This is a genomic window from Hyphomicrobium sp. (assembly GCF_019753045.1).
GTDB lineage: Bacteria > Pseudomonadota > Alphaproteobacteria > Rhizobiales > Hyphomicrobiaceae > Hyphomicrobium_B.
Genome location: NZ_JAIELN010000002.1, coordinates 1 through 115343, shown reverse-complemented (window position 1 = coordinate 115343; position 115343 = coordinate 1). Strand labels below are relative to the sequence as shown.

At 61.1% G+C, this 115343-nt stretch carries 104 protein-coding genes (1 of these 104 running past the window's edge); 47 read left to right on the top strand and 57 right to left on the bottom strand.

Going from position 1 to position 115343, the window contains the following annotated elements:
* The 5 genes from hpnC to K2Q04_RS01040 all read right to left on the bottom strand — a co-directional run.
* Nucleotides 1-312 carry the 5' end (the start) of a squalene synthase HpnC gene (gene hpnC, locus K2Q04_RS01060; protein ID WP_291158048.1) on the bottom strand. 579 nt of this gene lie to the left of the window's left edge, so the window shows 312 of its 891 coding nt (coding positions 1-312); the start codon lies at nucleotides 310-312; its stop codon lies beyond the left edge, outside the window.
* On the bottom strand, nucleotides 309-1469 hold the full coding sequence (locus tag K2Q04_RS01055; RefSeq protein WP_291158047.1) for a glycosyltransferase: 1161 nt from the start codon (nucleotides 1467-1469) through the stop codon (nucleotides 309-311). Before K2Q04_RS01055 ends, hpnC begins: the two co-directional genes overlap by 4 nt.
* On the bottom strand, nucleotides 1466-2467 hold the full coding sequence (gene hpnA, locus K2Q04_RS01050; protein WP_291158046.1) for a hopanoid-associated sugar epimerase: 1002 nt from the start codon (nucleotides 2465-2467) through the stop codon (nucleotides 1466-1468). Before hpnA ends, K2Q04_RS01055 begins: the two co-directional genes overlap by 4 nt.
* A 33-nt stretch (nucleotides 2468-2500) precedes the next feature.
* A complete protein-coding gene (locus K2Q04_RS01045; protein WP_291158044.1) occupies nucleotides 2501-3826 on the bottom strand; it encodes a PQQ-dependent sugar dehydrogenase in 1326 nt (441 codons plus the stop codon).
* A 133-nt stretch (nucleotides 3827-3959) separates the two neighbouring features.
* Entirely contained in the window at nucleotides 3960-4559 is a 600-nt protein-coding gene (locus K2Q04_RS01040; RefSeq protein WP_291158043.1) for a TetR/AcrR family transcriptional regulator, read from the bottom strand.
* 494 nt (nucleotides 4560-5053) lie between these two features.
* Here K2Q04_RS01040 and K2Q04_RS01035 point away from each other — a divergent pair, with 494 nt between their 5' ends.
* The 5 genes from K2Q04_RS01035 to K2Q04_RS01015 all read left to right on the top strand — a co-directional run bounded on the left by K2Q04_RS01035 (nucleotide 5054) and on the right by K2Q04_RS01015 (nucleotide 12061).
* Nucleotides 5054-6262, top strand: a complete 1209-nt coding sequence (locus K2Q04_RS01035; RefSeq protein ID WP_291158041.1) for an efflux RND transporter periplasmic adaptor subunit — start codon at nucleotides 5054-5056, stop codon at nucleotides 6260-6262.
* A gap of 35 nt (nucleotides 6263-6297) precedes the next feature.
* Complete coding sequence (locus tag K2Q04_RS01030; protein WP_291158040.1) at nucleotides 6298-9513, top strand: efflux RND transporter permease subunit; 3216 nt, start codon at nucleotides 6298-6300, stop codon at nucleotides 9511-9513.
* Between the two features lie 51 nt (nucleotides 9514-9564).
* Complete coding sequence (locus tag K2Q04_RS01025) at nucleotides 9565-10314, top strand: glucose 1-dehydrogenase (protein ID WP_291158038.1); 750 nt, start codon at nucleotides 9565-9567, stop codon at nucleotides 10312-10314.
* 62 nt (nucleotides 10315-10376) lie between these two features.
* Complete coding sequence (locus K2Q04_RS01020) at nucleotides 10377-11303, top strand: ABC transporter ATP-binding protein (RefSeq protein ID WP_291158036.1); 927 nt, start codon at nucleotides 10377-10379, stop codon at nucleotides 11301-11303.
* Nucleotides 11300-12061 carry an ABC transporter permease gene (locus K2Q04_RS01015; protein WP_291158035.1) on the top strand — a complete coding sequence of 254 codons (762 nt, stop codon included), beginning with the start codon at nucleotides 11300-11302 and terminating at the stop codon, nucleotides 12059-12061. Before K2Q04_RS01020 ends, K2Q04_RS01015 begins: the two co-directional genes overlap by 4 nt.
* A 9-nt stretch (nucleotides 12062-12070) precedes the next feature.
* Here the strand turns inward: K2Q04_RS01015 and K2Q04_RS01010 are convergent, their stop codons facing one another.
* Both K2Q04_RS01010 and K2Q04_RS01005 read right to left on the bottom strand, forming a co-directional pair.
* Nucleotides 12071-13549, bottom strand: a complete 1479-nt coding sequence (locus tag K2Q04_RS01010; RefSeq protein ID WP_291158033.1) for an aldehyde dehydrogenase family protein — start codon at nucleotides 13547-13549, stop codon at nucleotides 12071-12073.
* Between the two features lie 24 nt (nucleotides 13550-13573).
* The gene (locus K2Q04_RS01005) at nucleotides 13574-14911 is read right to left on the bottom strand and encodes an aminotransferase class III-fold pyridoxal phosphate-dependent enzyme (protein WP_291158032.1); all 1338 of its coding nucleotides are present in this window, start codon (nucleotides 14909-14911) and stop codon (nucleotides 13574-13576) included.
* A gap of 239 nt (nucleotides 14912-15150) precedes the next feature.
* On the opposite strand from K2Q04_RS01005, the gene K2Q04_RS01000 reads away from it, so the two are divergent.
* The 8 genes from K2Q04_RS01000 (at nucleotide 15151) to fabG (ending at nucleotide 23672) form a co-directional block, all read left to right on the top strand.
* Nucleotides 15151-17433: a propanediol/glycerol family dehydratase large subunit gene (locus K2Q04_RS01000; protein ID WP_291158030.1), complete on the top strand. Its 2283-nt coding sequence runs from the start codon at nucleotides 15151-15153 to the stop codon at nucleotides 17431-17433.
* A complete protein-coding gene (locus K2Q04_RS00995; protein WP_291158028.1) occupies nucleotides 17430-17858 on the top strand; it encodes a diol dehydratase small subunit in 429 nt (142 codons plus the stop codon). Before K2Q04_RS01000 ends, K2Q04_RS00995 begins: the two co-directional genes overlap by 4 nt.
* Nucleotides 17859-17868: 10 nt before the next feature.
* Nucleotides 17869-18564 carry a cysteine hydrolase family protein gene (locus K2Q04_RS00990; protein ID WP_291158027.1) on the top strand — a complete coding sequence of 232 codons (696 nt, stop codon included), beginning with the start codon at nucleotides 17869-17871 and terminating at the stop codon, nucleotides 18562-18564.
* Between the two features lie 237 nt (nucleotides 18565-18801).
* Nucleotides 18802-19956, top strand: a complete 1155-nt coding sequence (locus K2Q04_RS00985; RefSeq protein ID WP_291158026.1) for a PotD/PotF family extracellular solute-binding protein — start codon at nucleotides 18802-18804, stop codon at nucleotides 19954-19956.
* Between the two features lie 127 nt (nucleotides 19957-20083).
* Entirely contained in the window at nucleotides 20084-21157 is a 1074-nt protein-coding gene (locus K2Q04_RS00980; protein ID WP_291158024.1) for an ABC transporter ATP-binding protein, read from the top strand.
* The gene (locus tag K2Q04_RS00975) at nucleotides 21154-22014 is read left to right on the top strand and encodes an ABC transporter permease (protein ID WP_291158022.1); all 861 of its coding nucleotides are present in this window, start codon (nucleotides 21154-21156) and stop codon (nucleotides 22012-22014) included. The genes K2Q04_RS00980 and K2Q04_RS00975 overlap by 4 nt, the downstream gene beginning before the upstream one ends.
* Nucleotides 22015-22018: 4 nt before the next feature.
* A complete protein-coding gene (locus K2Q04_RS00970) occupies nucleotides 22019-22828 on the top strand; it encodes an ABC transporter permease (protein ID WP_291158020.1) in 810 nt (269 codons plus the stop codon).
* A gap of 64 nt (nucleotides 22829-22892) precedes the next feature.
* Complete coding sequence (fabG, locus tag K2Q04_RS00965) at nucleotides 22893-23672, top strand: 3-oxoacyl-ACP reductase FabG (protein WP_291158018.1); 780 nt, start codon at nucleotides 22893-22895, stop codon at nucleotides 23670-23672.
* 26 nt (nucleotides 23673-23698) lie between these two features.
* On the opposite strand, the gene K2Q04_RS00960 is transcribed toward fabG, so the two are convergent.
* The 7 genes from K2Q04_RS00960 to K2Q04_RS00930 all read right to left on the bottom strand — a co-directional run bounded on the left by K2Q04_RS00960 (nucleotide 23699) and on the right by K2Q04_RS00930 (nucleotide 31506).
* A complete protein-coding gene (locus tag K2Q04_RS00960) occupies nucleotides 23699-24679 on the bottom strand; it encodes an AraC family transcriptional regulator (protein WP_291158016.1) in 981 nt (326 codons plus the stop codon).
* 229 nt (nucleotides 24680-24908) lie between these two features.
* Complete coding sequence (locus tag K2Q04_RS00955) at nucleotides 24909-26003, bottom strand: phosphotransferase (protein ID WP_291158015.1); 1095 nt, start codon at nucleotides 26001-26003, stop codon at nucleotides 24909-24911.
* Between the two features lie 132 nt (nucleotides 26004-26135).
* The gene (locus K2Q04_RS00950) at nucleotides 26136-27563 is read right to left on the bottom strand and encodes a gamma-aminobutyraldehyde dehydrogenase (RefSeq protein ID WP_291158013.1); all 1428 of its coding nucleotides are present in this window, start codon (nucleotides 27561-27563) and stop codon (nucleotides 26136-26138) included.
* Between the two features lie 24 nt (nucleotides 27564-27587).
* On the bottom strand, nucleotides 27588-28406 hold the full coding sequence (locus tag K2Q04_RS00945; protein WP_291158011.1) for an ABC transporter permease: 819 nt from the start codon (nucleotides 28404-28406) through the stop codon (nucleotides 27588-27590).
* A complete protein-coding gene (locus K2Q04_RS00940; protein WP_291158009.1) occupies nucleotides 28396-29334 on the bottom strand; it encodes an ABC transporter permease in 939 nt (312 codons plus the stop codon). The genes K2Q04_RS00945 and K2Q04_RS00940 overlap by 11 nt, the downstream gene beginning before the upstream one ends.
* Nucleotides 29331-30341, bottom strand: coding sequence for an ABC transporter ATP-binding protein (locus K2Q04_RS00935; protein ID WP_291158007.1), 1011 nt, complete (start codon nucleotides 30339-30341; stop codon nucleotides 29331-29333). Before K2Q04_RS00935 ends, K2Q04_RS00940 begins: the two co-directional genes overlap by 4 nt.
* 58 nt (nucleotides 30342-30399) lie before the next feature.
* Complete coding sequence (locus K2Q04_RS00930; protein ID WP_291159090.1) at nucleotides 30400-31506, bottom strand: ABC transporter substrate-binding protein; 1107 nt, start codon at nucleotides 31504-31506, stop codon at nucleotides 30400-30402.
* A gap of 424 nt (nucleotides 31507-31930) precedes the next feature.
* Here K2Q04_RS00930 and K2Q04_RS00925 point away from each other — a divergent pair, with 424 nt between their 5' ends.
* Complete coding sequence (locus K2Q04_RS00925) at nucleotides 31931-32323, top strand: winged helix-turn-helix domain-containing protein (protein WP_291158005.1); 393 nt, start codon at nucleotides 31931-31933, stop codon at nucleotides 32321-32323.
* Between the two features lie 18 nt (nucleotides 32324-32341).
* Here the strand turns inward: K2Q04_RS00925 and modC are convergent, their stop codons facing one another.
* From modC to K2Q04_RS00905, 4 genes are all read right to left on the bottom strand, one after another.
* Entirely contained in the window at nucleotides 32342-33028 is a 687-nt protein-coding gene (modC, locus tag K2Q04_RS00920; protein WP_291158003.1) for a molybdenum ABC transporter ATP-binding protein, read from the bottom strand.
* The gene (gene modB, locus K2Q04_RS00915; protein WP_291158002.1) at nucleotides 33025-33723 is read right to left on the bottom strand and encodes a molybdate ABC transporter permease subunit; all 699 of its coding nucleotides are present in this window, start codon (nucleotides 33721-33723) and stop codon (nucleotides 33025-33027) included. The genes modC and modB overlap by 4 nt, the downstream gene beginning before the upstream one ends.
* 43 nt (nucleotides 33724-33766) lie before the next feature.
* The gene (gene modA, locus K2Q04_RS00910; protein WP_291159088.1) at nucleotides 33767-34519 is read right to left on the bottom strand and encodes a molybdate ABC transporter substrate-binding protein; all 753 of its coding nucleotides are present in this window, start codon (nucleotides 34517-34519) and stop codon (nucleotides 33767-33769) included.
* Nucleotides 34520-34782: 263 nt separating this feature from the next.
* Nucleotides 34783-36171 (bottom strand): PLP-dependent aminotransferase family protein, encoded by a 1389-nt coding sequence (locus tag K2Q04_RS00905; RefSeq protein WP_291158000.1) that lies wholly within the window; start codon nucleotides 36169-36171, stop codon nucleotides 34783-34785.
* A gap of 232 nt (nucleotides 36172-36403) precedes the next feature.
* Between K2Q04_RS00905 and K2Q04_RS00900 the strand changes: the two genes are divergently transcribed.
* From K2Q04_RS00900 to recQ, 4 genes are all read left to right on the top strand, one after another.
* Complete coding sequence (locus K2Q04_RS00900) at nucleotides 36404-36820, top strand: DUF983 domain-containing protein (RefSeq protein WP_291157998.1); 417 nt, start codon at nucleotides 36404-36406, stop codon at nucleotides 36818-36820.
* A 70-nt stretch (nucleotides 36821-36890) separates the two neighbouring features.
* Nucleotides 36891-37523, top strand: a complete 633-nt coding sequence (locus K2Q04_RS00895; RefSeq protein ID WP_291157996.1) for a pyroglutamyl-peptidase I — start codon at nucleotides 36891-36893, stop codon at nucleotides 37521-37523.
* A gap of 66 nt (nucleotides 37524-37589) precedes the next feature.
* A complete protein-coding gene (locus K2Q04_RS00890) occupies nucleotides 37590-38957 on the top strand; it encodes a TIGR03808 family TAT-translocated repetitive protein (protein WP_291157995.1) in 1368 nt (455 codons plus the stop codon).
* A gap of 408 nt (nucleotides 38958-39365) precedes the next feature.
* On the top strand, nucleotides 39366-41495 hold the full coding sequence (gene recQ, locus K2Q04_RS00885) for a DNA helicase RecQ (protein WP_291157993.1): 2130 nt from the start codon (nucleotides 39366-39368) through the stop codon (nucleotides 41493-41495).
* Here recQ and hisG read toward each other — a convergent pair whose 3' ends face one another.
* From hisG to K2Q04_RS00825, 12 genes are all read right to left on the bottom strand, one after another.
* Entirely contained in the window at nucleotides 41496-42221 is a 726-nt protein-coding gene (hisG, locus tag K2Q04_RS00880) for an ATP phosphoribosyltransferase (protein WP_291157991.1), read from the bottom strand.
* Nucleotides 42218-43396 carry an ATP phosphoribosyltransferase regulatory subunit gene (locus K2Q04_RS00875; protein ID WP_291157989.1) on the bottom strand — a complete coding sequence of 393 codons (1179 nt, stop codon included), beginning with the start codon at nucleotides 43394-43396 and terminating at the stop codon, nucleotides 42218-42220. Before K2Q04_RS00875 ends, hisG begins: the two co-directional genes overlap by 4 nt.
* A gap of 3 nt (nucleotides 43397-43399) precedes the next feature.
* On the bottom strand, nucleotides 43400-44854 hold the full coding sequence (gene hisS / locus K2Q04_RS00870; RefSeq protein ID WP_291157987.1) for a histidine--tRNA ligase: 1455 nt from the start codon (nucleotides 44852-44854) through the stop codon (nucleotides 43400-43402).
* Nucleotides 44855-44977: 123 nt separating this feature from the next.
* Nucleotides 44978-46171, bottom strand: a complete 1194-nt coding sequence (locus K2Q04_RS00865; protein ID WP_291157986.1) for a GNAT family N-acetyltransferase — start codon at nucleotides 46169-46171, stop codon at nucleotides 44978-44980.
* Between the two features lie 41 nt (nucleotides 46172-46212).
* The gene (gene cobS / locus K2Q04_RS00860) at nucleotides 46213-46980 is read right to left on the bottom strand and encodes an adenosylcobinamide-GDP ribazoletransferase (RefSeq protein ID WP_291157984.1); all 768 of its coding nucleotides are present in this window, start codon (nucleotides 46978-46980) and stop codon (nucleotides 46213-46215) included.
* Nucleotides 46977-48023, bottom strand: coding sequence for a nicotinate-nucleotide--dimethylbenzimidazole phosphoribosyltransferase (cobT, locus tag K2Q04_RS00855; protein WP_291157982.1), 1047 nt, complete (start codon nucleotides 48021-48023; stop codon nucleotides 46977-46979). Before cobT ends, cobS begins: the two co-directional genes overlap by 4 nt.
* Complete coding sequence (gene glcF / locus K2Q04_RS00850) at nucleotides 48020-49384, bottom strand: glycolate oxidase subunit GlcF (protein ID WP_291157980.1); 1365 nt, start codon at nucleotides 49382-49384, stop codon at nucleotides 48020-48022. Before glcF ends, cobT begins: the two co-directional genes overlap by 4 nt.
* A gap of 25 nt (nucleotides 49385-49409) precedes the next feature.
* Complete coding sequence (locus K2Q04_RS00845) at nucleotides 49410-50633, bottom strand: FAD-binding protein (RefSeq protein WP_291157978.1); 1224 nt, start codon at nucleotides 50631-50633, stop codon at nucleotides 49410-49412.
* 14 nt (nucleotides 50634-50647) lie between these two features.
* On the bottom strand, nucleotides 50648-52120 hold the full coding sequence (locus tag K2Q04_RS00840; RefSeq protein ID WP_291157976.1) for an FAD-linked oxidase C-terminal domain-containing protein: 1473 nt from the start codon (nucleotides 52118-52120) through the stop codon (nucleotides 50648-50650).
* 202 nt (nucleotides 52121-52322) lie between these two features.
* Nucleotides 52323-52718, bottom strand: a complete 396-nt coding sequence (locus K2Q04_RS00835; RefSeq protein ID WP_291157974.1) for a hypothetical protein — start codon at nucleotides 52716-52718, stop codon at nucleotides 52323-52325.
* 136 nt (nucleotides 52719-52854) lie between these two features.
* A complete protein-coding gene (locus K2Q04_RS00830) occupies nucleotides 52855-54237 on the bottom strand; it encodes a glutamate--cysteine ligase (protein WP_291157973.1) in 1383 nt (460 codons plus the stop codon).
* Nucleotides 54238-54338: 101 nt separating this feature from the next.
* Nucleotides 54339-55085 (bottom strand): 16S rRNA (uracil(1498)-N(3))-methyltransferase, encoded by a 747-nt coding sequence (locus K2Q04_RS00825; protein WP_291157971.1) that lies wholly within the window; start codon nucleotides 55083-55085, stop codon nucleotides 54339-54341.
* Between the two features lie 132 nt (nucleotides 55086-55217).
* Between K2Q04_RS00825 and ubiA the strand changes: the two genes are divergently transcribed.
* From ubiA to K2Q04_RS00810, 3 genes are all read left to right on the top strand, one after another.
* On the top strand, nucleotides 55218-56186 hold the full coding sequence (gene ubiA, locus K2Q04_RS00820; protein ID WP_291157969.1) for a 4-hydroxybenzoate octaprenyltransferase: 969 nt from the start codon (nucleotides 55218-55220) through the stop codon (nucleotides 56184-56186).
* A gap of 274 nt (nucleotides 56187-56460) precedes the next feature.
* Nucleotides 56461-56739 (top strand): DUF4170 domain-containing protein, encoded by a 279-nt coding sequence (locus K2Q04_RS00815; RefSeq protein WP_291157967.1) that lies wholly within the window; start codon nucleotides 56461-56463, stop codon nucleotides 56737-56739.
* Nucleotides 56736-58547 (top strand): ABC transporter transmembrane domain-containing protein, encoded by a 1812-nt coding sequence (locus K2Q04_RS00810; protein WP_291157965.1) that lies wholly within the window; start codon nucleotides 56736-56738, stop codon nucleotides 58545-58547. The genes K2Q04_RS00815 and K2Q04_RS00810 overlap by 4 nt, the downstream gene beginning before the upstream one ends.
* A 48-nt stretch (nucleotides 58548-58595) precedes the next feature.
* On the opposite strand, the gene K2Q04_RS00805 is transcribed toward K2Q04_RS00810, so the two are convergent.
* On the bottom strand, nucleotides 58596-59333 hold the full coding sequence (locus K2Q04_RS00805; RefSeq protein ID WP_291157963.1) for a sulfur transferase domain-containing protein: 738 nt from the start codon (nucleotides 59331-59333) through the stop codon (nucleotides 58596-58598).
* A 205-nt stretch (nucleotides 59334-59538) separates the two neighbouring features.
* Here K2Q04_RS00805 and K2Q04_RS00800 point away from each other — a divergent pair, with 205 nt between their 5' ends.
* Both K2Q04_RS00800 and lpxK read left to right on the top strand, forming a co-directional pair.
* Nucleotides 59539-61542, top strand: coding sequence for a glycosyltransferase N-terminal domain-containing protein (locus K2Q04_RS00800; protein WP_291157961.1), 2004 nt, complete (start codon nucleotides 59539-59541; stop codon nucleotides 61540-61542).
* Between the two features lie 3 nt (nucleotides 61543-61545).
* On the top strand, nucleotides 61546-62574 hold the full coding sequence (gene lpxK, locus K2Q04_RS00795) for a tetraacyldisaccharide 4'-kinase (RefSeq protein WP_291157959.1): 1029 nt from the start codon (nucleotides 61546-61548) through the stop codon (nucleotides 62572-62574).
* Nucleotides 62575-62589: 15 nt separating this feature from the next.
* Here the strand turns inward: lpxK and K2Q04_RS00790 are convergent, their stop codons facing one another.
* Nucleotides 62590-62835 (bottom strand): DUF2093 domain-containing protein, encoded by a 246-nt coding sequence (locus K2Q04_RS00790; protein ID WP_291157957.1) that lies wholly within the window; start codon nucleotides 62833-62835, stop codon nucleotides 62590-62592.
* 108 nt (nucleotides 62836-62943) lie between these two features.
* A complete protein-coding gene (xseA, locus tag K2Q04_RS00785; RefSeq protein ID WP_291157955.1) occupies nucleotides 62944-64410 on the bottom strand; it encodes an exodeoxyribonuclease VII large subunit in 1467 nt (488 codons plus the stop codon).
* Nucleotides 64411-64503: 93 nt separating this feature from the next.
* Between xseA and purD the strand changes: the two genes are divergently transcribed.
* Nucleotides 64504-65781 (top strand): phosphoribosylamine--glycine ligase, encoded by a 1278-nt coding sequence (purD, locus tag K2Q04_RS00780; protein WP_291157953.1) that lies wholly within the window; start codon nucleotides 64504-64506, stop codon nucleotides 65779-65781.
* A gap of 41 nt (nucleotides 65782-65822) precedes the next feature.
* Nucleotides 65823-66815: a patatin-like phospholipase family protein gene (locus K2Q04_RS00775; RefSeq protein WP_291157951.1), complete on the top strand. Its 993-nt coding sequence runs from the start codon at nucleotides 65823-65825 to the stop codon at nucleotides 66813-66815.
* Nucleotides 66816-66887: 72 nt separating this feature from the next.
* Here K2Q04_RS00775 and K2Q04_RS00770 read toward each other — a convergent pair whose 3' ends face one another.
* Nucleotides 66888-67349, bottom strand: coding sequence for a nucleoside deaminase (locus K2Q04_RS00770; RefSeq protein WP_291157949.1), 462 nt, complete (start codon nucleotides 67347-67349; stop codon nucleotides 66888-66890).
* 35 nt (nucleotides 67350-67384) lie between these two features.
* Between K2Q04_RS00770 and K2Q04_RS00765 the strand changes: the two genes are divergently transcribed.
* Entirely contained in the window at nucleotides 67385-68248 is an 864-nt protein-coding gene (locus K2Q04_RS00765; RefSeq protein ID WP_366935725.1) for a pseudouridine synthase, read from the top strand.
* Nucleotides 68248-68814: a 16S rRNA (guanine(966)-N(2))-methyltransferase RsmD gene (gene rsmD / locus K2Q04_RS00760; RefSeq protein WP_291157947.1), complete on the top strand. Its 567-nt coding sequence runs from the start codon at nucleotides 68248-68250 to the stop codon at nucleotides 68812-68814. Before K2Q04_RS00765 ends, rsmD begins: the two co-directional genes overlap by 1 nt.
* A gap of 9 nt (nucleotides 68815-68823) precedes the next feature.
* Here rsmD and K2Q04_RS00755 read toward each other — a convergent pair whose 3' ends face one another.
* Both K2Q04_RS00755 and K2Q04_RS00750 read right to left on the bottom strand, forming a co-directional pair.
* Nucleotides 68824-69420: a DUF2239 family protein gene (locus tag K2Q04_RS00755; protein WP_291157945.1), complete on the bottom strand. Its 597-nt coding sequence runs from the start codon at nucleotides 69418-69420 to the stop codon at nucleotides 68824-68826.
* Between the two features lie 71 nt (nucleotides 69421-69491).
* Entirely contained in the window at nucleotides 69492-70760 is a 1269-nt protein-coding gene (locus K2Q04_RS00750) for a sugar MFS transporter (protein ID WP_291157943.1), read from the bottom strand.
* Nucleotides 70761-71060: 300 nt separating this feature from the next.
* Between K2Q04_RS00750 and K2Q04_RS00745 the strand changes: the two genes are divergently transcribed.
* Both K2Q04_RS00745 and bfr read left to right on the top strand, forming a co-directional pair.
* Entirely contained in the window at nucleotides 71061-71396 is a 336-nt protein-coding gene (locus K2Q04_RS00745; protein WP_291157941.1) for a hypothetical protein, read from the top strand.
* Nucleotides 71397-71539: 143 nt separating this feature from the next.
* Nucleotides 71540-72025 carry a bacterioferritin gene (bfr, locus tag K2Q04_RS00740; protein ID WP_291157940.1) on the top strand — a complete coding sequence of 162 codons (486 nt, stop codon included), beginning with the start codon at nucleotides 71540-71542 and terminating at the stop codon, nucleotides 72023-72025.
* Between the two features lie 100 nt (nucleotides 72026-72125).
* On the opposite strand, the gene mutL is transcribed toward bfr, so the two are convergent.
* The 9 genes from mutL to K2Q04_RS00695 form a co-directional block, all read right to left on the bottom strand.
* Nucleotides 72126-73955: a DNA mismatch repair endonuclease MutL gene (mutL, locus tag K2Q04_RS00735; RefSeq protein WP_291157938.1), complete on the bottom strand. Its 1830-nt coding sequence runs from the start codon at nucleotides 73953-73955 to the stop codon at nucleotides 72126-72128.
* Between the two features lie 29 nt (nucleotides 73956-73984).
* Nucleotides 73985-75340, bottom strand: coding sequence for a glucose-6-phosphate isomerase (locus K2Q04_RS00730; protein WP_291157936.1), 1356 nt, complete (start codon nucleotides 75338-75340; stop codon nucleotides 73985-73987).
* A 110-nt stretch (nucleotides 75341-75450) separates the two neighbouring features.
* Nucleotides 75451-76869 carry a pitrilysin family protein gene (locus K2Q04_RS00725; RefSeq protein ID WP_291157934.1) on the bottom strand — a complete coding sequence of 473 codons (1419 nt, stop codon included), beginning with the start codon at nucleotides 76867-76869 and terminating at the stop codon, nucleotides 75451-75453.
* 5 nt (nucleotides 76870-76874) lie between these two features.
* Nucleotides 76875-78236: a pitrilysin family protein gene (locus K2Q04_RS00720; RefSeq protein ID WP_291157932.1), complete on the bottom strand. Its 1362-nt coding sequence runs from the start codon at nucleotides 78234-78236 to the stop codon at nucleotides 76875-76877.
* 306 nt (nucleotides 78237-78542) lie between these two features.
* Nucleotides 78543-79019: a hypothetical protein gene (locus K2Q04_RS00715; RefSeq protein WP_291157930.1), complete on the bottom strand. Its 477-nt coding sequence runs from the start codon at nucleotides 79017-79019 to the stop codon at nucleotides 78543-78545.
* A gap of 62 nt (nucleotides 79020-79081) precedes the next feature.
* Nucleotides 79082-79591: a signal peptidase II gene (gene lspA / locus K2Q04_RS00710; RefSeq protein WP_291157929.1), complete on the bottom strand. Its 510-nt coding sequence runs from the start codon at nucleotides 79589-79591 to the stop codon at nucleotides 79082-79084.
* Nucleotides 79588-82725, bottom strand: a complete 3138-nt coding sequence (gene ileS / locus K2Q04_RS00705; protein WP_291157927.1) for an isoleucine--tRNA ligase — start codon at nucleotides 82723-82725, stop codon at nucleotides 79588-79590. Before ileS ends, lspA begins: the two co-directional genes overlap by 4 nt.
* A gap of 169 nt (nucleotides 82726-82894) precedes the next feature.
* Nucleotides 82895-83821, bottom strand: coding sequence for a bifunctional riboflavin kinase/FAD synthetase (locus K2Q04_RS00700; protein WP_291157925.1), 927 nt, complete (start codon nucleotides 83819-83821; stop codon nucleotides 82895-82897).
* Nucleotides 83822-83869: 48 nt separating this feature from the next.
* Nucleotides 83870-84307, bottom strand: coding sequence for a MaoC family dehydratase (locus K2Q04_RS00695; RefSeq protein ID WP_291157923.1), 438 nt, complete (start codon nucleotides 84305-84307; stop codon nucleotides 83870-83872).
* A gap of 237 nt (nucleotides 84308-84544) precedes the next feature.
* On the opposite strand from K2Q04_RS00695, the gene K2Q04_RS00690 reads away from it, so the two are divergent.
* A complete protein-coding gene (locus K2Q04_RS00690) occupies nucleotides 84545-85279 on the top strand; it encodes a cell cycle transcriptional regulator TrcR (protein WP_291157921.1) in 735 nt (244 codons plus the stop codon).
* Here K2Q04_RS00690 and K2Q04_RS00685 read toward each other — a convergent pair.
* Entirely contained in the window at nucleotides 85264-87006 is a 1743-nt protein-coding gene (locus K2Q04_RS00685; RefSeq protein WP_291157919.1) for a SulP family inorganic anion transporter, read from the bottom strand. The genes K2Q04_RS00690 and K2Q04_RS00685 overlap by 16 nt on opposite strands.
* Before the next feature lie 73 nt (nucleotides 87007-87079).
* Entirely contained in the window at nucleotides 87080-87397 is a 318-nt protein-coding gene (locus tag K2Q04_RS00680; protein WP_291157917.1) for a helix-turn-helix domain-containing protein, read from the bottom strand.
* Between the two features lie 310 nt (nucleotides 87398-87707).
* On the opposite strand from K2Q04_RS00680, the gene K2Q04_RS00675 reads away from it, so the two are divergent.
* Nucleotides 87708-89333, top strand: a complete 1626-nt coding sequence (locus K2Q04_RS00675; protein WP_291157914.1) for an acyl-CoA synthetase — start codon at nucleotides 87708-87710, stop codon at nucleotides 89331-89333.
* 13 nt (nucleotides 89334-89346) lie between these two features.
* Here K2Q04_RS00675 and K2Q04_RS00670 read toward each other — a convergent pair whose 3' ends face one another.
* Both K2Q04_RS00670 and K2Q04_RS00665 read right to left on the bottom strand, forming a co-directional pair.
* The gene (locus K2Q04_RS00670; protein WP_291157912.1) at nucleotides 89347-91287 is read right to left on the bottom strand and encodes an acyltransferase family protein; all 1941 of its coding nucleotides are present in this window, start codon (nucleotides 91285-91287) and stop codon (nucleotides 89347-89349) included.
* Between the two features lie 199 nt (nucleotides 91288-91486).
* Nucleotides 91487-92146 (bottom strand): glutathione S-transferase family protein, encoded by a 660-nt coding sequence (locus K2Q04_RS00665; protein ID WP_092868233.1) that lies wholly within the window; start codon nucleotides 92144-92146, stop codon nucleotides 91487-91489.
* A 125-nt stretch (nucleotides 92147-92271) separates the two neighbouring features.
* Between K2Q04_RS00665 and phaZ the strand changes: the two genes are divergently transcribed.
* Nucleotides 92272-93486 carry a polyhydroxyalkanoate depolymerase gene (phaZ, locus tag K2Q04_RS00660; RefSeq protein ID WP_291157908.1) on the top strand — a complete coding sequence of 405 codons (1215 nt, stop codon included), beginning with the start codon at nucleotides 92272-92274 and terminating at the stop codon, nucleotides 93484-93486.
* 50 nt (nucleotides 93487-93536) lie between these two features.
* Here the strand turns inward: phaZ and K2Q04_RS00655 are convergent, their stop codons facing one another.
* Nucleotides 93537-93836 (bottom strand): hypothetical protein, encoded by a 300-nt coding sequence (locus K2Q04_RS00655; RefSeq protein WP_291157906.1) that lies wholly within the window; start codon nucleotides 93834-93836, stop codon nucleotides 93537-93539.
* 307 nt (nucleotides 93837-94143) lie between these two features.
* Here K2Q04_RS00655 and K2Q04_RS00650 point away from each other — a divergent pair, with 307 nt between their 5' ends.
* Nucleotides 94144-94917, top strand: coding sequence for a DUF1236 domain-containing protein (locus K2Q04_RS00650; RefSeq protein ID WP_291157904.1), 774 nt, complete (start codon nucleotides 94144-94146; stop codon nucleotides 94915-94917).
* A 317-nt stretch (nucleotides 94918-95234) separates the two neighbouring features.
* Nucleotides 95235-96221: a catalase family peroxidase gene (locus K2Q04_RS00645; RefSeq protein ID WP_291157902.1), complete on the top strand. Its 987-nt coding sequence runs from the start codon at nucleotides 95235-95237 to the stop codon at nucleotides 96219-96221.
* Between the two features lie 55 nt (nucleotides 96222-96276).
* On the opposite strand, the gene K2Q04_RS00640 is transcribed toward K2Q04_RS00645, so the two are convergent.
* The 3 genes from K2Q04_RS00640 to K2Q04_RS00630 all read right to left on the bottom strand — a co-directional run bounded on the left by K2Q04_RS00640 (nucleotide 96277) and on the right by K2Q04_RS00630 (nucleotide 98032).
* Nucleotides 96277-97290, bottom strand: a complete 1014-nt coding sequence (locus K2Q04_RS00640; RefSeq protein ID WP_291157900.1) for an SRPBCC family protein — start codon at nucleotides 97288-97290, stop codon at nucleotides 96277-96279.
* A complete protein-coding gene (locus tag K2Q04_RS00635) occupies nucleotides 97268-97624 on the bottom strand; it encodes a metalloregulator ArsR/SmtB family transcription factor (protein ID WP_291157898.1) in 357 nt (118 codons plus the stop codon). Before K2Q04_RS00635 ends, K2Q04_RS00640 begins: the two co-directional genes overlap by 23 nt.
* Before the next feature lie 231 nt (nucleotides 97625-97855).
* Nucleotides 97856-98032, bottom strand: coding sequence for a DUF465 domain-containing protein (locus tag K2Q04_RS00630; RefSeq protein ID WP_291157896.1), 177 nt, complete (start codon nucleotides 98030-98032; stop codon nucleotides 97856-97858).
* 249 nt (nucleotides 98033-98281) lie between these two features.
* Here K2Q04_RS00630 and K2Q04_RS00625 point away from each other — a divergent pair, with 249 nt between their 5' ends.
* From K2Q04_RS00625 to K2Q04_RS00615, 3 genes are read left to right on the top strand one after another with little or no spacing between them, the layout of a single operon-like run.
* On the top strand, nucleotides 98282-98488 hold the full coding sequence (locus K2Q04_RS00625; protein ID WP_092868080.1) for a DUF465 domain-containing protein: 207 nt from the start codon (nucleotides 98282-98284) through the stop codon (nucleotides 98486-98488).
* A gap of 49 nt (nucleotides 98489-98537) precedes the next feature.
* Nucleotides 98538-99557, top strand: coding sequence for a ligase-associated DNA damage response exonuclease (locus tag K2Q04_RS00620; protein ID WP_291157892.1), 1020 nt, complete (start codon nucleotides 98538-98540; stop codon nucleotides 99555-99557).
* A 2-nt stretch (nucleotides 99558-99559) separates the two neighbouring features.
* Nucleotides 99560-101464, top strand: coding sequence for a cisplatin damage response ATP-dependent DNA ligase (locus K2Q04_RS00615; protein WP_291157890.1), 1905 nt, complete (start codon nucleotides 99560-99562; stop codon nucleotides 101462-101464).
* A 29-nt stretch (nucleotides 101465-101493) separates the two neighbouring features.
* Here the strand turns inward: K2Q04_RS00615 and K2Q04_RS00610 are convergent, their stop codons facing one another.
* Complete coding sequence (locus tag K2Q04_RS00610) at nucleotides 101494-102696, bottom strand: aminotransferase class V-fold PLP-dependent enzyme (RefSeq protein WP_291157888.1); 1203 nt, start codon at nucleotides 102694-102696, stop codon at nucleotides 101494-101496.
* A 234-nt stretch (nucleotides 102697-102930) separates the two neighbouring features.
* On the opposite strand from K2Q04_RS00610, the gene K2Q04_RS00605 reads away from it, so the two are divergent.
* Complete coding sequence (locus K2Q04_RS00605; RefSeq protein ID WP_291157886.1) at nucleotides 102931-104274, top strand: amidase; 1344 nt, start codon at nucleotides 102931-102933, stop codon at nucleotides 104272-104274.
* A gap of 12 nt (nucleotides 104275-104286) precedes the next feature.
* Here K2Q04_RS00605 and K2Q04_RS00600 read toward each other — a convergent pair whose 3' ends face one another.
* From K2Q04_RS00600 to K2Q04_RS00590, 3 genes are all read right to left on the bottom strand, one after another.
* Complete coding sequence (locus K2Q04_RS00600; protein WP_291157884.1) at nucleotides 104287-105195, bottom strand: NAD(P)/FAD-dependent oxidoreductase; 909 nt, start codon at nucleotides 105193-105195, stop codon at nucleotides 104287-104289.
* Entirely contained in the window at nucleotides 105185-105649 is a 465-nt protein-coding gene (locus K2Q04_RS00595) for an Rrf2 family transcriptional regulator (RefSeq protein WP_291157882.1), read from the bottom strand. Before K2Q04_RS00595 ends, K2Q04_RS00600 begins: the two co-directional genes overlap by 11 nt.
* Before the next feature lie 157 nt (nucleotides 105650-105806).
* Entirely contained in the window at nucleotides 105807-106775 is a 969-nt protein-coding gene (locus tag K2Q04_RS00590) for a D-glycerate dehydrogenase (protein WP_290995051.1), read from the bottom strand.
* Between the two features lie 209 nt (nucleotides 106776-106984).
* Between K2Q04_RS00590 and K2Q04_RS00585 the strand changes: the two genes are divergently transcribed.
* The 9 genes from K2Q04_RS00585 to K2Q04_RS00545 form a co-directional block, all read left to right on the top strand.
* Nucleotides 106985-107362 carry a hypothetical protein gene (locus K2Q04_RS00585; protein WP_291157880.1) on the top strand — a complete coding sequence of 126 codons (378 nt, stop codon included), beginning with the start codon at nucleotides 106985-106987 and terminating at the stop codon, nucleotides 107360-107362.
* A gap of 152 nt (nucleotides 107363-107514) precedes the next feature.
* The gene (locus tag K2Q04_RS00580) at nucleotides 107515-109140 is read left to right on the top strand and encodes a tyrosine-protein kinase domain-containing protein (RefSeq protein ID WP_291157878.1); all 1626 of its coding nucleotides are present in this window, start codon (nucleotides 107515-107517) and stop codon (nucleotides 109138-109140) included.
* A 357-nt stretch (nucleotides 109141-109497) separates the two neighbouring features.
* Nucleotides 109498-109956 carry a hypothetical protein gene (locus tag K2Q04_RS00575; protein ID WP_291157876.1) on the top strand — a complete coding sequence of 153 codons (459 nt, stop codon included), beginning with the start codon at nucleotides 109498-109500 and terminating at the stop codon, nucleotides 109954-109956.
* Nucleotides 109957-109971: 15 nt separating this feature from the next.
* Nucleotides 109972-110637: a MotA/TolQ/ExbB proton channel family protein gene (locus K2Q04_RS00570; RefSeq protein WP_291157874.1), complete on the top strand. Its 666-nt coding sequence runs from the start codon at nucleotides 109972-109974 to the stop codon at nucleotides 110635-110637.
* Complete coding sequence (locus K2Q04_RS00565) at nucleotides 110637-111086, top strand: biopolymer transporter ExbD (protein WP_291157871.1); 450 nt, start codon at nucleotides 110637-110639, stop codon at nucleotides 111084-111086. The genes K2Q04_RS00570 and K2Q04_RS00565 overlap by 1 nt, the downstream gene beginning before the upstream one ends.
* A gap of 17 nt (nucleotides 111087-111103) precedes the next feature.
* Nucleotides 111104-111829, top strand: a complete 726-nt coding sequence (locus tag K2Q04_RS00560; protein ID WP_291157868.1) for an energy transducer TonB — start codon at nucleotides 111104-111106, stop codon at nucleotides 111827-111829.
* Nucleotides 111830-112053: 224 nt separating this feature from the next.
* On the top strand, nucleotides 112054-112926 hold the full coding sequence (locus K2Q04_RS00555) for a HAMP domain-containing sensor histidine kinase (RefSeq protein ID WP_291157866.1): 873 nt from the start codon (nucleotides 112054-112056) through the stop codon (nucleotides 112924-112926).
* Between the two features lie 22 nt (nucleotides 112927-112948).
* The gene (locus K2Q04_RS00550; RefSeq protein ID WP_291157864.1) at nucleotides 112949-114946 is read left to right on the top strand and encodes a DUF87 domain-containing protein; all 1998 of its coding nucleotides are present in this window, start codon (nucleotides 112949-112951) and stop codon (nucleotides 114944-114946) included.
* A 178-nt stretch (nucleotides 114947-115124) separates the two neighbouring features.
* Nucleotides 115125-115343: sugar phosphate nucleotidyltransferase (locus K2Q04_RS00545; protein ID WP_291157861.1), on the top strand; the 219-nt coding region annotated here is incomplete at its 3' end.

Sequence of the window (115343 nt, the reverse complement as noted above, 5' to 3'; positions counted from 1 at the left end):
CTGGCGAAAGGCTTTGAGAAGATCGAGAGCGTGTTGCGCGCTGAGGTTTCGCAGGCGCATCTGCTCGCGAAGCGCGAGGGCGTCAACCACGGCATCTGACCGGCCAAGCAGCGTCGCTTCGAGCGCATCGAGGATCGAAAGTTTCGATTGAGCGTCGAGGGTCGGATGATCGGCTGCATCATCTGCCGCCCGGGCAAAACGATAGAATGCGAGGATCGGCGCGCGGTGACGCGAGGCAATGACACGGGACGCGACAGGAAAGTTCTCGTCACGCTCGGACTTGCCGGATTTGTACTTTCCGTCGACCGTCATTGCCTTCCTACTTCGGCCTGAACCCGGCCCTTCCAAAGACCTCCACGACCGCGCATATGCTGATACGCCGAATCTAGCGTGAAACCCACATAGGCCGTCGCGATAACTGGTAGCGCAAGGCCCCAAAGTGGAGAACGGTTGTAAAAGCGCAACGTCGGTTGAAAGGCGATAACCATCAACGCGTATGTTGCGGCTCCGATCACGTTCGCCGGATAGTTCGAAAACACGGCAAATGCGAGCGGCGCCAAGTAAATAAGGCCCATCCCAACGACTGTTCCGAGCAGTAGCACGGGCGAATAGTGCAGTTGGGCATACGCCGATCGCGCAACCATCCGGCGAATATCGTCAAACGCAGGATAAACGCGAAGACTGGTCACTCCGTTTGAAAGTCCGAGCCAAATCGGGCCCTGCTTTTTCAACAGTTTTCCGAGAGCACAATCGTCGATGAGCGCGCCGCGGATGGCGGCGATGCCGCCAGCGCGTTCCAGCGCCGCCCGTTCGACCAACATGCAGCCGCCCGCCGCCGCCGCGGTCGACGCCGTTTTGCTGTTCACCCAACGAAACGGATAGAGCATCTGAAAGAAGAAAATGAAGGCCGGGACCAGTGCTCGCTCGGCCCAGCTTTCGCATTTGAGCTTGGCCATCACCGATGTCGTTGCGCGGCCGTTCGCGTGCGAACTCGTCACCAGCGATGTCAGCATTTCCGGCGCGTAGCCGATGTCGGCGTCCGTCAGGAGGAGATAATCGGGAGCCTTCGATGACGTTGCCGCGGCTATCCCCTGATGCATTGCCCACACCTTGCCCGTCCACGCAGCGGGAAGCGGTGCGCCGTCGATAATGGTTACTTCCCTCGTCGAGCTCGCAGCGATCTTGCGCGCAATTTCGGCGGTGCCGTCGGTGCTTTGGTCATCGACAAGCACGATCGAGAATTCGCCGGGATAGTCCTGAGCGACCAGCGATGTGAGCGACAAGGGAAGCATATCGGCTTCGTTGCGCGCTGGAATTACGGCCGTCACGCGCGGCCAAGTGCCGGGGGCCGGAAATTTTCCGCGCTCGAACTCCTCCCGCTCGCTGGTGAGCCAAAACCCGCCGTTGAGAACCAGCAGGTAAATCCACGCAACAAGGCCGATCGCGGCGATGAGATCGACCGCGGTCACTTCAGATACCCCGCGTCGCGAAACCAGCGATACGCTTCCGCCAGGGCGTCACTGGCGGGACGCGCCCTGTAACCAAGCTCGCGCTCGGCTTTGGCCGACGAAAAAAACATTTTGTATTTGGCCATGCGCAGGCCGTCGACGGTCGCGAAGGGCTCGCGTCCCGTGATGCGGGCCATGGCTTCCGCGCCATAGGCAATGGGGTAGATCAGTTGGCGCGGGAGTTTGATCGACGGCGGCCTTCGGCCTGCCAGACGCGCGATCTCGGCAAGCATTTCTCCGAGCGTCATGTCCTGTCCCCCCAGAATATAACGCTCACCAATTCGCCCGCGCTTCAAGGCAGCAACGTGGCCGTTCGCGACGTCATCGACATGTACGAGATTTAGGCCCGTCTCGACGTAGGCGGGCATTCGGCCCGACGCCGCCTCGACGACGATGCGTCCGGTCGGCGTTGGCCGGACGTCGCGCGGACCGATCGGTGTCGAAGGGTTAACGATGACGGCCGGCAATGCCTGTTCCGCGATCATCCGTTCGACCAGCCGCTCGGCGAGAACCTTGCTCTTCTTGTAGGCGCCGATCGCATGCGCTTCATCGAGCGGCATGGTCTCATCCGAAGGCGAGCCGTCGCCGGTTAGTCTCAACGTCGCGACGCTGGACGTGTAAACGACGCGTTCAGCGCCTGCCTTTAGCGCGGCCGCCATGACGGCACGCGTGCCGTTCGTATTGGTTGCGATGATCTCTTGCGGGTCCGGGGCCCAGAGGCGGTAGTCCGCCGCGACGTGAAAAACGTAACGCGCGCCGTTTACCGCCTTGTCCAGGAGGCTGGCGTCCCGAATGTCGCCTTCAACGATTTCGAGGTCGAGCCCTGAGAGGTTCGCGCGATTGCTGGTCCGGCGAACGAGCGCGCGGACCGACAATCCTTCCTCGATGAGGCGACGCGCGACCGCCGTGCCCACGAAGCCCGAGGCGCCGGTTAGAAATGCGATGTCTTTTGCCGCCAATATGCTCGCGCCCCCGCTACGTCGAACGTCACGTCAGCCTTTGAAGATAATCCGCCAGATACGGCCGGCAGCATCGTCGGCAACGTAAAGCGCGCCGTCGGGTCCGACTGCAAGTCCTGTCGGCCGATGCTCGACCCCTTTCGGGTCTCCGTCACGAAATCCATCAGCAAAGATTGTGTAAGGGCCCGATGCTTTGCCGGCCTCAAGGGGCTGAAACACGATATTGTAGCCTTCCTGCGGGCCCTCGGAGCGGTTCCAGGAACCGTGAAACGCGATGAAAGCGCCGCCGCGATAGGTTTCCGGAAACGCCGCCGCTTTGTAGATCTTGAGATCGTTCGGCGCCCAATGACCGGGAAATGCCGCGACGGGGGGAAGCTTTTCGGCGCAGCGGCCTACGGCCTTGCCACCGTCGCCGCCGTACTCGGGCGCAAGAACGTTTTTCTGCTGAATACCGTCGTAATAGCAGTAGGGCCAGCCGTAGTCGCCGCCTTCTTGAAGCTCGACCAGGACTTCAGCTGGCTGATCCGCACCTTGTTTCGCGGAATACAGCTTCGGCCAGTTCTCGTAGAGCTGATCGCGGCCGTGTTGGGTCGCGAAGATCCGGCCGGAATCGTCGAAGTCGATGCCTTCGGCGTTGCGAAGTCCGGTCGCGTACCGCGCTGCAGGTGAGAAGACCTGTCCCGTTTTGTTTGCGTCGAAGCGCCAGATTCCGGCGTGCGTTTTCAGTTCTTCGCAGGGATCGATGCCCGGCGATGCTTCCGCACGATTGTCCTGCTGGCAGGAATTCGTTGCCGAGCCGAGATCGACGAAGAGGTTGCCTTTCGGATCGATCGAGAATGGCCGGGATTTATGGTCCCCGTTGGCCGGGATATCGGACACGACCGTTTCGGGATTGCCCTTGGGTGCAATGTCGCCTGGCGCAAGCTCATAGCGAACGATTTTGTCGCCCAGGTCTACGAAGAGGCCGTTTTTATAGATGGCGATGCCGGTTCCGCCGCCGTCCGCCGGTCCGAACCGTTCGATGATGTCGGCGTTGCCGTCGCCGTTGCTGTCTTTCAAGGCGAGTAGTGGGCCGCCAGGCGACGGTTTGCGGTTGCGATTGTTGACATAAACGGTGCCGTCGGACGCGACGGCCATGTGACGCGGCGCGCCGACGTGGTCCGCAAAAATCGTGGCGCAGAAGCCCTTCGGCAAAGTGAGGCCCGCATTGCCGTCGCAGGACTTCGCATCGGCTGCGTGCGCGCGACTTCCGATCGGCAGATGCATGAGGGCGAAGACAGCGAACGGGAGGACGAGGGCTTTCGCAGTCAAGCCGCTGCCTAGTTTCCTGACGACGCCAGTGCTTTGCAAGTTAGCCACCGAGGAACTCTGCACAATGTAATCTCCACCAGATGATCGCGAGACACGGGAACGACTTGAGCATGCTCGGGTTCCGAGCGTTTGCGACGCCTGCTACAGGACCGCACGCATGCGGACAACCCCGTGCCGCGGATTAGCTCTCCGCGGCCGCCAGACCTCTAAGCGCCATGTCGGCGACAGCGTGGAGATCGGCGCGCGATGCTCCGCCGGCCGCTTGCACGGACATGCCCTGCATTACGGTCATGACGTAGCGCGCGAGACTTTCCGGCTCGGACTTACGCCCGAGATCACCCTCAGCCTTAGCGCGTTCGAAACGCAAGCGAAGCTCCTGTTCTACCCGCGCCCGGCGCTGGCAGAGTTCCTGCTTGATCGATTCAGCAGCGTCGCCGCACGAGAGCGCGCCCTGCACTGCAAGGCAACCCGGTGGGTTTGCCGGGTCAGTCAAACAGTCTGCCGAGGATTTCAACAGGCGCTCGACCACGGCTTTCGCGGTCGGCTCGGCGAGCGCCTCGCGATAAACGGCGCCCGGACCCTTTTCGGCGTAGCGGTCGAGAGCCTGACGAAAGAGCTCCTCCTTGTTACCGAACGCCGCATAGAGGCTGGGACGGTTAATGCCCATCGCCTCCGTCAAATCGGAAAGCGACGTTCCCTCGTAACCCCGCTCCCAAAACACATGGAGGGCCTTGTCGAGCACTTGCTCCTTACAGAATTCACGTGGGCGGCCTTTTTGCACCGCTTCTCTCCTAATGTTCGTTTTTTCTGTCTTACACCTATACATTTTCATACTCATCGATACAGATAGCAGTTGACAGCCCCGATGGCCACCCTATATCGGTACCGTTCAGTACATATATAGGGAAGCTGCGCATGATGAAAAGCTCCTTCAGTAGCGCGACTGCGGTCCTCAAGGGATTTGCGGGATGGGTTTCGAGCCGAACCTCCGATGATACGGCCGACGAGCGTCATGTTCCGTTTGTTGTATCTGCTTGTGGGTACCAATCGCGGCGCGAAGGAGACACTGCGGAAAATCCCGGTCAGTTCGACACATTGCGCGACCGGTGGCCGCCAGGGCTCAGTCTCGACAACTTCTCCTAACGACGAGTAGCGCGGCCGGTGCCGCCCAAAGGCTCGCCGCTCTCCCACTTTCGCGACACGACCGACACTCCCCGCCGGCGACATCGCTGGCGAAACGACGCGCGTCAGGCGCGAACATCCGAGGGGTTGACCATGAGTTTTCACGCACCATCCCAGTCTTCAAGAGGTTTGCTGGCTTCGGCAGCAATCGCGGCACTACTTGTGACGGCGCACGCTGGCGTGGCCCTTGCCCAGGAGCATCCGGCGGTACCCGTCTCAGTCGCGACCGTCGAGCCGCAAGAGGTCGATACCTGGGACGAGTTCTCCGGCCGGCTCGAAGCGATCGAGCGTGTCGACCTTCGTCCTCGTGTTGCGGGCCAGATCGTCGGCATCCATTTCCGCGAAGGCGCGCTGGTGAAAGCGGGCGACTCGCTGGTGACGATCGACCCGGCGCCCTACGCTGCCGAAGTCGAACGTTTGGAAGGCCTCGTCGGTGCGGCGCAGGCTCAGGTCGTATTCACGAAGGCGGACGTCGCTCGCGCGCGCCAGATCATCGGCAACGCGCTTTCGGAACGAGAGCTCGATACCCGCGCAAACGCTTATGACGCGGCGGTCTCCAACCTGAAGAGCGCGCAGGCCGCACTTCAAACCGCCAAGCTCAATCTCGGGTGGACTGAAGTTCGTGCGCCGGTCTCGGGGCGTGTGGGCCGGCACGAGATCACCGTCGGCAATCTCGTCGAAGGCGGCTCCAGCGCACCGGTGCTGACGACGATTGTATCGGTCAATCCCATTTACGCGAGCTTCAATGCGGACGAAAACGTCGTTTCCCGCGCATTGGCCACGCTTTCGCCTGAAGCCAACGCAACGGCTCGGCTCGAGCAAATCCCCGTGTCGATGTCGACCGCTGCGAATGAGGGCCCGTGGCGGCGCGGCACGCTCCAGCTGATCGACAACAAGGTCGACGAGGCGAGCGGCACAGTGCGGCTTCGCGCGACCTTCGAAAACACCGACGGGCTTCTCATCGCGGGGCAATTCGTCCGCGTGCGGATGGCAAAGCCGCGTACGGCTCCGATCATTGCGATCTCCGAACGCGCCATCGGCACCGATCAGGACAAAAAGTACGTGGTCGTCGTCGGCAAGGACAACAAGTCCGCCTATCGCGAGGTCAAACTCGGCGCGATGGCCGACGATCTGCGCATCATCACGAGCGGCCTTGCGGCTGGCGACCGCATCATCGTCGCCGGTCTGCAGCATGTGAGGCCAGGCGACCAAGTCACGCCGGAACCGGTCGCGATGAATGGGCGTCCGCTGCCGGAGGAACATGCCGCCGCCGACAAGCCGTCGCCCGCCACGCCGCAATAGACATTCACGCGAGAAGCCAACAGGGCGAGCCGCACATGAACATCTCGAAATTCTTCATCGATCGTCCGATTTTCGCGGGCGTGCTCTCCACCCTGATTTTCCTGGGCGGCCTGTTGGCGTTGCCCGCGATGCCGATTTCGGAATACCCGGAAGTCGTGCCGCCGCAAGTCGTCGTGCGCGCGAACTACCCGGGTGCCAACCCGAAAGTCATCGCCGAAACGGTTGCAACGCCGATCGAGGAGCAGATCAACGGCGTCGAAGGCATGCTCTACATGAGCAGCCAGGCGACGACCGATGGTTTGATGACGCTCACCGTCACGTTCCGGCTCGGCACCGATCCGGACAAGGCCCAGCAGCTCGTTCAAAATCGCGTCTCTCAGGCCGAGCCGCGTTTGCCCGAAGATGTGCGCGCGCTCGGCATCACGACGGTCAAAAGTTCGCCCGACCTGACGATGGTCGTGCACTTGCTATCGCCGAACGACCGCTATGACATGACGTACCTGCGCAATTACGCGGTGATCAACGTCAAGGACCGGCTTGCGCGCATCAACGGTGTCGGCGACGTGCAGATCTTCGGATCAGGCGACTATTCGATGCGAGTCTGGGTCGATCCGGCAAAGGCGGCGGAACTCGGACTTTCGGCAAACGACATCGTCAACGCAGTTCGCGCTGAAAACGTGCAGGCCGCCGTCGGCGTTGTCGGATCATCTCCCTCACTTCCGAATCTCGATTTCCAGCTGTCGGTCAACGCGCAAGGCCGCCTCGCGAGCGAAGAAGAATTCGGCGACATCGTCGTCAAGGCCGGCGCGAACAATCAGGTCACGCGCTTGCGCGATGTCGCGCGCATCGAACTCGGCGCGGCCGACTATTCGCTGCGTTCGCTGCTCAACAACAAGCAGGCCGTCGCGATCCCGATCTTCCAGGCTCCCGGGTCGAACGCGATTGAGATCTCAGACAACGTCCGCGCGACGATGGCAGAACTCAAGCAGTACATGCCCGAAGGCGTCGATTACAGCATCGTCTACGACCCGACGCAGTTCGTGCGTGCTTCGATCGAGGCGGTCATTCACACGCTTCTCGAAGCCGTGGCGCTGGTCGTGCTCGTCGTTATTGTCTTCCTGCAAACGTGGCGCGCGTCGATCATTCCGCTGATTGCGGTTCCCGTTTCGATCATCGGCACGTTCGCGGTGATGCATGTCTTCGGATTCTCAATCAACGCGCTGACGCTGTTCGGACTCGTGCTCGCGATCGGCATCGTGGTCGACGACGCGATCGTCGTCGTCGAAAACGTCGAGCGCAACATCGAGAACGGCTTGCATCCGCGCGAGGCAACGATTCAAGCCATGCGCGAAGTTTCCGGTCCGATCATCGCCATCGCGCTCGTTCTGGTCGCGGTCTTCGTTCCCCTCGCGCTCATCACCGGACTGACGGGCCAGTTCTACAAGCAGTTCGCGCTGACGATCGCGATTTCGACCGTGATATCGGCGATCAACTCGCTGACGCTGTCACCCGCGCTCGCCGCAGTTCTGTTGAAAGGTCATGACGCGCCGAAGGATTGGCTGACGCGGGGTATGGACTTTGCGTTCGGCTGGTTCTTCCGCGGCTTCAACCGCGCGTTCACCAGGGGTTCGAACGCCTACAGCGGCGGCGTCAAACGCATCCTATCGCACAAGGCAGCGGCGTTTCTCATTTATCTGGTTCTGATCGGAGCGGCCGGCGCGATGTTCAAGGCTGTTCCCGGCGGCTTCGTGCCCGGCCAAGACAAGCAATATCTTGTCGGTTTTGCGCAGCTTCCGGACGGCGCCACGCTCGACCGCACCGAAGAGGTCATTCGGCAAATGGGCGACATCATGCTCAAGACGCCTGGTGTCGAGAACGCCGTGCAGTTTCCGGGCTTGTCGATCAACGGTTTCACCAACAGCTCCAATTCCGGAATCGTCTTCGCCGGTTTGAAGTCGTTTGAAGACCGTCGCTCGCCGGATCTCAGCGGTCCAGCGATCGCGATGAACCTCAATCGGCAATTCGCGGGCATCAAGGACGCATTCATCGTGATGTTTCCACCGCCGCCCGTCCAGGGTCTCGGCACGATCGGCGGCTTCAAACTGCAGGTCGAGGATCGGGCCGGTCTTGGCTATGACGCCTTGAGCGATGCAATGAACTCATTCACGGGCGCACTCAGCAAGGCGCCCGAGCTTGCCGGTGTTTTCACCTCATATCAGGTGAACGTGCCGCAGCTTTTCGCTGCGATCGACCGGACGAAGGCACGTCAGCTCGGTGTCGCGGTGACCGACGTTTTCGCGACGATGCAAATCTATCTCGGTTCGCTCTACGTCAACGACTTCAATAAATTCGGCCGGACGTACTCTGTCCGCGTTCAGGCCGATGCGAAGTATCGTGCGCGTCCCGAGGATATCGGACAGTTGAAGGTTCGGTCCAACACCGGCGCCATGATCCAGCTTTCGGCGCTGCTCAACGTGAAGCAGGTCTCGGGGCCCGAGCGCGCCATGCGCTACAACGGCTTCCTGACCGCCGACGTCAACGGCGGCGCAGCGCCCGGATACTCGTCCGGACAAGCAAAGGCAGCGGTTGAACGCATAGCAGCGCAAGTCTTGCCGAAGGGCATAGGCTTCGAATGGACCGAGTTAACGTACCAGGAGATCCTTGCGGGCAATTCCGGCGTTTGGGTATTCCCGCTGTCGATCTTCCTCGTGTTCCTCGTGCTCGCAGCGCAGTACGAAAGTCTCGTTCTCCCGCTCTCGATCATCATGATCGTGCCGATGGGCCTGCTCGCCGCCATTACGGGCGTGTATCTCTCGCATGGCGACAACAACGTCTTCACACAGATCGGTTTGATCGTTCTTGTCGGGTTGTCTGCAAAGAATGCCATTCTGATCGTCGAGTTTGCGCGCGAGCTTGAACTCGCGGGCCGTAATCCGGTGCAGGCGGCAATCGAAGCGAGCCGGTTGCGTCTCCGGCCGATCCTGATGACGTCGATGGCGTTCATCATGGGTGTCGTTCCCCTCGTCACGTCGATCGGCGCCGGCGCCGAGATGCGGCAAGCCATGGGCATCGCCGTTTTCTCGGGAATGATCGGCGTCACGCTATTCGGCATTTTCCTGACGCCGGTCTTCTACGTGATCTTGCGAAAACTCAGCGGCAACAAACCTCTCAAGCATACTGGCGAAATCATCGCGCCAGTCGCAACGACGGCCGGATCACATAGCCACTTGGCACCAACAGCCGCGGAATAACACGACCGAAACTTGGCGCTTCCCCCCGAAGTCCAAATATGGAGAGAAAGAATGTCTGATCTCAAAGGAAAAGTTGCAATCGTGACCGGCGCCTCAAAAGGCATTGGAGCCGAAATCTCACGAGCCCTCGCGGCAGCAGGCGCAGCCGTCGCGGTGAACTATGCGTCGAGCAAGGAAGGGGCTGAAAAAGTCGTCGCGGATATCAAGAGCAAAGGTGGCAAGGCGATTGCCGTCAAGGGCGACGTCGCAAAAGCACAGGACGTCGAAGCCATTTTTGCCGAAACCAAAAAGGCCTTCGGCTCGATCGACATTCTCGTCAACAACGCCGGCGTCTATGCGTTTCAGCCGCTCGAAGCCGTGACCGACAGCGAGTTCCATCGCCAGTTCAACATAAACGTTCTCGGCACGATCCTGGCCGCACGGGAAGCCGCAAAGCATTTCGGACCTGAAGGGGGCAGCATCATCAATGTCAGTTCTGTCGTCAGCCTCGCTGCGTTTCCGAACACCGTGCTCTACTCGGCGACCAAGGGTGCCGTCGATGCCGTGACTCGGGTGCTCGCGGCAGAGCTTGGGCCGAAGAAAATTCGCGTGAATACAATTGCTCCGGGTCTCGTCGAAACCGAGGGCGTTCATACAATGGGAGTTCTCGGAACCGACTTCGAGACGCACGCGGTTCAGCAAACGCCACTGGGACGCGTCGGCCAACCGGATGACATCGCGAAGGTCGTCGTATTTCTCGCATCCGACGCGTCCGGCTGGATTACCGGCGATAGACTGACGGCTTCCGGCGGAGCCCGTTGACAACGATAGCAGACGCTGCGATGCGTGCCGGGTCGAGGCACGCCATCGCACAGAGACAATTGATGCCAGCAGTCATCCGTGTCGAACATCTTTCCAAGACGTACGCTTCGGGATTCACGGCCCTCAAAGACATCAATCTCGAAGTCAACCGAGGAGAGATTTTTGCTCTTCTCGGGCCTAACGGCGCAGGCAAGACAACGCTGATCGGCTGCATCTGCGGGATCGTCAATCCCACGGCGGGGGAAATCACCGTCGACGGCATGAGTATCGTGGCCGATTATCGCGCCGTGCGCGCGATGATCGGTCTCGTGCCGCAAGAACTCGCGACAGATATGTTCGAAACTCCGTGGGCGACGGTCAACTTCAGCCGCGGACTGTTCGGCAAGCCGCGCGACCATGCCTACGTCGAGAAGGTGCTACGTTCACTTTCGCTTTGGGACAAGAAAGACAGCCGGATCATGACGCTTTCGGGCGGCATGAAGCGCCGGCTGCTGATCGCGAAAGCGTTGGCGCACGAACCACGCATTTTGTTTCTCGATGAGCCGACCGCGGGCGTCGATGTCGAGCTTCGGCGCGAGATGTGGCAGATCGTGAGAGATCTTCGCGCCGAAGGCGTGACAATCATCCTGACGACGCATTACATCGAAGAAGCCGAGGAGATGGCCGACCGCGTCGGCGTCATCGCCAAGGGCGAGATCATTCTCGTCGAAGAAAAGAACGAGCTGATGCGTAAGCTCGGCAAGAAGCAGCTCGTCCTGCAGCTGTCCGCACCGCTGACGGAAATACCGGCAGGGCTCGGCGCCTACGATTTGCACCTCGGCGCCGACTGTAACGAACTGACCTACACCTACGACACGCGAGCCGAGCGGACGGGCATCACCGCGCTCCTAAACGATATGCGAGCGACAGGCGTGACATTCAAAGATCTGTCGACGATGCAGAGTTCGCTCGAAGACATTTTCGTCGATCTCGTGAGGGAAAAGCGATGAATATCGAGGCTGTCCGCGCAATATACGGTTTCGAGATGTCCCGCTGGGGACGCACGCTCATGCAGAGCATCGTCTCGCCTGTGCTCTCGACGTGTCTTTATTTTATCGTCTTCGGCTCGGCGATCGGCTCGCGCATTTCGCAGGTGGATGGAATCGACTACGGAGCGTTCATCGTTCCCGGTCTCGTGATGATGCTGCTTCTGACGCAGAGCACTCTCAACGCCTCGTTCGGCATCTACTTCCCGCGCTTCACCGGGACCATATACGAGCATCTTTCCGCACCGGTTTCGGCCTTCGAGATCGTTCTCGGATATGTCGGCGCTGCGGCGACGAAATCGGTCATCCTCGGGCTGCTCGTGTTGATCACGGCAAGCCTCTTCGTGCCGTTGCGCATCGCGCATCCCTTCTGGATGATCCTATTCCTACTGCTTACCGCGATAACCTTCAGCATGCTCGGTTTCATCATCGGGATCTGGGCCGACGGATTCGAGAAGCTTCAGATCATTCCGCTGCTCGTCATCACGCCGCTGACGTTTCTCGGCGGCACCTTTTATTCGGTAAAGATGCTGCCCCCTTTCTGGCAAACCGTGACGCTCTTCAATCCCGTCGTCTATTTGATCAGCGGCTTTCGCTGGAGCTTCTTTGAAATCTCCGACGTGAATGTCGGCGTAAGCCTTCTGATGACGTCGTTGTTCCTTGCTGCCTGCATGGCTGTCGCCTGGTGGATCTTCAGGACGGGATACCGTCTCAAGGCGTGACTTGGTTCGTCAGCCGCCGCCCTTCAGGTACCAGCCCCACGGCTCACGGGTCGTGTAGGCGGTGATCTGCTTCGGCTCGAGGAAGTTGTTCAGTCCCCACGTTCCAAGCTCGCGACCGACGCCGCTTTTTTTCACGCCGCCCCAAGGTGGCTCGAGAAAATTCGGTTGCGAGCAATTGATCCAGACGACGCCGGCTTCGAAAGCGTCGGCGACGCGTTCCGCCCTCTTCAAGTCGCCCGACATGACGGCTGCTGCCAAGCCGAACTCGCTATCATTGGCCAAGGTCAGGGCTTGGTCTTCCGTATCGAACGTCGTGACGGCGAGGACGGGACCGAAAATCTCCTCGCGCCAAATTCGCGCTGAGGGTGGCACATCCGCGAAGATCGTCGGCTCCAGGAAGTAGCCTTCGTTGAGATGCGAGGGCCGCCCGCCGCCGGTGACGAGCGTTGCCTCGCTCTTTCCAGCATCGATATATCCGAGCACCTTGTCATATTGGGTTTTGCTGACGAGCGGTCCCAACAGCGTGCCCGGCGCCATGCCGTCGCCGATCGTGATTTTCTTGGCTTCCACTGAGAGCCGGTCGATGAGCTTCGGCGCGATGCCCTTCTCGACGATCATCCGAGATGTGGCGCTGCAGACTTGTCCCTGGTTCCAGAAGATTCCAAACATCACCCATTCGACGGCCTGCTCGATATCGGCATCGTCGAAGATGATGATCGGCGATTTTCCTCCAAGCTCCAGGCTGATGCTTTTGACGTCGCGCGCCGCAGCGGATGCGACCGCGATGCCCGTCTGGACGGAGCCCGTGAAGGCCAACTTGCGGACGTCGGGATGGGAGGCGAGGCGCGCGCCGGCGTCCGCACCATAGCCCGTGACGACGTTCAAGACGCCATTCGGCAGCCCGACTTCTGCTGCGATGCGCGCGAGTTCGAGCGCCGTCAGCGGCGTATACTCGGACGGCTTCAGCACGACCGCACATCCTGCCGCGATTGCCGGCGCGACCTTCCACGCCGCCATCAACAGGGGATAATTCCACGGCACGATGAGCCCAGCCACGCCTGCGGGCATGTATTTGACGCGCGACTGAAAACGCGCGTCCGGAACGCCGATGATTTCGCCTTGGCGCGCGTCCAATTCCTCAGCGTACGTTGCGTAGAGATTGAAGCAATAGGCGGCGTCGCCGATGTCCCATAGTGCTTCAGGCAGGGGCTTGCCGTTGTCTCTCACCTCGATCTCGGCGAGCGCTTGCTTCTGCTCCTCGATCGCCGCGCCAATCGCGCGAAGTAATGCGGCGCGGTCCCGGCCGGTCGTGCGCGACCATGGGCCGGCCATTGCGGCTTTTGCAGCTGCTACTGCCGCGTCGATGTCCGCTGCTGATCCGGCGGCGCAGCGGTGGAAGGTTCGTTCGTTGGCCGGGTTGACGACGTCGAGCGTGCGAGCGCCCAGCGCGTCACACCACTTTCCATCGATGAAAAGTTTCGATTGCATCCTAGATCCGTGATCGATCGGGTTTCAGAGTACCTTTGCCAATGTGCTTCTGAAGCCATCGATGAAGATATCTGCATGCTCCCGAGTAAAGCAGAGCGGCGGACGGATCTTCAAGACGTTGCCGTGACCGCCTGCTATCCCGATCAGGATATTGCGCTCGCGCATGCCGTTGACGATTCTCTCAGCGAGGGCGCGATCGGGCTCGGCTGACGCCTTATCCTTCACGAGTTCGACGCCTATATAGAGGCCGGAGCCGCGCACGTCCCCGACGCGTTCGCCGTTTCCGCCGGCAATACGAAGCTCTGTGCGCAGATAGGCGCCGGTATCAAGGGCGTTTTCCTGCAGGCCTTCTTCGTTCAGGACGTCCAATACTGCCAGTCCCGCGGCCGCCGCGACCGGATTGCCGCCGAATGTGTTGAAGTACCCGGACCTCGAGCCGAATGACTCGAGCATAGCGGGTTTGACAGCGACGCCGCCCATCGGGAAGCCGTTGCCCATCGGTTTTCCCATTACGACCATGTCGGGCACCACGCCGTGGCGGGCGAAACCCCACATTTTCTCGCCGGTGCGGCCGAAGCCTGGCTGAACCTCATCGGCGATGTAGACGCCGCCCGCGTCGCGGACTGCCGCGACCGCTTCGGCCAGAAATCCCGGCTCGCCCGGGTAGACACCGTCGCTCGAAAAGATGCTGTCGGCGATGAACCCGGCGAGACGAATGCCCGCTTTCTCCATGGCTGCGATGGCTTTGCGTATGTCCTCGGCGAATTTGGGTCCAATGGCTTCGCTGCCGTGGCGATACGTGTCCGGCGCGGGCACGAGGAACACGTACGGCGGCCGCGGCTCGGCGCTCGCGGACGATGGCGATATTTCCGTCACGGCCGTGGTGTTACCGTGATAGGCGTTCTCGGTCACGATGAAGCCCTTGCCGCCTGTCACCGCGCGGGCGATGCGCAGCGCGAGATCGCCGCTTTCGCTGCCTGTGCACGTAAATACGATATTCGAGACCGGCTCGGGCATCGTGGCCAGAAGGCGTTCGGCATACGTGTAGATATTGTCATAGAGGTAACGCGTGTGGGTGTTCAGCGTGCCGAGCTGCCGCGATATGGCTTCGACGACGCGGGGATGACAGTGCCCGACTGACGGCACGTTGTTGTAAGCGTCGAGATAGCGCGTGCCATCGGCATCGTGGAGCCAGACGCCCTCGGCCCGGACGAGGTTCAACGGCCGTTCGTAAAACAGCATCGAAGTCGGCCCGAATGTCTGCTTCCGGCGTTTGACGAGGCTCGTGACCGCGGGAGGCAGCTTGTCGGCTGCGTTCATGTCGAAGGCGTTGAGGTCGAGAATTTTTCGCGTAGCTTCCATAGGGCCCCTTGGGCAAGCTCCCTGACAAATGGGCTGCGTATCCGCATCGGTTTCGACTAATATAGGGTACGCCGCCGGCAACAGCTTGACCCTTGGAAGAGGGGTCTGTTCAGTTTGTCATCAGCCCCTGGCCGCGAACCCCGTCAACTTCGGGGCCGCTCTGGTCAAATCCCGTGGCCGCGCTCAGAGTAACGTCAGTTCCGATTGCAATCGGGCTCTCCATCGTCGAGAAAACAAGCATGACTGATGAAACGCAGGCACGGCCGAATCGCTGGAAGCGATTTTCCGATTGGGACGAGCGCCCGCTTCGGCTCGACAAGTTCGCCGCAGAAGATGCTGCAAGCGGTTTTTCGGCGTTCAAAAGTCCGTTCGATCCCAAACCGGGACTGTCGCTCGGCGACGGTGTCGTCGAGTCCATGGATGGCATAGCCGTCCGCGACTTCGATATGATCGATGTGTTCATAGCCCGGTATCATCTCGATCCCGAAATCGCGCCGGAAGCGATGGCGATGCCGTCTCTGGAAGTGGCTCGCATGCTCGTCGACATGAACGTGCCGCGAAAGACGCTGGTTCGGCTCGCTCACGGCATGACGCCGGCCAAGCTCGCCGATGTCGTCAGCCACCTTTCATCGCTCGAGATCGCTTTCGCCTACAGCAAGATGCGGGCACGGCAGACGCCCGGCAATCAAGCGCACGTCACGAACGCGAAAGACGACCCTCTGCAGATGGCGGCTGATGCCGCAACTGCGGTGGCGCTCGGCTTCGACGAAATCGAGACGACTATGCGGGTTGCACGCAACTCCTGGTCGAACGCCGTTGCCTGCGCCGTCGGGGCTGCCGTCGGACGGTGGGGCGCGCTCTTTCAGTGCTCCAGCGAAGAAGCTGAAGAACTCAAGATCGGCATGGCGGGCTTCACCTCCTACGCCGAGACCGTGTCGGTCTACGGCACCGAAAAGAGCTTCATCGACGGCGACGATACGCCTTGGTCGAAAGCATTTCTCGCGGCCGCCTACGCTTCGCGGGGCATCAAGATGCGGTGCACCTCGGGCGCGGGCTCCGAGTTGCTGATGGGCTTTCACGACCGCAAATCACTGCTCTATCTCGAAGCGCGGTGCCTTTGCCTGCAGCGCGCGATGGGCGTGCAGGGCACGCAGAACGGCGGCATCGACGGAGCGCCCGTCACGTGCACCGTTCCTGGCGGCATGCGCGAATTGATGGCCGAGAACCTGATCGCCGTCTGGCTCGATCTCGAATGCGCGTCCGGCAACGACGCTCGCGCGACCGAATCGGAAATCCGCGTCGGCGCGAAGATCCTGCCATATCTCATCGCAGGGTCCGATCTCATCTGTTCCGGATTCGGCTCAATTCTAAAGTACGACAATTCGTTCAACGCCTCTCTGCTCAATGGTGAGGAACTCGAGGATTATCTGGTTCTGCAGCGCGACTTCGAGGCAGACGGCGGGCTTACGCCGGTCGGCGAGACGCGCGTCATGGAGCTCAGGTCGCGGGCCGTCGATGCGATCAGCGCGGTGCTGGAAGAACTCAGGCTCGCGAAACCGACCGCCGACATGAAGCTCTCGGTCGTTGCCGCATCCGGCTCGGATGAAACGCGGACGTTTTCGGGCCGCGACGTGGCGCTAATCAGCGAAGCAATCTACGATCGGTCGATCACGGTCATCGACGTCATAAAGGCGCTTGCGGCGCGCGGCTTCACCGAAGAGGCGGAAAACCTGCTGAAGCTCGTAAGACTCCGCGTTTCCGGCGATTATCTGCAGACGTCGGCGGTCGTTCGCGACGGGCGCATCGTCAGCGCCGTAAACAATCCCAACGATTATCAGGGGCCTGGCACAGGCTACCGTCTCACCGAGGAGCGTCGCGACGAAATCGTCGCCATTCGCGATGTGCTGACGCGCCAGGAGGTGCTGAGAGTAGAAGCGGCCTTCAGGCCCGGAGAAGTCAACCGGGTCGCCTACCGGCCGACGGGGCCCGCCGCCGCGACCCACAATCCGAAGGAAGTCGTCATCGGCATCAGCCCCGCCTTTGGCCTGAAGCTCTTTCAAACCGTCGCCGGGCATCCCCTCTCCGCGATTTTGCGGGTGCTGATTGGCGGCATAACGGAAGGCGGCTGCACGGCCCGCGTCGTCCGGATGCGGCATACGGCAGATACCTCGTTCCTCGGGCTCAGCGCGGCGCGGCTCGCCGGCTCCGGCATCGGGATCGGCATTCAGGCAAAAGGCACCGCCGTCATTCATCAGAAGGACCGGCTTCCGCACAACAATCTCGAACTCTTCTCGAACTCGCCGATCACCAAGGTCGAACATTACAAGCGAATGGGGCTCAATGCGGCTGCTTATGCGCTTGGCGAAATGCCCGAGCCCGTTATCGTGCCGACACGCGGCGAGGCCATGGGCTCACGTTACCATGCTAGAGTCTCGCTCATCTACGCGATCGAGACGGAGATGACGTCCGAGGGCGCTGAACCAGAAGAGATCGATGTGATGTTCCTCGGAGCTGCCGCATGACCGGGAAGCCTCTCACCGTCGCCGATTATCCGCTCGCCGAGAACCGGCCCGACGTGGTCGAGACGAAAGCCGGCAAGAAGCTCGATGACATTACGCTCGATGGCGTGCTGTCCGACCGCGTATCGCTCGAAGACCTTCGCATCACGGACCGCGCGCTTCGCCAGCAGGCTGAAATCTCGACAGCGGCGGGGCGGCCAACGCTGGCTGCGAATTTCGAGCGCGGCGCCGAGCTGGTGGACGTTCCGCAAGACGTGATCATGCGGATCTACGAGCTGCTGCGTCCGGGCCGGGCCAGCTCCAAGGACGAATTGCTCGCGGCTGCGCGAGAACTTCGCGAAACATACGGCGCCGAGGGCGTCGCGGCCTTCATCGAGGAGGCGGCGGACGTATATGAGCGCCGCTCACTTTACAAAAAACGCTTCTGAAAGGACGGGCATGAGCTGGAAGACGGGTTATCGATCCATCTATTACGACGGCGCTCCGGAGCCAGACGACCCGGATCTCTCCAAGTCCCACACCGCCCTCCTCATCATCGACGTCCAGAACACCTACCTCTCCCGGCCGGACCGTGCGTCGCTTTCGCCGGAGGATCAGAGGCGGTATGACGCTTGGACGCCCTTTCACAAGCGCATGCATGAAGTCGTTCTGCCGAGAACGAAGGACCTTCTCGAGAGGTTTCGGCGGAACGGCATCGAATGCCTGTTCGCGCGCATCGCCTGCCATACCAAGGAGGGCCGGGACCGCTCGCTGTCGCAGAAGATGCCGGGCTGGAACAACCTTCTTTTACCTAAAGACGAGTTGCCGTCCCAGATTGTCCCGGAGCTTCAGCCCATTGGGGACGAGATCGTCGTTACCAAGACAACAGACAGTGCACTGACGGGCACCAACCTGCGGCTGATCCTAACCAACCTCGGCATAAAAACCGTCGTCTGCTGCGGGATTTTCACGGACCAATGCGTCTCGTCGACTGTCCGGAGCCTCGCCGACGAGAGCTTTGCCGTCGTCGTGATCGAAGATTGCTGCGCCGCCGGGTCCGACGAACTTCACCACAAGGAACTCGAGATCATGAACATGATCTATGGACACGTCATGTCGAGTGCTGAACTCAACGCCCTGATGAAGCTGGCCTAAACCGGCTTGACGACGTCCAGAAGGTCAAGTTTCCATAGGGGAGGGTCAAATCGACTTGGCGACCGCAGCATACAGTGATGCCATCACAGAGGGGGGATCTTCCGTTACCGTGGACAACTGGCTGCATCGCTCTTCCTTACTCGTCCTCTTCCGTGGACGAGCCCCGTCGATCGCTTCCGTTTCGCCCTGATTGTTACGGGCAAAAAAAACATCATCCGCTCACCAGGAGTGACAGGCATGTTCGATAGCAAACTCTCACGGCGCGACTTCTTGAAAACTTCGGCGTCCGCGGCGGCGACGCTGGCGGCCACTCAAGTAGGCCCCTTCGCAGGCGCCGCCCACGCGGCCCGTGACAAGGAACTGAATATTCTCTGTTGGGAAGGTTACAACTCGGCTCAGGTGCTCGACCCGTTCCGTTCGAGCAAGAGCGCGACGGTCAAGGCCGAAAGCCTGACCAACGATCCGACGATGATCAACCGTCTGCGCGCTGGCGAGATCAACGTTTGGGATCTCATCAACGTCAACAATCCCTGGGCACGCAAAATCATGCTGCCCGAGAAGCTGATCAAGCCGCTCGATCGCGCCAAGTTCGAGCCATACTTCGCGAAGATGATGCCGCAGTTCAAGCCGCCCTATAAATGGGCGATGGACGACTCCGGCAAAGATCTGCTCGGCATGGCGCAGCGGTTCGGGCCCTACTCGTTCGTCGTCAACACCGACAAGATCAGCCGCAAAACTGCAGAAGACCAGGGCTGGGATCTCTTCAATGACCCGAAGCTCGCCGGCCGCTTCGGCATTCTGGAATCCGACGACTGGAACGTGTTCGGCATCTGCTGCATCGCCGGCTTCGATCCCTATCAGCCGCATACACCCGAACAAGTCGCCAAGTTCGAGGAAACCGCAAAGCGCATTCTGAAGAACAAGAAGGTCGTCGGCGACATCGCCACCATGAACCAGGCCATGATTTCCGGCGAAATCGATTGCCATCTCACGGGCGGCACGTACTCGGCTTCTCCCGCCCGCGCGGACGGTCACTTGAATTTGCGCGGCGTCACGCCCAACAAGGGTCCGCTTGCCGGCGGCAAGGGCGGCATCGCCTGGATCGAAATCACCTCGGTCGTCAACAACCCGCACGGCTCTCCGCTCGCCGAGCAGTTCCTGGAATACGTGCAGGCTCCCGAAGTCGCGCACACGGTGGCGTTTGCCGAAGGCACGTTCAATCCGGTCGCTCAGATGGGCAACCCCGAATGCTTCAAGCTCTTCACCAAAGATCAGCTCGAGGCCATTCAGTGGGACAGCCTCGAAGAAGAGATGGCGCGTTCGGTCGAGTACGATATCGTTCCCGACTACGACAAGCTGCTCGATATCTGGAACGCGGCGAAGAAATCCTGAGCTGCATGACGTTTGCGTCATGACCTCAGTAAACGGCATGTAACGCTTCGGCCTTCCGCCGCCCTGTTAGATAGGCGGAAGGCCAGACGCGTTTCTCATTAGCTTTCAAAGAAGTTGGAACTCCTACGTGACCGGAACTTCCGAACCTATCCTGCGATTGAAGAACGTACGTAAGGCGTTCGGCAATCTAGCAGCCGTCGACGATATCAACCTTTCCATCGGCGAAGGCGAATTCTTCACGATCGTCGGACCTTCCGGTAGCGGCAAGACGACCTTGATCCGCATGCTCGCCGGAATGGAGCGGCCGACATCGGGGGACATTCTGCTGCGCGACAAGCGCATCAACGATACTCCGGCCAACGAACGGCCGACATGCATGGTGTTTCAGTCGCTCGCGCTCTTTCCGCATCGGACGGTCGGACAGAACATCGAGTTCGCCCTCAAGATCCGAAACGTCGATCCGGCGACCCGCGCGAAGCGGGCACGCGAGCTGATGCAGCAACTGCATCTTCCCGCCGACTACTATTCGAAGAACGTCACGTTGTGTTCGGGCGGTGAGCGCCAGCGCGTCGCCCTTGCCCGCGCACTCGCATTCGATCCGCAGATCCTGTTTTTCGACGAACCGCTTTCGGCAATCGACTACAAGCTCCGCAAGACGCTCGAGAAAGAGCTGAAGGACATTCACCGCGAAACGGGCAAGACATTCGTCTACATCACCCACAGCCTCGAAGAGGCAATGGTGATGAGCGACCGGATCGGCGTCATGCGGCGCGGCAAGCTCATTCAGGTGGGCTCGCCCAACGAAATCTACTCGACGCCCCGCTCGCGCTTCGTCTCCGAGTTCATGGGCGACGTCAACGTGATACCCGTCGAGAGCAACGGCGCAGGCTCGGTGCGTTCGCAAACGCTCGGCGCGAGCTTCAAAGTTCCGCCGGCTGCAATCGAGAGCAAAGCGCAGTGCTTGGTCGTCCGGCCAGAGTTCCTTCGCTTCCTCAACTCTCCGAGCGACGCGCAGAACAGCCTCAAAGGCGTTCTCTATAACGAATACGCACTCGGCTCGCGCATCCAATACCAGGTCCGTGTCGGCGAAAAAGTATTCCTCGTCGAAAAGCTTCGCCAGCAGCCCTTCAAGGGCAAGCTCGACGACGAAGTTCTGATTGGTTGGGATCCGGAAAATTCAATTCTGGTGGCCGACGAATGATCGAAAAGACCTCCGTTCTCGCCCAACCAGGAAGGCGTGCGGCGCTACCGATTATGGTATTGCTGGCGCTCGGGTTCGTTGCGCCTCTGCTCGCGGTCGTGGGCTTCAGCTTCATGCCGGCCCGAACCTTCGGACTTTGGCACGAGCCTACTCTCGAAAATTACGAAACGATCTTCAGCGACAACACCTACGTCTCGTTGTTTTGGTCGCTGGGGCTGGCGTCGGCTACCGTCGTACTTCTCGCGCTCATCTGCTATCCGGTCGCGTACGGTCTCGTTCGCGTCTTCGGCCGCTGGTCGACAGTTTTGACACTGCTCTTCACCATCCCGCTGGTGGTTTCGGAAAATATCCGCCTCTACGGCTGGGTGCTGTTCTTCATCAAGGGCGGCGTCCTTCCGGGAACCTTGAGAACGCTCTTTGGCGTGGAGATGGGAGATTTTCTTTTCACGCCGGCCGCCGTCTTGTTCGGCATGGTCTACGTCTATCTGCCGTTCATGCTGTTTCCGATGACGCTCGGAATCGCGATGGTACCGAACCAGATGCGTGAAGCGGCGAGAGACCTGGGCGCAACCCGTTGGCAGGTTTTCCGCGAAGTTGAACTGCCGCTGTCGACACCTGGTTTGATGATCGGCTCGCTGCTGACGTTCGTGCTCGCTGTCGGCGCCATTGCCGAGGCCAAGGTTCTCGGCGGACAGCGTATCATCCCCATCACACACGACATCGAAATTGCCTTCACGTATGCGCAGAACTGGCCTCTCGGGGCGGCGCTGGCGGTGCTGCTGATGCTGGTCGTCAGCGTGCTCGTCCTCATCGTGCTCAGGCGCTTCGATCTCGATCAAATACTTGGAAAGCGGTGACGTAATGTCTGAGAACAATAACAGCATTCGCCACATCCTCATCGGCGTCTGGACCGCTGCGGTGCTGCTCTTCGTGTTCATTCCCAGCGCGACGATCTTCCTCGCGTCGATGACGTCGAGCCGCTACTTCACCTTCCCGATTTCGTCCTTCGGGTTCGATTGGTGGTCGAAGGTCTTCAACTCGCTCGAAGTCCGTGCGCTGGCGCTCACCTCTCTATCGATCGCGGCGACGGTCACCGTCATCGCAGTCGTGCTCGGCTTTTTCGGTGCGCTGGCCTTCGCCCGCTACGATTGGAAGGGCCGCAAGCTCTACCAAAAGTTCATTCTGCTCCCGATCTTCTTCCCACAGTCGGTGCTTGGGCTCGCCCTGCTGCTTTGGTTCAACGCCTTGGGCCTGACGCTATCCTGGAAGACGGCTGTCCTCGCACACCTGGTCTGGATTGCGCCGGTCGTAACGCTCGTCATGGCCATTCAGGTCTATTCCTTCGATCCGTCTCTCGAGGAAGCGGCGACGGATCTCGGCGCATCGCGATGGCAGACTTTCCGCGAGGTGACGCTACCTGTTCTCATGCCGGGGATCTTTTCGGGAAGTCTGTTCGCCTTCCTGCTGTCGTGGGGCAACTTCCCGCTGTCGCTCTACACAACGGGCGCGGACAACACTTTGCCCAAGTATCTCTACGCAAAGATGGTGGCGGGCTACACGCCGGGCGTACCCGTGCTTGGTACGATTTCGACGGCGGCCGCCGCAGTCCTCCTCTTTGGGGGCTACGCCGCAATGCTCTTTCTCACTCGGAAGCGGAACGCGGCGTCCTAGAACAAGCTCTCAATCTCTCGATCTCAACAAGACCAACAACACGGCCCCTAAGGAGGTTATATCCATGTTCACGTCTATCGCAGGCCGGTCTGTCATCGTCACCGGTGCAAGCAAGGGGATCGGCAAGGGGATCGCGCGCGTCTTCGCAAAGAGCGGCGCAAAGGTCGTCGTCGTCTCGCGGCATCTCAAAGAGGCAGAGGCTACAGCTGAAGAGCTGCGCCGGGACGGTGGAACCGCAATGGGCTTCTCCGCCGACGTCACCAGCATGGGCGACTTGCAGGTTCTCGCCGAGGCGACTGCCACGGCTTACGGCGGCATCGACATCCTGTGCGCCAACGCCGGCATTTTTCCTCAGACCAAGATCGAGGAATTGTCGCCCGAAGATTGGGATTTCGTTTCCGATACGAACCTCAAGGGAACGTTCCTGTCGGTCAAAGCCTGCCTGCCGTATCTGAAGAAATCGGATCAGGGACGCATCGTCATCACCTCGTCGATTACCGGCCCGATCACAGCCTTCCCGGGCTGGTCTCACTACGGCGCGACGAAGGCAGGACAGCTCGGCTTCATGCGTACGGCCTGCATGGAGTTCGCGAAGTACGGCATTACCGTCAACGCGGTTCTGCCGGGCAATATCGCTACAGAAGGTCTTGCGGCTCTCGGACCTGAGTATGAGAAGTCCGCTGCGGCTTGCATCCCGCTTCAGAAGCTCGGCAAGGTCGAGGACATCGGTTACGCGGCGCTGTTTTTCGCGACCAAGGAAGCCGCCTACGTTACCGGACAGACGATCATCGTCGACGGGGGTCAGATCCTGCCCGAAAGCACGGATGCGCTGGCGCAGGCCTAACGCATCACTTAGCGGTCAAATTCTGATCAGCTTTGGTTGTCGAGTACCTCCGCGCGCAGTGCGCGCGGAGAAAGGCCGGTCCATCGCCGGACAGCGCGGCTGAAGGCGGAGAGTTCGGAATAGCCAACGAGGAAGGCTATTTCAGAGAACGACAACTGGCGCTGGCGCACATAGGACAGCGCCAAGTCGCGGCGCGTGCTTTCGACGAGGGTGCTGTAGCTCAGTCCGTCGTAATGAAGCTCGCGCTGAATGGCGCTGAGTGGAAGCCGCAGCTCAGCGGCCACGCATTCGATTTGCGGAAAGCCTTCAGGCAGTCTTGCGCGGACGGCGCTGCGAACACGATCTGTAATGCTGAAGCGCACATCGCGACGCTCGGAGAGCCGATCGAGACAGAGTTTCATTGCGCACATGAGCCGCGGATCAGCAGCCGGCATCACCTGCTTCAGGATTTGCGGCCGGAACACGATCGCGTTTGTCGGCTGCGAGAAGAAGGCCGGTGCCGCGAATGCACGCTCATGCTCGCGCCAGGCTTCTGGCTTTGGATGCTCAAAATGAACTTCCTCAGGGGCCCAGCTCTGGCCCATCGCTTCGCGAATGAGATTGAGGAACATGCCGAGCGACAGTTCCGCGTCTTGGCGGCGTTCGACGATTTGCGGCGCGTCGATGCGATATTCGAGTCTCGCCAGGCCATCGGGCGCCGTCCTCAGGGCCATCGAAGACGATTGCTGGTGCAGCGGAAAGAGTTCAACGAGCGTTTCGAGAGCGACGCCGAGCGAGGGAGCGGAGAGCGAGGCATACCCCCAAAGACCGAGGTCTCGGGGATCGAATGCATTGCCGAACCACAAACCGAAATTATCGTTTCGGGTTATTCGTGCGCTTTCCTCGAACAGGCGGCAGTAGGAGCTGAGGCTCAACTGCAGAGTCGGAGAGCCAGCCATTTCAGGCGAGATGCCGACGCTGCCGAAAATGCGATCGACATCGCCGCGCTGGCGCTCGATGAACTTCACTATTCCGGTGGCGGCGGAGGCTAGAACAGAAGGGTCGGTCCCCCGACTGATAGAGCTACCAGCGCCGCTCGCTCCGAAGTCGCTAATGCCGAGTACCATCGTTTCCTGGTGAGCAGATGCCAATATTCCAGAGAAAAAAGGCTAGCAGAAGCGGCCCACGGGTCAACCGTCATGCGCGGTGAAATATTCGGCACTCGCCAAAAACAACTGCACAATTGCGGTGCAACATTCAGCCGAAAAGCCGTTTCAGGAGACCTTTCTTCGGCGGTGCAGCAACGTCTTTCCCCGCGGCGGTGCCGTACTGTGAGAGGTACTTCTCGCAAAGCGCGATCGATCCCTGCGTGTATTCCACGCCCATCGATTTCGCGAGTTCGGTTTCCGAATGCGATCCGATCCACGCCACGAGGAGAAGTCTCCGCAGCATGACGAACGTCGCAATTTCGCTTTCTTCGGCCTCGCTCAAAGTGCCGATGCGGCGATAACCGCGAACCCACGCATTGAGCAGGTCCGGCACCTCCGGCGTGTGCTCGAAGAACGAGACGGTGGTCGCGCAATCGTAAAGGAGCCAGGAAAATCCGCAGTCGTCGAAATCGATGACCTTCACGGTCGACCCGTCCATCAGCAGATTGGCGAGCCGCATATCGCCGTGCACAAGATTGAAGCGATCGGGCGATTTACCAAAGTTCTCGAGACGGCGTCCGATCAGCGCGACGGCTTCGGTGATGGCCGCCGTCGCCTCCGGCGTCATGCCCATCCCGTCTTTCCAGTAGCCCCAATGGGGACGACTGCCGAGGCTGGTCTCAAAATCCCAAGTGAAGCGTTCGAACCAGACCGGCCGCTGCCACTTGCGAACATGGGCGTGCATGCGGGCCGCCGTTTCGCCGAGCATCTCGAAGCCGGCGATGTCGGTACTCGACGGCTCCGCGCCATTCTCCCATTGGAACAGCACGACGTTGCGCGGGTTCGGAAGCCCGCTAGCCGCAACGGTCTGGATGTATTCGCCGTCGAGGCCCCTCAGCGCCGTCGGCGTGGCAACGCCGCCATTTTCGCGGAGAGCCGAAAGCCACATGAGCTCTGAAGCTATTGCAGTGCGCGAATGATAATTTTCGCGATGGATGCGAAGCGCCCACCTTTGCCCCGTGCTGCTATCGACGCGATACGTTGCATTCTCGGAGACGTTTATGAGCTTGACCGCGCAGTCGCCCGGAAGGCCGTAGCGCCTTACCGCGCGCTCGGCCAGGATCTGCAATCGCTGCAACAGCTCTTCGTGTGTCGCCTCATCGGTACCCGTCATGCCTGCTGCCTTGACTCCCGTGCGCTTCATTGAGAGGCGACCTTTCGACCGCTTCTCTATTTTTTCAAACACTACGGGGCTGTGGCAAAGCGAACTTGACCTCGCCGCCGTGTCAGTTGACAGGCGAGCCGCGCGCTTCGGTGATGCTCCGTGGAACTGCGACTAGAGCTTCACCATCACGTGACGCGGTACGGTGTAATCCTCGAGCGCATACATCGAGAGATCCTTGCCGTAGCCCGACATCTTCAAGCCGCCGTGCGGCATCTCGCTGACAAGCATGAAATGGGTGTTAACCCACGTGCAGCCGTACTGCAGCCGCGACGCGACCTTCATGCCCCGGGCGATGTCCGACGTCCAAACCGAGGACGCCAGCCCGTAATCGCTGTCGTTGGCCCAGGCGATCGCTTCGTCGGCATCGTCGAACGGCGTGATCGAGACGACGGGGCCGAACACTTCCTTGCGGACGATCTCATCGTTCTGCGTGGCGCCCGCGACGACCGTCGGCTCGAAGAAGAAGCCCTTTCCTGCTGCGGGCTTACCGCCCGCCGTCATAGCGATATGGTTTTGTAGGCTTGCCCGGTCGACGAACGACTTCACGCGCTCCTTATGAGCGGACGAGATCAACGGTCCGAGGTCGTTCTCGTCGTCGTTGGCCTGGTTGTACTTGAGTTCCTTCACCGCGCTCGAAAGATCGGCGACGAGGTTGTCGTAGACTTTTTTGCCGGCATAGATGCGACACGCCGCGGTGCAGTCCTGGCCCGCGTTGTAGAAACCGAATATCTTCACGCCCTCGACGACGGATGCGATGTCGGCGTCGTCGAAGACGATGACAGGCGCTTTGCCGCCGAGTTCAAGATGCGTGCGCTTGATGTTCGTGGCTGCTGCCTGCAGGACCTTCTGGCCGGTTCCGATGCTTCCCGTGAGCGAAACCATCGAGACCTTCGGATGGTTGATCAGCGCAGAACCCGTTGTCGAACCTTTGCCGACGACGATGTTGACCACGCCTTCAGGGAAGATATCAGCGATGATCTTGCCGAGCTTCAGAAGCGTCAGAGGCGTCTGCTCGGACGGCTTCAGCACGATCGTGTTGCCGCCGGCTAGAGCCGGAGCAAGCTTCCAGGCCGCCATCATCAATGGATAGTTCCACGGTGCGATGGAGCCGACGACGCCGACCGGATCGCGACGGATCATCGACGTATGACCGGCCATGTATTCGCCGGCGACGGGGCCGTGCATGTTGCGAACGGCGCCTGCAAAGAAGCGGAAGCAATCGACGATCGCCGGCATTTCATCCTGCAGAACGCGAATGCGGGGCTTGCCGGTATTCAAGGCCTCGAGCGTGGCGAAGCTTTCAGCGTCACGTTCGATTGCGTCGGCGAGCTTCAAGAGCAGCGTCGACCGTTCGCCGACCGTCGTTTGCGACCAAGCCTTGAAGGCCTTGTCCGCAGCATTGACGGCCGCATCGACCTGGGCTGCGGACGCGTCCGGCAGATTGGTGATGACGTCTTCCGTCTTCGGGTTGACGACTGGCTCCGGTGCGTCTGTCCCGGCAACGAAGTCAGAGCCGATCAGCATGTTGGTGTCGAGCATCTTATCCTCCAGCATTAAAGTCCGTTACTTTGAAGAGCCGCCGGTGTGTTCGCCTTCTCGCGTCAGATAATAGGCTGCGAGGATCGGCAACAGCGTTACGATGAACACGAATACGGCGACGACGTTCGTCACCGGCCTTTGACGTGGCCGGATGAGTTCGGAAAGCATCCAGATCGGCAGAGTCGTTTGCTGACCGGCGGTGAACGTGGTGACGATCACTTCGTCGAATGAGAGCGCAAACGCGAGCATGCCGCCAGCGAGCAACGCCGTCCCGATCTGCGGAAGGATGACGTGGCGGAAGGTCTGGAACGAGTTGGCGCCAAGGTCCATCGAGGCCTCGACGAGATTGCCGTTCAGCCTGCGAAATCGCGCGACCGCATTGTTGTAGACGACGACGATGCAGAACGTTGCGTGGCCGAGAATGATCGTCCAGACCGAGAACGGTATGCTCATGATGTCGAAGGCGGAGCGAAGCGCGATACCGGTGATGATGCCGGGCAGCGCTATCGGCAGCACGAAGAGAAGCGAGATCGTCTCGCGGCCGAAGAAGCGGGCCCGCGAGAGGGCGGCCGCGGCAAGCGTCCCGAAAATAAGGGCGAGCACCGTCGCGATCGCCGCGACCTGCAGCGATAGGTAGAGCGGCGGCCAAATATCCGGCCGCGACGTCCAGGCGACTCCGAACCATTTGGTGGTGAGGCCGGGCGGCGGAAATTCGAAGCTCTTTTCCTCGGTCGTGAAGGCGTAGAGGAAGATCAATGCCAGCGGCAGATGAAGAAATAGCAGTCCGGCAATCGCCGAGATCCGCAAGCCGAGCGGCGTCGTACGGTTTGCCTTAGAGGACATCGAACGCCCCCATACGTTTCGCCATCCAGAGATAGACGGCCATGATCAGCATCGGCACGACGGTGAAAGCCGCGGCAAGCGGGATGTTTCCGGCGGTTCCCTGAAGCGTGTAGACGGCCTGCCCGATCATCAGACGTGAATTGCCGACGATCTGCGGGATGATGTAGTCGCCGAGCGTCAGGGAAAACGTGAAGATCGATCCGGCGACGATCCCGGGAAGCGCCAGCGGAAAGATCACTGTCCGGAACGTCTGGCGGGGATCGGCGCCGAGGTCGGCGGACGCCTCAATGAAGTTTGCCGGGACGCGCTCGAGCGCTGCTTGCGTCGGCAAAATCATGTAGGGCAGCCAGATATAAACGAAGACGAGAAACGTGCCGAGGTAGCTGAACGAAAGCGAAGGGCCGCCCACGACGGGCAACGCGAGAATGCCGTCGAGCAGCCACCTGAGATGCAGTTCGTTCGCGAACCAGGTTATGATCCCCTCCTTGGCGAGGATCAGCTTCCAGGCATAGACCTTGACCAAGTAGCTCGACCAGAGCGGCATCATGACTGCGAGATAGAAGAGAGCTTTGGTCCAGCCTCGCGCATATCGCGCCGCATAGTACGCGATCGGGAAAGCGATGATCGCGCTCGCGACCGTCACCAGCGCCGCCATGGTGACGGTGCGCAGGATGATCTGAGCGTTGGACGCTTCGAAAAGCTGTGCGTAGGTCGAGAGCGTGAACTCGTGAACGACGAGGCCGGAGAAATCGTCGAGCGAATAGAAGCTCTGGAGCAAAAGCGCGAACAGCGAGCCGATGTAGACGACACCGATCCAGAGCAGCGGCGGCGTCAGCAACAGGAACGTCACAAGCTGCGGGCGCGCGAAGAACAGGTCCGAGATCGCGCCGCCGATCCCTCTCTGCCTTTCTGCTACCGCCGTGGTCACGCGCCCTCTCCCATCGCCACCATCGCGGACTTCGGCCAGATCAGAGAGACGCTGTCGCCCTTGCGCACATCCGTTCCCGCTGGCGTCGACGCGATGAGCGCCAGTTTTTCCGTCGCGACCGTGATGCGCGTAACCGCGCCTTGATAGCTGATCGCGGTAACTATTCCTTTGGCGTGCGCGCAGGCGGCGGGCACCAAGGCATTTTGGGACGCGATCTGGATTTTCTCGGGCCGCAGGCTGGTCCACGCGGCGTGGCCGCCGTGCGCGGCTGCAAATTCCGGTGGCAGCACGTTCGACGAGCCGACGAAATCGGCGACGAAGCGCGAGGTCGGGCGTTCGTAGACGTCGGATGGCGTGCCCACCTGGACGATCTTGCCTTCGTTGAAGATCGCGACCCTGTTGGCCATCGAAAGCGCCTCACCCTGATCATGCGTGACAAACACGAACGTGATGCCGAGACTCGTCTGCAGCGATTTTAATTCTTCCTGCATCTGCTCGCGGAGCTTCAGATCAAGCGCGCCGAGCGGCTCGTCGAGCAAAAGCACTTTCGGCCCGTTCACCAGGGCGCGGGCAAGCGCAACGCGCTGGCGCTGTCCGCCCGACAGCTGCGCCGTGCGGCGGCTTTCGTAGCCCGCGAGCTTAACCATCGCGAGCGCGCTTTTCGCTTTCGCTTCGCGCTCGGCTTTGCCGACGCCCTTGATCATCAGACCGTAGGCGACGTTTTCGCCGACCGTCATGTGCGGGAACAGAGCGTAGTCCTGAAATACGGTGTTGACGTTGCGCCGGTAGGGCGGCACGCCGTCGGCGGTCTCGCCGAATATTTCGATGTGGCCCTCGTCCGGCTGCTCGAAGCCGGCGATGAGGCGGAGGCACGTCGTCTTTCCGGAGCCCGATGGACCGAGAAGGGCGAAGAATTCTCCCGGCTCAATGTCGAGAGACACGTTGTCAACGGCGCGCACTGAGCCGAAGCGACGCGATACATTCTGAAAGCGAACTGCTGGAGACATGAAACTCATCGGATGCCTGCGGCCGACTGGCTGGCCGGCCGACCGCAGGGAGTGTCGATTACTTGCCGAGAATGGCTATGTAGTCTTTCGCCCATTGCGAATAGGGCACGCAAGAGCTTTCCTTCTCGCACTTAGCCGTCGGCGTGCGCCAGAACCAGATCTTATCGAAGTTTCCGAAACCGTTCGTCTCGCAGCCCGTAGCTGTCAACAGTTCGTTGCCCTTGCAGGCGGACGGAACCGTCGGTACCGAACCAAACCACGAGGCCAGATCGCCCTGGAGCTTGGGGTTCAAGGAGTGCTCGAGCCACTTGTACGCGCAATTCGGATGCTTGGCGTCGACGTGCATCATCGTCGTATCGGCCCAGCCGGTCGCGCCTTCTTCAGGAATCGTCGAGGCGATGGGCTTCTTGTCGGCCTGCAGCAGGTTCACCTGATAGGGCCACGAAGACGACGCGACGACACCCTCGTTCTTGAAGTCATCGACCTGCACGGTCGCATCGTGCCAATAGCGGCCGATCAGCGCGCGTTGCGCCTGTAGCAGCGCGATTGCGGCGTCATACTGTTCCTTATTCAGCTCGTAAGGGTTCTTGATGCCGAGCTCCGGCCTCTTCTTGCTGAGGTAGAGCGCGGCGTCGGCGATGTAGATCGGGCCGTCATAAGCCTGCACACGGCCTTTGTTGCTCTTGCCGTCGGGAAGGTTCTGTTCCTCGAACACCACCGCCCAGCTCTTCGGGGCTTCCTTGAAGACGTTCGTGTTATAGGCGAGCACGTTCGGGCCCCACTGATAGGGAACGCCGTAATGGACGCCGTCGACGGTATGCCAAGGCGCCTCCTGCAGCCGCGGATCGATCTTCTGCCAGCTCGGGATCAGCTGAATGTTTATCGGCTGAACCTTCTTGCCCGCGACCAGCCGCAGCGAGGCGTCACCCGATGCGGTGACGAGGTCGAAGCCGCCCTGGTTCATCAGCGTGACCATCTCATCGGAGGTCGCTGCTGTCTTGACGTTGACCTTGCAGCCGGTTTCTTTTTCGAAACCCGTCACCCAGTCGTAATTCTTGTCGGACTCTCCCCGCTCGATGTAGCCGGGCCAAGCTACGATATCGAGCTGTCCTTCGCCTTCGCCGACAGATTTGAGCGGATCGCCCGAGACGGCGAAGCTGCCCATAAAAAGAAGCGCTCCGGCCGTAACAAGTGTCTTCCGACTGGGCATCATGTGTGCTTACTCCTCCGATTGCCACGCCACGGCGAAGGCTTGGAGATGCACCCCTCGCGCCCCGTCACGGATACATTGTTGATGTTAGTTCAGGAATGGGCGACACGCTAGGGAAGCATGATCGGTTCGTTCAAATGGCGCCGGAGCAAGCGGCACGCCGGACCAGATGCACAGAGTTTGATCAGCACAGGGTCTAGCCGATCGCGTTTCCGGTCTCAATTGGTAAAGGGGAACAGCAGATTGGTCACCGGTTGCGATTGGTTTTAACCGAAGGTTTTACGAATGCCGGGCGGTAGACAGGCGGAAACATCCCTGAAAGAGCACCCGGCGCAAGGGACCGCCAGAATTGGTTTTTGAAAAAGCGGAGCGGGAACGAATGACTGCTATCAAGATCCGCATCGACTTTGAAGGCGATCGCTACATCGGTCACGGGCGCATCCAACTTCTCGAATTGATCGGAGAGCATGGATCCATCGCTCAGGCCGCAAAGGCCATGGGCATGTCCTACAAACGTGCCTGGTATTTGATGGATGAATTCAGCGCGATGTTCGCCGACCCGCTGATCGAACGCCAGCATGGCGGCCGTGGCGGCGGCGCTGCGAAGCTGACGCCGTTCGGCGCCGACCTCGTTCGACAGTATCGCCACATGGAGGCTCAGGCACTCACCGTTTTCGCCAAGCCGCTGGCGTCGATCGAGAAGCATCTCGCGCGGCCCAGCAAGAGCGATCCCAAACCAGGTAAGAAACCGCCTCAATCCGCACGCGCATGATTTGGCGCGAATTGCGGATCATGAGCCCAGCACCTCGGCGGCAGTTCCGGTGGAGACGACGCGCCCGGCGTTGATCCGCACAACGCGCAATGCGAGGCGGCGCACTTCTTCGACGTTGTGGGTGACGTAAACGATCGGCACTCTGAACTCGTCACGGATCCGTTCGATCAGGCTCATGATCTCGCTGCGCCGCGCATCGTCGAGTGCGGCCAGCGGTTCGTCCATCAGCAGGATGCGCGGCGAGGATAACAGGGCCCGCGCTAGCGCAACGCGATGTCTTTCGCCGCCGGAGAGGGTTGCGGGCCGTCGCTTCATCAGCGATCCGATGCCGAGAACTTCGACGATCACTTCAAGCGGAAGGCCTTGATCGTGCATTCGGGTGAACCATTGCCCGAACTTGATGTTCTGCTGGACCGTCAAATGCGGAAAGAGTTGCGCGTCCTGAAAGACCACGCCGACGCGGCGCTGGTGCATCGGGATGAAGATCCCTGCCTCCGTATCCGTCAACACGTTGCCCGCGACGACGATGCGCCCACGGGCTGGCCGATGGACACCGGCAATCAGATTGAGAATGCTCGTCTTACCCGAGCCGGAGGGGCCGAAGAGCGCCGTCAGCGCGCTGTTGCTTTCGAAGTCAACATCGAGGGTGAAATCCGGCCGCCTTTGCAAAGCCCGGACGCTCAGCAGTGATTGCTTTTCCTTCATTCGAATACGGCAATGCGCCTTTGAATGCGGCGGTTCAACACTTCCGACAGGATGAGCGCCACCATGGCGATGGCGATCGAAACGCACGATAGCCGAAGTGCTTCCGACTCGCCGCCGGGAACTTGAGTAAAGGTGTAGATTGCCGAGGGGATCGTCTGCGTTTCGCCGGGGATGTTCGAGACGAACGTGATCGTCGCGCCGAACTCGCCCAACGCTTTTGCAAAACACAGAATTGCGCCAACCAGAACGCCTGGAAGAGCAAGCGGCAACGTCACGACAAGGAAGGTCCAGTATGGGTTGGCGCCGAGCGTACCGGCGGCCGTCTCGAACCGCCTGTCAATCGCTTCGAATGAAAGCCGTATCGCTCGCAGCATCAAGGGAAAACCCATGACGCCGCAAGCAAGCGCTGCGCCGGTCCACCGGAACGAGAACGTGATGCCGAAGAGGTCGTAAAGTTCCTTTCCGAGCAAACCTTGCCGGCCGAACGTCAGCAATAAAAAGTAGCCCGTCACGACGGGCGGCAAGACGAGCGGCAGGTGGAGGATGCCGTCAAGAATGATCTTCCCAGGAAAGCGCCAGCGCGCCAGCGCATAGGCGGCGACAAGCGCGATCGGAAGGCCGACCAGCGTTCCGACGGTGGCGACGCGTAGACTGAGCTCGATCGCCATCCACGCATCGGGAGAAAATCCGAACACTGGGCCGCCTTTCGATTTCTGCGCATTCCGTGGTTCGACGCCGCTACTTGACGATCGTGAACCCTTGCTTGGTGAAGAAGGCCTGCGCTTCGGGAGACTTCAGATAATCAACGAAAGCCTTGGCCGCATCGCCGTTCTTGGTCGCGCCGACAACGGCCATCGGATAGATGATCGGGGGATGCGTGTCTTCGGGGAAGATGTCGACAATCTTAACTTTGGGTTCGGCGGTAGCATCCGTCTCGTAAACAATGCCGAGCGGCGCCTCGCCCTGCGCCACGAGAGCCAACGCTGCGCGTACGTTGTCGGCCTGGGCGACTTTCGATTCGACCGCGCTCCATACGCCGAGCTTTTCGAGAGCGGCCGAGCCATATTTGCCGGCCGGAACAGACTTCACGTTCGCCATAGCGAGGTGATTGCCGCCGAGCGCCTCGGCGAGCGGGAAATCCTTGCCGATCTTGAGGGAGACCGTGCTCGACTGCGGCGCGATCAGGACGAGGCGGTTACCCAGGAGATTGCTGCGCGTCTCATCCTTGATGAGCTTCGCCTTTTGAACGTAGTCCATCCAGTCGAGGTCGGCCGAAATGAAGACGTCGGCCGGCGCGCCCTGCTCGATCTGTTTCGCAAGCGCAGACGATGCGGCGTAGGAGATTATGGCCTTATTGCCCGTGCTCTTTTCATATGCCGCGGCCGCGCCGTCCAAGGCGTTCTTGAGGCTGGCCGCCGCAAAGATTGTGACAGTGGCCGTCTCTGTCTTCTGGGCTCGAGCCTCGACGAAAAGCGCCGAGACCAGCATCATTCCTGCCAGCGCTATTTTGAGAGATAGCCGCGAAAAATTGGACGCTGCGTGCATTGCAATCAGTTCCTTGATCGGGTGCGATATAGCCGGGAGGATATCTGGCTTCAAACCGTTTGCAACGGGCTGTTTGAACGTCTGCGGCCTGCCGCCCGTGACACATTGCCGGGCAAAGGCAGCCGGTAACCGGCGCACCCGATCCGGTGTCCGTTAGAAGCGTTTTTTATGACTATTAAAGCGGCGGCGACGACCTCGCGTTGCCGTCGCTAAACGATTGCCTTTGCCGCACCCGGGGGCTGGGCCAGGAGGCCTGCAAGCTGCTTCAAAGCATGAAGAAGCGCGTCGCGATCGGGAGCGACGCCGAGCGACAGCCGCAGAGCTTCGGGCTCCTTCGGGCCGATGGCGAAGGCTGCTCCCGGAACAACCGATATCCTCAGGCGGCCTGCATGTTCGACAAAATCGGTGGCTCGCCATTGAGGAGGCATGCGCATCCAGATGTGTGAGGCACATTTATCCGCCGCGATGTGCGCGCCGCCGAGCGCAGTCTTTGCGAGCTTCTGACGGGCGATGTTTTCTTCTCGGATTGCGAGGGCGACATCGTCCAGGATGCCGGTCGCGATCCAACGCGATGCAAGCGCTGCATTCAACGGCGGCACCATGAGATTGACAGCCCTGATGACAGCTGCGAGCCGCGTCGCCTCAGCCGCCCCTGGCGCGACCACATAGGCAATGCGCAAAGCAGGGCTTGCACATTTCGATAACGTCGCGATGTGCCAAGTGATGTCCGGCGCCAAAGCCGCTATTGGCGTCAACGGTTCGCTTTGCAGCGACGAATAGGGATCATCTTCGATGATCATTACGTTGTGCCTGCGTGCGATCGCGACGATTTCGTGCCGCCGCTCTTCCGATAGCGTCGCCGTCGTCGGATTATCTATCGCGGGTATGACGTAGAGCAGTTTTGGCGGCGAAGTCGCGCAGCATGCTTCGAACGACTGCGGATCGATGCCCTTTTCGTCCATCTCCAATGGCTTCAGCGCGAACCCGCGTTGCTGCGCGATGGCTTTCAGGCCGGGATAGCTCACAAAACCCGCAGCAATGGAATCCCCCGGCGACGCGAGACATTCGCAGATGGCGAACTGCGCATTTTGAGCGCCGTTGGTCAGAACGATCGACGACGGCTTCAGGTCGGGAATACGCTGTCTCAGCCACACCGCGGCTGCGGCGCGGTCCGACTCGCTGCCCGTGCTCTCTTGATAATGAAGGTTCAGCATCCCGCCCTCCTCAGAGAGGAGATTGGCGATGGTTTCGGGAATGAGGCGTTTGAGGTTAGCGGCCGCCGGCTGCGGCGGGATATTCATGCTGAGGTCGACAGCCGGCGTTGAGGGGGCACCCAGCATACGGCCGTCGTCTAGGCGCCGTCGAATGAAGGTGCCACGTCCGGCATTTGCCTCGACGAGGCCCCGGCGCCGCGCCTCGTTGAAAGCGCGCGTGACGGTCGTCAGATCGACACCAAGGATTTCCGCAATCATTCGCTGCGGCGGCAGCCGGTCACCCGGCTGAATACGCCCTGACTTCAGGTCGATTTCGATGGCTTCGATGATACCGCGGTATTTGAGCTGTCCGCCCTCCGCCAACCAGGGCTCCCAAGATGACATAGCTGGACGGTTCTCCTTCGATGATCCATACATTACATAACATGTATGGCCATGCAGGGATAGGGATATTCTACCGCCCCGTTCAGTTCAACGGCGCATCTTACTCTAAGCCTCTGTTAGCGCTGCGTAATGTCGCAAAAATCGCCATTATGGCGCAGGGCGCATACAATGCTTTTCCCGCAGGCCAAGTTGCCATACAATACCCAGACATCAGTAATGAAAGGAAAACATCATGTGCGGGGAACACAAGTGGCCGAAACTATCTCCGCTGACGACGGGGATACGCGGTCTCTGCCCCCGATGCGGCAAGGGTAAGATCTTCGACGGCTTTCTGACGCTCAAGAAGGAATGCCCAGCCTGCGGACTAAGTTTCTCATTCGCCGATCCGGCGGATGGTCCTGCGTTTTTCGTGATCTGCTTCGCGTGCATCCCGAGCGCGGCATTTGCCTGCTGGTTCGAGGTCGCCTATGGGCCCCCATTCTGGATGCACTTGCTGACCAGCTTCCCAATCATCCTGCTGACGTGCATTCCGCCGCTGCGGCCATTGAAGGGCTGGCTCATCAATAGCCAATATTTCCACAAGGCCGAGGAAGGCCGTCTCGTCATCGACAAGCGCGAACAGCTGCGTCAACGCCACGCCGGCACATAACGCGCGGTCGCTCTCTTCCCCGTTGGGTCAATGGCATCGGCCGCCTATAATTGGGCCGATGCCGAGACGAATGGATTCACGTCCGACCGTACTGCTGACCGGGTTTGGTCCTTTTCCGGGTGTTCCTATCAACGCTTCGGGCGAACTCGCCCGGAAGCTTGCCAGGATGGCGCGCCGCGCTCTTCCAGAATTTTGCTTCACTGTCGCAGTCCTTCCGACGGAGTGGAACAGAGCGCCCCGGCTCATCGCCAACCTGCATGAGCGTCACCGGCCTTTGCTGGCGTTGCACTTCGGGGTCGCCGCCGGAGCCAAAACCATTCGGCTCGAAACTGAAGCGGCGAATGTCTGCCGGGCGGCTTCCGATGCAGCCGGAGCGCATCCCGCCGCGGCGCAATTGGCGGAGGATGGTCCTGCAGTCCGCCGATCGTCGATCGCCGCTCCGTCGATCGCTGCGGCACTGAACGCGAAGGGCTATCCCTCCTCCATTTCGAACGACGCCGGCGGCTATCTCTGCAATGCGGTCCTCTATCACTCACTGGCGGCGGCGGAAGCGCGAGGCGATTGCCGCGTGGGATTTGTGCATATCCCTTCTGATCTTTCCGAGCCTTCGCTCGACATGACGGCCGTGTCGGCGGCTGCGCTCGAGATCCTCAAAATCGCGTTGAATACGGCCGCAGCCGAGACTTCGTTAACCCTGGTTTAACGACTCTCGCGGCTCGCTGATTTCACTGCTTTGCGAGATGCAAAGCAGCGAACGGGGGAGCCGCCTATGACCTTCGATCGTCGTTCCGTCTTGGGAGCCGGCCTTGGATTGGGTGCGGCGGCGACGGTCGCTCATGCCGCAGACAAGCGCTCAGTTGCGTCTCCCGGCACCGCGCCTGCCGCCGCGAGCGCTCCTGCGCCTCGGCTCGTGCCCAATGACGTCCAGGATCAGACGGCCGCGTTACAGGCTGTCATCGACGCTGCGGCCAACACGGATACGCCGGTAATCCTGCCGTCCGGGACCTTCATCGTCAGCGATCTCAAACTTCGCATGGGAACGCGGCTCATCGGCAGCGCCCGGACGACGATCCTCGCCTATGGCGGCGGCGACGCCTTCGTAACGGCAGACAGCGCGGACGGTCTCGCTATCAAAGGCATCGTCTTCGACTGCGCCTATAAGACGTTCGACAGGACGCGCGCGGATGGCGCCATCACGATCTCGCATTCGAAGGACCTCCGCCTGAGCGAACTCGAGATCCGCAACAGTGTCGGCAACGGGCTTTCGCTCATCGCGTGCGGCGGACATATCAACGACGTCACAATAACGGGCGCCCTCGACGCCGGGTTGAAGAGCCTCGACGCCTTGGGGCTCGACATCAAGGGCAACACGATCTCGGACTGCGGGAATAACGGCATTCTCGTCTGGCGGTCCGCCGCCGGTGAAGACGGCTCTATCGTTTCCGGCAATCGCATCTCGAAAATTCGCGGCGCTTCCGGCGGCACTGGCGAATACGGGAACGGCATCAACGTGTTTCGCGCCGGCAGCGTGCTTGTCAGCGGCAACCGCATTTCGGATTGCGCGTACACGGCCGTCCGAGGCAATTCCGCCTCGAATATCCAAATCATCGCCAACAGTTGCGAGCGACTCGGCGAGGTTGCTCTCTACGCCGAATTCGGGTTCCAGGGCGCCGTCATTTCCAACAACGTCGTCGATACTGCTGCCACAGGAATATCGGTGACGAATTTCAACGAGGGCGGCCGCCTTGCCGTCATTCAAGGCAACCTCATTCGCAACCTCTTTCGACGCGAACAGGAACCGGAAGACAAGCGCGGCGAAGGCATCGGCGTCGAGGCCGATGCGGTGGTCTCCGGCAATACCATCGAAAATGCTCCAACCGTCGGCATCCAGATCGGCTGGGGATCATTCATGCGAGACGTCGCGGCAACCGGGAACGTCATTCGCCATGCGCGGGTCGGCATATCGGTCACCGGCGCTGGCGACGCCGGGAAATGCCTTATCGCGAACAATCTGATTTCCAACGCCCAGGAAGGCGCGATCCGTGAAATGGACTTCGGCAAGATGACGGGGCCGGATCTCATCGATCGGCAGGGCGCCAACAATCGCGTGCAGCTGGCGGGCAACATCGCCGTTTAACGGCGACGGGCGGCGTAAAAGCGCGCCGCGGATTTCGAACGATTTTTGACCGGATTTCTTCTTAGGGCTGGCCCGGCCAAGGGGAAGACGGGGGGATGTCTTGGGGCTTGGCCGGGCTCAGCAGTTCTGGTGTTGCACGGGGGGAAGTGTCATCACCAGCTTGAGGACCACACTACCGCGACAAAGATGAACTCATTCTGAACGTGGGATTAAAAAGTCGCAACGTTCAGTTGTTTGAAACCTCCCAATTGAATCAACGGGTTTTTCGTGTTGCAGCAGCCGAAGCTGCAAAAGCCACGGTCGAATCAGGCTAGCGTCCCGGCATCGACGTTCTGAGCACAGGTTTTCCCGATGCCGGCCACTGCCGAGCCGCTTTCCCTGCCCTTTTCGCCAGTTGCAGATAACGACATGGCGAAGGCGCGCGCGACGCTCGAAGAGGTGTTTGGATACAAGGGCTTCCGGTCGCTTCAGAGCGACATTATCGCGACGCTGCTTTCCGGCCGCGACTGCCTGGCGTTGATGCCGACGGGCGGGGGTAAATCGCTTTGCTATCAGATCCCGGCTCTCATTCGCCGCGGCACCGGCATCGTCGTCTCGCCGCTCATCGCATTGATGCAGGATCAGGTCGATGCGCTGCTGGACCTCGGCGTCAAAGCGGCCTTTCTCAACTCGACGCAGGATCGGGCGACGCAGGACAAGATCGAGCGTCAATTCGCGGCCGGCGCGCTCGATCTGCTGTACGTCGCGCCGGAGCGCCTTGTCCAGGAGCGTACCCTCAATCTCTTCGAGCGCAGCGATATCGCGATATTCGCGATCGACGAGGCGCACTGCGTCTCGCAATGGGGACATGACTTCCGGCCCGAGTATCGCCAGCTCAAGGTTCTCGCGAAGCGGTTCCCGAACGTGCCGCGCGTCGCGCTGACGGCAACGGCGGACGAACGCACGCGCCAGGATATCATTTCAGAGCTGTCGCTTGAAAATGCGGCTTGCTTCATTGCGAGCTTCGACCGGCCGAACATCCGCTACACCATTGCGGAACTCGGCAGCTTGAGCGCGAAAGAGAAGCTTTGGCAGTTCATCGAAACCGAACATCCAACGGACGCGGGGATCGTCTATTGTCTCTCGCGCAAATCGGTCGAAGAAACGGCCGCTTGGCTATCTTCGAAGGGGCGGAAGGCGCTCGCCTATCACGCCGGGCTCGATCCCCACATTCGCACCGGCGCACAGTCGAAGTTCCTCTCGGAAGACGGCCTCATCATCGTTGCGACGATTGCCTTCGGCATGGGCATCGATAAGCCGGACGTTCGGTTCGTCGCGCACCTCAATTTGCCGAAGTCCATCGAGTCGTACTATCAGGAGACGGGCCGCGCGGGACGCGATGGGGAGGCCGCCGACGCCTGGATGGCGTACGGGTTTCAGGACATCGTGCAGCTCCGGCAATGGATTTCGCAATCCGAAGGCTCGGATGCATTCAAGAAGGTTCAGCGCCAAAAGCTCGATGCGCTGATCGGGCTCGCGGAAATGCCGGGTTGCCGACGGCAGGCCTTGCTTGCCTATTTCGGCGAGACGCGGCCCGAGCCATGCGGCAACTGCGACAACTGCCTCAACCCGCCCCATACGGAAGACGGCTCGGTCCTCGCGCAGAAAGCACTTTCGGCCGTTTATCGCACGGGTCAGCGGTTCGGCGTCACGTATCTTGCCGACGTTCTGGGCGGCGCCGTCGACGAACGGATCATCCGCAACGGTCATGACAGGCTCACCGTCTACGGCATCGGCAAAGATGTTCCGCAGACGACGTGGAAGGGGCTTTTCCGTCAGCTCACTGCGCAAGGCTATTTGAGCATCGATGACGAGGGCATGGGCTCGCTCGTTTTGACGGAACGGGCGCGGCCGCTGCTCCGCGGCGAAGAGCGTTTCCTTTTGCGCGTGACGCGGCAAGTTTCGAAGGGCTCGAAGCGCGCTACGTCGTCTGCGGCGTCGCGGGTGGCGCGCGAAAACCAGCCGCTGTTCGACGCGCTTCGGGCGCTCCGGCAGAAGCTCGCTGCATCGGCGAAGCTTCCTCCTTACGTCGTCGCTCAGGACAAGACGTTAATCGAGCTTGCTGAAAAGCAACCGACGACGGAAAGCGCGCTGCACGATATTCTCGGCCTCGGCGCCAGCAAGATCGCGCGCTATGGCGTGGCTTTCCTCGACGTCATCGGGCAATTCAAGAAGCATCCGGCTCTGAACAACCGGCTGTCCGCGACCGTGAACGCGACGCTCGCGGCGCACTTACGCGGCCTCGATGCGGAGGCAATCGCCGCCGAGAGAAGCCTCGAGATTTCGACCGTCTACGGCCACTTGGCGGAGGCGATCGAAGCCGGACTGATTACGGCCGAGGACGCGTTGAAGCTCGATGCTGCGGACTACGACGAGATTGAAGAGGCGTTCGAGCGATGCCAAACGCGCGAGACGGGTAAGCTCGGCCCCGCTTTTTCGGCGCTTGGCGGACGCTACGATTACGGCATCCTGAAATGCCATCTCGCCGATAGCGTGTAACTAAACGCGCGACGTAGCTTTCACCGGAACGGATGCAGATAGTTTCGCCGCGAGCTCGGCGCAGATCTTCTCGAATTCCGGTGTCCAAGCGGCGGCGTTCGAGGCGCACAGGTTCGCCTGCGATTTCAGAATGATCCCGTCGTCGAGTATCTTAAGGCCGTTGGCGCGCAGCGTTTCGCCAGTCGTCGTTATGTCGACGATCAGCTCGGCCATGCCTGCCGCCGGTGCGCCTTCGGTCGCGCCCGCGCTCTCGATGATGCGATAGTCGCCGAAGCCTTTGGAGCCGAAGAAGCGCCGCGTCAGGTTCACGTATTTCGTGGCGACGCGCGGCCACCGGCCATGCAGGCGGCGGAACGGCAGCGCAATGTCCTCGAGGTCGTGCACCGTCGCGACGTCGACCCAACACGCCGGCACCGCCACGATCACGTCGGCGAAGCCGAAGCCGAGCGCCTGCAAGAAACGTATGCGCGTCGCGGCGTCAGAAATGTTCTCGCGGATCAGGTCTTCGCCCGTGATGCCCAGGTGCACGCTTCCGGCCTTGAGGGCGGCTGCGATCTCGCCCGACGAAACGTATGCGACGTCGATATCCGGAAGGCCGTCGATCTCGCCGCGATAGCCCCGCACATGACCGACTTTGCGCACGACCAAACCGGCGCGCGCAAACATGTCAGTCGTCTGCTCCATCAAGCGGCCCTTCGAGGGTATCGCGAGTGTGAGCTTGCTCATTGCGCCCCCTTGACGGTCGCTGCGAGCAGACGCTCGGAATGGATGGCCGCGCCGACGGCTGGAATTTCGACTTGCGCTCCGGCGGCGCGCATCAGCCCGTCGTACCGGCCACCGTTGGCGATTGGACTTTTTTCCTCGAGCGACGCTGAATTCACCTCGAACACGAGCCCCGAGTAATAGGCGAGCGTCCGGCCGAATTCGGCCGAAAACGTTACGCGATTGAGATCGATGCCCGCGTTGGCAAGGAGGGCCAGACGCCGGTCGTACGTTTCCAACGCGGCGCCCGCCCCGTTCTTCGCGCCTTTGAGGAGAGCGGCGATCTTTTCGCCGGCCGTCGTCGCCGGTCCAGTGACGCCGACATAGCGTTCGATCAACTCGATCGCGCTCGCGTCGAGAGGCTTTTCCTGGCGATCCTCAGCTATCACCATGAGGTGTTCCGTGATGTCTGCGAGCGAGCGCGTGCCGAGCAGCTCGATCGCATTTTCTTCGAGATAGACGGCGACTGCGGCTTCGCTCTTTTCCCATTCGTCGCGCCGCACGGCAGAAAGCAATTCTTCCGGAACGCCGGGAGACGCGACGCGCGCGGCGGACGCGAAGTCTTTCAGGGCATTGCGAAACGAGAGCGGCTTCAGAAACGCATCGTCGAGCCGCTTTTTCCAATTCGGAGAGACGTCGGCCGCGTCGAGAACGCTCGAGAACAATCCGAGGTCGCCGAGCTTCAGCGTCCAGTCCTTGAGACCAACTTTTTCAATTGCCTTGACGACGACGGCGACGGTTTCCGCTTCGGCTGCTTCGCGCGACTTGTCGCCAAAACGCTCGATGCCGGCCTGGCGAAATTCGCGCGGGTGCGAGGCCGTCGCGCCTTGCGGCTGAAAGCGGAACGCAGGGCCGTTGTAGCAATAGCGCGCCGTCGTCGCCGGATCGGCGTGGCGTTCCAAGTGGAGGCGGCACGTCGGCACCGTGATATCCGGCCGGAGGCACAGCTCGGCGCCATCCTGGTCGGTGAAGACATAGGTCCGCGCGCGCAGGCTTTCGCCGATGACGTCGAGGAACACGTCAGCCGGCTGAATGATGGAGGGCGCAACGGCCTCGTAGCCGGCTTTGGTGAAAACCGACATCAACGTCTGCGCTTGCGCTGCCAGCGCCTCGAGATTCCGCGTCGTCTCCACGGTCATGATCTAAGCCTCATGCCGCTTGATGAGCTTGTGAACTTCCTGGATGAGGTTTGCCTCGGAGACGGAGAACTGCGCCGGGCGCGCCTCCTTCCACTCTTTATTGTCCTTGATCGCGGCGGCGGCCTTGGCGCCTTCGATCAGGTCCTTGATCGTCACCTCGCCTTTGGCGCGCTCGTCGGAGCCTTGGATGATGACGCACGGACTGTTGCGCTTGTCAGCGTATTTCATCTGCGCCTTCATGCCGGACGAGCCGAGGTACATCTCGGCGCGGATGCCGGCATTGCGGAGCGCTTGCGTCATTTTCTGGTAGGTCGCGATTTCAGCCTTGTCCATCACGAGGACGACGACGGGGCCGAGAGCTTTTGCTTTCTTGTCGCCGATCAGAGACAGCGCCGCCTGCAGGCGCGAGACGCCGATGGAGAAGCCGGTTGCCGGAACTTTTTCGCCCGTGAAGCGCGCGACGAGATCGTCGTAACGGCCGCCGCCACCGACGGAACCGAAGCGCACGGGCTTGCCGTCATCGTCTTTGACCTCGAACGTCAGCTCGGCTTCCAAGACGGGGCCGGTGTAGTATTCGAGGCCCCGCACGACCGTCTGATCGAGACGGATGCGATTTTCCTCATATCCGGCGGCCGCGCAGATCTCTTTCAGTTTCAAGAGATCGTCGACTCCGGACTTGAACGCAGGGTTATCGGCGTTCGAGGCGATGGGCCGTTCGAGGAAGCCAATGACTTCCATCGTCTGCGCTGGTGTCAGATCGGCCCCTTTGGTGAAGTCGCCGCTTTCATCCTTGCGGCCTTTTCCAAGCAGCTGGGAAACGCCCTCGATACCAAGCCGATCGAGCTTGTCGACGGCACGCAAAACGGTCAGACGGCGGCCGGCATTTTCTTCGCCGTCGAGACCGGCGGCACTCAACAGGCCGTCGAGCAGCTTGCGGCTTGAGACCTTGATCACGTAGTCGCCGCGCTTCACGCCGAGGGCTTCGAGCGTATCGGCGGCGAGCATGCACATCTCGGCGTCGGCTGCCACACCTTCAGCTCCGACCGTATCGGCGTCGAACTGCATGAACTGGCGGAAGCGGCCTGGACCCGGCTTCTCGTTGCGATAGACGTTGCCAAACGCGTAACGGCGGAACGGCTTCGGCAGGAATTGGAAATTCTGCGCGACGTAGCGGGCGAGCGGCGCGGTCAGATCGTAGCGCAGGCTCATCCACTGCTCGTCCTCGTCCTGGAACGAGAAGACCCCGGCGTTGGGGCGGTCCTGGTCGGGGAGGAATTTGCCGAGCGCGTCGGTGTACTCGATCGCGGGCGTCTCGAGCGCCTCGAAGCCGTAGCGCTCGTAGACCTCACGGATCTTACCCGTCATGTCGTTGAGGCCCCGGAGCTCCGCCGCCTCGATATCGCGGAAGCCTTTGGCGAGGCGCGCCTCGGGGCGCGTGCTTGTATTCACTTTGGACATGAGGATGTTGGGGACCAGACCGCAAATAGAAAAGTTGCCGTGACACCTTACAGCGCCCGGCGTGCGAGCCCGCCTTATATCGGATGGACCGGCATCAGGAAAGTCGCCCTAAAATCCCTAAAATCAACGCAGCTCAGCCACTTGGACTATATCGGCCGGGTCCCGGCGCGCCCGTTTGCCTTGGAAGTGTCCCTTGAGGACGTGCAGGAGGGCCGTCGGGAGGGCAATCCCGTCCGTCGGCACGACCAGATCGTAGAGCGGCACCTGCCGTGCACCGAAGCCATGCGCGAGCGGATGCTCGCCGATGCCCATATCGAAGCGGCGCACGCCCCGGGCGGCGAAATATTTCATCGCTTCAATCACGACGAGCCGGCCCGGCGAGAGGTGGCTCCACTCTTCTCCGCCCGTCGAAATGGCGAGACGCGTGAAGGTACCGTCATGGACGGTGCCGAAAAGGGTGGCGACGATCTCGCCGTTTGCTTCGAGCGCGAAGAGCGCCGTCAAGCCCGCATCGGAGCCGTCGATCGCCAAGCGCTCGTAAAAGGAGCCATAGGCCGGTTCATCGAGGATGTTTTTGCCGTGGAGTGCCGCGTGCCGGCGCGCCCGCTGTTCTTCGAGCGCCAGATAGACATGGGCAATTTCGTCCGCGGTCGTCGCCCGATAAAAGCGCGGCGCGGGTTCCTTCTGCCAAAGCCGATGACAACGCTCGACTTCCTTCCGGTATTTCTTGCCGATGCCGCCGAGGTAAGTTTCCACGGTATCCGGCACCATCAGCACGCTTCCGATGCTCAATGCCGGCGAGCGGCCTAAACGCGTGAGGAACGGATTGGGGCGGCCGCCAATTTCGGCGGGCATGCGTTCAAAGCGGATAAGGTCGATATCGTGCATGGAACTCCGGACCGAACGCCAGACGCGGCGGATGGCTCTTCGATCCGTGAGGCGTACCGGTCCCAAAATGGGGCCGCCGTAATCGGAAACGCCGAGGTCAGCGAAGCTCGCGACGCGCAGCATCCTTTCTTTCGCAACAACGAGCGGGAGAACGAGCGCGACGTCGCCGCTCGCTTGTTCGGTCACGACGACGAGACGCGGCATCGCTTTCCGCGCGGGCGCCAATTCTTCGTAGAGGACCGTCAGCCAATCGAGCGTTTGAAAACCGTTGGATACAAGGCCGGTCTCGACGGCTTCAAATGCCGCGAGCGCTTCGTCGGCGCCATCAAAGACTTCGGCAATGAAACGGCCGCCGCGCGAGTTGAGCACCCGCGACCAGCCACCCCCGGCGCGCAATATCGCGCCGCCCCCTGTTTCCATCGTCGCCATACGCAATACACTCTGCGGCGAGCTTCTTGTTTTCGGGAATATTACCCTGGACCGGCGATTATGGCCACGGCGATTATAAAGAATGCCGTTTCGTAAATCTGTTCGATCGCGCCCAGGACGTCGCCCGTGTAGCCCCCGATTTTCTGGTGGGCAATCAATGCGACAATGGTCGCCGCTACGCCTGCGAACAGGGCTGACGCCAAGAAGACGACCGGGCTCAAACAAAGAAATCCGAATATCAGAGCGGTCACGACCGTCACCGCGATCTCGCTTCCGGTCATTTCCGATGTGGTTCGGCTGACCTTCGCCGCTTCGCCGCCCGCATAGGAAAGGCTCGCCAGCGCCAGCACCGCCGCCGCCCGCGCGCCCGCAAACCCGGCGATTACGACCTTCGCTGCGGAATGGGGATCGACCTCTGCAAGCGCCGTCGCCTTGAGCGCCAGGGTGACGATCAGGGCGAGCACGCCGTATGTGCCGATGCGGCTATCTTTCATTATTTCGAGGCAGCGTTCGCGGGTGTATCCGCCGCCGAATGCGTCGGCTGTGTCGGCCAATCCATCCTCGTGCAGCCCACCGGTCAGCAGAATGGCGAACGCTAAGCCCAGTATGACCGGTAGCGGCTGCGGGAAAACGAACGACGTCAGCAGAATGACGCCGCCTGTGAAGACGCCGACCAGGCCGCCGACCAGCGGCAAATATTTTGCTGCCCGCACAAGCCAATCGCCCGGCAAGGGATCGATATGCTTGAGGGGAATGCGCGTCAGGAATTGCAACGCAACGAAGAAGCGCATCCGTTCAAGCGAGATCATGCGGGATGTTCGCCCGGCAGGTCCGCCATTTCGCGGAGCATGAGTTCGGCGGCGCGAATGATCGGTATTGCGAGCGCGGCACCGGTGCCTTCGCCCAAACGCATTTCCAATTCGAGCAGCGGCTTGACGCTCAGATGCTTCAGCAATGCTGCATGTCCGGGCTCAGCCGAGCAATGTGCGAAAACGCAATTATCGATCGTTCCCGGAACCAGGGCTTCCGCAGCGATGGCTCCGGCGGTTGAAATGAAGCCATCGACGACGATAACGCGTCCGGCGGCCGCGGCCGCCGTCATCGCGCCTGCCATCATTACGATCTCGAACCCGCCGAACTGGCGAAGCACTTCGAACGTGCGCTTCTCCGAGGTCGACGGCGCAATCGCGGCGCGGTCAATCGTGTCGCTGAGCACCTGATATTTATGATCGAGACCGAGTGCCGGAGCACCCGCTCCCGGACCGACGAGCGATTTGAGACCGAGACCGGTCAACGCGTGGGCGACCAACGCGGCGGCGCTCGTGTTGCCGATGCCGATTTCGCCGTAGCCGACGATACCGACGCTTTCAGCGCCCAGGTGTGCATCGATGGCGCGGCCGGCTTCCAGCGCGGCTGCGCATTCCTCGACCGACATCGCGGGCTCGCGCCGGGCGTTCTTCGTGCCGTTCGCTATGCGGCGGTCGAGAAGGAGATCGTGCGGCGGCAAGGGCTCGAGCATTCCGGCATCGACGAGTTCGACGCCGACACCTGCGGCGCGCGCCAATACGTTGACGCCCGCGGTGCCCGCCAAAACGAATTTGGCGATCTCGCGCGTCACAACGGATGGATAGGCGGTCACGCCTTCCGCGGTGATGCCGTGATCGCCCGCAAAGACCAGAATTTTCGCGAGGCCGAGGTCGGGGTTCGTCGAGCCAGCGATCAAGCCGATTTGGACTGCGAGATCCTCGAGCCGCCCAAGCGAACCGACCGGCTTCGCCTTGCCGCGAAGGCGGGCGCGAAGCTCATCGGCGAGCAAAGTTCGGGATTGTTTGACGCCGGATTGGACTGTCATGCGCCTATGTAGTCCTCAACGCTGTTTTTGGGTTGCGGCACGTTGGTCGAATACTGAGAGAGATTTTCTAGTCCCGGTGGAATTGGACCACCATGCGCCCAATCGAGCAACTCGACCGTATGGACGACCGGCACATCAAGCGCCCGCTGGAGCTGATTGATGCAACCAATGTTGCCCGCCGCCACGATGTCCGGGCGCAATGATTTGATGTTTGCGGCCTTGCGATCGCGCAACGCGCCCGAGATTTCGGGCTGAAGAATATTATAGACGCCGGCCGAGCCGCAGCAGAGATGGGGTTCCGGCACGTCTATGACGGTGAATCCGGCTTTCTTCAGCAACGACTTCGGCTGGCTCGTGACGCGCTGGCCATGCTGCAGCGAGCACGCCGAATGATACGCGACCTTGAGGCTGGACCAGCGTTTCGGCGCGCCAATGTCGTACTGATCGAGGAACTCACTGACATCCTTCGCCATCGCCGCGATGTCCTTCGCGCGCTTGGCGTACTCGGTTTCGTGTTTCAGGAGATGGCCGTAGTCTTTCACCGTCGTGCCGCAGCCGGACGTATTGATGATGATGGCGTCGACGCCGCCTTTGGCGATTTCCTTGCTCCAGGCATCGACGTTGATCTTGGCGGCCTTGATTGCTTCTTCCTCGCGGCCGATGTGCTGGCTCAAGGCTCCGCAGCAGGCGGCTCCGGCCGACACGATCACGTCGATGCCGCCGCGCGCGAAAAGCCGGATCGTCGCGTCGTTGATCTCGGGCCTCAGCACTTGCTGGGCACAGCCCGCGAGCATGATGACCCGGCCGGTTCGAACGCCCGTCGGAGACGCCCGGCCGGGTCCGCGGAAGCGGCCAGCGCGCGGCGCTTCGGCCGGCGCCAGATCCACCATCGCGGCAAGCTCGGGAAGATTGAGCGCCTTGAATGCGCCAGCCATCCGCCGGCCGAGCGGTGCTGCCTTCATCGCCCACCGGAAGCGGCGCGGATGCGGCACGATCTCCGTCAAGGCGCGCCGGATGAGCCGATCCTTCAGACTTCGGCTTCCCGTTTTTTCGATGTGCTTCCGCGCGATCTCGACGAGATGCATATAGTCGACGCCGGAGGGGCAGGTCGTCATGCACGAGAAGCACGATAGGCAACGGTCGATGTGAACCGAAACTTCCGGCTTCGCATCGAGCCCTTTCTCGAGCATGTCCTTTATTGCGTAGATGCGGCCGCGCGGACTATCGCGCTCATCGCCCAGCACGACATATGTCGGGCACGTCGCGGTGCAGAACCCGCAGTGTACGCAGCGTCGAAGGATGCGCTCGGCTTCCTTGACCTCCGGATCGTCGAGCTGCGATTTCGAAAAATTGGTTTGCATTGCGCCTTATGTCGAGCTGACGTGTCTAGAAATTGGCGTACATGCGCCCGCGATTGAGCAGGCCGCTCGGATCGAAGGCCGACTTGATCCCGCGTGTCAATCTTTCGATCTCGGGCTTCAAGGGTTCGAAGACTTCGACGGTGTTGCGGATTTCCGGCTCTGCACGGATCAACGTGGCGTGGCCGCCGCGAACGGCAACGGCACGGCGCACGTCGGCAGCCCCGGCATCGGCTGCGGCCGGAACTTCCAGCCAGATGAGCGCTCCCGACCAATCGTAAAACGCGACCACATCCATGAACTTTTGGATCGCGGCGACGATTTCAGGCGCCTTCGTCGGAAGGGTGGAAATCCGCCACAGGCTCGTCTCGGTCGAGAACGGCATCATCGAAAGCGTGCGGAATTCGCTCCAGAGACTGAAGGTGTCTTCCGCATCGAGCTCGATCGGCTTGCCGTAGACCTTGAGCGCGACCTTGAGCTTCTCCCTGCGCTCGTCGATCGACGTCGCAAACGTCTCGAGACGCAGAAGCGTCAGCGATTGTCCGACGCCCTTGAGCTTCGGCACTTTGAGCCTGTCGACGCAATTCTTCGGGAGATGGACCGCACCCGAAATTTCGAGCGGCGTCGCCATCGCGATATTGAGCGCTTCGATCGCCAAGTCGTCGGGCAGGCCGACGAAGGCCAGCGTCTGCATGGTCTGCGGGAGCGGCGCGACTTTGAATGTCACTTCGGTCATCACGGCAAGCGTTCCCCAGCTGCCGGTCAATCCGCGGGCGACGTCGAGCCCGGCGACATTTTTCATCACGCGGCCGCCGGATTTGAAAAGCTCGCCGCGGCCATTGACGGCGCGGACACCGAGAAGGTTATCGCGGGCGCTTCCTGCCGAAATGCGCCGGGAGCCCGAAAAATTCGTCGCGAAGACGCCACCAATGGAGAGCGCGCCGCCCGGCGCGCCTGTTGCCGGTCCGAGATCGACAGGCTCGAAGCTGAGCATCTGACCGCGCGCCGCGAGGATCGACTCGATTTCATAAATCGGCGTGCCGGACCTCGCAGACATAACGAGTTCGGTCGGCTCATAGAGCGTCACGCCCTTGAGGCCGGAGGTCGTCAACACGACGTCCGCGGTCGCGACCCGGCCGGTGTTGCGAAGGGCGCCATGCCCCACGACCTCGATGCCACGCTTTTCGCGCGCAAACCTCGCAATCATGGACTGCAATTCCCACTCGGCGGCGGGGCGAAAAAGCTCAGTCACGATCGCACCATCTGCTAGGCAGCCTCCGGTGTGCTGGCGGCGTCGCCAGCGCGCATGACGTTGGTAATGGCGAGCGGAAATACCTTCGCCGGGTTCAACCGCCACGTGGGATCGAAAACGGTTTTTATCCGCATCTGGACGGCCAGATCCGTTGGCGTGAACTGCGTCGTCATCAGCTCGCGTTTTTCGATGCCGACACCGTGCTCGCCGGTGAGACAGCCGCCAAGCTCGACGCACAGCTTCAGAATAGCTTCGCCTGCAAGCTCGGCGCGTTCCGCCTCCTCGGGACTATTGGCATCATAGAGGATGAGCGGATGCAGGTTGCCGTCGCCGGCGTGGAAGATGTTGGCGACCTTGAGACCGTACTCGGCGCAGATCTGGCTGATCCGAGTCAACGCGTGAGGCAACTGTGCGAGTGGGATCGTGCCGTCCATGCAGAGGTAATCGGAGATGCGCCCGATCGCGCCGAACGCCGCCTTGCGGCCTGCCCAAATCCGCGCGCTCTGATCGGCGTCCGAACTGATCTGCACCGTTTTCGGATCGAAGCGAGCGGCGATTTCGGCAATGCGTCCGAGCAGGATGCCGATTTCTGCCTCCGAGCCTTCGACCTCGACGATCAGCAATGCTTCCGCGTCGAGCGGATAGCCTGCGCCGGCGAATGCCTCGCAGACTTCAATGGCCGCGTGGTCCATGTATTCGATCGCTACAGGGATAATACCGGCCGCTATGATCGCGGAGACGCAACTGCCCGCTGCTTCCGGCGAGCGAAATCCAATCATCATCGGCCGCGCGCCTTCCGGCGACGGAACGAGCTTCACTGTTGCTTCAGTGATGACGCCGAGCTGGCCCTCGGAACCGATGACCAAGCTCAAGAGGTCGTAGCCGTTGCGTTCCAGCGCCGAGCCGCCGATCTCGACGACGGTGCCGTCGATCAGCACCATTTTGACGCCCAAGACATTGTGCGTCGTCACTCCGTACTTCAGACAGTGCGCGCCGCCGGAATTCATCGCGAGATTGCCCGCGAGCGTACACGCAAGTTGCGATGAAGGATCGGGCGCATAGAAAAAGCCGCCCGCCGCGACCTCCGCCGTGATCTGGAGATTCGTTATTCCGGCTTCGAGACGCGCCAAGCGGTTGGCATAATCGATCTCGATGACGCGGTTCATCTTCGAGATGCAGAGGACGATTGCATCCTCTGTCGGCAACGACCCGCCGCACAGGGATGTGCCTGCGCCGCGGGGAATGACTTTGACGTCGTTCTCGTGGCAATACTTCAAGATCTTCGAGACTTCTTCGGTCGTGCGCGGCAGGACGACCAGCATGGGTACGCGGCGGTAAGCCGTGAACGCATCCGTCTCGTAGGCCCGGCGTCCATCTTCGTCGACGATCAGAAGATCCTGACCGACACGGCTTTTCAGGCCTTCGATCAGAATGGGTAGCCGCCGCAGGACGCCAACATCGGGCTCAGGCAGCTCGATATGCGGCATCGTCTTCAGTCTCCAAGCCAATAGTCATGTCGGCTGTTTCGCTCTTGGGCCGTCAGCTTACGTCAGCAAGAGACGCGGCGGCCCAAATTCGATCACGCCGGGCAACCTCGGCGCGTAGCCACGGGCGTTAATCATCCTCGCACGTGCGCCGGTGACCGGCAATATGGGCGCAGTCGTTGCGCCTGTGAAGAAAGCGCACTCTTCAGCGGCGGTCTCCGGGCCAGCGCTGACCGCCGCCCTGATCACGCGGATCGTGAAACTCGCGGGTCGGGGGCCCGCGCATATCGCGGGGCTCGCCCATGCCGCCGCCTACTCCCCGCGGCTCGCTCATGCCTCGGGGGATGTCGCGCGGACTGCGGTTGTCGCGGTCCCGGGAACGCGCACCCGAGAAGCATTGGGTGATGCAGCTCTGCAACTGAGCGTCGCAATGTGCGGAATAAAGGAGTTTTGCGGCCATCCGGCAGGAATTGTGCTGAGACCGGCAGGAATCGGCACAGGGGTCGGCGCTCGCGTCTCCGGCGGCAACAGCCAACACCGCCAGAACAGCCAGTGCGGCCATTCCAAACGATTTTATCGACACTGATGCAGCCTGAAACACCTACCGCCTCCTCATCCCCGGGCCGTGCTGGGCGGCTGAGCCTAGGCAAGCGGCGGAAGCTACTCGCGCGACCATGAACATGGCCTGAACCGGGGCTTGAACTGGAGGCCGGAGGCTCGCAGGGCAATGGGCGCCATCAGAAAGCAAACTCCTCGAAGATCCGATCGACGTTGCCCCGCCACTCCCCCGAGTAACGCTGCAACAATTCGTCCGCCACGGTCTGGCTGTTGCCTGCGATCTTCTCGAGCGGGGCCAGAAATACAGTCTCGTCCTGGTTTTTGGCGTTGATGCGGGCGCGGTTCTTGAGACCGTGTCGCGAAATGCGCAACGCCTGGCGAGCGATGTTGGCCGCCGTCGTCGTCCGGAAAGGCGTCGCGAGTGCCGTTTTCGGAACGGCCGCCCGCAGATTTTCCCGCTCTTCGTTGGTCCAGTCGCGGACCAGCGTCCAAGCCTGATCCAGCGCGGCCCCGTCGTAAAGAATACCGGTCCAGAAAGCCGAGAGCGCCGTGATCGTTCCCCAGCGCCCGGCATCGGCGCCGCGCATTTCCAGAAAACGTTTGAGGCGGACTTCGGGGAAGAGCGTGGTGAGGTGGTCCGACCAGTCATCGGCTGTCGGCAGCTCGCCTTCCAGCCCCTTGAGGCGGCCTGCCAGAAAATCGCGAAACGACGAGCCGGCGACATCAATGTAATTGCCGTCGCGGTAGACGAAATACATCGGCACATCGAGCGCGTAATCGACGTAGCGCTCGTAGCCCATGCCATCTTCGAACGCGAATGGGAGCATACCGGTCCGGCGCTTGTCGGTGTCGAGCCAGGCTTCGCTCCGCATCGACTGGAAGCCGTTGGGGCGACCCTCGGCGAACGGCGACGACGCGAACAGCGCGGTCGCTATCGGCTGCAGCGCGAGCGATACGCGCAGCTTTTTCACCATGTCGGCTTCGCTCGAAAAATCGAGGTTCACCTGGATCGTCGCGGTCCGGTACATCATGTCGAGACCGCGGCTGCCGACGGTCGGCATATAGCGCGTCATCACCTGATAGCGCTTCTTCGGCATCTGCGGGATTTGGTCGAGCCGCCACTTCGGCGAAAATCCGACGCCGAGAAAACCGATGGCGAGATCTTCGCCGACGTCGATGACTTCGCGCAGATGTTCGTCGGTTTCGGCTGCCGTTTCATGCAGCGTTTCGACCGGTGCGCCTGAAAGCTCGAACTGGCCGCCCGGTTCGAGGCTGATCGTGCCGCCCTTCTCGCCCTCCGGGCGCTTCAGAGCAATGACGTTTTCGCCTTCCTTGATGGCGACCCAGCCGTAGCGGCGGATCAGCTCTTCCATCAGGGCGCGAATGCCGTCGGAGCCGCCGTACGGCACGGGATCCAACGTCACGGTGCGAAAGACGAACTTTTCGTGCTCGGTGCCGATACGCCAATCGGCTTTCGGCTTCTCGCCAGCCGCAATCCAGCGCACGAGATCGTCTCGTGTCTCGATCGTCGCGCTCGCAGCGCCTTGTTCTCGCGTGGACATTCCCGAGCGACCCAGCCTTGCCAAACCGACGCGGGTGCACCCCGCGGCTTCAGCCTTATGGCGAGGACCGGCCTGAACGGCAAGCGCCCCCGACAATGGGGTTAGCGGCGGCGCCAATCTCCAAGTACGGCATTGACGATCGCAAGCGCGGCGACGGCTGCGGTATCAGCGCGCATGATTCGCGGGCCGAGCGACAGCGGCACGACATACGGCTTGCCGACGAGGCGCTCGCGCTCGCGCGGGGAAAAGCCACCCTCGGGTCCGATAAGGACGGCCAGGGGCCCGGCTGGGAGCTTCTCCAAAGTCCTGATCGGGTCAGACAGTTGCTCGTGCTCGTCGCAGTAGATCAGGCGTCGCGCATCGTCCCAATCGTCAAGAACGTCATCGAGTTTTGCGGGCGGCTCGACGGCCGGTACTTGCAAAATCCCGCACTGCTCCGCCGCCTCGATCACGTTGGCGCGCATCCGCTCGCTGTTAACTCTTTCCGCGACCGTTCTTTCAGTGATGACAGGCTTAAGGCGCGCGGCGCCCATTTCGGTCGCTTTCTGCACCATGTAATCGAGCCGCGACCGTTTGAGCGGCGCGAACAAATAGTCGATGTCGGGGCCACTTTCCTGGGGACGCGTCTGCTCCTCGACTTGGAGGGTGACGCGCCGCTTGTGCGTCTCGGCAAGTGTCGCAACCCACTCGCCGTCGCGGCCGTTGAATACCAACAGCTTTGCTCCCGGCCGCAGGCGCAGGACGCCGGTCAGGTAGTGTGCCTGCGGCGGCTCAAGCTCCAAGAGCTTGGCGGCGGCAAGATCGACGTCGACAAATAGTCGCTCTGAAGTCAGGTCGCGGATAGCCATGATGCGGTCTTATCGAAGCCTCGCTTGCAGTCAAACGTATGTCGCAGCCATGACCCGGTATTATGTCTCGCCGTATTGCGCCGCGACGACGGGCCGGATAGGTCTTGGCGAAAGTTGCCGGAGAAACATCATTTGACGACGGGTGCCGAGATTTCGCCCAAGCCGACATTGCGTGTTGCGGATGCACTGCCGTCGAACTGGGTCGATCGATGGGCGCCGGCTTCGTGGCAGCCGTACCTTCGGCTCGGGCGATTGGACCGGCCGATCGGCACTTGGCTGTTGCTGTTTCCCTGCTGGTGGTCGCAAACGCTCGCCCAGGTCAACTCCGGCGATCACCTTCCGGATATCGGCTATCTCGTGCTCTTCGCCATAGGCGCTCTCGCGATGCGCGCCTGCGGTTGCGCCTATAACGACTGGGTCGACCGCGACATCGACGGCCGCGTCGAGCGGACAGTCAATCGTCCTCTGCCATCGGGGCAGGTTTCGCCGGAAGCCGCGCTTGGCTTCGTCGTAGCGACGGCGCTCGCGGGGCTGGTCGTCCTCTTGAACTTCAACAGCTTTACGATCTGGCTGGCTATCGCCTCGCTTTTCATCGTTGCGGCCTACCCTTTCGCGAAGCGCTTCACATCGTATCCGCAGCTGGTGCTGGGCCTTGCTTTCAACTGGGGCGCCCTCGTCGGCTGGGCCGCAATCAAGGGATCAATCGGCCTACCGGCGCTCGCCCTTTACGCGGGCTGTGTGTTCTGGACGGTCGGATACGACACGATCTACGCGCATCAGGACAAAGAGGACGATGCGCTTCTGGGGCTTGGCTCGACGGCGCTGCATTTCGGCGAAGACACCGTTTCGTTCGTCGGCGCGATGTACGGCCTCGCCGGCATTCTGTGGCTCGTGGCTGGCGCGCTTGCGGGCGCTCACCTCGTCTATTTCCTGGCCGTCGTCCTGGTGTTCCTGCAGATGTCGTGGCAGGTCGCAACGCTCGATATTCACAATTCCGCCAACTGTCTCTGGCGATTCAAGTCAAACCGGGACGTCGGCCTCGCCGTCTTCGTAGGCCTTGTTGCGGATATGGCGCTGTCGTGGTTCGCCGGTCTCAGTTAAGGCGGGTAGCACATACGAGAACGCGGCCCGAGAGGTCCCGTGCCGCGCTGTTCCGTCTCACTGTCGAACTTCCGAGCCGCTTTCCGTGGCTTTGTATAAGATCTTGGCAGAATTCTCTTCCGATGAGCTTAAGAAATAGCGTAAACAAATGCTTACGCGGAAGTTATGCCATTCATGACTGGCCAGAGGACGCTTTGCGCCGTTGACGGCCGTCACACACGCGGTTTTTTAAAAAATCGCCCGGAGCATTTGTTCAGGAGACGAACAGTCGTCCATGTCCCAGACCCCATCTTTATCCGATTCAAAACCGCAGCTGCTGCATCTCGTTTTCGGTGGCGAACTCGAAACGCTCGAGGGCCACGAATTTCGCGATCTCGAGGGGCTTGATATCGTCGGCATCTATCCGGACTATCAGTCGGCTTATTCGGCCTGGAAGAACGCCGCTCAGCGCTCGGTTGACAACGCGATGATGCGATATTTCATCGTGCATCTGCACAAGCTGCTCGAGCCGAATGGCGTGAAGTCTGCTCAGCCGGCAACATCCGCCACGTGACGGCTAATCTTCTCAAACCCGAAAAGAAGCCGAGGCCGCGGCTTCGGCTCGATGCAGCTTCGCGCGCGCTCCTTCGCCGTTTCGTCGTCGACTGGGTTTGGCCGCGTCGATGGGAACTCGGCTGGACACTTTTTCTTACGGCGTGCCTTGCCGCGGTGACCGGCGGCTATCCGGCCGTCATCAAGAAATCATTCGACATGCTGATGGGCAATCAGCAAGGCGCGCTGCCGTTCGTGCTGACGGCGATCGTCGGCATTACGATTGCGCGCGCGACACTGCTTTTTCTGCAGGCCGTCGCGACGAACCGCTTCATTCTGCGCCTCACGTCGGACATGCAGAAGCTCGCGTTCCGGCATCTCATCAGCGCCGATTTCGCCCGGCTGTCGCGGGAGACGCCCGGCCGGCTGATGTCGCGGCTGACGAACGACATCGGCTTCGTGCAAGGCGCGATGATGGCGGCGCTGAACTCGATTTTCCGCGACACCTTCTCGGTCATCGCGCTCGTTATCGCGATGCTTTACCTCGACTGGGCGATGACGCTCGTAGTCTTGAGCGTCTATCCGCTTGCGGCTTTACCTGTCGCCGCAATCAGTCAACGGCTGCGCCGTGTCGCCAAGCAAACGCAAAGCGGCCTCGGCGATATGACCTCGCTCCTCGCGGAAAAGCTTGCGGGCGCGCGCTTGATCAAGTCGTTTCAGCTCGAGAATTACGCGGCCGACCGCCTCGACAACAGCTTCGAGCAGATCTACTCGCTGAAGATGAAGTCGGTGCGGACGCGGGCGCGGATGGATCCGATCCTCGAAGCGCTTGGCGGCATTGCGATCGCGGGCGTCGTCGGATTTGCCTACTTGCGCATTTCCAACGGCATCTCGACCGTCGGCGATTTCATGGGGTTCATCACCGCGTTGCTCATGGCGGCCCAGCCCATTCGCGCGCTCGGAAACCTCGCCGGCCGGCTTCAAGAGGGCCTTGCTGCCGCTGAAAGTTTCTATGGCTTAATCGACGAGATGCCGACGATCGGCGACAAGCCGGACGCGAAGCGTCTCAGCGTTTCGAAAGGCCAGATCTCTTTCCGCGAGGTCGGGTTCGCTTACGACGCGGCGTCGGAAGAACGCGCCGTGCACGACGTCACACTCGACGTTCCAGGCGGATCGACCGTCGCCCTCGTCGGCCGTTCGGGCGCGGGCAAGTCGACGATCATCAATCTTGTGCCCAGGCTTTTCGATGTTACCGAAGGCCAGATCCTGATCGATGGCCAGGATGTTCGGGATGTCACGCTCTCATCTCTGCGCGATCAGATCGCGATCGTCAGCCAGGACATCACACTGTTCGACGACACAATCGAAGCGAACATCGCGCTTGGGCGCCTTGGGGCGAGTTCAGAAGACATCATCGAGGCTGCGAAAGCGGCGGCGGCGCACGACTTCATCATGGCGCTGCCTCACGGCTATCAAACGATGATCGGAGATCGCGGCAGCCGCCTCTCGGGCGGGCAGCGCCAGCGCGTCGCGCTTGCGCGGGCAATCCTGAAGGACGCACCGATCCTGCTGCTCGACGAGGCGACGAGCGCGCTCGACAATGAAAGCGAACAACTCGTCCAGGAGGCGCTTGCAAAGTTCACGCGCACGCGCACGACGCTCGTCATCGCGCACCGGCTTTCGACGATCCAGAACGCCGACATGATTTGCGTGATGGACGGCGGCCGCATCGTTGAGCGCGGAAAACATTTCGAGTTGATCGACCGCAACGGCGCTTATGCTCGGCTAAACCGTTCTGCGCACGGGCCTCAGACGATGATCGTTAATTGAAGAAGCCGATTGAATAGTCGACAGACGGCCGGGCGGGGCGGGCTTCGGCTATTCGCGGTTAAGGATGTTGTTGACGAGCCGGTTCGCCCAACCGCGCGCCTTGAACGTCGAGTTCAGTTCGCGGGAATCGTAGACCGTTTCGACCCAATCCCAGAATGCGATGCCGGTGCGGGCCTCGTCAGCGAGATAGCGGTGGAAGACCGCGTCCAGGACTCCGGTATCGGCGCTCCGGACATGGCCGTAGCGCAAGGACAGCTGCTTCAACGCCTCGCGTATCGGCATCCCGTCGTGCAGATGACTGATCATCACGCTCATCAAACCGGCGCGGTCGGCGCCCGATTTGCAGTGAACGAGGATGGGATATTCGGCTTTTGCCAGCACATCCTTCATTGCCTGAAACTCGGCGCGCGAGGGCGCGGCGCGCGATCTCAATGTCAGATCGACAAGCGTGAGCCCATGGCGAGCGCACGCCTGCTGCTCGAGCCAACGCGTGCCATAGGACTGCTCGCCGCGCAGATTGATAACCGTCTTTATGCCGCGCCTGCCGGCCCAGGCAATGTGATGGGGCGCAGGCTGCGCTGAGCGCCACGCATCCCTGCCCACGCGATGGCGATTATTGTAAACGGTCCGTACGAGGCCATAATCGATCAGCAGCATTTCGGCGTAACAAAGGGCCGATGCGAATCGCGTCCCGAGCCAGGATGGGGGAGAATGCACTGCACTGTGCAAAAGTGCGCCGCTGGTACGGCGCAATCCACGCTTTGCTTCTTTGAGAGGGCTTGCCATCAGGAGTTGTCTCGATGCTCCCGATTCGCGGGCAGCCTTGCGGATAGCGCCAGCTTTAATCCTACTCGTTGTTCACAAGAAGCCGCGGTCCATCGTGATTGAACTTGCTAGTTATTAGCTATAGCAACGACCCGCAAGGGGCTAAACACAATCAAGCTTCGTCCTGCACTTTCTCGCGTTACAACGATAAGGCAGCCATTGCCGCATGGCAGAATTTAAGAAGAGGATTGTGCGACTTGGCGGATTGACGCTGGCGCGCCTTATCCGCCACGTGGCCAATTCGTCTCAGGTTATTCACGAGCCGCCGGACCTGATGGACCGGCTTAGCGATGCCCACCCCTGCATCGTGGCGTGCTGGCACGGCCAGTTCATGATGATCGCGACGCTTCGTCCTGAAAACGTCAGGATCTCCGCCATGGTCGCGCGGCACGGCGACGCCGAGATCATCAGCGAAACATTACAAGCCATCGACGTTCAACTCATTCGCGGCGCCGGCGCCGGCTGGCGAAAGAAGGATCGCGGCGGCGCGGCGGCTCTCCGCGCATCGCTGCAGGCGCTGTCCGAAGGCTCGTCGCTCGTGATGACGGCCGACGTCCCGCCGGGACCGGCGCGTGTGGCAGGTGCGGGCATCGTCATGATCGCGCGCATGTCGGGGCGGCCTATCGTACCCGTCGCGCTCGCAACCAAACGGTTCGCGTCGTTCGATACCTGGAGCAGGCTGACAATCAATCTGCCGTACTCGAAACTTGCCGCCGTCGTGGGCGAGCCAATTCATGTTCCGAGCACGGCGGACGATGAGCTCCTGGAATCAAAACGCGTCGAGCTCGAAACCGCGCTCAACACCGCGACGCTCAGAGCGTACGAACTTGCAGGTGCCGATATCAAACGAGCGACACCGCTCGATGTGCTGGCGGCTGCCTCGGCGCCGTCGCCTGGCCTCTTGCTCAAGACCTATCGCGCCGGAACGGCGGCGCTGCGGCCAGCGGTGCCCCTGTTTCTCAACATGCGCGGACAGCAGGGGAAAGAAGATCCGAACCGCCGCGGCGAACGATTGGGCTTTGCGGGGCGGCCACGTCCCGAGGGACAGGTGGTGTGGGTTCATGCAGCAAGCGTTGGCGAGACGAACGCCATTCTTCCGCTCATCGACAGCCTGCTTGACGCCAATCCGCACATTCACATTCTGCTGACGACGGGCACGAAAACATCAGCGGAGATTGCGGCGCATCGCTTGCCGCCACGCGCATTGCATCAGTACGTGCCTCTCGACGTTCCGCATTATGTGTCCCGCTTTCTCGATCACTGGAAGCCGTCGATATCGATCTTTACGGAATCCGACATCTGGCCGAATCTCATTCTCGGAACAGCGGAGCGGGGAATTCCTCTCGTGCTCGTCAATGCGCGGATGTCGCCACGCAGCATCAGCCGCTGGCGCAAATATGCGGCGGTCGGCCGGCCGCTATTTTCACGCTTCGCGGCCGTGCTGTCGCAGAATTCGCAGATAACGCGGGCCATGAAGCGTCTCGGCGCTCCGAACGTCATCACGGCCGGTAACTTGAAAATCGATTCACCGCCGCCTCCGGTCAACGCGGATCTGCTGGCGTCGCTGAAGAATGCCGTCGGCCAGCGTCCGCTGTTCCTCGCGGCCAGCACCCATCCCGGCGAAGACACGGTGATCGCCGCGGCGCATTCGCTGATGAGACGCCAAATCGAAGGTCTACTGACGATCATCGTCCCGCGTCATCCCGAACGCGGCGGCGGGCTTGCCGCGTCGCTCGGCGGGCTCGGGCTCAGAACGCAGCTGCGCTCGCGCTCCTCCACACCCGAGACCGATACCGAGATCTACGTCGCTGACACGATTGGCGAACTCGGAACGTTCTATTCGATGTCGCCGGTTTCGCTCGTCGGCGGGTCGCTGGTCGAGCATGGCGGTCAAAACCCAATCGAAGCCGTTCGTCTCGGCTCGTGTGTTTTAACTGGTCCGTTCACGCACAATTTCCGCGATGCGTATGCGGCGCTCTTCCGCGAGGGCGGCGCCGTCGAAGTCAGATCGTCCGACGACATCGCGCGGCAGGTCACGCTGCTGCTTGCCGATCAGGCCGCTGCCAAGCGCATGCGGCAGGGAGCAGACGTGGCGCTTCAGTCGATGGGCGGCGCCCTCGCCAAGACGCTCGGCGCCATCCAGCCATTGCTTGAAAAACAGCGAGCGTGATGCGTGCCCATCTCTGAACCGAGCTGGTGGTACGGGCCGGGCAGCGGATGGCAGACGGCGCTTCTCTCTCCAATCGGTACCCTCGTCGGCCGGATCGCAAGCCGCCGCATTCAAAACGCAAATCCCTATCGCTCAGCCCTTCCCGTTATCTGCGTTGGAAACTTCACGGCCGGCGGCTCGGGCAAGACTCCGCTTGCTTTGTTCCTTGCCAAGCTCGTCGCGGAGGAAGATCGCGAGCCATGGTTTCTCTCGCGCGGTTACGGTGGAAGTCTTGAGGGTCCGGTGCGCGTCATTGCCGATCTCCATACGGCGCGCGAGGTAGGGGACGAGCCGCTGCTTCTGGCCCGCGCTGCGCCGACGGTCGTCTCGCGCGATCGCCGCAAAGGCGCTGAAGCGATCGAGGGCATGGCATCGAAGCGCGCCGTCATCATCATGGATGACGGCTTGCAAAATCCGGCGCTCGCGAAGGATCTTGCTATTGCACTCGTCGATGCGAAGCGCGGCGTCGGCAACGGGCTCGTCATTCCTGCGGGACCCTTGCGCGCACCGCTCGATGTTCAAACGGCGCTTGCAAACCTGATCGTGCTTACTGGAGGCGATGCAGCAGGGGGCCGTTCCGTCGCCAACCAGCTCAAAGCATTGTCGCGTGCGCCGATCATTTCCGCTGAGACGCGCGCCGAAGACGACAATGCAAAGTTTCGCGGCCGGCGCGTGTTTGCGTTTGCAGGCATTGCCAATCCGGATAGATTTTTCGCGACGCTCTCGTCACTCGGAGCTGACATCGTTGCGCGAAGGGCATTCGCCGATCACCACATGTTCAGCGAGGTGGAGGCGCGCGAGCTGATCGAAGCAGCCGAACACGGCGGTGCTGCCTTGGTCACGACGGAAAAAGATATCGCGCGGCTTTCAGGAGCATCAGGCGCTCGCGGGGCACTCAAAGAGCGTGCGGAAACGGTCTTGATCAGAACGTCTCTCGAGGGCGGAGATCTCGACGTGATGCGCCGGCTGATCCGTGATGCAATCGCTCGCTAACGCGAGCCGCCGCGCTCAACGAGAGGGCGTGTTCGATCGTTCGATGGCGTTAAGCTCAAGGTAACGCTGCGCGGAGATTTCCGCCGAGGCATATGCCTCCTGTGCGTCGACGCTCCAATAACGAAGATCGGGAAGCGCGATGGGCTGGGCCGTTACTGCACAGCGCACAAAATCTCCCGGAGACATCACTTCGAACTCGCCATCCAGGTAGCGAATCTTTGCCTCGTTACGCAGGCCAAAAAATTTCTCAATTCGATTCATCAGCTTCCAAGCCGTGCTGTTCTTTTAATGCCGGGCATCATCTGACATCAGATGATATGAATGCCGCATTTCCGGCGGCGCGCCAATTTCCAATTTAGCCTAAGCGTATCAAAAAAGTGAGCCTTGTCCGCCGCGTCCGCCCGGCTTTCGGCGCGGCGTTTTACCCGCTCCCTGATCGGCTTTAGGAGGTTCGGATTTTAGCGGGCCTTCGGCTCTCGCTGCAATCTGCCCGTCGGACAATTCAATGTTTAGCATCGACCCGGCGACGACCGCGGCCGCCTGCCGGATGGTTTGCCCGGCTTCGTTCCTGACGAGCGCAAAGCCGCGAGACAGGATGCTGTGATAGCCCAACGAGTTGAGCAGCGCCGCTTTACCATCAAGAACCCTGCGACTGACCGCCACGCGGTTAAGAAGTGCGCGGCCGGCGCGGCGTTCGAGTGTCTGAAGGCGCTCGGCGCAGCGGGAATGTTTCTGGAGTATCGGGCTCGGGGACAAACGTCCGCTGACGCGCGCCAGCCGTGTTGCATGTGCGCGCGTGTTGGCGAGAAGTGCACGCGAAAGGCGGCGATCGGCCTCGTCGAAGCGCTGGCGCGGCAGCGCGACGAGATCCTGCAGCTTCGGCAGGCCGCGCGACGATGCCTTCAAGTGCGTTTTCGCGCCCTCCAGCGAGCGGCGGACCGCCGTGCGCTTGCGGAGCATGAGCTTTTCAAGCCCGTCGATCAGCTCGGAATACTTCGGCACGGCCCATTCGGCGGCTTTGGTCGGCGTCGGCGCGCGGGCGTCCGCGACGAGATCGATGAGCGTCCAATCCGTCTCATGACCGACGGCTGAAATCAGCGGAATGAGGCTCTCGGCAGCCGCTCTGACAACGATCTCTTCGTTGAAACTCCAGAGGTCTTCGAGACTGCCGCCGCCGCGCGCGACGATCAGAACGTCCGGTCGCGGAATTCTGCCGCCGGTTTCGAGCGCATTGAATCCGCGGATCGCCGCGGCCACTTCAGCCGCGCTTCCCTCGCCTTGCACGCGCACCGGCCAAACAAGAACACATGCCGGATAGCGCTCGTTGAAGCCGTGCAGCATATCGCGAATGACGGCGCCGGTCGGTGACGTGACGATGCCGACAACTTTCGGCAAGAAAGGACGCGGCTTCTTGCGGGCTTCGTCAAACAGGCCTTCGGCCGCGAATTTGCGCTTGCGCTCTTCGAGCAGCGCCATCAGCGCGCCGGCGCCCGCGGGCTCCAAAGCCTCGATGACGATTTGATACTTCGACGAGCCGGGGAACGTCGTAATCTTTCCCTGGGCGATGACTTCCATGCCCTCTTCGGGCTTGAAGCGGAGCCGGCCGAACGATCCTTTCCAGATCACGGCCTCTATCTTCGCCTTGTCGTCCTTGAGGGCAAAGTAGCAGTGTCCCGACGCATGGGGCCCGCGATAACCCGAGATCTCGCCCTTGAGGCGGACATAGCCGAAGCCGTCCTCGAGGGCGCGCTTAATCGCGCCCGAAAGTTCGGACACCGAAAACTCCGGGGCATTGGCGCCGGGGCGGGCTTCGCTGGTGTTGGGAATTGAATTCAATAGCTTACTGTTCTGTTTCGCGGTCTTGCTTGTTTCACGTTCGATGCTACACCCGGATGCTACACCAAGACACGGAATGCAACAGGCGACCTGATGAACGTCTTACTCCTCGGCTCGGGCGGCCGCGAGCATGCTCTCGCCTGGGCGCTCAGCGCGAGCCCCCTTTTGACAAAACTCTTCTGCGCTCCCGGCAACGCCGGCATCGCGGACGTGGCGCAATGTATCCCCATCGATCCGACCAACCAAGACAGCATCATTCAATTCTGCCGCGATGAGCGCATCCAGCTCGTCGTTATCGGCCCCGAGGCGCCGCTCGTCGCCGGTCTCGGAGATGCCCTCGGTGCGGCTGGCATTCGTTATTTCGGGCCGACGAAGAGCGCCGCTCGCCTCGAAGGTTCGAAGGGCTTCACCAAAGACCTTTGCCGGACCGCCGGCATTCCGACAGCCGCCTATGGCCGTTTCATGGACCCTCAGGCGGCAAAGACGTATCTCGCCGCGCAGAGCCTTCCTATCGTCGTGAAGGCGGACGGCCTAGCGGCAGGCAAAGGCGTCATCATCGCCACGACGCGCGAAGAAGCGGAGGCCGCCGTCGATGCGTGCCTCTCCGGCGCGTTCGGCTCGGCTGGAGCCGAAGTCGTCATCGAGGAATTCCTCGAAGGCGAAGAAGCGAGCTTCTTTGCATTGTGCGACGGTGTCCATGCATTGCCGCTCGTGTCGGCTCAGGATCACAAGCGCGTCGGCGACGGCGATACGGGACCGAACACCGGCGGCATGGGCGCATATTCGCCAGCGCCTATCATCACGCCGGAGATGAGCGACCGCGTGATGCGGGAAATCATCGAGCCGACGATCAAGGAAATGGCCGCGCGCGGCACGCCGTTCAAGGGCGTGCTGTTCGCCGGACTGATGATCACGTCGTCCGGTCCAAAGCTCATCGAATACAACGTCCGCTTCGGCGATCCCGAAACGCAGGTTTTGATGATGCGGCTCAAATCGGATCTGCTTGCGGCCCTCATCGCGACGACCGACGGCGTGCTTTCAAACTTCGATCTCCGCTGGAGCGACGACGCGGCGTTGACGGTCGTGATGGCCGCCAACGGATATCCCGGCACACCTCAAAAAGGCACGGAGATCAAGGGCCTGGAACTCGCACAGGCGACCCCGAACGTGGAGATCTTCCACGCCGGCACGCGCCGCGACGGCGCGCGTCTTATTGCGGACGGCGGTCGCGTGCTAAACGTCACCGGCCGCGGCAAGACGATCGCGGAGGCGCGCGACGCCGCCTACGCGGCGATTGCGAAGATCGATTGGCCAGGCGGCTTCTACCGCAAGGACATCGGCTGGCGCGCGTTGCAGCGAAACGAGACGTGAGCATCCTTATGCTCTAGCGAACAACGGGATACCGGCAACGCATGACCGTCGAGACGCCCAAAGCATCGCCGTTGAATGGGTCCCGTCCGGCCAAGCGGCCGACGATCGGGCTCGCACTTGGCGGCGGCGGGGCGCGCGGTCTCGCCCATGTCGCCATGATCGAGGCTTTCGACGAACTTGGCATCAAGCCCGACGTCATTGCAGGAACCTCGATCGGCGCGGTTTACGGCGCAGCTTATGCATCAGGAATGTCGGGCCTCGAGTTGCGCGACCACACGCGGTTCATCCTTTCGCAGCGCTTCGGTCTGATCCGCGATCTCTTCACGAAAACAGAGCAGCCCTTTCAACGGCTGCTCAGCGTCTTTGGCGCGCGGAACGCCATTCTCGACCCGTTCAACGTTCTCGACCTCATTCTCCCGAAAGAGGTGAAGGATACCTTCGCCGATTGCGAAATTCCGCTGAAGGTCGTCGCGTCCGATTTCTACGATCAGGAACCGAAAGTGTTCACCGAGGGGCCGCTCCGGAGTGCGGTCGCCGCGAGCATGGCGCTGCCTGTCCTCTTTCAGCCCGTCGTTGTCGAAGGGCGTGCACTGATCGACGGCGGCTTGACGAACCCGTTGCCGTTCGATCTGCTACTGCCAGAAACCGATATCGTCGTTGCCATCGACGTCTCCGGCTCGCCCGTCGCGGATGCCAAGCGCGCTGCTCCGACGGCGCTCGCGGCGCTCTTTTCGAGCGCATTTCTGTTCGAGCACACGATCGTCAAGGAAAAGCTCAGAGCCAAGCAGCCGGATATTTTCATCCGCGCCGGAACGAGCCAATTTCAAGTTCTCGACTTCCTGAAATGCGACGACATTCTCGCGGCCGCGCAACCTGCGAAAGAGCGGCTGAAGCAGCAGCTCTCGCGCGTTCTATCGGTCGAGACTTTACCCATTCTCGAAAGTGCTGATCAGGACCAGAAGGTCATCGCGATCGCTAAGCGGCCGAAGCGCAGGCTGCTTCCGCGTCCCCGCAAACGCCGCGAGGCTGAGTAGCTTTTATTTTGCGCTCGGCGACAGTTTTTTTGCTGGCGCTCGATTCCCTTGCGGGGAGCCGGCCGCCGAGCGCTACGAGCGGCGCTGTTCGAAGAAGTCTTTCAGCAGGAAGCTCGCCTCGGCTTCGCCGATGCCCGGATATATTTCGGGGGCGTGATGACAGGTCGGCTGGCTGAAGACGCGGGCGCCTTGCTCGATGCCGCCACCCTTCGGATCGCTCGCGGCATAGTAAAGGCGCTTGAGGCGCGCAAAGGAGATCGCAGCCGCGCACATCGGGCATGGTTCGAGCGTGACATAGAGACTGCAGCCGACGAGGCGCTCGTCCGCCAGTTCGGTGCAAGCCGCCCGAATCGCCAGAATTTCGGCGTGGGCCGTCGGATCGCAAAGCTCTCGCGTCCGGTTTCCTGCCGACGCCAGAACCCTGCCCTCGGCAGAGACTATGACGGCACCGACCGGCACCTCGCCGCGCCCGGCCGCCGCTTTCGCCTCTTCTAGCGCATGGGACATATGGCTTACGGCGTCCTTCGATGTCATAAGCTCGCTTCGCTCCCGAAAGCCCAGTGTTACCGATGGCCAAACCACCAAAATCCAAAGTCGCCGAACCTGCCGCTCCCGCGCCTGAGAAGCGGGATGCGCCGATGCGCATCGCCAAAGCCATGGCCCGCGCCGGGCTCTGCTCGCGCCGCGAGGCCGAACGCTGGATCGCCGATGGCCGCGTCAGCGTCAACGGCAAGCTGCTCAGAACCCCGGCCGTGGAAGTCGGGCCGGCCGACAAGGTGTTCGTCGACGGCAAGCCGCTGCCAACCGCCGAACCGCCGCAGCTCTGGCGTTATCATAAGCCGAAAGGCATCGTCACTACGCATTCCGATCCGGAAGGCCGGCCGACGGTTTTCGATAAGATGCCGCCCGAGATGCCGCGCGTCATCTCCGTCGGACGGCTCGATTTCAATACCGAAGGGCTGCTGCTGCTGACCAACGACGGCGCGCTTGCCCGCCATCTGGAGCTTCCCGCGAACGGCTGGGTGCGCCGGTATCGCGTGCGCGCAAAGGGCCGCGTTTCGCCGGCCGACCTTGCCAAGCTCAAGGACGGCGTCACTGTCGAGGGCGTCGCTTACGGGCCTATCGAGGCCTCGGTCGATAGCGTGCAGGGCGCGAACACCTGGCTTTCGATCTCGATCCGCGAAGGCAAAAATCGTGAGGTGAGAAAGGTGCTCTCGCACCTGGGACTCACGGTCAATCGCCTCATTCGCGTGTCCTTCGGACCATTCCAGCTTCTCGATCTCGCCCCCGGTGCGGTCGAGGCCGTGCGGCGGCGCATCCTCGTTCAGCAGCTAGGACCGAAGGCTTCCGAAGCGCTCGGATTTTCAGAGAGTCAGGCGGAGCGGAAGGCGCGGCATGCACGCGGCAAGGCTGCGAGCGAGGCGGACGATTGATGAGAGTCGTTGCCGGACGGTTCCGCGGCCGCGCTCTGCAAGCGCCCGAGGACATGAAAATTCGCCCGACGTCGGATCGCGTGCGGGAGAGCCTGTTCAATATTCTCGCGCATGGAATCGAGAATTTCTCGCTCAACGGCGCGCGCGTCATCGATCTCTTCGCCGGTACGGGCGCGCTCGGCATCGAAGCCGTCTCGCGTGGCGCTGCCTACTGTCTCTTCGTCGAGGAAGCGCCGGACGCACGTGCGCTTATTCGCACGAACGTCGAAAATCTGGGGCTGACTGGCGAGACGCGCATCTTCCGCCGCGATGCGACGGACCTTGGTCCAGCCGGCAATATGGAACCGTACGATCTCGCGTTTCTCGATCCGCCATACGGCAAAGGCTTAGGCGAAAAGGCGCTCGATGCGCTCGCGCAGGGCAACTGGCTGAAGCCCGGCGCGATTGCAGTGCTCGAAGAACGCGCGGGCGTGCCGCTGACGTTCTGCGATGGTTTCACGGTGCTCGATGCCCGCACCTACGGTGATACCGAGATCACGATCCTGAGGTTCGGCGAGCCGAGCTAAGCCGCCAGCTTACCGAACCGCATTTTCCGCTTCGGGCCCGAAAGCGCCGTCGGCCAGACTGTGCGTGTAATCGCGAACATCGGCCGACCATTTCGCGGTGAGTTTTTCGAACTGCTGGCGGTCACCGGCGAAGAGCGCGCGCGTCGCTTCTTCGAAGCCCGCGAGGTTTCCTGCCATCGCCGACATAAAGCGATAAGCCCGCTCCCTGGCCGTGCGAATGATTTCCGCATCGGCATTCTTGCGGCGCGCGTCGTCGACAAGTTTGCGTAGCGTTACCGACGCGCCGCCCGGCTGCGCGGCCAACCACTCCCAATGGCGAGGCAACAGCGTCACTTCGCGAGGCACCACTCCGAGTTTCGGCCGTCCAGGGCTGCGCGCCTCTTCTGCGCCCGTCGATGACGATGGAGACTTCTGAAGACGCGCGACGGGGATATCCGCCGATTCCCGCAAATCGAAATCAATCTGGTTGCCGGTGCTGTCATCGAAGATCAGCAGCGACATGTCCGGCTGTTTGGCGGAGCGCGTTCGAATTGCCGCGATCACCTCGGCACGCGAACCCGAGACAAAGCGACGGCGGCCATCGAACGCGGTGAAGTTATTGTCCATTTTCTTGCTCCAGCATCAGTTGGAGACAATATTACCCGGATAAAATTCGCGGTCAATATACCCGGGTAAAATTATTCAGCGCGCCATCCCTTTGCGCCAAAATAAAAAATGTAGAGGTAACTCGGCATGGCGAGCAGCGCGTACGCGAGCTGGAAATCGACGTGCTCCTTCAATAGCCCGAAGGCGTACGGCATCAGCGCGCCGCCGCAGATGGCCATGATCAGGAGCGCCGAGCCCGTCTCGGTATGAGAACCGAGCCCCCGTATCGCGAGCGGAAAGATCGCAGGCCACATCATTGCATTGGCGAAGCCGAGAGCGGCGATGAATGCGACCGAGGCGTATCCCGTCGTGAGGTATGCGCCGATCGTCAGCACGATGCCGAGCGCCGCCGAGATTGCGAGGTATGTTTGCTGGGAGAAGATGCGTGGAATGACGAGCAGTCCAGCAACGTATCCGACGAGCATCGCGAAGAGCGTGTACGATGTGAACAGTCGCGTTGCGTCGAGCGGCAGGCCGAAACCCGCTCCATAGAGACCGATCGCGTCCGCGGCCATCACCTCGACGCCGACGTAGAGGAAGAGGCAGAGCACGCCGAGCCAGAGGTGCGGAAACGCGAATATGCTCGAAGCATCGGGACCACTTCTCGGGCCATCCGCGTCGGCGGGAGCGGCTTTGAGGTCGGGCAGCTTCGAGCGAGCAATCCACAAGCCCAGCAATGCGAGCAGTGCCGCCATCAGCATGTAGGGCGCGTGCACGCGGGCAGCGAAAGCATCGAGCATTGCTTCGCGAGCCTCAGCGGTCGGCGCGCTCGCCACGTCAGCCTCGAAGCTATCGACGCCCTTCAGCACCAATGCCGCGAAAAAGATGGGCGCGATTACGCCCGCGAACTTATGGCAGATGCCCATGAGGGCGACGCGGCGCGCGGCCGTCTCGTGCGGGCCCAAGATGCAGACGTACGGGTTGGACGCCGTCTGAAGAAGCGACAGTCCCGCTCCGATGACGAAGAGCCCGGCAAGCGTGCCGGAATACTGGCGCATCGTCGTGAACTCACCGAACAGGATGGATCCCGCCGCCATGACGAAGAGGCCGATCGCCATGCCTTGCTTCATGCCCGTTCGACGCAAAATCGCCGACGCGGGGAGCGCAAGGAAGAAATACGAGAGATAGAACGCCATCGGCACGAGGAAGGCGTTCACATCATCGAGATTGAACGCGAGCTTGACGAAGGTGATCAACGGCCCGTTGAGCCACGTCACGAAGCCAAAGATGAAGAACAGGACGCCGATGGCGATGACGCCGCCCGTTTGATCTGCCGGGGTCCGAAGGCTCGCTGAGCTCAAGGCAGGCTCTGGCAACGGCTTAATCCTAAGTCGGACCAATCTGGAAACCACGAGTACTGCCGGCTTCACCCCGGAAATCACTGCCCGGACCACGTGGCGGCGACGCCCCGCCGCAGGTAAAGTCTACCTCCACACCGCGAATTTACTCAGATTACTTTGATTCCTCTCGCTCGGCGTACTATGTCCAATAGGTAAAAAAGGGTGCTTGACGAAAGTATACTTTTTTGACCAACTAACGCTCGATATCCCTACCGGGTGTCCGATGCCGGGGCCTTGAACCCCGTTTGATTGGAGCCGAAATTGATAGTCTGCTCGTGCGCCGTAATATCTGACCGCGATATTGATATCGCCGTCTCCGAAATCATGAGGGCGGGCCCCGGCCTCTTGCCGACGCCGGGCGTCGTATTCCGGCACCTCAACAAAAAGATGAACTGCTGCACGTGTGCGCCTGTAACGGTCGCGGTCATTTATGAGGCCATGGACCGCTTAGAGAAGACAACGCGCGTTTGCCCGTTCGTTCTTGCCGAAGCACGCGCCAAACTCATCCGCATCGAAGAACGGCGGATGCAGCGGCAGCAACGCATTAATGCAGAAATTGCGCGGCGGGGCCGGAAGCCACAACGCGCCATCGCGTAGGGCTCTGAAAAACTTTATCTATTTCTTCCGTCCAACTTGGCGGAAATCCTCTAGTTAAGCCCGTTCTAATCCGCTACTTGTCTACTTTAGAATGCTTCCGGACTTCGAGGCCGGGAGCATCAGGCAGATTTTTGGAGCGGCACATGAAGGGCAACGACGAAGTCATCACCCGGTTAAACGAGGCGCTGAAACTCGAGCTGGGTGCCGTAAACCAATATTGGTTGCACTTCCGGCTTCTCGATAACTGGGGCTACAAAAAGCTCGCCAAGAAAGAGCGCAAGGAATCCATCGAGGAAATGCACCATGCCGATCGGCTCATCGATCGCATCATCTTCCTCGAAGGCCATCCGAACCTGCAGTACGTCGCGCCGCTGATGATCGGCGAGAACATCAAGGAAGTTCTCGAATGCGATCTCAAGGGCGAGAACATCGCCCGCGACTACTATAAGACGTCGCGAGAGATCTGCTTCAACCTTGGCGATTACGTGTCGATGATGCTGTTCGACGAACTCCTGAAGGACGAGGAGAGCCACATCGACTTCCTCGAGACGCAGCTTGAGCTTCTGAACTCTATCGGCGTCGCGCTCTACAGCCAGCTCAATGCCGAGAGCGGCGACGAATCCGACTGATTGTTCGGCGCTGGCGACACGGGTTCCGCGCGTCGCCAGCGCCGTTTGGTTTGCCGCTTGCGACTGCGCTCCGCGCAGCCGGCCGCAAGCGCCGCTTCGTTTATCTCCGCCCGAACAGGCGCTCGATGTCGGTAAGCTTCAGCGCCACGTATGTCGGGCGGCCGTGGTTGCACTGGCCTGAATAGGGCGTCGCCTCCATCTGGCGCAGCAGCGCGTTCATCTCTTCGACCGTCAGCCTGCGTCCCGAACGGACACTACCGTGGCAAGCCATGCGTGACGCCACGCTGTCGAGGCGGTCTTTCAGCGCCCGCGCCGTCCCGTCGCTGCGAAGCTCCGCTGCGAGATCCTTGACGAGGCCCTCGACGTCCGTTTCGCCGAGAAGTGCAGGAACTTCACGAACCGCGACTGCACCTTCCCCAAAGCTTTCGATCACGAGGCCAAGCTCCGTCAGCTCGTCGCTGCGCGCGACGAGGGTGACCGCATCGTCATCATCGAGTTCGACGATGGCCGGAATCAGAAGCCCTTGCCGCGCGACGCCTCCATCGGCGAGCGCCGCCTTAAGCTTCTCGTAGACGAGGCGTTCGTGCGCAGCGTGCTGATCGACGATGACCAGCCCGTCGCGCGTCTGGGCAACGATATAGTTTTCGTGGACCTGCGCTCTGACTGCACCGAGCGGCTTGTCGATGGTCTGCTCGGCCACCGGCTCGGTGAACGTCCGCGCATCCGCGCTCGGTGCGTCGAACACGGCAAACGGTGTCTGCGTTCCTGCAGCAAAGCTTCCGGAGACGACTGGCGAGGCTCGCGGCGGCACCCATTGGCCGTTTGTATTCGATGAAGGCGGCGGAGACATTGCCGCGCTCGGCAAGATACCTGCTGCAAAGCTTTCAACCGTCAGCACACCGCCTTGCGCGGACGCTCTATGACCGGCTGTCGCAAGAGCATCGGAAAGCGCCCGCACCATCAGCGCTCGCACGCGCCCGGCGTCGCGAAACCGAACCTCCGCCTTGGCGGGATGCACGTTCACGTCGACGTCGGATGGCGCGACATCGAGAAACAGCGCGAGAAGCGGCGAGCGGCCGCGCGGGATGAGATCGCCGTATGCGGCGCGGACGGCGCCGATCAGCAGCTTGTCCTTCACCGGGCGGCCATTGACAAAGAGGAACTGCTGCGTGCTGTCCTGCCGGTGAAGCGTCGGCAGACCGGCGAAGCCGAACACGCGCATCGGCGCGGACGCGCCGTTTCCCGCACCCGATACTTCGAGCGCGTCATCCATGAACTCGCGCCCCATGATGGCGCCGATCCGCTCCAGCCAAGCGGCGGAGGATCGATCGCCGCGCGCGAAGACCGCTGGCTTCTTTTCGCCCGTCTGCAGCGTAAAGCCGATATCGGGATGGGCCATCGCGAGGCGTCGCACGACGTCCGTCACCGCCATGGCTTCGGCGCGTTCGGACTTCAAAAATTTGAGGCGGGCGGGCGTCGCGGAAAAGAGATCGCGCACTTCGACGACCGTACCGCGATTGACGGCGGCCGGGCCGACCGGTGCTTTCGATCCGCGTGTGACGGTGACGGCCGCGCCCTGGTTTGCATCCGCAGGCCGCGATCGGATTTCGAGGCGGGCGATCGAGCCGATGGACGGCAGGGCTTCGCCGCGAAAGCCGAGGCAGCGAATGTCGAAGAGATCTTCTTCATCGAGCTTCGAGGTTGCGTGACGCTCGACGGCGAGGACGAGATCTTCCGGCGTCATGCCGGAGCCGTCGTCCGTCACGCGGATGAGCGAAAGGCCGCCGCCCGAGATGACGATCTCGATCTGCGTCGCGCCCGCGTCGATCGCGTTCTCGACGAGTTCCTTGACGACGCTCGCCGGGCGCTCGACGACTTCGCCCGCTGCGATGCGGTTGACCGTCTCTGGCGAAAGCTGCCGGATCGCCACCCCGTCCGTCCCCTATCGAAAGCGCTTGCTCAAGCGCCTTTCGCGAGGCGCTCCTTCGTCAAGATTTTCGCAAGCTCGACTGCCGGCTGATCGAAGGGATCGACGCCCAGCAGGCGACCCGCGAGAATCGTTTCGATCATAAAGTGCATCGCCAGCGCGCCGATGGTTTTTTCGTCGAGTTTTGCAATGTCGATTGTTCGCACCGGACGCCCGGCGCGGGCCAGCGCCTCAGGAACGGCGTGCGATTGGGCGGCGACGATATCGCCGACGGTGTGGCCGCCGAGCATATCGGCGCCAGCGATGCGCGCGAGATCAGGATCGATGCGCGGGCCAACGCCCTGGCTCGCGACGCGAACGACCGTCAGATAATGGTCGCGCGGGCCGTCCATGAAGAGCTGCAGCTGGCTGTGCTGATCGAGCGGACCGAGCGCGCCGAGCGGCGTCGTGCCTTCCCCGCCCTTGCCCAGGCTTTCCGCCCAAAGTTGTACGAACCAAGCGGCGAGGCGTCCGAGCCTGTCGTTGTAGGGCATCATGACGAGCGTCGAGACGCCCTTCTCTTTCGAAAGCGCTACTGCGGTCGCGGCTCCGACGGCGGGCGCAAAGTCCTGCGGCTTGCTGGACGCGAGCAGCGCATCGACGACGCCCTTCGCTCCCGCACGGATGGCGCGGGGATCGAGGCCACGCGCGATGGCTGGCATCAGGCCGACGTTGGTCAGGCACGAGAAGCGGCCGCCGATGCCGGTGTGATGCTCCAGCATCGGAATGCCGAATTTCGAGAACAGCGTTCTGAGGCCGTTCGCTTTGCCGGGCTTGTCGGGCTCGGTGATGCCGAGGAAGAGTTTCGGAATCTCGGCTTCGAGACCTACCTCTTTGACGGCCGTCAGCGCCGCGATGGCCTGCGCCAATGTCTCCGCAGTGCCGCCGGACTTCGACGTCACGATGAAACGCGTGGATGGGAGATCGAGCGACTGGAGGACGCTTTGCAGCGTGCCGCCGTCGAGGTTGGCGTAAAAGCGGGTGCGGGGCCTCGTACGCTGTCCGGGCAAAGCGACGCCGGCGATATTCCATCCCGCGAATTGAGCGAACAGTTCGCCGCCGAGGCTCGATCCGCCGGTCCCGAAGAACACGATCGTTTTCGCGCCCTGGCTCAGCCGTGCGTATGCCGCCTCGGCGTCGGCGATGTCCTGATCGTCGTCGGCGATCCGAAGAAGCGGGAGCTTGCCGGTCCGATAATCATCCTTCAGGGCTTCGACTTGGGGGCCGATGCGATCGAGCCATGCCGAATGCTCAGAAGGCGCGAGGCCGTATTCGCCTATCACGCCTTCGAGGCATCCTGCGATGCTCTGCTGAAACGTACGTCCGTCGTGCCGGTGCCCGTCTTGCATCGCCGCTCAACGCTCCTTGTTCAAATCCCGTCCGGCCTAGCCGATTTCAGATGTGCGGCCAAGAGCGCAGAAAGAAGCTGACAAAGAGCTTGCCGGGCGGCGAAGCGACCCTAGCCGCGATCGGGTGCGGCCAGGACCGGTTGCAACGCTGCGGGCGACGCCGATTTCATGCCGGTCGGCTTGCCGACGATCGTGACGACGAGATCGTCCGGCTTCAGCAGCCTCGCGGCGACCCGCTTGGCATCCTCGACAGTCACCGCGTTGATGAGCTTGTTGCGGTTTTCGACGTAGTCCGGGCCGAAGCCTTCCTGCATCAGCCCTAAGAGCTGAGAGGCGATCTTCGAGTTCGTGTCGAAGCGCAACGCGTACGAGCCGGTGAGATAATCCTTGGCCGCCTGGAGATCCTCCTTGCTCGGACCATTCTCCGCCATCTTCTTCAACTCGTTGCGGATGATGGCGAGGCTCTCACCCATCGACGCGTTCTTCGTCGCGACGCTGCCGACGAGAATGGATGTCTGCTGGTAGGGCTGGACGTAGGTGTACACGGAATAGGCAAGTCCGCGTTTCTCGCGCACCTCTTCCATCAGCTTGGCGGAGAAGCCGCCGCCGCCGAGGATGTGGTTGACGACGAATGCCGTGATGAAGTCCGGGTCCTTGCGCGGCATGGCGCCGAGCCCGAACACGGCGACCGACTGCGGCACGCCCATCTCGACGATCTTCTGGCTTCCGCCCTTCGCCGGTTCCGTCTGTGCGACGGGGAAGAGATCGGCTTTCGCCGGCAGGGGCCCGAAGACATCGTCAATGAGCTTGCCGAGTTCGGCGGCCGTAATGTCGCCCACGGCGACGATCTTCAGGTTGTCGCGCGCGAACGTCCGCTTGTGATAATCGAGGAGATCGTCACGCGTGATTTTCGCGACGGAGTCTACCGTGCCGTTCGAAGGGCGCGCGTAGGGATGTCCGGCAAAGGCCTGCGCGTACCATTCGCGCATCGCGACCTTCTCGGGGTCCTTGTCGGCGTAGATCAGATTGGCCGTCAGCTGCTGGCGGATGCGCTCAATAGCGTCGGTGTCGAAGCGCGGCTTCTGGACCGAAAGTTTCAGCAGCTCGACAGCCTTGTCGCGGTTCGCCGATAGTGTCTCGAACGACCCGTAAAGCGAGTCCTTGCTGTCGTCGTAGCTCATACGCATGGCGATATCTTCCATGCGCTCCTGATATTCCTGGGATTTGATGTCGCCAGCGCCCTCATCCATCATCGCGGTGAGGAAGTTGGCGAGGCCGGGCTTCCCTGGCGGGTCCTGGCTGTTGCCGCCGTCGAAGGCATACCGCATCGAAATCAGTGGAACGCTGTGCTCTTCGACGAGCCAAGCTTCAATTCCGCCGGGGGATTTTATCTGCTGTATGTTCATTGCGGCTGCTGGGTGACTGACGGATGCGGTAAACAACAATGCCAGAGCAGGAATAGCCAAGGCTATGTTGGGGCGGACTGCCTTGCGAACAAGCTCGGCGGCCGCACGATAAGAACCTATCATCAATGTCACCTCAATTCGCCGGACGGTGATGGGGCAGAAAGATCTTCAACTTGCGCGACGCCCGACTGATCGGGAACGAGATAACCTGTCACGGAATCGTTGAGGTCGAGATACTTGGCGGCGGCTTTCTTGACGTCCTCCGCCGTCACTTTCGAGATATTGGCGGGCCAAGCCTCGACGTCCGCTACGGTCCGGCCGACGGCGAGATTCCAACCGTAACGGCGCGCCAGCGTCGCCTGGTTGTCGCTGTCGTAGACGTAGTCGGCCAGATAGCTGTTCTTGGCGCGCGTCAATTCCTGTTCCGTCACACCGTTCTTCACGATGTCGGCCAGAACCTCGTCGGAGGCAGCCTCGACCTTCTCGAGCGGCACGCCGTCGGCTGCGACCGCGTAGAGCGAGATCGTTCCGCCATCGAGGCCGTAGCCCGAGTAGTCGCCGCCGGCACTCGAAGCGAGCTTCTGTTCAACGACGAGCTTCTTGTAGATGCGGCTCGTCGATCCAGAACCCGCGATCTTCATCAGGATATCGAGCGCTTCGGCTTCACCGGGCTTGGCCGTGACGTAGCTCGGCGCCTGATAGTAGCGCTGGAACGAATAGTTGCCGGCGCGGGGATCCTTCAGCGTTAACCGGCGCGGCACGAGCTGCGGCGGGTCGGTCGGGCGGTTGCGAGTGGTGGTAACGGTCGGGTTCGAAGGAATCTTGCCGTACGTTTCGTCGGCGAGCTTCTTGACCTCATCGACGGTCACATCGCCTGAAACGACGAGAATGGCGTTATTCGGCGCGTAGTAGTGCTTGTAGAAATCGAGCGCGTTCTGGCGCGAGAGCTTTGCCATCTCGTGGTACCAGCCGATGACCGGCTTGCCGTACGGATGGTTCAGATAGAGCGCCGCATTCATCTGCTCATCGAGGATAGACGAAGGGTTGTTCTCGATGCGCGAACGGCGTTCCTCGAGAATGACGTCGCGCTCGGTCAGAACTTCCTTCTCGTCGAGACGAAGGTTGACCATGCGGTCGGCTTCCATCTCCATCATCTTGCCGAGGCGGTCCTTGGCGACGCGCTGAAAGTACGCCGTCGCATCGTTGCCGGTGAAAGCGTTGTCCTGGCCACCGAGCCGGCCGACGATCTTGGAGAACTCGCCGACGGGAATCTTGTCGGTCGACTTGAACATCAGGTGTTCGAGGAAGTGCGCGATGCCGGAGGTTCCGCGCACCTCGTCGGCCGCGCCGACCCTGTACCAGACCATGTGGGTCACGACGGGCGACCGGTGGTCGGGAATGACGACGACATCCATGCCGTTCGACAGTTTGAACTCGGCGGCGCGGGTGGCGCCGTCGGCGGCGTGAGCTTGTGGATTCACTGCGAGCATGAGCACTGCCAATGAGGTTAAGAGGCTAGACCGGAAGCACGTCGCAAGACGCATTATGGCGATCCTTCGAACCGTAAACGATAAAGCGCAGCGTGACGTTTTTCATCCTAAACCGAACCCAGTAGCCGGGGATTTACTTTAGCTAAAATGGAATAGGACGCCCGCGTGCGAAATGTACCGCCAGTGAGCGGCAGTTAGGGAATGAAAGTCAAATGACAAGGCGTTCATCTGCGGCCGTTAACATGCGGCGCAATCAGCACTTTTGTGCGACAGAAAAGATTTCGTTATGGGGCCGTTGAGCCGAATTCACTGAGTTTGGGAATCGTCGTCGGAGTCGTCGGCATTGGTCGAGCCGGTCGTCCATTTCTTGACGGCATTGAAGATCGACGGCTTGCAAGAGCCGAGCGGGCCCGAAGCCGCATCGGCTGAGTCATCACCTCGGGCCTTCGGTTCTTCGTAGTTCTTCCTGCAGTACTCAGCCTGCTGTCTCTCGAGATCAGCTTGCGAGACCTTCAGCTTTTTGTCGGGATCTTGAATTTCGGCGAGCGAAGGCTGATCCACCTTGCCGCTGCCCGGCGGCGGTAGGGCCTCGAGGCCGGGGGGAACCACCAGCGGCTGCCGGGCCGCCATCTTGGGATCGCCCTTGGGTCCGCTGTCGCCGTTCAAGCCCATGGCGTCGAAAACTTTGCCGTTCAGCTGAACGCCATCAATACCGCCGCAGCCTGCCAAGAACAGCGAGACCGTGACGCAGAGACCGATTTTTCGACCCAATTTCAACGACATGCTTATTTGCTCGTGCCATTAACCGACACGCCCCCGAGCCCGGATAAGCCGACTTTACGGCGCTAATGCGACTCGCCCCTCAAAGACTCATACAACAGGCCAATGACGCCAGCAACGATGGCCACATCGGCAATGTTGAAGACGTACCAATGGAAGCCGTAAGCGTGGAGCGAGAAGAAATCGGCGACGCCCCCAATCCGTAGCCGGTCAATCGCGTTGCCGATGGCGCCGCCGATGATCAGGCCCAGGCTGATCGCCATGAGCCGGCTTCCCTGCGACCAGTTGAGCCACAACCAGAGACCGGCGCTCGCCACGATCGCGAAGGCGACCAATAGATATTGGCCCTCGCGGCTTTCCTGATTGAACAGCGAATAGCTGACGCCGATGTTCTTCACGAAGACCAAATCGAGAAAGGGCGTGACCACGACGCGGCCCTTCGCCTCGATGCCGTAGACATCCAGCATCCAGAACTTGTGCGCCTGGTCGACGGCGATCGTCGCGAGCGCGATGGTGAGCGCGAGCGCTGCCCATCTGCTCCAGATGAGGCGTCGCGTTTCAGCCAACTCGCTCATGCCGTCGCTCCGGAATCTATTTCACGCATTGCCGCCGCATCGCGAGCCGACAGCTCGGGATAGTCGGGATCCGAGCCGACGTCCTTGGTGATGCGCCACGACCGCGCGCACTTCTTACCTTCCGCGAGTTTAACGACGACCCCGACGCCCGGCTCGTTCGGAAGCGTGAACGCGCCTTCCGGCGCTGGTTTGTCGGAGATCGCGATATCCGACGTGATGCAGACTTCCGCCATGTCGACACCGTCGAGACCCGACATCAGATCGGGATCGGTGACGTAGACTTCAGGCGCCGCTTCGAGAGACGAGCCGATTTTCTTTTCCGCGCGTGCGATTTCGAGTGCGCCCGTTACGACGCTTCTGACTTCGCGCACCCGATCCCACTTCGCCGCGAGATTATCGTCGCGCCATTCGCGCGGGATCTTCGGGAAGGGCAGCAGGTGCACGCTTGCAGTGCCCTCCGGCCGATACTGCAACCACGCTTCCTCGCTGGTAAACGAGAGGATCGGCGCGAGCCATTTGATCAGGGCGTCACACATTATGTCGATGACGGTCAGCGCCGACTTGCGCTTGGGGCTCGAGGGCGGCTCACAGTAGAGCGTGTCCTTGCGAACATCGAAATAGAACGCCGACAGCTCGGTGTTCATGAACTGCGACAGCAGACCGACGATCTTGCGATAGTCGTAATGCTCGTAGGCTTTGCGGATCTCGTGATCGAGTTCGGCAAGACGGTGCAGCATCAGGCGCTCGAGCTCGGGCATGCTCTTCGGGGATTGAGTGTCGCCATCGAAATGCGCGAGCGCGCCGAGCATCCACCGCAGCGTGTTCCTCAGCTTGCGGTACGTCTCGGAGAACGTCTTCAGGATTTCACCGCCGATGCGGAGATCATCGGAATAATCGGAAGCCGCAACCCAGAGCCGCAGTATGTCAGCGCCGGACTTCGCCATCACGTCTTGCGGCGCAACGACGTTGCCGAGCGACTTCGACATCTTCTGTCCCTTCTCGTCGAGGACGAAGCCGTGAGTCACGACGATGTCGTAGGGCGCTTCTCCGCGCGTGCCGCAGCTCTCGAGAAGCGACGAGTGGAACCAGCCGCGATGCTGATCGGAACCTTCGAGGTACATGACCCGGTCCTGGCCGCCGTCGCGTTTGCGCTTCAGGCCTTTGAAGCCCGGGAAGGCCGTCGGGTCTTCCAGCGTGAAGGCGTGCGTCGAACCTGAATCGAACCAGACGTCGAGCACGTCTTTGACCTGCTCCCACTTCTTCAGGTCTTTGGCAGGGACAAAGCCTTTGAGGAAGCGTTCCTTCGCGCCCTCCTCGAACCAGACGTCGGCTCCCTTTTCGGCAAACGCCTTTTGGATGCGCGCGATCAGCTCATCGGACTTTTCAAAGTCTGGGCCGGGGATGACCTGATCGGTTTCGATATTGCGGAAGACGGTGATCGGCACGCCCCAGGCGCGCTGCCGCGATACGACCCAATCGGGCCGGTTCTCGATCATGCCGTTGATTCGGTTCTCGCCCGCTTCCGGCACCCACGCGACGCGCTTGATTTCATCGAGCGCGATCTGGCGGAGTGTCGGCGAATTATGGCCTCTCTTGATTGCGTCGGGCGACTCTTCTTCGGAGAGCCGGCCGCCCGACGCGAGCGGTTTATCCATCGCGATGAACCACTGCGGCGTGTTCCGGAAGATGACCGGCTTCTTCGAACGCCACGAGTGCGGATACTGATGCTTCAGGCGGCCGCGCGCGATGATGTTGCCGGCTTCCGCCAGCGCTTTGATGACGGCGTCGTTGGCGTCGCCTTTGTCGCCGTTCTCCTTCAGCACGCGCTTGCCTTCGAAGCCGGGCGCTGCCTTCGTCATGACGCCGTCGGCGTCGACGGTGAACGGCACGGTCGTGTCGATGTCGCGATTGCGCAGCGCTTTCTGGTTCTTGATCCAGATGACGTAGTCGTCGGCGCCGTGGCCGGGCGCAGTGTGGACGAAGCCCGTACCTGTATCGTCGGTCACGTGATCGCCGTCGAGCAGCGGCACGTCGAATGTGTATCCGAGATCGCGCAGCGGATGCTCGCAGACGAGATGGCTAAGCTCGAAATTGGAGACTGCTTCACGTCTCTCATAGGCTTCGACCTTCGCCGCCTTCATAACGTCGGCTGCGAGCTTGTCGGCGAGGATGTAGCGATCGCCCTTCTTCGCCCAATTGTTTTCGGGCGCTTCCGTGACCTCGTAGAGGCCATACTCGATGCGCGACGAGAAGCTGATCGCGCGGTTCCCCGGGATCGTCCAGGGAGTCGTCGTCCAGATGACGACGGAAGCACCGTCGAGGTCTTCAGGCGTCTGCTCGGGATGGATCTCCGGCGGGATGTCCTTTTCAGCGGGCTCTTCGCTAACGGGCCGCGGCTTCGCGGGGAACTTCACCCAGATCATATCGGACTGATAGTCCTGGTATTCGACCTCGGCTTCGGCGAGCGCGGTCTTTTCGACGACGCTCCACATCACGGGCTTCGAACCGCGATAGAGCTGGCCGGACGCAGCGAACTTCATCAGTTCGCGGGCGATGATGCTTTCGGCGCGGTAGTCCATCGTCGAATAGGGACGCTCCCAGTCGCCGATGACGCCGAGGCGCTTGAACTCATCACGCTGAATGTTCAGCCAGTGAGCGGCAAACTTACGGCATTCATCGCGGAAGGCATTGATCGCGACGGGATCGGAGAAGTTCGGCTTCTCCTTGCCCTTGGCGCGATACTGCTCCTCGATTTTCCATTCGATCGGAAGGCCGTGACAATCCCAGCCCGGCACGTAGTTGGAATCGTGGCCGAGCATCTGCTGGGATTTGACGACCAGGTCCTTCAGGATCTTGTTGAGCGCGTGGCCGATGTGGATGTTGCCGTTGGCGTAGGGCGGCCCATCGTGCAGCGTGAACTTCACGCGGCCCTTTGACTGCGATCGGAGCTTTTCATAGAGGCCGATCTCGTCCCAGCGCTTCAGGAGCTTCGGCTCCAATTCGGGCAAACCGGCGCGCATCGGGAATTCGGTCGCGGGCAGGAACAGCGTCTTGCTCCAGTCGCGGCCGCCCTCGGCCGCCGGAGCTTGGGTTGCAGCGCCTGCCTTGCCGGCGGCCTTTGCGTCTTTCGACATCGGGTAAACTTTCAATTCCAAAGGAAATCAGCGCGGGTTCTAGCAACTGCGCTGCGGCTTAGCAAAGGCGGTGGGTTACCGGCCTTTTTCGTACGGGTATCCCGGCGTAAGTTGCGCCGGCGGCTGAATATTCGGTTCCGGCCCGCGGCCCATCCGTGGATGACGGATATCAGGCCTTCGCCAAGACCGCCTGCACCTTGGCGATATCTTCGTCCATCTGCGCAACGAGTTCCTCGACCGAGCGGAATTTGCGGTCGCCGCGAATGAAGTCGATGAATTCGACCTCCATTTCGCGGCCGTAAAGGTCGCCGCTGAATTCGAACAAGTAAACTTCGAGGACGGGCATGCCGTCATCGAATGTCGGGCGCGTACCAAGATAGGCCGCCGCATCGTGGGGCACGCCGTCGAAATACGCCCGGACCGCGTATATGCCGTGGCCGAGTGTCGTGCCCTTCGGCATCGGCAGGTTGGCGGTCGGATAGCCCATGTCCGTTCCGCGTTTGGCGCCGCCGACCACCCGGCCCGCGACGCGCCAGTGGGAGCCGAGCACGTGGGCTGCACCCTTCACATCGCCCTGGGCGAGATAGAGCCTTACCGCGGATGATGAAAACGGTTCGCCTGCTTCCGCTATCGGGGGCATGACGGTCACTCCAAAACCAAGTTCTTCTCCGGCGCGAACCATCAGCTCGGGGTTGCCGCCGCGATTATGGCCGAAATAGAAATCGTAGCCGATGACGACGTGGGCGACGCCAAGCCCCGCGACGAGCACACGCTCGATGAAATGTTCGGCGGTCAGCGCTGCGAGCTCGGCGTTGAATGGCTCAACGACGGCAATGTCGACGCCAAGCATCTCGAGGAGGACGAGCTTCCGTTTCAACGGGGTCAGACGGAAGTGCGCCTCGTTCGGCTGAAAGAACTCGCGTGGATGCGGTTCGAAGATCATCACCGATGATGGCGCCTTGGCTTTCCGCGCTTGCGTCTGGGCCTCGGTGATCAGCGCGCGATGTCCGCGATGAACGCCATCGAAATTTCCGATGGCGATGGCGGAGCCCCGAAACTCCGGCAAAACATGCTTGTGACCATGAATGACGTGCATGTCTGGCGCGGCTTCGCCGGTCTCCGAGATCTGCGAACGTATCTTCGATTATCGCGGGCGGGGGGGAACCATCAACACCGCTTCGCCCGTCAAGACGGGTTTGCCGGCGACAGTGCAGAGGCACTCGAACCGTGCCCGCTTCTTGTCGGGTATCAGCTCGACGAGCCTGACGAGGGTTTCGACGCGATCGTCGATCTTGACCGGGCCTTTGAAGAACAGCGACTGAGAGACGTAAATTGCGCCGGGACCCGGAAGTTTCATTCCGAAGATGGCCGAGATGTAGCCAGCGGAAAGAATGCCGTGGGCGATACGCTCCTTGAAGATCGTCTTGGCGGCGTACTCGGCGTCGAGATGTACGGGGTTGTAGTCACCCGACAGGGCTGCGTAGGCGACGATATCCGCCTCGCCCACGATCCTCGACATCGAGGCTTCCTGCCCGACTTCTAAGTCCTCGAAATATTTGGTCCGGCCGGCGGTTGCGAGCATCAAGCGTCCCTGCACGTTATGGCCCGATCCACGAACGGGCTTTTTTCGGGGACATTAACCCGTCATAAACACAGGCCGCAACCGCGGCGCTGCCGATCTGGCTGCGGCCTTGTTGCAGTTGCCGTGGCTTTGAGCCTTGCGTGACCGCCTCCTGAAGCGTTATACAGGGCTATTCCCTTTATTTACCGTTTTACTCGCTTTCGCTGACCCCCGGCGAAAGACCGAAAGAGGACACCCATGAGCGACCGCCGCCCCCTTATGCCGAAAGCCACCGCCGTTTGGCTGGTGGAAAACACGGCGCTCTCATTTGACCAGATCGCTGAGTTCTGTGGTCTCCATCCGCTCGAGGTCAAGGGTATTGCCGATGGCGAGGTGGCTCAGGGCATCAAAGGCATGGACCCCGTCACAAACGGGCAGCTGACGCGCGAAGAGATCGCGCGGGCCGAGAAGGACGGGAAATACAAACTGCAGCTCGCGGAAAGCAAGGTGCAGCTGCCGCCGCTTCCGCAGACGCGCAAAGGTCCGCGCTACACGCCCGTCTCTCGCCGTCACGACCGGCCGAACGCGGTTCTGTGGATTCTTCGCAACCATCCGGAACTCAAGGACAGCCAAATCATGCGCCTTGTCGGCACGACCAAGCCGACGATCGCTCAGATCCGTGACAGGACGCATTGGAACTCTGCCCAGCTGACGCCCCAGGACCCGGTGACGCTCGGCCTCTGCTCGCAGGTCGACCTCGATGCCGAGGTGAAGAAGGCGGCCCGCCGCGCGGGCGGCGACCGCAAGGAGGCGGGCGACGAGGAGAGGGCCGGAACGCTGCTCCCGACGTCGGAAACCACCGCACGCGCCGAGATCCTGGCGCCGAAGGGCCCAGAAGAGGCTGCCGAAGAAACGCCCGAGCAAGAGCAGGCGCGTGTTCTCGCGAAGCTCAAGGGCATGACGCCCAAGGACAAGGATCAGGACGAAGAGTAATTCTCGACGTTGCGACGGTCCGGTCTTTCTCCGCGACTCATCGCGACGGCGTCCTCGATTCGAGCCGCATATTGCACGAGTGGCTTTCTCAAACCCGCCGCTAGGAGCGTCCGGCGAACGCTCCTGGTCGCGGACGTGAAGTATAGTTTTGTGCCGCCCCGATTGAGCTTGTTAGCGAAAGTCTCGAGGGTGCGGGCGGCGGTGCTATCAACGATCGGCACGTCCGCAAAGTCGAGAATGAACGCCTTCGGATGAGCACCGATCCGGTCGAGAACCGCGCTGACTGATGCTGTCGCGCCGAAGAAGAATGCGCCTGAAATCCTGTAGACCATGACGTCACTGTCGGCACCTGCGGGCTGACCTGAAGGCTGTTCCGATTCCGACGTATCCGCCACGTCGCCGGCGACGAAGGTTCGCCCGGTCTCGACTTCAACCGCTTCTGCCATCCGATGCAGAAAGAGGAATGCCCCGAGCGTAACGCCGACCGAGATCGCCGTTGTCAGGTCGACGAAGATCGTCAGCAGGAACGTTGCCAGCAGAACGGCCGCATCGCCCCAGGACGATCTCAGAAGCGTTGCGAATTCTTCCTTCTCGGCCATGTTCCAGGCGACCACGGCGAGAACACCGCCGAGGCTCGCAAGCGGGATGTATGCGGCGAGTGGCGCCGCCACCAGCATGAAGAGCAGGATGAACAGCGCATGCAGGATACCCGAGACGGGTCCATGCGCGCCTGCCCGGACGTTTGTCGCTGTCCGAGCGATCGTACCCGTCACGCACATACCGCCGAATGTGACAGCGGCGACGTTGGCGACACCTTGAGCCACCAACTCACAGTTCGAACGATGCCTGCGTCCGGTCATACCGTCGGCGACGACGGCAGAAAGCAGGCTCTCGATGGAGCCAAGCAATGCGATCGATATCGCGTCGGGCAATGCGGCCTGCAACTTGGCTAGATCGAAGGCCGGCAAATGCGGCGCGGGCAGCATCCGCGGCACTTCGCCGAACCGTGAGCCGATCGTCGTCACGTCCAAACCCAAAGCCCAGGCGACGGTCGTGGTGACGCCGACTGCGATGAGCATTCCCGGCCATTTGGGCTTGATGCGGCGAAGCCCAACGATAATCGCTATCGAGAGCAGAGAGATCGTGATCGTTGCTGGCTTGAATGTTCCGAGGTTCGAAGCGATCGCGGCAAGCTTCGGGAAAAGCTGCGCCGGTTCATGCGCCATGTCGAGGCCGAGCAGGTCTTTGATCTGGCTTGCAAAGATAATCACGGCTATGCCGGCAGTGAATCCGACCGTCACCGGGAATGGGATGTATTTGATGTAGGTCCCGAGGCGCAGGGACCCTGCAACCATCATTATCAAGCCGGCCATCATCGTCGCGAGAACCAAGCCGTCGTAGCCTCGTTGCTCGACGATCGTCGCGATCAGAACGATAAAGGCTCCCGCCGGGCCGCCGATCTGGTATCGGCTGCCTCCGAGTGCCGAAATTAGGAAGCCGCCAACGATTGCGGTAAACAGACCCTTTTCCGGCGATAGACCGGAGCCGATGGCAATTGCCATCGACAGCGGAAGCGCCACGATCGCGACCGTCAAGCCGGAGATCGTATCGGCGCGCAAATCCCTTAAGCGATAGCCCTCTCGCAGAACCGTAACGAGCTTTGGCGTAAACAGTTCAGCAAGACTCGGACGGGACCGAGTCGCTTCGCGTCTTGCCAACGTATCCATTCTCCGTTCCCATTATGGAGCGGCGAGATCGTCGGCCAAATCGTCGGCGGTCGTCGTCGCAGTGGTCAAAGCGTTATGAGCGCGTGAACAGGCTCTTCTTCCTACGCCCTTGCGCCAAGGCCGGTGCTGAAGTCCTGAGCGGAATGCGTTCCCTGAAGCGCACGCCGCGTCCTTGACCCACGCTCGGCATATTCTCGCCGATCAGCTCGATGCCGGCCGCGTCGAAAGCGGCAACGACCTTCGTCAGCGTATCGACGACGCCGCGAACGTTGCCTTCGCTTGCTTCCATGCGCTGGATCGTAGGCAATGAAACACCGGCGCGATGCGCCAGCGTCTGCTGATCGATACCGAGGAGCGCACGCGCAGCGCGCATTTGCGCGGCAGTAATCAAGCGCTGACCCTTCCGCGAAATCTCATGCAAAAACCTTAAAGCATGACGCTTTATACATCAACTTAAATTTCTGAGACATGAATTGGATCGAGGGCGGCCGCCTTCCCGCTCGATCTCTCGCTGGCGGGCCGCGGATCCAGATATTTCGGCCCGGGCCGTCGAGGCGGCCTGCTCCAAACTTGACCGGCGGAGATCGTCGCGGTCTCAAATCCGGCATTGTCGGCTGTATCTGGTTTCGCTAGCGTCGCCGCATAAAAATGCTTTCGCCAGACGAGAGCTTGAAACTAGGCAGGAACCCGGGGCACTAATCGTGACGAACCCATTTGAGCAGCATCTCGATAAGAACGCGGCAAACTTTCAACCGCTGACGCCCCTGTCATTCCTTTCCCGTTCGGCGCTTGCCGCTCCGAACCACACGGCCATCATTCACGGCAACGCGCGTGTGACGTACGCGGAATTCTACGCCCGCTGCCGTCAGCTCGCATCGGCTCTCGCCACGCGCTCCATCGGAACCGGCGATACCGTATCCGTGATGTTGGCGAATACGCCGCCGATGCTGGAAGCCCACTACGGCGTACCAATGACGGGCGCCGTTCTTCACACGATCAACACGCGGCTCGACCCGGCGATCATCGCGTTCCAGCTCGATCATGCCGGAACGAAGGTGCTGATTACCGACCGTGAGTTCTCGTCTGTCGTAAAGGCGGCTCTCGAGCTCGCAACCGTGAAGCCGATCGTCATCGACTACAACGATCCGGAATTTCCGCAGACGGGCGAAGCGCTATCGACCGAGGATTACGAAGCGTTCGTCGCCAAGGGCGATCCGAATTTCGAATGGCGGTGGCCACGCGACGAGTGGGAAGCGATCTCGCTCAATTACACATCCGGCACGACGGGCAACCCGAAGGGCGTTGTCTATCATCACCGCGGCGCGGCGCTGATGTGCTACGCGAACACCATTTCAACCGGCATGACGCGCTTTCCCGTGTACCTCTGGACGCTGCCGATGTTCCACTGCAACGGCTGGTGCTTCCCCTGGACGGTGACGATGCTCCAAGGCACGCACGTTTGTCTCCGGTGGGTGCGCGCCAAGGCGATGTACGATTCCATCGTCAGGCATAACGTTTCGCACCTGTCGGGTGCGCCGATCGTCATGTCGACGCTTCTCAACGCAACGGACGACGAGAAGCAGAAAATCGGACAAGTCGTTGCGTTCAACCATGCCGCTGCGCCACCGCCCGCGTCGGTCATGGCCGCAATGGCGGAGGCCGGTTTCCAGCTGACGCATCTTTACGGGCTGACGGAGACTTACGGTCCGGCGACGATCAACGAATGGGACGAGTCTTGGGACGCCCTGCCGCCGCTCGAACGTGGCGCCAAGCGCATCCGCCAGGGCATTCGCTACGTCGCGCTCGAAGACCTGACGGTGCTCGACGCCGAGACGATGAAGAAAGTTCCGGCGGACGGCGAGACGCTGGGCGAGGTCATGTTCCGCGGCAACATCGTGATGAAAGGCTACCTCAAGAATCCGAAAGCCACGGACGAAGCGTTCGCGGGCGGATGGTTCCATTCGGGCGACCTCGGCGTCATGCATCCCGACGGCTACATTCAGCTCAAGGATCGCTCGAAGGACATCATCATCTCGGGCGGCGAAAACATCTCGTCGATCGAGGTCGAGGAAGTGCTCTACAAGCATCCCGCCGTCGCATTCTGTGCGGTCGTCGCGAAGCCTGACGAAAAGTGGGGCGAGACGCCCTGCGCCTTCGTCGAACTTCGACCGGGAGCGACGGCGACGGTCGATGAGATTCTCGAATGGTGCAGAGCGGGTCTCGCGCGTTACAAGGTTCCCCGTCATATCGTCTTCGCTGAAGTCCCGAAGACGTCGACCGGCAAGATCCAGAAATTCAAACTGCGCGAGCTGGCGAAAGAGGCGTGAGGCTTTCGCGGCTTCACGGCTCTGATTGAGCGCCAGCCAATCGATTTTCTGGCCAGAGGAGCGGCGCGAGCAATTTCTTCGCCAAGACGTTGGCTCCCCTGACGGACAAATGGTTGTCGTCGAAATAGAGCACGGCTTCCTCGAGGTAAGCGCTGCAGCGCCCGTCGCTACAAAGTGCGGGCGCGACCGGAACATAGGTTGCGTTTACCTCCGAGGCGATTCTTCGCAAGTTCGCGTCGAGGACAGAGAAGCGTTCGTCCGGCGAGAATCTGAAGTCTGCCGGATCGTTGCCTCGGCTGGTCCATCGGGCGACAGTCGCCGGGGCCGGCATGTGGTTGGGAAGATGCGGAATTGGACCCAACAGGATCAGCCGGTGTCCGGCACCGCTCAATGCGCCAAGTGAGTTTCGCAGCCCCTTCCAATATTGTTCAGGGCTCTCATTCGTCCACGCGTGGGAATTCGCGGCGATGATGATCGTCGCCGGTGGGATCGTGACGAGCTTCGCGATCATGTCCCTATTGTAGCGCGCGCACGCTTCGCCGTTGGGCAGCAGATCAGCCACGGGCGGACATCCGGAGGCCGTGACTTGGCGAACGCTTTCGTTCCTCGATTTCGCGAGCGATCCGAGCACGACACTGAACTCGACGCCGTGGCTATCGGCATAGACAATGGTTTTCGGCGGAACGTCCTCGCCAAAAATGCATGTGTCGTCGTAATTGCCTTTCGCCAGTACCCCGGCATGGCATTTGGTGCGCCACGGACTGGAGTCGCTTTCCGCGGCGGCGAGATCGAGAACCTGCTGCGAAAAGCGAGTTGGGATGCCTTGCAATGAAATGAGAATGAGCGCGACGGCAACGAGGCTTCCCAGGCCAATGCTACCGCTCCAAAGTATGGCTGGCCGCGTGATGCCGCCCGCACCTCGCCGCCTGAACGGCTGCTCGATGAAGCGCCACGTGAGCGCCGACAAGAGGATCGACGTTCCTACGACGGCGAATTTCTGAAGTTCGGTGAGCGCCTCGACGTTCAGCAGGTTTGCGAACACGATCAGCGGCCAATGCCAGAGATAGAGGCTGTAGGAAATCAGCCCGAGCGCGACGAGCGGCCTCGCCCTCAGCAACCGCGCGGGCGTGTTCTCTCCCTGCCCTGCCCAAATAACGACGGCGGCTCCGATGCATGGAAGGAGCGCGGCCAATCCCGGAAATGGTGTTTTCGACGTGTAGCCGACAACGGCAATCGCGATGGCGAGCAACCCCAGCGCAGCGGCTGCATCGCGCAGCAGCCGGGATGTGGGCTTTGGGATGAACCCGAGTGCGACGATGCTTCCTGCCAGCAGTTCCCAGGCACGTGTGGGGAGCAGGAAGAACGTGCTTTGAGGATGGTCGGCGAGACGAACCACGCTCAAGAGCAACGAGCCCGCAAACAACAGCCAGATGACGGTGCGGATCCGGCCTCTCCACCGTTTAAAGGCGGCCATCAAAAGAAGCGGGAAGATAATATAGAACTGCTCTTCGACGCCGAGGCTCCAGGTGTGGAACAGGGGCTGCGTTTCGGCTGCCTGATCGAAATAGCCCGAATGTAAAAGACACCAGACATTGCTGACGGATAACGCCGTCGCGACCAGGCTCGACGCGAACTGCTTCAATTCTTCTGGCAGGAGAAACGCGAGCGCCAAGATGGTCGTCGCGGCGCAAACGAAAACGAGCGCCGGGACGATCCTGCGGATGCGCCGATCGTAGAAGCCCGCAATGCTGAACGTGCCCGCTTCCAGTTCGGAAGCAATAATGGACGTGATCAGAAATCCGGATAGCACGAAGAAAACGTCGACGCCGACGAAGCCGCCCGATGTGAACGGAAAGCCGAGGTGATAGGCCACGACGGCTGCTACTGCGATACCCCTAAGGCCGTCGAGATCGCGGCGATAGGTGAGATCCCGGCGAATGCTGACTTCAGACAAGCGCGTTCACGCGCGCCGCACGAGACGACATGTTTCGATATTCCCCCGTCAACCCAACTTCTGCGCATCCGGCCGGTGCGACCGCCCCCACGCAGCGAAGACTACGCGTAACTATGCGCCTCCCTCGGGGTTATTCAACCCAAGCGCGAAAGGCAGGTGTTAATAAGGGGGAATATCGTCGGCAATTAGATGAGAGGATTCAGAACTCGACTTCGAGTTCGACGATCTCGTCCGGTTCGATGAGGGCGCCTTGCGTCCACTCCTGCATCAGCGACCAGTGGAAGATGGTTTCGCAATAGGCCGACAGGGCTGGGTCGAGCGGCACCGCGTACGTGCGAAAGCGGGTGCAGACCGGCGCGTACATCGCGTCGGCGACAGTCGGCTTCGGCCCGAAGAGATAAGGGCCGCCGTACTTCTCCAGGCACTCCGTCCAAATGGTTTTGATGCGCTCGACATCCGGGCGCGCGCCCGAAAAAATCTTGAAGGAGGCGTGGCGCGCCTTGAGGTTCATCGGCAGCGCGGAACGGAGGTTATAGAAGCCGGAGTGCATTTCGCCCGACACAGCGCGGCAATGGGCGCGCGCTGCCTGATCGGCGGGAAGCAGCCCCGCATTCGGCGCGATCTCCGCCATGTATTCCGCGATGGCGAGGGTGTCCCATACAGTCACGTTGCCGTTTGTCAGCCGTGGCACGCTGCGAACCGACGGCGAGAGCAGCAACAGCTCCTGCCGGGCCTCGACATCGTCCGTCGCGACCGTCTCTTCATCGAAGTCGAGCCCTGCCATGCGGCAAAGCAACCAGCCGCGCAGCGACCAGGACGAGTAATTCTTCGACGAGATCGTCAGCGTTGCATTCGACATCGACGAACTCACTCCTTTACGCTGTTAACCTGCGGCCACAATCCTCTCGCAGCGCAGCGAAATATGCACTAAGTTTTTCAGTCGCATCGGTTTTTCACACCGGCGCGAGGGGGACTTTTCACGCGATGCTTTACCAAGCCTACCAGTTTCAGGATGACCTCTGGGCGCCTTTCCGGGAGGCCGCCCGGCATTCGAAGGCTGCGATGGAGCACCGGCTTTCGCCGACCTTCGATACTCTGAAGCTGCATTTCACGGCCGGATTCGAGATGATTTCTCGGTTCCAACTGACCCACTCGCGCCCCGACTTCGGCATTTCAACTGTGCGCGTCGGCAACCGCGACGTTCCGGTCGTCGAGGAGGTGGCGCTCAGCCTGCCCTTCGGTAACCTTTTGCATTTCCGGAAAGACGTCGACGCCGCGCAGCCCAAAGTCCTCGTCGTCGCACCGCTTTCGGGGCATTTCGCGACGCTGCTCGCCAAGACCTGCGCGACGCTGCTCCGCGATCACGATGTCTACATTACCGACTGGGCCAATGCCCGTGACGTGCCTCTCGAAGCCGGCCGGTTCGGTGTCGACGAGTATGTGGACTACCTCATCCGCTTCGTCGAAGAGATCGGTCCGGGCGCGCATCTCCTCGCCGTTTGTCAGCCATGCGTGCAGGCACTCGTCGCCGTCTCGATCATGTCGGAAGACAAGCATCCGGCCACGCCGCGCTCGATGACGCTGATGGCAGGCCCCATCGACACGCGCGAAAGCCCGACCGCCGTCAACAAGCTGGCGATGGAGAAATCGATTACCTGGTTCAAGGCGCACGTTACGGCGCGCGTTCCGAGCCGCTACAAGGGCGCCGGTCGACGGGTCTATCCCGGGTTCGTTCAGCTGTTCAGCTTTCTGGCGATGAACATGGACCGTCACCGCACGCAGCATCAGAAGCTTTACGAGCATCTCGTGAACGGCGAGCTTGCCGAAGCCGAGAAGATCAAGACATTTTACGACGAATATTTCGCCGTGCTCGATCTTACCGAGGAATTCTACCTCGAGACGATCGACCGGATTTTTCAGCGGGCCGATCTGGCCACGGGGAATTTCACCTACCACGGCCGGAAGGTCGATCCCGCCAAGATCCACAAGACGGCGTTGCTGACGGTCGAAGGCGGGCGGGACGATATTTGCGCGCTCGGGCAAACGGCGGCGGCGCATGACCTCTGTCAATCGCTTCGCCCGCATCTGAAGCGGCACCACCTGCAGGCCAACGTCGGGCACTACGGCACGTTCAACGGCAAGCGGTGGGAGACTGAAATCTATCCCGCGGTGCGGAACTTCGTTTTGTCCATGGAATAGCGCCTAGCCGCCCGCAGGCCGGCGCGGATCGCGAGGCCGGCTTCCTACCTCTACTTCACCCAGACCTTGTGCTGGCAATCGAGCCAATGGGCGATGACCGAGCGGTCGTGGAATTGTATCGCTCCGCAGTTCTGGCAGACGATCATCAGCACATTGACGGGCGCGGTGCTTGAAGACGACTTGCGCTCGCAGGTCAGCATATGGATGTCGACGTCGCAATTGGAGCGGAAGCGGCCGCAGACCGGACAGGACGTGATGTGCTTTCCGAAAAGAAAGCGGTCTACTTCCGCTTTGGTGAGGTCGCGGGTCGCTGTTTCCGATTCACGAGTGGCGGTTGCAGTGTCCGTCATTGCAGTCACCATGTTGAAAAACCTCGAATACAAGAATCGTATGATGAGTGACCGCCTCGTACAAGAACAGTTCGAAGCAACGCTCCAATAATTGATGCCCTTTTTTCACGCATATTCCTTGTGCGGCGCAGTATTGGCGTCGCAATAATTTCGTTCCACGCAATGGCTTGCCAGCTGGCGACATTTCTTGCCGGCTATGTCTCCCCACATCGCGACCGAATGAGCCGGAACGGCACGCCTCTCAACACGTTGATCACCCAATCGCGGGGCAGTCGCGACCTGTCATCAACGTAGGAGAGACATAATAATGCTGAAGTATTCGATCACTGCCTTAGCACTTATTGCAGGTTCAACGTTCGCGTTGGCAGATCCGAACAACGGCGCAGGTCCGTCATCGCCTGGCGGTGGTGCCGGCGGCGGCGCGGCGATGGAGCGTTCCGGCGGATCGTCGATGCCGGGCGGCTCGATGAAGGAAAGCGGCGGATCGTCGAAGGAATTCGGCGGCCAAATGAAGGAAGACCGCGGTTCGCGGGATCTCGAGCCGGGATCCGCGAAAAGGAATTCCGCCTCTGAAGAGGGATCTCGCGACCGCGCTAAATCCGATCGTCAGCATGCATCCGATCGCGAACTGCAGGGCAAGGACCGGCAGGCAAAGGATGAGGATCGCAACGCGAAGGGCAAGGCGAGCGACCGGGCAGACCGTGAAGACCGCAACGAGCGCGGCGACAAGTACGGCGCCGCCGAGAAGTCAAAGAACGACAGGTCTTCCACCGGCGCGAGTGAGGGTGCAGAAGGCAAAGCGGGCCCGAAGGGCTCGATCACGAGCGTCAGCCCCGAACAGAAAACGCGCGTCAGGTCTGCTTTCGCATCCCATCGCGTGTCGCCCGCGCGGAACATCGGCGTCGCCGTGAATGTCGGCGTCGTGATACCGCGTACGGTTCACATTTATGCGGTGCCTGCGGACATTGTGACGATCGTCCCGGAATATCGCGAGTATCGGTATTTCATGATCGATGAGGATCACGTCGCGATTGTCGATCCGGATACGCTGGAAGTCGTCGATATCATCGTCGTCGCGTAATCTTCCGCACAGACAACGAAAGTCAGCTCACCGCCGGGGCAAGCCCTCGGCGGTTTTTCTTCGTGGGAAACCGTCAAGCAAAGCCCACTCGGCTGCAACCTGACCGTTATGCTTTAGCCGCCGGTCACCCTGGTTCAATTCAGATATTGTCAGATCGTCCATATACGACCTATGCCTTAGAGCCGTGAGCGTCCGTCCGCTCATCTGTCTTTCGTTCGGCCGATTCCGACTTCTAAAATTCATAATACTTGTAACACAATAGCGTCCTTCGACGTACGCACGTGCGGACTACAAATCTTGCAATGGAGTGTCTCTCGATGGTTTCCAACCGGCTCGTTGCCGCCCTGGCCGCCGCGGCGGTTATCTGTGTCCCGATGGCTCGTGCCTATGCCGAGGCCGACGCGGAAAGTCTCGTGAATGCGCTCAATGCCGTTTTCGGCAAACATCCGGGCGTGCGCGCCGCGCACACGCACGGCATCTGCGTCAAGGGCAACTTCGTGCCGTCGGCAGAGGCTCCGAGCCTCACCAAAGCGCCGCATTTCAATTCGAAGACGCCGGTCGGCGTCATTGGGCGGTTCTCTATGGGCGGCGGAGACCCGGATGCACCCAATGGCCAGAAAGACAACGTGCGCGGGATCGCGATGCATTTCGATCTCGGCAAAGGCAACAACACGGATCTGCTGATGATCTCGGCGCCCGTCTTCGTCGCGAAAGATCCGGATCAATTCTTGAAGCTGCTGACGACCGTCGCGACGAAGGACAAGGACAAGATCGGCGCGTACTTCAAGGACAACCCGAACTCGACGCGGCAGGGCGAGTGGCTCAACGCGCGACCGGTGCCGGCGAGCTACGGAACCGTCAACTACTGGGGCATTCACGCGTTCACGTTCACGAACGCGGACGGCAAGAAGCAGATCTTCAAGTACAAGGCGCTGCCGGTCGGCGGCGAGGTCGGCATCTCGGATGACGAGGCAAAGAAGAAGGACCCCGACTTCTACCGGCCTGAACTCAAGGACCGTCTCGCCAAGGGGCCGGTGCAATACACTCTGACGGCGATCCTCGGCGAGGACGGCGATCCGCTTGACGATCCGACTGCCTTCTGGCCGGAAGACAAGCGCAAGTCCGTCAATCTCGGCACGATCTCGATCACCGATTTCGAAGATGCGAAGACATGCGATGAGGCCATCTTCGATCCGACCAACGTCGTCGATGGCATCGAAGGGCCGGCGAACGATACGATCTTCCCGATGCGCTCGCAGGCTTACGCCGTATCGTTTTCGCGCCGGGAAGCGCCACAACAGTAAATCGCTTGAAACCGATCATCCTCGGCACGAAGCCGAGGATGATCGGGGCTCACAGTCAGCGCTTCTGAATGTGCGCCAAATAAGCTTCCAGCTGCTCGAGCGTGCCGGACCAGCCCTGCGTCATGCTCGGGCGACCCTTATCGAAGGTTTCGCTCTCTTCGTCGCTCGCGTTGTACGGAGTCCAGGAAACTGTGAGCTTCGTGCGGCCATCGTCGAGTTCTTCGAATGTGAAGAGCGACAACAATTCCAAAGGCCAACCCGGGCTCATCGGGTGGCGCGTGAGACCACCCTCCGCATCCGAGAATGAGTTTATCAAGACAATGCGCTCGGGCGCTGAGATTTCGCGATAGACGAAGCGTCCCCACATCGCGGAGCCATCGGGCGCGTGCATGCCGTAGTGGAACATGCCGCCCGGACGCAGGTCCATCTTTGCGGCGATGACCTTGAAGCCCTTCGGCCCCCACCAATGCTTCATATGCTCCGGCTCGGTGAAGACTTTGTAGACGAGGTCGCGCGGCGCATCGAAGATGCGCGAAATGACAAACGGCTCCACTTTCCGATTTTCGGTACTTTTACTCACGGCGTTTCCTTCCCTTCGAGCCAAATGGACATCGAGGCGGGCGAGCGTCTGGTGTGCACCCTCGACGGCACCGAACTTCGCCATCTCGTCGCGGCGTTCACGCGTTGCTACGAGCAGGCGCAGCGTGACGCGCGTTTTGCGCTTTTCCGTTTCGAACGTGATCCAGACTTTGAACGGCTCGAAGTCGGGCCTGTCCGCGCCAGCGTCGTGATCGTAGGTGAGAAGTTCCGGCACTTTCACTTCGGTGTAACGCACGCGTTTCGGATAATCCGTGCCGTCGGGCCCGTGCATCGTGAACAGCCATTCGCCGCCAGGACGAACGTCCATCTTGTATGTCGTCGTCGTGAAACCGTTCGGGCCCCACCAATTGCTTATGTGATGAGGATCCTTGAATGCCTCGAACACGAGTTCGCGCGGGGCGTCGAAGACGCGCGTGGCGACAATTTCCCGGTCGGCTTCGCTCGCATCACTTCGGTTTTTTGCGACCACCTTTTTTCTCCTTCGCCTGCAACACACGTAGATACTCGTCCAGCCGATCGAAGCTCTGCTCCCAGAACTTCCGGTAGTGCTCGACCCAGTTGTCGACTTCCTTCAGCGGCCCCGGTTCCAACCGGCAGGGCCGCCATTGCGCCTCGCGCCCGCGCGCGATGAGCCCCGCCCGCTCCAGAACCTTGAGATGCTTCGAGACGGCCGGAAGGCTCATCTCGAACGGTTCGGCGAGGTCGGTGACAGACGTTTCGCCAAGAGCCAGCCGCGCCAGGATCGCCCGCCGCGTGGGATCGGCGAGCGCTGCGAAGGTTTCACTCAGTCTGTCTGGAGCCATATATTTATCCATTAGGTTAAATAACCAATCGGTTAAATACAGGCGATGGAACCACGCGTCAAGCAGCTCGACTTCTGCTGTCTCTTTCGAACGCCTCACAGGCTCGCCGTTCGACGATGACGGGCGTTGGGTGACTTAAAATCGGCTAAAAATATAAAAGCCCCGCCCGGAGACTGATGTCCGCTCCGGTGACAGGGCCTGGGAAAGAGGAAATTTTGCGGGCGAGTCGCGCTAGTGGCGCGTATCTCGTCTTATCCGCTCCATCTCGTCCTTGAGCTTCAGTTTCTCTTGTTTCAATCTACGGATTTCGATGTCGTCAGATCCGGGGCTCGCAGCCGCTTGGTGGATTTTTTGTTCGAGAGCCCGATGCTTCTCCGCGAGTTCAGCCAGATGAGCCGTAATCGTCATCAGTTGCCTCCTAAAGAGATTGCAGACGTTGAAATCGTGCCACACGTTTTTGGCGTTGTCCAACGTCTCTCGCGGCTAAGCTGCGATGTTTGACATTTGTTGCGGAGCCAAAAACTGGCCTTAGAGAATCGTGAAATAAATTCATAGGATTAGAAAGATCGGCCTGGATCGCGCTTTTGCCCTGTTGCCATATTGAGGGCAATCACCCAAAAGGCTGCGATTGGACTGGGCAGTGGGCAGGGAATCGTTATGGAGCGGCGCGACGAACGCGAGCTCAGAGAAGAGCTGGTAACTTTGCGGGGCGAGCACCGGAAGCTCGACTGCGAAATCGCCGCTCTTGAAGGTGACGCTTCGGCTGACCAACTTCTGATCAAGCGGCTGAAAAAGAAGAAGCTTGTTCTGAAGGACCGGATCACGCAGATCGAGGATAAGCTGCTTCCCGATATCATCGCGTGAACGTCATTCTGTACGTGGCTGCTTCGCAGTTACGTGCGTTTAATGGTTCATGATCTCGCTCGCACCTCCCGTCGACAGCTGGCTGTACCCTGTCGGGTCCGGCATCTATTGCGAGCCCGGCGATTTTTATATCGATCCGGGCCGGGCGGTCGATCGCGCTGTTATTACGCATGGGCACAGCGACCATGCGCGCGCGGGCCACCGCGCGGTGCTCGCAACGTCCGAAACCATCGAAATCATGAAGGTGCGCTACGGCGAGGATTGTGCCGGCGCATTCCAGCCGCTCGCCATCGGGGAAACCATCGACATCAACGGCGTCAAGGTGCGGCTGGTGCCGGCCGGGCATATTCTTGGGTCGGCGCAAGTCGTCATCGAATGGGCCGGGCGGCGCGCCGTCGTTTCCGGCGACTACAAGCGTGCGAGCGATCCGACATGCGCTCCCTTCGAACTCGTCACGTGCGATGTGTTCGTGACCGAAGCGACGTTTGCACTCCCGGTTTTCCGCCACGAGAAGGCGCAGCACGAAGCCGAGAAGCTACTTTCCTCTCTCCGCGCAGAACCGGACCGGACACACCTCATCGGCGCCTACAATCTCGGCAAGTGCCAGCGGATGATCCGCGTCGTTCGCGATGCCGGCTATGACAAGCCAATCTACCTGCATGGCGCGGTGGTCGCGCTGACGGAGCTTTATCAGAAGCTCGGCGTGGATCTCGGCGAGCTGCTGCCGGTTGCGGGCACCGATCCGAAGTCGATGCGCGGCGGCATCGTCATGTGTCCTCCTTCCGCGCTCGGTGATCGATGGTCGCGGCGGTTCGGCGATCCGGTCAACGCTTTCGCGAGCGGTTGGATGCGCGTACGCGGCCGTGCCCGTCAGCTTGGCGTCGAGTTGCCGCTCGTCGTCTCCGATCACGTCGACTGGCCGGAGCTCATTCAGACGGTCATCGAAACGGAAGCCGAAGAGATCTGGGTGACGCATGGCCGCGAGGATGCGCTCGTCCATTACCTCGGCACACTCGGCCGGAAGGCTCGCGCGCTCGCGCTCGTCGGATATGGCGAGGAGGCCGAATAGCGATGCGCGCGTTCGCCCGTCTCCTCGACTGCCTCGTCTACACGCAGAGCCGCAATCGCAAGGTCGCGCTGCTCGGGCACTATTTCCGGACAGCGCCCGATCCCGACCGTGGCTGGGCGCTCTCCGCTTTGACGGATGGCGTGCCGATCCGCTTGCCGCTCAGGCGGATGTTGAGCGATCTCGTTACCCGCTTCATCGATCCGACGCTTTACCGGCTGTCGCGCGATTACGTCGGCGACACGGCGGAAACGGTGGCTCTGCTCTGGCCTGATGATCGATCTGTTCTTCCCCCTGCCCCGCCAGTGGGAGGGGAACAACACACATGGGGTGATGGCGAAAAGGAAAAGCCGAAGCAGCTCGCCCTCGATCTTACCCCCACCCCTAACCCCTCCCCGCAAGGGGGAGGGGTTAGGGGTGAGGGGCAGACCGAAGCGCCGTCGAATGTTGCCGCCCCTCACCCTAACCCTCTCCCCGTGAAGGACGGGGAGAGGGAACGCGCTTCTCTCCTCCCCTCGACGGGGAGGGGTCGGGGGTGGGGTGATCTGGGGCACAATTCCGGAGAGCCGCCTGAACTCTCGCTCGGCGCGGTGATCGACGCGATGGCGGACGGCACGACGGCAGAGCGCACCGAGCGTCTCGGCCGTCTTCTCGATCAGCTCGATGCGACCGGGCGATGGGCTCTTCTGAAACTCATCGGCGGTGCGCCACGCGTCGGCGTTTCGGCTCGTCTTGCGCGTACCGCGCTCGCCGAAAGCTACGCCCGCGACGTTTCCGAGATTGAGGAGGTATGGCATGCGCTCGAGCCGCCGTATCTCGAACTCTTCCAGTGGCTCGATGGCAAGGCGGAGCGTCCCGATCCCGGCGCGAAGCCGGTTTTTCGCCCCGTCATGCTCGCGCATCCGATCGAGGAGGAAGACTGGCCGCGCCTTTCTCCGGAAGACTTCTCCGCCGAATGGAAATGGGACGGTATCCGCGTCCAGGTCGCAGCGCGCGGCGGCGATGTCCGCATGTTCTCGCGGCAGGGGGACGATATTTCCGGGGCCTTTCCGGAAATCCGATCGGCGTTCCAAGGACACGACTGCGTGGTGGATGGCGAGTTGCTGATCATGCGCGACGATAAAATCGCGCCGTTCAATGACTTGCAGCAGCGTCTCAATCGCAAGTCGGTCACGGCGAAGATGATGTCGTCGTATCCTCCGCACGTGCGTCTCTACGATCTTCTGTTCGATGGGGAGGAAGATCTTCGCGGGCTTTCGTTCAGCGAGCGGCGCCTTCGCCTCGAAGCCTGGTATGCGAAGCATCATCCGCGGCTGACGGATGTCTCGGAGCTCGTTCCATTCAAATCGTTCGACGAACTCGGCGTGCTGTGGTCGTCGGCGCGGGCTGAAGGCATCGAAGGACTTATGCTGAAGCGACGCGCGAGCCCCTATCAGGCCGGCCGGGTCAAAGGCGAATGGTTCAAGTGGAAACGCGCCGCGCTAACGCTCGACTGCGTGCTGATGTACGCGCAGCGCGGCTCCGGCAAGCGCTCGTCCTACTATTCCGATTACACATTCGGGGTCTGGCGCACGGACGAGAACGGCGAACGGCAGCTCGTGCCCGTCGGCAAAGCCTATTCGGGATTTACGGACGAAGAGCTGTTGGAGCTCGACAAGTGGATCAGAGGGCATACGACCGAGACGTTCGGCCCGGTTCGCGCCGTCGAGCCGGAACTTGTGTTCGAGGTCGCGTTCGACGCGGTGCAAGAGTCGACGCGGCATAAATCGGGCGTCGCGATGCGGTTTCCGCGCATTCACCGCATCCGCTGGGATAAGCCCGCGGCTGAAGCGGATACACTCGATACGGTGCTGCGGATCGTTGGGGGCGGTGCCGCTCAGAACTCGGCGGCACCGTCCGATCTTGTTTGAATTGGCCGATCTTGTTTGATCAGGCCCGCTTAGGCAGCGGCCGCCTTCACAGCGTTTGCCGTTTCGGCGATGTAGCTCATCGCAGCGGTAACGCCGCCCTTCTTATGCGGAACGCCCGCAAGCTCAAAGCCCATCTCGACGCCGGTCAGCGCGCCGAGAACCGTCAGCTCGTTGGTGTCACCGAGATGGCCGATGCGGAAAGCCTTGCCCGCGATCTTGTTCAACCCGGTTCCGAGCGACATGTTGAAGTTGTCGAGCACGAGCTTGCGATAGGCATCGGCGTTGTGGCCTTCCGGCATGACGACCGTCGTCACGGCGGGCGAATAGTACTTCGGATCGCGGCATTGGATCTCGAAGCCCCATGCCTGAACCGCGCGCCGCGTCGCTTCCGACAGACGCTGATGACGCGCGAAGACGTTCTCGAGGCCTTCCTCGTTGATCATGTCGATCGCCTCGGCGAGACCGTAAAGCAGGCCGGTCGCCGGGGTGTAGGGGAAGTAGCCCGTCGCGTTCAACGCCAGCATCTCGTCCCATGCGAAATACGACTTCTTGAGTTGAGCTGTCTTCGACGCTTCGAGCGCCTTGGCGCTGATCGCCGTGAACGACAATCCCGGCGGCAGCATCATGCCTTTCTGCGAACCGGCGACGGTGACGTCGATGCCCCACTCGTCGTGACGGAGATCGGCCGCACCGAGCGACGAGATCGCGTCGACCATGAGCAGTGCCGGATGCTTCGCGGCATCCAGCGCCTTGCGAACTTCATCGAGCCGCGAGAGGCAGCCCGTCGACGTCTCGTTATGGACGACGCAAACGGCCTTGATCTTGTGGCCGGTGTCGGCCTTGAGCCGCTTCTCGATGAGATTGGCGTCGGCGGCGATGCGCCAGTCGGTCGGGATGACTTCGGTCTCGAGACCGAGGCGGCGCGCCATGGCTTCCCACAGCACGGCGAACTGGCCCGTCTCGCACATCAGCACCTTGTCGCCCGGCGACAGCGTGTTGGTGAGGCTCGCTTCCCAAGCGCCGGATCCCGACGCCGGATAGATAATGACGTGGCTCTGGGTCTTGAATATGCCTTTGATGCCGCTCAGAACGCGTCTGCCGAGCTGGCCGAACTCAAGGCCGCGATGATCGAGAATCTGACGCGACATTGCCGCCAAAATGCGCTCCGGCACGGGCGTCGGCCCCGGGATCTGCAAAAAGTGGCGGCCAGGACGGCGATTTTCTCTCGTCATTATAATAGTCCTCAAGGATCTTTTTATTCAGCTCCGGGGGTGTCCTAGTACTGAACCGCTCCGGATACAATTGTTTGGGACGCCGATTTGGGCCGATCCGCGGCGCTTTTTGTCTCGGCAGCGCCGCAGCTGAGAAAAAATGCTTCTTTCCCGTAAAGGCCGCGATATTGACACACCCGCAGCCTTGCCACGCCGCGAAGGCCGCACAATCGACCGAGACGGAAGGGCGACCCAGTGAGTAAGCCGAATTTCAGCACGAATCTCGAACGCCTTACGGCTTCCGAAGCGCGGGACCTGCTGATCGCGCGAGATATTACGTCGGCGGATCTTGTGGGCACATACATCGCACGGATCGCCGAACGCGACAAAGATGTTGGCGCCTGGGCGCACTTCGACGCGGGCAAGGCGCTCGAAGCTGCTCGCGCCAGCGACGCGCGGCGCGCGCGCGGAGAAGCTATGCCGCCGCTCGCGGGAATTCCTGTCGGCGTGAAGGATATCATCGACACCAAGGACTATCCGACGGAACTCGGGTCGGAAGTCTTCGCGGGGCGGCAACCATCAGATGACGCATTCGTCGTTTCGCAGCTCAAAGCCGCGGGCGCGATCGTGCTCGGCAAAACGGTGACGACGGAGCTAGCATTCTTCGGTCCTGGCAAAACGCGTAATCCGCATGATCCGGAGCGTACACCGGGCGGCTCTTCGTCGGGATCGGCGGCGGCCGTCGCGGACGGGCAAGCGCCTCTTGCACTTGGCACGCAGACAGCGGGTTCCGTCATCCGGCCCGCATCCTATTGCGGCGTCATCGGCTTCAAGCCGACGTTCGGATATACGTCCCGCACTGGCGTTCTGGCGCAATCGCCTCCGCTCGACACAATCGGCGGCTACGCGCGATCGGTCGAAGACATCGCGCTCTTGTTCGATTGCATGAGCGACTTCGATGCTGCCGACGGCGACATGACGGCGGGGGCGAAGCCTTCGCTTTTGGCAGCTCTAAAATCATCCGAGTTGCAGGCTCCGCGTCTGGCATTCGTGAAAACGCCTGCGTGGCCGCAAGGCGACGAGGCGATGCGCGCGGCGTTCGAAGGGTTCGCTTCGCGCTTTGGAATTGCTGAAATGCCGTTGCCGCCGGAGTTCGACGAGATCCTGCGTCTCCAGCAGATCGTGCAGTTTTCCGACATCGCGCGGAATTACGGCCCAATCGCCGATGCCAATCCGGATCGCGTGTCGGCGAAGCTCAAGGAAATCATTGCAGAGGGGCGGACGTTTTCACAGGCGGACTATGACGCCGCGCGGAAGAAGCAGAATGTTCTTTACGGGGCGCTGCGACCGATCCTCGATACCTACGACGCAATCCTCACGCCTGCCGCGGCGGGCGTTGCACCAGTCGGGCTCGGCGGCACCGGCAGTCCGATGTTCAACGGGCTTTGGACCTACCTCGAGATGCCCTGCATCTCGCTGCCGCTGCTCGAAATCGATGGTCTTCCCCTCGGCGTGCAGCTTGTCGGTGCACGCGGTGAAGATGCACGGCTGCTGCGCGTCGCGGCGTGGCTGATGAAAGAACGGGGCCCGAAGCCATAACGGAAGACGCGTTCAAGCGGCCAGCGGCGCGAAAACCAACGATTGATGCAAGAAGACGCCCGCGGTAATGCCATCGGCGACCGCCCAGTTCGCGTTGTGCGGCATGCGCGCGATATCTCCCGCGGCGTAGACGCCCGGCACGGTGGTCTGCTTTTCGGCGTCCGTACGTATGATGGATCCGAGAGGCGTCTCGTCCACAGCGCAGCCGAGCTGCTCGGCAATCGGGCTGTTCAATCGTGACCGCGGCGCGAGGTAGAGGGCGTCGATCGCCGCGCTTCGTCCATCTTCAAGATGCAAAGACGACAATGCGTAATTCTCGCCTTCCAGACCGACAATCCGCGCTGGCTCGATTGCTACGCCGCGCTGCGCGAGCTTCGCCAGGGTTTGCTCGTCAAGAGATTCACCGCCGTTGAGGTAGAAGGTCGTGGGGCCCCATTCGGCAATGAAAAGTGCCTGATGCGATGACATCGGCATGGTCCGGAGAACTCCGAGGCGGCGCCCCGCATATTCGAAACCATGACAATAAGGGCAATGGAGCACGCTCTTACCCCAACGCTCGGCCAAGCCGGGCAACTCCGGCAGCGTGTCTGAAAGACCGAACGCGAGCAATAGCTTCGTTGCCGTCAGTGTTGCGCCACCCTTGAGCGTCACCTCGAAACCGCCAGCGACGGCGCGCGCACCGCTCGCTTCGTCGAAGAGCGTTCGCACAGTTGGATAGCGCTGCACCTGAGCACGAGCCGCAGCAATCATCGTGAGCGGATTATTTCCGTCCTGACCGAAGACGCCGTGTGCTGCATCGGAGAAACGATTACGGGGCCTGCCGGCGTCGATAACGCAAACCGATCGGCGCCCTCGCGCTATTTGAATGGCTGCAGACAGTCCGGCAAAACTACCGCCGATGATGATAGCGTCATGCTGCATGGATCGTACCCAAATCGATTGTTTTACCGCTCGCGAGCATGCGAGCATGAAAGTCGGCGCTGAGATCGGCCAGCGTTACCTCGGCGAACCGGTCAAGAAGAAGCGTTTCAGCATCACGGAAAGCGCCATCCAGCGCTGCATTCACGGCCTGCTCCACGATGCATCCGGGTGATTCCGTTCGATTGCCCATCGCGAAAAGCTCCGGCGACCCCACCGCGACGTAGATATCGCGCAGCGTGATCGCGGAAAGCTCGCGGGCGATGGTCCAGCCGCCGCCATGACCTTTCCCGGAGCGGACGAAACCTGCCTCGCGCAGCCCAGCCATGATCCTGCGGACGACTACGGGGTTCGTCTGCATAGCCTTCGCCATTTCTTCGGATGTAACCGGCGCTTTTGCCTCCGCCATGTGGAGGAGGACATGAAGAATGCCCGAGAGCTTGCTATCTCGTTTCATGTAACTTCATATGTTACATGATGGAGCAGATGTCAACCCCGAAAGCGGTAAAGCCGATTGCTGCGCTGTCGCCGTCGACGCAAAGCAGAGGATGACAACGCACAAAAAAAATGGCCGGGGCGAGCCCGGCCATTTTGAATGTCGCGATGAAACGATCTTACGCCAGCTTGAAGGGCATGTCCTTGCCGGCGAAGAAGGCATCGATGTTGTCGAGCGCTTCGAAGCCCATCTGATTGCGCGCTTCGATCGCCGCCGATCCCAGATGCGGGAACAGGAACGTGTTCGGAAGATCGTAATAGCCTTCGTTGATCTTCGGCTCGCCGGCGAAGACATCGAGGCCAGCGTAAGCCAGGCGTCCCGACTTCAGCGCCGCGATCATGTCCTCGTCCTTGACGAGGTCGCCGCGCGCCGTGTTCACGACGATGGCGCCTTGCGGCAGCTTCTCGATCACGTCCTTGTTGAAGAAGTAGCGCGTCTCCGGCGTCGAAGGCGCGTTGATCGAGAAGAACTGCGAGACCTTCAAGAGACTGTCGAGGCTGTCGTGATAGGTGGCGTTGTACTTCGCCTCTACCTCGGGCTTGGCGCGATAGATGTCGTAGTAGTGGATTTCCATGTCAAAGCCGCGCGCACGCTGCGCGAGGGCCTGGCCGATCTTGCCGAAGCCGTAAATGCCGAGCTTCTTGTTGTCGAGGCGCTGACCGACAAGTTGCAGCGGCTGCCAGCCGGGCCAGGAGCGCGTGCGGATCATCTTCTCGCCTTCTCCGGCGCGACGGGCGGCGCCAAGTAGAAGAAGCATGGCGATTTCCGCCGTCGCCACTGTGACGCCGTGCGGCGCGTTGCCGACCTTAATGCCACGCTTCTTGCAAGCTTCGAGATCGATGTGATCGAAGCCGATCGAGAACGTCGAGATGCACTTGATGTTCTCGGGGATCTTTTCGATCACCGGCGCCGGGCACTTCTCGTTGAGAGTCAACAGAATGGCGTCCACCGACTTCGCCGTCTCGAGCATCTCGTCGACGGTGATCTTCGGGTTGTCGCCGTGCGCGATAACATCATAAGTCTCTCGGGCGCGGGCCATGGCGGCTTCAGGCAGAGGCCAGGTAATCAGGATCTTCTTTTTCGACATGAGGTGAGGGTTCTCCGGGAGATCGGACGTTGATCGCAGGCACCGCTTGTGCCCCACCGAGCGGGGTCTGACAAGCCCGCTACGCCGCTGCGCTGCACCGCAACCGGCCGAAGCGAAACGCTTTTTTCACCAAGACGGGCCCAGAATGCGGGCCGGATATCATGGGCCGGCCAATCGATTGGCGCGCCTTCGGGCCTTAGGCAAACGTCATGCGTACAATCTTGCTTGGTTTGGTGGTGCTTGCGGGCGCGAAGGTCTGGTTTCAGGACCGCGCCTATCGGGCCGCCATGAGCGAAGCGGTTGTCGAAGCCTATCGCGAGCGCGCCATCGAGGTCTGCCGCCGAAATGCTCCAAAGCGCGCCACGGGGACTCGCGACGAGGCGCCGGCTCAATGGGCGGCCCCTTCACAAATCGAGGCCGTGATCGGCAATCCCGATATCGACGTCGCGATTTGGGATACGCAGAACCCGCTGTGGAGCCAGCGCTACCGCGATCCACATCTCATTCTGACGTCGTCGGCCGGCGGCCGCAGCGCGCGGTGCGCCTACGATGTCCACGAAGGCGGCGCGAAACTCTCGCTGCGCTAGTGCGATTTCGGTGCAGATGCAGCGGCCGGCGGTAATAACTTAACCAATAAAGCCCTGTTCATAATTGATCCTGACAATAGCGAGTGATTCGGCATTGCCGGGCACGCGGGCGAATATTCACAGCGCCCGGACTTCACGGGCACTACGGGACGATGAGCCAGGAAACGGCATCACCAGCACGGCGCGGCATGGGACTCGGCTTCCCCGGCGCCCGATCGGCCATCGTCAAGCGCGCCAAGGCCGTCGTGGTTTTGCCGGTCCTTACCGCGCTCTTCGCCATGGCCGTCGTGGCCGTCATTCCCGACCGGTATACAGCTTCGGCTCTCATTCAGACGGACCCGCAGCAGAGACCTGCAAGCAAGGCCGCCAATATTCCTGCCCCGGCCGATACGCTCGCTTCCGAAGCCGAGCGCCGGGAGATCGAGAAGCAAATGGACTTCATGCGGTCGGCCCGGATCATCGACGCCGTTATCACCGAGCTTCAACTGTCGAACGATCCTGAACTCAACAGACGTTCGCTCTTATCGTACCTCACCGGATTGGTGACGCGTCCGGCGCCGGGCGAAGCTCTGCGCGAGGCGATAATCGACAGGCTGAGCATCAGCCGCGTCCGCAGCACGTTCCTCGTCACCGTGCAGGTCACGACGAGAAATGCGGAGAAGTCCGCTCGTATCGCGAATGCGATCGCAACCCAATACCTTGCGCAACAGCGGTCGCCGGTCGCCGCGGATCCTGCAGTTCCCGCCAAGTCGGGCGAACTAACCGCTTCCGAGCGCATGTTTGCAACCCTCATCGGCAAGTATGGGCTGAGCAGTCCGCTCGCCGGACCGCGCATTGTGGCGGCTGCCGGTGCACCGAACCGCCCGGCAGGACCGAGGCGTGTTCGCATCGTTGCGATCACCGCCGGATCGACATTGTTGATGGCGCTTCTGCTCGCGCTCTGGCTTGAGCGGGAAGCCCTACGTCAGACGCGAAAGGTCGAGAAAACCCTCGCCTGCCCGCACATGATCTCCATTCCGGCGATGACTGCGCATTCCGATCCGAAAGCGAATGTGCGGGGCGCGCGGATGATCGTCGCCGAACCTCAATGCGTCTACGCGGAGGCCGTGCGAAAGGTCTGCCGTGAGCTTGGACAGCGTAAAACAGATGAAGCGTCACGCGTGATCTTGGTTGCGTCCGCCTTGCCCGACGAAGGCTCGGAGAGTTTCGCGTCGAATATCGCTCATTACTTCGCGGTCTCCGCGCAAGAGACCCTGCTGGTCGACTGCGATTTTCGAGGTAAGAGCCTGACGCGCGAACTGACGCCACGGAATTCCAGCGGGCTTCTCGATCAGATCGCTGCGCGCGCGCCGATCGAGGACGTGATCTTGCGCGATAATCTCACCGGCTTGCATTTCCTGCCGGCGTCCGGCCCCACGCCGATCCCCCTCGCGGTGGCGACAGCCATTCGGTCACTGGAATTTTCGCGGTCGATCGCCGGTCTCAAGTCGCGGTTTCCCATCATCGTATTGTCCGCGCCGCCTTTGCTGCCGATCTCGGACGCTCGCGTACTCGCGGAGCTCGCCGACGAAATCGTATTTCTGACCGCCTGGCACCGGACTCCGAGATCGCTCGCTAAAAAAGCGCTGACGTTGCTCGAGGCCAACCAGAAGAAAGTCGTCGGCGCTGTGCTGACGGACGTCGCCGAGGAGCAATCCGTCGGCGTCATGAGCTTCGCCGCGATTTTCGATGAGATCCGCCGAGCCGCGCGCATGCCGTCGATGCCTCGCGCCGCCTGACGATCCGGCCGGCGCTCGCCACGCACGAAACAACCTCCCGCTGTGGTTTTCTTTTCTTGCGTATCGATAGTCGGCTGTTGCTCGGCGTCGTGGCGAACGTTTCGTCGGACAAACCGCGTTCATGGCACGCACGGGAATTCTTTCCCATACACCTCGGGAAGAATTCTCGACGCAATGCAATCGCAAAAACCATTTTTGCCGTTCGCCATAGCGCGACCTGAAAATGGTTCTAAATCAGAGCGTCATGGGGGCCTCAATCAGCGAATACTTACGAATTTCACACTGGTAACCGAACAGCAAAATCGCTACACGCGTTTCCGGAAATCCGACATTCTTTCGCTAAGAGAAGGTCATCGCGTGATCAGAGCTTTCAAGCGTCACTGCCTTGCATATGCGCTCGTTCTGTCGGTCGGTGCAGCGGCGACACACGCTGTTGCCGATCCGGCTGCTACTCCGGCTTCGACAGCGCCCGCGACCCACGTCGAGTTGAACAAACTCGAGAGTTCCGAGAAGGGTTGCCGCGCCTATATGGTCGTCAATAACCCGAGCGAGACGACCTATCAGTCGTTCAAGATCGACCTCGTGCTGTTTCAAACCGATGGCGTCATCGGGCGGCGTTTTTCGATCGATCTGGCGCCGCTCCGGCCCAAAAAGAAATCCGTGAAGCTCTTCGAGATCGATGGAATTCAGTGCGATAAGATCGGCTCATTGCTGATCAACGACGTCATGGATTGCAAGGCCGAAGCCGGGCCCGTTTCGGGATGCCTCGAAAACCTTAAGACCTCGACCCTCACAAACGTCCAACTTTCCAAGTAACCCGGTGACTGCCTGATGACTGAAGAAATTATCGGAAGAGATTTATCGATCCTCGGCCTCTTCCAACATGCCGATATCGTCGTGAAGTCCATCATCATCGGGCTGTTGCTGGCCTCTGTGGTTTGCTGGGCGATGGCGTTCGAGAAGTTCATTCGCGTGTGGTTGGTCAATCGCGAGATCCGCGTTCTCGAAGCCAACGGCAAATCCGGTACCCTTCCTTCGGGCCGTGCAAACAGCCTGGTCGGTGCCGTAGGCGACGCTGCCCGCACGGAGTGGGCCGAGGGCGCGGACGCGGCTTCAGCCGGCGAAGTGCGCGACCGTCTCGAAGTCGCCATGCGCGCCGCCGTCAAACGTAAGCTGAAGAGCATCGAACAGGGCTTGCCGTTTCTTGCGACGCTCGGATCGGCCGCGCCGTTCATCGGATTGTTCGGCACCGTCTGGGGCATCATGAATTCGTTCACGGCAATCGCTCAGCAGAAAGATACGAGCTTGGCCGTTGTCGCGCCCGGCATCGCGGAAGCGTTGTTCGCAACGGCCGTCGGCCTCGCAGCTGCTATCCCGGCCGTTATTTTCTACAACCAGATCACGGTCGCACTCGGCCGTGCGTCGGAACGGGTTGCGCCCGCCATCGTCGGTTTGGCGCGTACGCTTTCCCGCCGCGGCGTTGAGGGTGTGAACTGATGGGAATGTCCGTTGGCAGCTCGTCGGGCGAAGACGGCGACAGCTACAAGCCTCTAGCCGAGATCAACGTTACGCCGTTCGTCGACGTGATGCTCGTGCTGTTGATCATCTTCATGGTCGCTGCGCCCCTGATGGTTCAGGGCGTGCCGCTCGATCTGCCGAAGACATCGGCGTCGAAACTCGGCGCGCAGAAAAAGCCGATGGTCGTTTCGCTTGCCCCCGACGGGAAGCTCTACATCCGCGATGAGGAAGTGACGCGCGATACGCTCGTGTCACGCCTCATGCAGATCAAGTCGAGCGAGGGCGACGGCGTCGTGTACGTGCGCGCGGATCGAAAAATTGCCTATGGCGATGTGATGGAACTTTTGGGGCGCGTCGGTGAGTCTGGTTACGCGCGTGTGTCCCTTCTCTCCCAGCCTTCGCCATCCGGAGAAGCCGTAAAGAACTAATGCCCAGAGCCGCCGGAATGAACGTGTTGCGAGCGACCGCCATTCTTCTGTCCGTGCTGATCCACGGCACGATCGGCTATGCGATGCTGCCTGATTTGCAAAATTCCGACATGGAGGCCCTCGACCTCGGCAAAGGCACGGACATCGTGCTCGTCCAGCAAGGCATCGCGACGGAGGGCATATCGAAGCTCGGCGATGCGATGGAGACCATCGAGACGACCGAGATCGTTCCTGTCCAGGAGCAGCAGTCCAAGCCTCCGGAAGAAGTCAAACCGGACGAGCTTCGCGACGTCATCACGTCCGACGCCAGCGATGTCGAGGCGGACGTCGTAAAGACCGAGGAACCGCCGCCGCCGGAGACTAAGCCGCCGGAGCCGCAGGTTGTCGAGACGAAGTCGCAGCCCGAGCAGGTCGCGATCGTGACCGAGCAGAGCTCGGGCGAAGCGAAGTCGGGCGGCAACGCCCGGGAGTTCGGTCTCTATCTCGGCAAGATCAACGACCATGTGCAGCGTGCCAAGGTAAATCCCCGTACGACCGTTGCCGGCACCGTCATTATGAGATTCACGATCGGCGTCGATGGGGCCCTGCTCTCCAAGGAAATTGCGACAAGCTCTGGCTCGAAGCTTCTCGACGACGCCGCGACGGCGGCTATCGACCGCGCAGCACCCTTCCCGCCGATCCCGCCGGAAGTGAGTGTAAAGCCGCTGGCGTTCACCCAGCCCTTCAAATTCATCATGCGGTAAGAGGTTCTGTTGCGCTTGCAATAGATCCAGTAGATCGCGCTACCCGTGCGACAACTCTTCCGGGACTCGCGCCCCTGCGGGGGAGATGCGCGGAATTGTCAGTTTTCTGAAGTCATTCGAGTTGCAGCCGCAGCCCGAAAGCGGTGGGGCTTTGAATTAACCTTGAGTTAGCTACTCGCCCCTAGATTGAAACTGCTTTCAGCACTGCGTTAGGCTGCAATATGATGTTTGGATCAGTTGGAACGGCCAAATCCAACTCCCTGATGAACGAGTATGCGTCGCTGTTGAGCGATGCCGTTCTGCGTCATCGCGCGCGCGTCGCCGAGCAATCCGCGCGCATCGAAGCGGAGCTTGCCGGCAAAGTAAAATCCGAATTCATCGCAAACATGAGCCATGAGCTCAGAACGCCGCTCAATACCGTCATCGGCTTTTCGAAGCTTCTGACGCAGCATCAGCAGCGCCGCTTGCCGGACAAAGAGATCGTCGAATACGCGACGCTCATTCAGGATGCCGCGGGGCACCTCCTCTCGGTCATCAACGATATTCTCGATATCTCCAAAATTCAGAGCGGGAAATATTCGCTCGATGCGCGCGAGGTGAATGTCGGCGAAATTCTCGCCGGCTGCATCACGTCGTTCCGGACGATGGCAAGCGAAGCGCATGTGGATTTGCGCTTCGGCATTGCACCCGATTTGCGCCCCATCCGCGGCGACGCCGAGAAGTTGCGTCAGATCTTCACGAACATCATTGCCAACGCTCTCAAGTTCACGCCGGCAGACGGCACGGTGGACGTCAGCGCGCTGCGGACCAGCAGCGGCGGCGTCATCATCGCCATCCGCGACAGCGGCGTCGGCATGACGGACGAAGAAATCGCTATCGCCATGACGCCGTTCGGGCAGGTCGACGCAGGCCGCTCGCGCTGGAGGGAGGGCGCCGGTCTCGGCTTGCCGATCGCCAAAGCGCTTGTCGAGCTGCACGGGGGTTCACTTGAACTCCGTTCGAATAAAGGTACCGGCACGGAGGTCATCATCAGCCTTCCGACGCGGGACAATGTGAGCGCGGTCGACTCTACGCAAATGATTGCCAACGGCGCTTAACAGGACCGAGATCCGGATCACTATGGCTGGCACAAGTACCTCAAGTCAGATGAATGGCGGCTCCGATACCTCGATCGGGCGTATCGTTTCGGTCACTGGATCGAAGGCGATCGTCTTGCTCGACGGCGCCGGCGACCTGCGCGCCCGTTCGCCGGATGGCCGGCCCGAAATGGGAACCCTGCTCGCGATCGAAACCAGCCGCACGACCGTGCTCGCCATTGTTTCGGCGTTGAGCGTTCCTGTCCCGTCGCAACGCGATGGCGACAGCGAGGTCTGGATCGCAGAACTCGGTCTCGTCGGCGAATTGACGACCGCCGGCGAAAGCAAGACGCCGAAATTCAACCGTGGCGTCACCGGCTATCCGGCGCTCGGCGACCGGGTTCGCCTCGCATTGCGGACAGAGCTCGAAGCAACGTTCTGCGGCGATAGCGGAGCAATGGTGCGTGTCGGCACGATCCGCCAGGACAGCACGATCCCCGCGATGGTGCGCGTCGACGAACTGCTCGGCAAGCATTTCGCGATACTCGGCACTACGGGAACCGGCAAATCGTGCACGACGGCGCTGATCCTCAGATCGATCGTCGAAAAGAACCCGAACGCGCACATCGTGCTGCTCGATCCTCACAACGAATATGCGACGGCATTCAGCGAATGGGCCGAGGTGATCTCGCCGCGGAACATGCAGCTGCCTTACTGGCTGCTGACGTTCGAGGAACTGCAAGAAGTTCTCGTCGGCGACAGCGACCGCAAAGCCGAGATCGAGATCCTTCAGGAAGTGATCCCGATTGCCAAGGCGCGCTACAATAGCGGCCGCGCGGGTGAGCCTGCGAAGCTCCGCCGCGGCTACTCGGACGCGAGCCGCTACACGGTCGACACGCCCGTTCCCTATCGCATTTCCGACTTGCTGCTGCTGATCGACGAACGGCTCGGCAAACTCGAAAACAGAAAAGACCTTGCGCCGTACCGGATTCTCAAGCACCGGATCGAGACGATCTCGCAAGACGGTCGCTACGCGTTCATGTTCGGATCGCTCACCGTTTATGACGGCATGACCCAGGTGCTCGGCCGAATTTTCCGGGTTCCCGTCAACCACAAGCCGATCACGATCCTCGAGCTGACCGGCATCCCGTCGGAAGTCGTCAACGTCGTCGTTTCGGTTCTGTGCCGCATGACGTTCGACTTCGCGCTATGGAGCGAGGGCCAGGTGCCGGTGACGCTCGTCTGCGAAGAAGCGCATCGCTACGTTCCCGTGAACTCGACGCTCGGCTTCGAGCCTTGCAAGCGCGCGATCGCCAAGATCGCCAAGGAAGGCCGGAAATACGGCGCCTCGCTTTGCATCGTCACGCAGCGCCCGGCGGAAATCGATCCGACCATTCTTTCCCAGTGCAACACGGTCTTTGCTCTTCGCATGTCGAACGACCGCGACCAGGAGATCGTCTCCTCGGCGGTCGCCGACACCGGTGCCGGGCTTTTGGAATTCCTGCCGTCCCTCGGGCAGCGCGAAGCGATCGCGTTCGGCGACGGCATGGCGTTGCCGGTACGGATCAAGTTCGACGAACTGCCGAAGCGCTGCCTGCCGAAGTCATCGACTGCGAACTTCTCGGAGCGGTGGCAGAAGTCTCTCGGCGACGATGGCTTCCTCGATCAAATCGTCGAGCGGTGGCGCGCCTCGGGCATACCGGCAAACAACGATGGATCGCAGCATCTCGCAATGATGGCGGATGCTCTCGGCTTTCACGGCAACGCGCATGCGGGCGCGGCGCCGGACGCTCATGACGCCGCTCACGATGCCAGCGCTCCGGGGCATAAAATGCCGTTGGCGCCGACGCCTTACGGGACCACGTCCGCCGTTCCACGGCCGAGCATGCCGCTGCCCCGCCGCGAGGTGCCGCCGGCCCTGCCTTCGGGTAACCCCTCGGGCTCGGCCCCTGCCACAGCTTCGCATCAGGGCAGCAAATCATCCACGTCGGCGGAATCCCTCAGGTCGCTGCGCGAACGCCTGACGCGTCCGCTAGGCTGATTGGTTCAAGTTTTGCACGGGCGCTTCTGCACGGCTGTCGCATTTGGGCCGTACACGTTTCGTCCGATTGGCGTTCGTTCGTCGCGTGGATTTCCTATTAATTTGCGCGAATGTCCCTGAAGGCCGTTTGTGCGCTACATAGACGTTGACCTTTGATATTGGGGGATACCGTTTCTCGATGAGCAATATTTACCCAGTCATTCTGTCGGGCGGGTCGGGGACGCGGTTATGGCCGCTGTCGCGGGCGATGTATCCGAAGCAGTTCATCCGGTTCTTCAACGGTCAAAGCTCGTCGTTCCTCGGCGCGGCGCTCGGGCGGCTGCCGGGACCTCAGGGTTTCGAGCGGCCGATCCTCCTGTGCAACAACGACCACCGGTTTCTGGTGCGCGAGGAGTTG

Bases quoted from the DNA above. Each gene is read 5' to 3' on its own strand.
- K2Q04_RS01035 (WP_291158041.1), top strand. From the start codon at position 5,054: ATGAGTTTTCACGCACCATCCCAGTCTTCAAGAGGTTTGCTGGCTTCG.
- K2Q04_RS01030 (WP_291158040.1), top strand. From the start codon at position 6,298: ATGAACATCTCGAAATTCTTCATCGATCGTCCGATTTTCGCGGGCGTG.
- K2Q04_RS01025 (WP_291158038.1), top strand. From the start codon at position 9,565: ATGTCTGATCTCAAAGGAAAAGTTGCAATCGTGACCGGCGCCTCAAAA.
- K2Q04_RS01020 (WP_291158036.1), top strand. From the start codon at position 10,377: ATGCCAGCAGTCATCCGTGTCGAACATCTTTCCAAGACGTACGCTTCG.
- K2Q04_RS01015 (WP_291158035.1), top strand. From the start codon at position 11,300: ATGAATATCGAGGCTGTCCGCGCAATATACGGTTTCGAGATGTCCCGC.
- K2Q04_RS01010 (WP_291158033.1), bottom strand. From the start codon at position 13,549: ATGCAATCGAAACTTTTCATCGATGGAAAGTGGTGTGACGCGCTGGGC.
- K2Q04_RS01005 (WP_291158032.1), bottom strand. From the start codon at position 14,911: ATGGAAGCTACGCGAAAAATTCTCGACCTCAACGCCTTCGACATGAAC.
- K2Q04_RS01000 (WP_291158030.1), top strand. From the start codon at position 15,151: ATGACTGATGAAACGCAGGCACGGCCGAATCGCTGGAAGCGATTTTCC.
- K2Q04_RS00995 (WP_291158028.1), top strand. From the start codon at position 17,430: ATGACCGGGAAGCCTCTCACCGTCGCCGATTATCCGCTCGCCGAGAAC.
- K2Q04_RS00990 (WP_291158027.1), top strand. From the start codon at position 17,869: ATGAGCTGGAAGACGGGTTATCGATCCATCTATTACGACGGCGCTCCG.
- K2Q04_RS00985 (WP_291158026.1), top strand. From the start codon at position 18,802: ATGTTCGATAGCAAACTCTCACGGCGCGACTTCTTGAAAACTTCGGCG.
- K2Q04_RS00975 (WP_291158022.1), top strand. From the start codon at position 21,154: ATGATCGAAAAGACCTCCGTTCTCGCCCAACCAGGAAGGCGTGCGGCG.
- K2Q04_RS00970 (WP_291158020.1), top strand. From the start codon at position 22,019: ATGTCTGAGAACAATAACAGCATTCGCCACATCCTCATCGGCGTCTGG.
- fabG (WP_291158018.1), top strand. From the start codon at position 22,893: ATGTTCACGTCTATCGCAGGCCGGTCTGTCATCGTCACCGGTGCAAGC.
- K2Q04_RS00955 (WP_291158015.1), bottom strand. From the start codon at position 26,003: ATGAAGCGCACGGGAGTCAAGGCAGCAGGCATGACGGGTACCGATGAG.
- K2Q04_RS00950 (WP_291158013.1), bottom strand. From the start codon at position 27,563: ATGCTCGACACCAACATGCTGATCGGCTCTGACTTCGTTGCCGGGACA.
- K2Q04_RS00945 (WP_291158011.1), bottom strand. From the start codon at position 28,406: ATGTCCTCTAAGGCAAACCGTACGACGCCGCTCGGCTTGCGGATCTCG.
- K2Q04_RS00935 (WP_291158007.1), bottom strand. From the start codon at position 30,341: ATGTCTCCAGCAGTTCGCTTTCAGAATGTATCGCGTCGCTTCGGCTCA.
- K2Q04_RS00930 (WP_291159090.1), bottom strand. From the start codon at position 31,506: ATGGGCAGCTTCGCCGTCTCGGGCGATCCGCTCAAATCTGTCGGCGAA.
- K2Q04_RS00925 (WP_291158005.1), top strand. From the start codon at position 31,931: ATGACTGCTATCAAGATCCGCATCGACTTTGAAGGCGATCGCTACATC.
- modC (WP_291158003.1), bottom strand. From the start codon at position 33,028: ATGAAGGAAAAGCAATCACTGCTGAGCGTCCGGGCTTTGCAAAGGCGG.
- modA (WP_291159088.1), bottom strand. From the start codon at position 34,519: ATGATGCTGGTCTCGGCGCTTTTCGTCGAGGCTCGAGCCCAGAAGACA.
- K2Q04_RS00905 (WP_291158000.1), bottom strand. From the start codon at position 36,171: ATGTCATCTTGGGAGCCCTGGTTGGCGGAGGGCGGACAGCTCAAATAC.
- K2Q04_RS00900 (WP_291157998.1), top strand. From the start codon at position 36,404: ATGTGCGGGGAACACAAGTGGCCGAAACTATCTCCGCTGACGACGGGG.
- K2Q04_RS00895 (WP_291157996.1), top strand. From the start codon at position 36,891: ATGGATTCACGTCCGACCGTACTGCTGACCGGGTTTGGTCCTTTTCCG.
- K2Q04_RS00890 (WP_291157995.1), top strand. From the start codon at position 37,590: ATGACCTTCGATCGTCGTTCCGTCTTGGGAGCCGGCCTTGGATTGGGT.
- recQ (WP_291157993.1), top strand. From the start codon at position 39,366: ATGGCGAAGGCGCGCGCGACGCTCGAAGAGGTGTTTGGATACAAGGGC.
- hisG (WP_291157991.1), bottom strand. From the start codon at position 42,221: ATGAGCAAGCTCACACTCGCGATACCCTCGAAGGGCCGCTTGATGGAG.
- K2Q04_RS00875 (WP_291157989.1), bottom strand. From the start codon at position 43,396: ATGACCGTGGAGACGACGCGGAATCTCGAGGCGCTGGCAGCGCAAGCG.
- hisS (WP_291157987.1), bottom strand. From the start codon at position 44,854: ATGTCCAAAGTGAATACAAGCACGCGCCCCGAGGCGCGCCTCGCCAAA.
- K2Q04_RS00865 (WP_291157986.1), bottom strand. From the start codon at position 46,171: ATGGCGACGATGGAAACAGGGGGCGGCGCGATATTGCGCGCCGGGGGT.
- cobS (WP_291157984.1), bottom strand. From the start codon at position 46,980: ATGATCTCGCTTGAACGGATGCGCTTCTTCGTTGCGTTGCAATTCCTG.
- cobT (WP_291157982.1), bottom strand. From the start codon at position 48,023: ATGACAGTCCAATCCGGCGTCAAACAATCCCGAACTTTGCTCGCCGAT.
- glcF (WP_291157980.1), bottom strand. From the start codon at position 49,384: ATGCAAACCAATTTTTCGAAATCGCAGCTCGACGATCCGGAGGTCAAG.
- K2Q04_RS00840 (WP_291157976.1), bottom strand. From the start codon at position 52,120: ATGCCGCATATCGAGCTGCCTGAGCCCGATGTTGGCGTCCTGCGGCGG.
- K2Q04_RS00830 (WP_291157973.1), bottom strand. From the start codon at position 54,237: ATGTCCACGCGAGAACAAGGCGCTGCGAGCGCGACGATCGAGACACGA.
- K2Q04_RS00825 (WP_291157971.1), bottom strand. From the start codon at position 55,085: ATGGCTATCCGCGACCTGACTTCAGAGCGACTATTTGTCGACGTCGAT.
- K2Q04_RS00815 (WP_291157967.1), top strand. From the start codon at position 56,461: ATGTCCCAGACCCCATCTTTATCCGATTCAAAACCGCAGCTGCTGCAT.
- K2Q04_RS00805 (WP_291157963.1), bottom strand. From the start codon at position 59,333: ATGGCAAGCCCTCTCAAAGAAGCAAAGCGTGGATTGCGCCGTACCAGC.
- K2Q04_RS00800 (WP_291157961.1), top strand. From the start codon at position 59,539: ATGGCAGAATTTAAGAAGAGGATTGTGCGACTTGGCGGATTGACGCTG.
- K2Q04_RS00790 (WP_291157957.1), bottom strand. From the start codon at position 62,835: ATGAATCGAATTGAGAAATTTTTTGGCCTGCGTAACGAGGCAAAGATT.
- purD (WP_291157953.1), top strand. From the start codon at position 64,504: ATGAACGTCTTACTCCTCGGCTCGGGCGGCCGCGAGCATGCTCTCGCC.
- K2Q04_RS00775 (WP_291157951.1), top strand. From the start codon at position 65,823: ATGACCGTCGAGACGCCCAAAGCATCGCCGTTGAATGGGTCCCGTCCG.
- K2Q04_RS00770 (WP_291157949.1), bottom strand. From the start codon at position 67,349: ATGACATCGAAGGACGCCGTAAGCCATATGTCCCATGCGCTAGAAGAG.
- K2Q04_RS00765 (WP_366935725.1), top strand. From the start codon at position 67,385: ATGGCCAAACCACCAAAATCCAAAGTCGCCGAACCTGCCGCTCCCGCG.
- rsmD (WP_291157947.1), top strand. From the start codon at position 68,248: ATGAGAGTCGTTGCCGGACGGTTCCGCGGCCGCGCTCTGCAAGCGCCC.
- K2Q04_RS00755 (WP_291157945.1), bottom strand. From the start codon at position 69,420: ATGGACAATAACTTCACCGCGTTCGATGGCCGCCGTCGCTTTGTCTCG.
- bfr (WP_291157940.1), top strand. From the start codon at position 71,540: ATGAAGGGCAACGACGAAGTCATCACCCGGTTAAACGAGGCGCTGAAA.
- K2Q04_RS00730 (WP_291157936.1), bottom strand. From the start codon at position 75,340: ATGCAAGACGGGCACCGGCACGACGGACGTACGTTTCAGCAGAGCATC.
- K2Q04_RS00725 (WP_291157934.1), bottom strand. From the start codon at position 76,869: ATGATAGGTTCTTATCGTGCGGCCGCCGAGCTTGTTCGCAAGGCAGTC.
- K2Q04_RS00720 (WP_291157932.1), bottom strand. From the start codon at position 78,236: ATGCTCGCAGTGAATCCACAAGCTCACGCCGCCGACGGCGCCACCCGC.
- K2Q04_RS00715 (WP_291157930.1), bottom strand. From the start codon at position 79,019: ATGTCGTTGAAATTGGGTCGAAAAATCGGTCTCTGCGTCACGGTCTCG.
- lspA (WP_291157929.1), bottom strand. From the start codon at position 79,591: ATGAGCGAGTTGGCTGAAACGCGACGCCTCATCTGGAGCAGATGGGCA.
- ileS (WP_291157927.1), bottom strand. From the start codon at position 82,725: ATGTCGAAAGACGCAAAGGCCGCCGGCAAGGCAGGCGCTGCAACCCAA.
- K2Q04_RS00700 (WP_291157925.1), bottom strand. From the start codon at position 83,821: ATGCACGTCATTCATGGTCACAAGCATGTTTTGCCGGAGTTTCGGGGC.
- K2Q04_RS00695 (WP_291157923.1), bottom strand. From the start codon at position 84,307: ATGCTCGCAACCGCCGGCCGGACCAAATATTTCGAGGACTTAGAAGTC.
- K2Q04_RS00690 (WP_291157921.1), top strand. From the start codon at position 84,545: ATGAGCGACCGCCGCCCCCTTATGCCGAAAGCCACCGCCGTTTGGCTG.
- K2Q04_RS00685 (WP_291157919.1), bottom strand. From the start codon at position 87,006: ATGGATACGTTGGCAAGACGCGAAGCGACTCGGTCCCGTCCGAGTCTT.
- K2Q04_RS00665 (WP_092868233.1), bottom strand. From the start codon at position 92,146: ATGTCGAATGCAACGCTGACGATCTCGTCGAAGAATTACTCGTCCTGG.
- phaZ (WP_291157908.1), top strand. From the start codon at position 92,272: ATGCTTTACCAAGCCTACCAGTTTCAGGATGACCTCTGGGCGCCTTTC.
- K2Q04_RS00655 (WP_291157906.1), bottom strand. From the start codon at position 93,836: ATGACGGACACTGCAACCGCCACTCGTGAATCGGAAACAGCGACCCGC.
- K2Q04_RS00650 (WP_291157904.1), top strand. From the start codon at position 94,144: ATGCTGAAGTATTCGATCACTGCCTTAGCACTTATTGCAGGTTCAACG.
- K2Q04_RS00645 (WP_291157902.1), top strand. From the start codon at position 95,235: ATGGTTTCCAACCGGCTCGTTGCCGCCCTGGCCGCCGCGGCGGTTATC.
- K2Q04_RS00635 (WP_291157898.1), bottom strand. From the start codon at position 97,624: ATGGCTCCAGACAGACTGAGTGAAACCTTCGCAGCGCTCGCCGATCCC.
- K2Q04_RS00630 (WP_291157896.1), bottom strand. From the start codon at position 98,032: ATGACGATTACGGCTCATCTGGCTGAACTCGCGGAGAAGCATCGGGCT.
- K2Q04_RS00625 (WP_092868080.1), top strand. From the start codon at position 98,282: ATGGAGCGGCGCGACGAACGCGAGCTCAGAGAAGAGCTGGTAACTTTG.
- K2Q04_RS00620 (WP_291157892.1), top strand. From the start codon at position 98,538: ATGATCTCGCTCGCACCTCCCGTCGACAGCTGGCTGTACCCTGTCGGG.
- K2Q04_RS00615 (WP_291157890.1), top strand. From the start codon at position 99,560: ATGCGCGCGTTCGCCCGTCTCCTCGACTGCCTCGTCTACACGCAGAGC.
- K2Q04_RS00610 (WP_291157888.1), bottom strand. From the start codon at position 102,696: ATGACGAGAGAAAATCGCCGTCCTGGCCGCCACTTTTTGCAGATCCCG.
- K2Q04_RS00600 (WP_291157884.1), bottom strand. From the start codon at position 105,195: ATGCAGCATGACGCTATCATCATCGGCGGTAGTTTTGCCGGACTGTCT.
- K2Q04_RS00595 (WP_291157882.1), bottom strand. From the start codon at position 105,649: ATGAAACGAGATAGCAAGCTCTCGGGCATTCTTCATGTCCTCCTCCAC.
- K2Q04_RS00590 (WP_290995051.1), bottom strand. From the start codon at position 106,775: ATGTCGAAAAAGAAGATCCTGATTACCTGGCCTCTGCCTGAAGCCGCC.
- K2Q04_RS00585 (WP_291157880.1), top strand. From the start codon at position 106,985: ATGCGTACAATCTTGCTTGGTTTGGTGGTGCTTGCGGGCGCGAAGGTC.
- K2Q04_RS00580 (WP_291157878.1), top strand. From the start codon at position 107,515: ATGAGCCAGGAAACGGCATCACCAGCACGGCGCGGCATGGGACTCGGC.
- K2Q04_RS00570 (WP_291157874.1), top strand. From the start codon at position 109,972: ATGACTGAAGAAATTATCGGAAGAGATTTATCGATCCTCGGCCTCTTC.
- K2Q04_RS00565 (WP_291157871.1), top strand. From the start codon at position 110,637: ATGGGAATGTCCGTTGGCAGCTCGTCGGGCGAAGACGGCGACAGCTAC.
- K2Q04_RS00560 (WP_291157868.1), top strand. From the start codon at position 111,104: ATGAACGTGTTGCGAGCGACCGCCATTCTTCTGTCCGTGCTGATCCAC.
- K2Q04_RS00555 (WP_291157866.1), top strand. From the start codon at position 112,054: ATGTTTGGATCAGTTGGAACGGCCAAATCCAACTCCCTGATGAACGAG.
- K2Q04_RS00550 (WP_291157864.1), top strand. From the start codon at position 112,949: ATGGCTGGCACAAGTACCTCAAGTCAGATGAATGGCGGCTCCGATACC.